Origin of the sequence: Nocardioides sp., assembly GCF_044226305.1 — a bacterium.
Lineage (GTDB): Bacteria > Actinomycetota > Actinomycetes > Propionibacteriales > Nocardioidaceae > Nocardioides.
In genome coordinates, this window is the sequence record NZ_JBGAHF010000016.1 from 1 (window position 1) to 102,083 (window position 102,083).

General features: G+C 73.5%; 95 protein-coding genes and 2 pseudogenes. 40 read left to right on the top strand and 57 right to left on the bottom strand.

All coding sequences use genetic code 11. The features are described from left to right. Nucleotides 1–161: 161 nt before the first annotated feature. Together ACILQ5_RS15885 and ACILQ5_RS15890 are read right to left on the bottom strand one after the other, a co-directional pair. On the bottom strand, nucleotides 162–1,412 hold the full coding sequence (locus tag ACILQ5_RS15885; protein WP_395658997.1) for an alpha-hydroxy-acid oxidizing protein: 1,251 nt from the start codon (nucleotides 1,410–1,412) through the stop codon (nucleotides 162–164). Nucleotides 1,413–1,531: 119 nt separating this feature from the next. Continuing rightward, nucleotides 1,532–2,827: an aromatic acid exporter family protein gene (locus tag ACILQ5_RS15890; protein ID WP_395658998.1), complete on the bottom strand. Its 1,296-nt coding sequence runs from the start codon at nucleotides 2,825–2,827 to the stop codon at nucleotides 1,532–1,534. A gap of 107 nt (nucleotides 2,828–2,934) precedes the next feature. On the opposite strand from ACILQ5_RS15890, the gene ACILQ5_RS15895 reads away from it, so the two are divergent. Next, a complete protein-coding gene (locus ACILQ5_RS15895) occupies nucleotides 2,935–5,334 on the top strand; it encodes a glycoside hydrolase family 3 C-terminal domain-containing protein (RefSeq protein ID WP_395658999.1) in 2,400 nt (799 codons plus the stop codon). 73 nt (nucleotides 5,335–5,407) lie between these two features. Further along, the gene (locus ACILQ5_RS15900; RefSeq protein ID WP_395659000.1) at nucleotides 5,408–5,698 is read left to right on the top strand and encodes a hypothetical protein; all 291 of its coding nucleotides are present in this window, start codon (nucleotides 5,408–5,410) and stop codon (nucleotides 5,696–5,698) included. Between the two features lie 92 nt (nucleotides 5,699–5,790). Here the strand turns inward: ACILQ5_RS15900 and ACILQ5_RS15905 are convergent, their stop codons facing one another. The 4 genes from ACILQ5_RS15905 to ACILQ5_RS15920 all read right to left on the bottom strand — a co-directional run bounded on the left by ACILQ5_RS15905 (nucleotide 5,791) and on the right by ACILQ5_RS15920 (nucleotide 8,793). Then, nucleotides 5,791–6,402: a hypothetical protein gene (locus ACILQ5_RS15905; RefSeq protein ID WP_395659001.1), complete on the bottom strand. Its 612-nt coding sequence runs from the start codon at nucleotides 6,400–6,402 to the stop codon at nucleotides 5,791–5,793. Then, complete coding sequence (locus ACILQ5_RS15910; RefSeq protein WP_395659002.1) at nucleotides 6,399–7,739, bottom strand: MFS transporter; 1,341 nt, start codon at nucleotides 7,737–7,739, stop codon at nucleotides 6,399–6,401. Before ACILQ5_RS15910 ends, ACILQ5_RS15905 begins: the two co-directional genes overlap by 4 nt. 113 nt (nucleotides 7,740–7,852) lie before the next feature. Beyond that, nucleotides 7,853–8,284, bottom strand: a complete 432-nt coding sequence (locus ACILQ5_RS15915) for a nucleoside deaminase (protein WP_395659087.1) — start codon at nucleotides 8,282–8,284, stop codon at nucleotides 7,853–7,855. Between the two features lie 23 nt (nucleotides 8,285–8,307). Then, the gene (locus ACILQ5_RS15920; protein WP_395659003.1) at nucleotides 8,308–8,793 is read right to left on the bottom strand and encodes a tRNA adenosine deaminase-associated protein; all 486 of its coding nucleotides are present in this window, start codon (nucleotides 8,791–8,793) and stop codon (nucleotides 8,308–8,310) included. A 158-nt stretch (nucleotides 8,794–8,951) separates the two neighbouring features. Here ACILQ5_RS15920 and upp point away from each other — a divergent pair, with 158 nt between their 5' ends. Next, nucleotides 8,952–9,593, top strand: a complete 642-nt coding sequence (upp, locus tag ACILQ5_RS15925; RefSeq protein ID WP_395659004.1) for a uracil phosphoribosyltransferase — start codon at nucleotides 8,952–8,954, stop codon at nucleotides 9,591–9,593. A gap of 15 nt (nucleotides 9,594–9,608) precedes the next feature. On the opposite strand, the gene ACILQ5_RS15930 is transcribed toward upp, so the two are convergent. After that, on the bottom strand, nucleotides 9,609–9,779 hold the full coding sequence (locus ACILQ5_RS15930) for a hypothetical protein (RefSeq protein WP_395659005.1): 171 nt from the start codon (nucleotides 9,777–9,779) through the stop codon (nucleotides 9,609–9,611). Between the two features lie 88 nt (nucleotides 9,780–9,867). Between ACILQ5_RS15930 and ACILQ5_RS15935 the strand changes: the two genes are divergently transcribed. Then, nucleotides 9,868–10,695 carry a GTP pyrophosphokinase family protein gene (locus ACILQ5_RS15935; RefSeq protein ID WP_395659006.1) on the top strand — a complete coding sequence of 276 codons (828 nt, stop codon included), beginning with the start codon at nucleotides 9,868–9,870 and terminating at the stop codon, nucleotides 10,693–10,695. On the opposite strand, the gene thpR is transcribed toward ACILQ5_RS15935, so the two are convergent. The 3 genes from thpR to ACILQ5_RS15950 are packed head-to-tail and all read right to left on the bottom strand — an operon-like array spanning nucleotide 10,641 to nucleotide 13,466. Further along, nucleotides 10,641–11,237 (bottom strand): RNA 2',3'-cyclic phosphodiesterase, encoded by a 597-nt coding sequence (gene thpR, locus ACILQ5_RS15940; RefSeq protein ID WP_395659007.1) that lies wholly within the window; start codon nucleotides 11,235–11,237, stop codon nucleotides 10,641–10,643. The genes ACILQ5_RS15935 and thpR overlap by 55 nt on opposite strands. Beyond that, nucleotides 11,237–11,971, bottom strand: coding sequence for a VIT1/CCC1 transporter family protein (locus ACILQ5_RS15945; protein WP_395659008.1), 735 nt, complete (start codon nucleotides 11,969–11,971; stop codon nucleotides 11,237–11,239). Before ACILQ5_RS15945 ends, thpR begins: the two co-directional genes overlap by 1 nt. 52 nt (nucleotides 11,972–12,023) lie before the next feature. After that, nucleotides 12,024–13,466 carry an MDR family MFS transporter gene (locus ACILQ5_RS15950; protein WP_395659009.1) on the bottom strand — a complete coding sequence of 481 codons (1,443 nt, stop codon included), beginning with the start codon at nucleotides 13,464–13,466 and terminating at the stop codon, nucleotides 12,024–12,026. A 164-nt stretch (nucleotides 13,467–13,630) separates the two neighbouring features. On the opposite strand from ACILQ5_RS15950, the gene glgX reads away from it, so the two are divergent. The 3 genes from glgX to treZ are packed head-to-tail and all read left to right on the top strand — an operon-like array spanning nucleotide 13,631 to nucleotide 19,847. Continuing rightward, nucleotides 13,631–15,808, top strand: a complete 2,178-nt coding sequence (gene glgX / locus ACILQ5_RS15955; protein ID WP_395659088.1) for a glycogen debranching protein GlgX — start codon at nucleotides 13,631–13,633, stop codon at nucleotides 15,806–15,808. Then, complete coding sequence (gene treY, locus ACILQ5_RS15960) at nucleotides 15,805–18,099, top strand: malto-oligosyltrehalose synthase (RefSeq protein ID WP_395659010.1); 2,295 nt, start codon at nucleotides 15,805–15,807, stop codon at nucleotides 18,097–18,099. Before glgX ends, treY begins: the two co-directional genes overlap by 4 nt. After that, nucleotides 18,096–19,847: a malto-oligosyltrehalose trehalohydrolase gene (gene treZ / locus ACILQ5_RS15965; protein WP_395659011.1), complete on the top strand. Its 1,752-nt coding sequence runs from the start codon at nucleotides 18,096–18,098 to the stop codon at nucleotides 19,845–19,847. Before treY ends, treZ begins: the two co-directional genes overlap by 4 nt. Here treZ and ACILQ5_RS15970 read toward each other — a convergent pair. The 7 genes from ACILQ5_RS15970 to ACILQ5_RS16000 all read right to left on the bottom strand — a co-directional run bounded on the left by ACILQ5_RS15970 (nucleotide 19,837) and on the right by ACILQ5_RS16000 (nucleotide 27,065). Beyond that, nucleotides 19,837–20,520: a hypothetical protein gene (locus ACILQ5_RS15970; RefSeq protein WP_395659012.1), complete on the bottom strand. Its 684-nt coding sequence runs from the start codon at nucleotides 20,518–20,520 to the stop codon at nucleotides 19,837–19,839. The two genes, treZ and ACILQ5_RS15970, sit on opposite strands and share 11 nt — an antisense overlap. 134 nt (nucleotides 20,521–20,654) lie before the next feature. Further along, the gene (locus ACILQ5_RS15975; RefSeq protein ID WP_395659013.1) at nucleotides 20,655–21,350 is read right to left on the bottom strand and encodes an NAD-dependent deacylase; all 696 of its coding nucleotides are present in this window, start codon (nucleotides 21,348–21,350) and stop codon (nucleotides 20,655–20,657) included. After that, a complete protein-coding gene (locus tag ACILQ5_RS15980) occupies nucleotides 21,347–21,967 on the bottom strand; it encodes a class I SAM-dependent methyltransferase (protein WP_395659014.1) in 621 nt (206 codons plus the stop codon). The genes ACILQ5_RS15975 and ACILQ5_RS15980 overlap by 4 nt, the downstream gene beginning before the upstream one ends. Beyond that, nucleotides 21,964–23,094, bottom strand: a complete 1,131-nt coding sequence (locus tag ACILQ5_RS15985; protein WP_395659015.1) for a GTPase family protein — start codon at nucleotides 23,092–23,094, stop codon at nucleotides 21,964–21,966. Before ACILQ5_RS15985 ends, ACILQ5_RS15980 begins: the two co-directional genes overlap by 4 nt. A gap of 47 nt (nucleotides 23,095–23,141) precedes the next feature. Then, nucleotides 23,142–24,557, bottom strand: a complete 1,416-nt coding sequence (pntB, locus tag ACILQ5_RS15990; protein WP_395659016.1) for a Re/Si-specific NAD(P)(+) transhydrogenase subunit beta — start codon at nucleotides 24,555–24,557, stop codon at nucleotides 23,142–23,144. 11 nt (nucleotides 24,558–24,568) lie between these two features. Then, nucleotides 24,569–26,098, bottom strand: coding sequence for a Re/Si-specific NAD(P)(+) transhydrogenase subunit alpha (locus tag ACILQ5_RS15995; RefSeq protein WP_395659017.1), 1,530 nt, complete (start codon nucleotides 26,096–26,098; stop codon nucleotides 24,569–24,571). A 205-nt stretch (nucleotides 26,099–26,303) separates the two neighbouring features. After that, entirely contained in the window at nucleotides 26,304–27,065 is a 762-nt protein-coding gene (locus ACILQ5_RS16000; RefSeq protein WP_395659018.1) for a tyrosine-protein phosphatase, read from the bottom strand. A gap of 164 nt (nucleotides 27,066–27,229) precedes the next feature. Here ACILQ5_RS16000 and ACILQ5_RS16005 point away from each other — a divergent pair, with 164 nt between their 5' ends. From ACILQ5_RS16005 to tsaA, 4 genes are all read left to right on the top strand, one after another. Then, nucleotides 27,230–28,324, top strand: a complete 1,095-nt coding sequence (locus ACILQ5_RS16005; RefSeq protein ID WP_395659019.1) for an SDR family oxidoreductase — start codon at nucleotides 27,230–27,232, stop codon at nucleotides 28,322–28,324. Nucleotide 28,325: 1 nt separating this feature from the next. After that, nucleotides 28,326–30,380: a dehydrogenase gene (locus ACILQ5_RS16010; protein ID WP_395659020.1), complete on the top strand. Its 2,055-nt coding sequence runs from the start codon at nucleotides 28,326–28,328 to the stop codon at nucleotides 30,378–30,380. 31 nt (nucleotides 30,381–30,411) lie between these two features. Beyond that, nucleotides 30,412–31,110, top strand: coding sequence for an SDR family oxidoreductase (locus tag ACILQ5_RS16015; RefSeq protein ID WP_395659021.1), 699 nt, complete (start codon nucleotides 30,412–30,414; stop codon nucleotides 31,108–31,110). A gap of 92 nt (nucleotides 31,111–31,202) precedes the next feature. Then, nucleotides 31,203–31,616, top strand: coding sequence for a tRNA (N6-threonylcarbamoyladenosine(37)-N6)-methyltransferase TrmO (tsaA, locus tag ACILQ5_RS16020; RefSeq protein ID WP_395659022.1), 414 nt, complete (start codon nucleotides 31,203–31,205; stop codon nucleotides 31,614–31,616). Nucleotides 31,617–31,981: 365 nt separating this feature from the next. Here tsaA and ACILQ5_RS16025 read toward each other — a convergent pair whose 3' ends face one another. The 3 genes from ACILQ5_RS16025 to ACILQ5_RS16035 are packed head-to-tail and all read right to left on the bottom strand — an operon-like array spanning nucleotide 31,982 to nucleotide 34,725. Further along, nucleotides 31,982–33,289, bottom strand: a complete 1,308-nt coding sequence (locus ACILQ5_RS16025) for an HNH endonuclease (protein WP_395659023.1) — start codon at nucleotides 33,287–33,289, stop codon at nucleotides 31,982–31,984. 31 nt (nucleotides 33,290–33,320) lie between these two features. Continuing rightward, nucleotides 33,321–33,767 carry a GNAT family N-acetyltransferase gene (locus ACILQ5_RS16030; RefSeq protein WP_395659024.1) on the bottom strand — a complete coding sequence of 149 codons (447 nt, stop codon included), beginning with the start codon at nucleotides 33,765–33,767 and terminating at the stop codon, nucleotides 33,321–33,323. 40 nt (nucleotides 33,768–33,807) lie between these two features. Next, nucleotides 33,808–34,725 (bottom strand): 1,4-dihydroxy-2-naphthoyl-CoA synthase, encoded by a 918-nt coding sequence (locus tag ACILQ5_RS16035; RefSeq protein WP_395659025.1) that lies wholly within the window; start codon nucleotides 34,723–34,725, stop codon nucleotides 33,808–33,810. Nucleotides 34,726–34,781: 56 nt separating this feature from the next. Here ACILQ5_RS16035 and ACILQ5_RS16040 point away from each other — a divergent pair, with 56 nt between their 5' ends. The 3 genes from ACILQ5_RS16040 to ACILQ5_RS16050 all read left to right on the top strand — a co-directional run bounded on the left by ACILQ5_RS16040 (nucleotide 34,782) and on the right by ACILQ5_RS16050 (nucleotide 38,072). Beyond that, nucleotides 34,782–35,228, top strand: coding sequence for a nitroreductase family deazaflavin-dependent oxidoreductase (locus ACILQ5_RS16040; RefSeq protein ID WP_395659026.1), 447 nt, complete (start codon nucleotides 34,782–34,784; stop codon nucleotides 35,226–35,228). A 71-nt stretch (nucleotides 35,229–35,299) separates the two neighbouring features. Continuing rightward, on the top strand, nucleotides 35,300–36,736 hold the full coding sequence (locus ACILQ5_RS16045; RefSeq protein ID WP_395659027.1) for an alpha/beta hydrolase: 1,437 nt from the start codon (nucleotides 35,300–35,302) through the stop codon (nucleotides 36,734–36,736). A 19-nt stretch (nucleotides 36,737–36,755) separates the two neighbouring features. Next, on the top strand, nucleotides 36,756–38,072 hold the full coding sequence (locus tag ACILQ5_RS16050; RefSeq protein ID WP_395659028.1) for an MFS transporter: 1,317 nt from the start codon (nucleotides 36,756–36,758) through the stop codon (nucleotides 38,070–38,072). 12 nt (nucleotides 38,073–38,084) lie between these two features. Here ACILQ5_RS16050 and ACILQ5_RS16055 read toward each other — a convergent pair whose 3' ends face one another. From ACILQ5_RS16055 to ACILQ5_RS16080, 6 genes are read right to left on the bottom strand one after another with little or no spacing between them, the layout of a single operon-like run. Next, nucleotides 38,085–38,717, bottom strand: a complete 633-nt coding sequence (locus ACILQ5_RS16055; RefSeq protein ID WP_395659029.1) for an ACT domain-containing protein — start codon at nucleotides 38,715–38,717, stop codon at nucleotides 38,085–38,087. Nucleotides 38,718–38,762: 45 nt separating this feature from the next. After that, entirely contained in the window at nucleotides 38,763–40,529 is a 1,767-nt protein-coding gene (gene recD, locus ACILQ5_RS16060; RefSeq protein WP_395659030.1) for an exodeoxyribonuclease V subunit alpha, read from the bottom strand. Then, nucleotides 40,526–43,837 (bottom strand): UvrD-helicase domain-containing protein, encoded by a 3,312-nt coding sequence (locus ACILQ5_RS16065; protein WP_395659031.1) that lies wholly within the window; start codon nucleotides 43,835–43,837, stop codon nucleotides 40,526–40,528. The genes recD and ACILQ5_RS16065 overlap by 4 nt, the downstream gene beginning before the upstream one ends. Further along, complete coding sequence (gene recC / locus ACILQ5_RS16070; protein ID WP_395659032.1) at nucleotides 43,834–47,136, bottom strand: exodeoxyribonuclease V subunit gamma; 3,303 nt, start codon at nucleotides 47,134–47,136, stop codon at nucleotides 43,834–43,836. Before recC ends, ACILQ5_RS16065 begins: the two co-directional genes overlap by 4 nt. A 48-nt stretch (nucleotides 47,137–47,184) precedes the next feature. Next, nucleotides 47,185–47,844 carry a response regulator gene (locus ACILQ5_RS16075; RefSeq protein ID WP_395659033.1) on the bottom strand — a complete coding sequence of 220 codons (660 nt, stop codon included), beginning with the start codon at nucleotides 47,842–47,844 and terminating at the stop codon, nucleotides 47,185–47,187. Next, entirely contained in the window at nucleotides 47,841–48,149 is a 309-nt protein-coding gene (locus ACILQ5_RS16080; protein ID WP_395659034.1) for a hypothetical protein, read from the bottom strand. The genes ACILQ5_RS16075 and ACILQ5_RS16080 overlap by 4 nt, the downstream gene beginning before the upstream one ends. A 177-nt stretch (nucleotides 48,150–48,326) precedes the next feature. On the opposite strand from ACILQ5_RS16080, the gene ACILQ5_RS16085 reads away from it, so the two are divergent. From ACILQ5_RS16085 to ACILQ5_RS16100, 4 genes are all read left to right on the top strand, one after another. Beyond that, nucleotides 48,327–49,859: a PAS domain-containing sensor histidine kinase gene (locus ACILQ5_RS16085; RefSeq protein ID WP_395659035.1), complete on the top strand. Its 1,533-nt coding sequence runs from the start codon at nucleotides 48,327–48,329 to the stop codon at nucleotides 49,857–49,859. A gap of 72 nt (nucleotides 49,860–49,931) precedes the next feature. Then, nucleotides 49,932–50,387: a hypothetical protein gene (locus ACILQ5_RS16090; protein ID WP_395659036.1), complete on the top strand. Its 456-nt coding sequence runs from the start codon at nucleotides 49,932–49,934 to the stop codon at nucleotides 50,385–50,387. 3 nt (nucleotides 50,388–50,390) lie between these two features. Beyond that, nucleotides 50,391–51,899, top strand: coding sequence for a PAS domain S-box protein (locus tag ACILQ5_RS16095; protein WP_395659037.1), 1,509 nt, complete (start codon nucleotides 50,391–50,393; stop codon nucleotides 51,897–51,899). A 63-nt stretch (nucleotides 51,900–51,962) separates the two neighbouring features. Continuing rightward, nucleotides 51,963–52,445 (top strand): cupin domain-containing protein, encoded by a 483-nt coding sequence (locus tag ACILQ5_RS16100; protein WP_395659038.1) that lies wholly within the window; start codon nucleotides 51,963–51,965, stop codon nucleotides 52,443–52,445. Here the strand turns inward: ACILQ5_RS16100 and ACILQ5_RS16105 are convergent. Next, complete coding sequence (locus ACILQ5_RS16105) at nucleotides 52,411–52,809, bottom strand: hypothetical protein (RefSeq protein ID WP_395659039.1); 399 nt, start codon at nucleotides 52,807–52,809, stop codon at nucleotides 52,411–52,413. The two genes, ACILQ5_RS16100 and ACILQ5_RS16105, sit on opposite strands and share 35 nt — an antisense overlap. Nucleotides 52,810–52,921: 112 nt before the next feature. On the opposite strand from ACILQ5_RS16105, the gene ACILQ5_RS16110 reads away from it, so the two are divergent. Beyond that, nucleotides 52,922–53,266, top strand: coding sequence for a lipopolysaccharide assembly protein LapA domain-containing protein (locus ACILQ5_RS16110; RefSeq protein WP_395659040.1), 345 nt, complete (start codon nucleotides 52,922–52,924; stop codon nucleotides 53,264–53,266). 62 nt (nucleotides 53,267–53,328) lie between these two features. Further along, the gene (locus ACILQ5_RS16115; RefSeq protein WP_395659041.1) at nucleotides 53,329–54,375 is read left to right on the top strand and encodes an NlpC/P60 family protein; all 1,047 of its coding nucleotides are present in this window, start codon (nucleotides 53,329–53,331) and stop codon (nucleotides 54,373–54,375) included. 6 nt (nucleotides 54,376–54,381) lie between these two features. On the opposite strand, the gene ACILQ5_RS16120 is transcribed toward ACILQ5_RS16115, so the two are convergent. From ACILQ5_RS16120 to ACILQ5_RS16140, 5 genes are all read right to left on the bottom strand, one after another. Further along, a complete protein-coding gene (locus ACILQ5_RS16120; protein ID WP_395659042.1) occupies nucleotides 54,382–54,789 on the bottom strand; it encodes a hypothetical protein in 408 nt (135 codons plus the stop codon). A 130-nt stretch (nucleotides 54,790–54,919) separates the two neighbouring features. Then, nucleotides 54,920–56,170, bottom strand: coding sequence for an HNH endonuclease (locus ACILQ5_RS16125; RefSeq protein WP_395659043.1), 1,251 nt, complete (start codon nucleotides 56,168–56,170; stop codon nucleotides 54,920–54,922). A 797-nt stretch (nucleotides 56,171–56,967) separates the two neighbouring features. Beyond that, nucleotides 56,968–57,579, bottom strand: a complete 612-nt coding sequence (locus tag ACILQ5_RS16130) for a 3-oxoacid CoA-transferase subunit B (RefSeq protein ID WP_395659089.1) — start codon at nucleotides 57,577–57,579, stop codon at nucleotides 56,968–56,970. A 20-nt stretch (nucleotides 57,580–57,599) separates the two neighbouring features. Beyond that, on the bottom strand, nucleotides 57,600–58,274 hold the full coding sequence (locus ACILQ5_RS16135; protein ID WP_395659044.1) for a 3-oxoacid CoA-transferase subunit A: 675 nt from the start codon (nucleotides 58,272–58,274) through the stop codon (nucleotides 57,600–57,602). Then, nucleotides 58,271–59,452, bottom strand: coding sequence for a thiolase family protein (locus tag ACILQ5_RS16140; RefSeq protein WP_395659045.1), 1,182 nt, complete (start codon nucleotides 59,450–59,452; stop codon nucleotides 58,271–58,273). The genes ACILQ5_RS16135 and ACILQ5_RS16140 overlap by 4 nt, the downstream gene beginning before the upstream one ends. A gap of 70 nt (nucleotides 59,453–59,522) precedes the next feature. Between ACILQ5_RS16140 and ACILQ5_RS16145 the strand changes: the two are divergent. Together ACILQ5_RS16145 and ACILQ5_RS16150 are read left to right on the top strand one after the other, a co-directional pair. After that, nucleotides 59,523–59,594: pseudogene (locus ACILQ5_RS16145) on the top strand (hypothetical protein); the annotation flags it as partial. A 172-nt stretch (nucleotides 59,595–59,766) separates the two neighbouring features. Further along, on the top strand, nucleotides 59,767–60,408 hold the full coding sequence (locus ACILQ5_RS16150) for a LysR family substrate-binding domain-containing protein (protein ID WP_395659090.1): 642 nt from the start codon (nucleotides 59,767–59,769) through the stop codon (nucleotides 60,406–60,408). A 4-nt stretch (nucleotides 60,409–60,412) separates the two neighbouring features. On the opposite strand, the gene pcaC is transcribed toward ACILQ5_RS16150, so the two are convergent. The 5 genes and pseudogenes from pcaC to pcaH form a co-directional block, all read right to left on the bottom strand. Further along, nucleotides 60,413–60,766 (bottom strand): 4-carboxymuconolactone decarboxylase, encoded by a 354-nt coding sequence (pcaC, locus tag ACILQ5_RS16155; RefSeq protein WP_395659091.1) that lies wholly within the window; start codon nucleotides 60,764–60,766, stop codon nucleotides 60,413–60,415. A gap of 105 nt (nucleotides 60,767–60,871) precedes the next feature. After that, nucleotides 60,872–61,588: pseudogene (locus ACILQ5_RS16160) on the bottom strand (alpha/beta fold hydrolase); the annotation flags it as partial. Nucleotides 61,589–61,611: 23 nt separating this feature from the next. Next, nucleotides 61,612–62,721 (bottom strand): lyase family protein, encoded by a 1,110-nt coding sequence (locus ACILQ5_RS16165; RefSeq protein WP_395659046.1) that lies wholly within the window; start codon nucleotides 62,719–62,721, stop codon nucleotides 61,612–61,614. Between the two features lie 4 nt (nucleotides 62,722–62,725). Beyond that, nucleotides 62,726–63,304, bottom strand: coding sequence for a protocatechuate 3,4-dioxygenase subunit alpha (gene pcaG / locus ACILQ5_RS16170; protein WP_395659047.1), 579 nt, complete (start codon nucleotides 63,302–63,304; stop codon nucleotides 62,726–62,728). Then, the gene (gene pcaH / locus ACILQ5_RS16175; protein WP_395659048.1) at nucleotides 63,301–64,077 is read right to left on the bottom strand and encodes a protocatechuate 3,4-dioxygenase subunit beta; all 777 of its coding nucleotides are present in this window, start codon (nucleotides 64,075–64,077) and stop codon (nucleotides 63,301–63,303) included. The genes pcaG and pcaH overlap by 4 nt, the downstream gene beginning before the upstream one ends. 69 nt (nucleotides 64,078–64,146) lie before the next feature. On the opposite strand from pcaH, the gene ACILQ5_RS16180 reads away from it, so the two are divergent. Further along, nucleotides 64,147–64,905 carry an IclR family transcriptional regulator gene (locus tag ACILQ5_RS16180; RefSeq protein ID WP_395659049.1) on the top strand — a complete coding sequence of 253 codons (759 nt, stop codon included), beginning with the start codon at nucleotides 64,147–64,149 and terminating at the stop codon, nucleotides 64,903–64,905. A gap of 70 nt (nucleotides 64,906–64,975) precedes the next feature. Further along, entirely contained in the window at nucleotides 64,976–66,148 is a 1,173-nt protein-coding gene (locus ACILQ5_RS16185) for a S1C family serine protease (RefSeq protein WP_395659050.1), read from the top strand. A gap of 3 nt (nucleotides 66,149–66,151) precedes the next feature. Here ACILQ5_RS16185 and ACILQ5_RS16190 read toward each other — a convergent pair whose 3' ends face one another. After that, nucleotides 66,152–67,708 (bottom strand): hypothetical protein, encoded by a 1,557-nt coding sequence (locus ACILQ5_RS16190; protein WP_395659051.1) that lies wholly within the window; start codon nucleotides 67,706–67,708, stop codon nucleotides 66,152–66,154. A 95-nt stretch (nucleotides 67,709–67,803) separates the two neighbouring features. Here ACILQ5_RS16190 and ACILQ5_RS16195 point away from each other — a divergent pair, with 95 nt between their 5' ends. Further along, nucleotides 67,804–68,583, top strand: a complete 780-nt coding sequence (locus ACILQ5_RS16195) for a hypothetical protein (RefSeq protein WP_395659052.1) — start codon at nucleotides 67,804–67,806, stop codon at nucleotides 68,581–68,583. A gap of 62 nt (nucleotides 68,584–68,645) precedes the next feature. Here the strand turns inward: ACILQ5_RS16195 and ACILQ5_RS16200 are convergent, their stop codons facing one another. From ACILQ5_RS16200 to ACILQ5_RS16220, 5 genes are all read right to left on the bottom strand, one after another. Next, nucleotides 68,646–70,196 carry a Na+/H+ antiporter gene (locus ACILQ5_RS16200; protein WP_395659053.1) on the bottom strand — a complete coding sequence of 517 codons (1,551 nt, stop codon included), beginning with the start codon at nucleotides 70,194–70,196 and terminating at the stop codon, nucleotides 68,646–68,648. 35 nt (nucleotides 70,197–70,231) lie between these two features. Beyond that, complete coding sequence (locus tag ACILQ5_RS16205; protein ID WP_395659054.1) at nucleotides 70,232–70,684, bottom strand: PGPGW domain-containing protein; 453 nt, start codon at nucleotides 70,682–70,684, stop codon at nucleotides 70,232–70,234. Nucleotides 70,685–70,719: 35 nt separating this feature from the next. Beyond that, the gene (locus tag ACILQ5_RS16210) at nucleotides 70,720–71,382 is read right to left on the bottom strand and encodes a hypothetical protein (RefSeq protein ID WP_395659055.1); all 663 of its coding nucleotides are present in this window, start codon (nucleotides 71,380–71,382) and stop codon (nucleotides 70,720–70,722) included. Nucleotides 71,383–71,596: 214 nt separating this feature from the next. Then, entirely contained in the window at nucleotides 71,597–72,274 is a 678-nt protein-coding gene (gene npdG, locus ACILQ5_RS16215) for an NADPH-dependent F420 reductase (protein WP_395659056.1), read from the bottom strand. A gap of 85 nt (nucleotides 72,275–72,359) precedes the next feature. Then, complete coding sequence (locus ACILQ5_RS16220; RefSeq protein ID WP_395659057.1) at nucleotides 72,360–74,723, bottom strand: CARDB domain-containing protein; 2,364 nt, start codon at nucleotides 74,721–74,723, stop codon at nucleotides 72,360–72,362. A gap of 160 nt (nucleotides 74,724–74,883) precedes the next feature. On the opposite strand from ACILQ5_RS16220, the gene ACILQ5_RS16225 reads away from it, so the two are divergent. Continuing rightward, nucleotides 74,884–76,053: an acyl-CoA dehydrogenase family protein gene (locus ACILQ5_RS16225; RefSeq protein ID WP_395659058.1), complete on the top strand. Its 1,170-nt coding sequence runs from the start codon at nucleotides 74,884–74,886 to the stop codon at nucleotides 76,051–76,053. Here ACILQ5_RS16225 and mftF read toward each other — a convergent pair. From mftF to mftA, 7 genes are read right to left on the bottom strand one after another with little or no spacing between them, the layout of a single operon-like run. Continuing rightward, on the bottom strand, nucleotides 75,956–77,368 hold the full coding sequence (gene mftF / locus ACILQ5_RS16230) for a mycofactocin biosynthesis glycosyltransferase MftF (RefSeq protein WP_395659059.1): 1,413 nt from the start codon (nucleotides 77,366–77,368) through the stop codon (nucleotides 75,956–75,958). The two genes, ACILQ5_RS16225 and mftF, sit on opposite strands and share 98 nt — an antisense overlap. Then, nucleotides 77,365–78,093, bottom strand: a complete 729-nt coding sequence (locus ACILQ5_RS16235; protein ID WP_395659060.1) for a mycofactocin-coupled SDR family oxidoreductase — start codon at nucleotides 78,091–78,093, stop codon at nucleotides 77,365–77,367. The genes mftF and ACILQ5_RS16235 overlap by 4 nt, the downstream gene beginning before the upstream one ends. Then, on the bottom strand, nucleotides 78,090–78,722 hold the full coding sequence (gene mftE, locus ACILQ5_RS16240; RefSeq protein WP_395659061.1) for a mycofactocin biosynthesis peptidyl-dipeptidase MftE: 633 nt from the start codon (nucleotides 78,720–78,722) through the stop codon (nucleotides 78,090–78,092). Before mftE ends, ACILQ5_RS16235 begins: the two co-directional genes overlap by 4 nt. Further along, nucleotides 78,719–79,930, bottom strand: coding sequence for a pre-mycofactocin synthase MftD (gene mftD / locus ACILQ5_RS16245; RefSeq protein WP_395659062.1), 1,212 nt, complete (start codon nucleotides 79,928–79,930; stop codon nucleotides 78,719–78,721). The genes mftE and mftD overlap by 4 nt, the downstream gene beginning before the upstream one ends. After that, complete coding sequence (gene mftC / locus ACILQ5_RS16250) at nucleotides 79,930–81,144, bottom strand: mycofactocin radical SAM maturase (RefSeq protein ID WP_395659063.1); 1,215 nt, start codon at nucleotides 81,142–81,144, stop codon at nucleotides 79,930–79,932. Before mftC ends, mftD begins: the two co-directional genes overlap by 1 nt. Then, nucleotides 81,141–81,419, bottom strand: coding sequence for a mycofactocin biosynthesis chaperone MftB (gene mftB, locus ACILQ5_RS16255; RefSeq protein ID WP_395659064.1), 279 nt, complete (start codon nucleotides 81,417–81,419; stop codon nucleotides 81,141–81,143). The genes mftC and mftB overlap by 4 nt, the downstream gene beginning before the upstream one ends. 10 nt (nucleotides 81,420–81,429) lie before the next feature. After that, nucleotides 81,430–81,531, bottom strand: a complete 102-nt coding sequence (gene mftA, locus ACILQ5_RS16260) for a mycofactocin precursor MftA (RefSeq protein WP_395659065.1) — start codon at nucleotides 81,529–81,531, stop codon at nucleotides 81,430–81,432. Nucleotides 81,532–81,608: 77 nt separating this feature from the next. On the opposite strand from mftA, the gene mftR reads away from it, so the two are divergent. From mftR to aqpZ, 5 genes are all read left to right on the top strand, one after another. Further along, nucleotides 81,609–82,190, top strand: coding sequence for a mycofactocin system transcriptional regulator (gene mftR, locus ACILQ5_RS16265; protein WP_395659066.1), 582 nt, complete (start codon nucleotides 81,609–81,611; stop codon nucleotides 82,188–82,190). 58 nt (nucleotides 82,191–82,248) lie between these two features. Further along, on the top strand, nucleotides 82,249–85,011 hold the full coding sequence (locus ACILQ5_RS16270; RefSeq protein WP_395659067.1) for an alpha-amylase family glycosyl hydrolase: 2,763 nt from the start codon (nucleotides 82,249–82,251) through the stop codon (nucleotides 85,009–85,011). Nucleotides 85,012–85,118: 107 nt separating this feature from the next. After that, nucleotides 85,119–85,331, top strand: a complete 213-nt coding sequence (locus tag ACILQ5_RS16275) for a hypothetical protein (RefSeq protein ID WP_395659068.1) — start codon at nucleotides 85,119–85,121, stop codon at nucleotides 85,329–85,331. 32 nt (nucleotides 85,332–85,363) lie between these two features. Further along, on the top strand, nucleotides 85,364–86,374 hold the full coding sequence (locus ACILQ5_RS16280; protein WP_395659069.1) for a LacI family DNA-binding transcriptional regulator: 1,011 nt from the start codon (nucleotides 85,364–85,366) through the stop codon (nucleotides 86,372–86,374). A 132-nt stretch (nucleotides 86,375–86,506) separates the two neighbouring features. Then, nucleotides 86,507–87,253, top strand: coding sequence for an aquaporin Z (gene aqpZ / locus ACILQ5_RS16285; protein ID WP_395659070.1), 747 nt, complete (start codon nucleotides 86,507–86,509; stop codon nucleotides 87,251–87,253). A 15-nt stretch (nucleotides 87,254–87,268) separates the two neighbouring features. On the opposite strand, the gene ACILQ5_RS16290 is transcribed toward aqpZ, so the two are convergent. The 3 genes from ACILQ5_RS16290 to ACILQ5_RS16300 all read right to left on the bottom strand — a co-directional run bounded on the left by ACILQ5_RS16290 (nucleotide 87,269) and on the right by ACILQ5_RS16300 (nucleotide 90,272). Further along, nucleotides 87,269–87,415: a hypothetical protein gene (locus ACILQ5_RS16290; protein WP_395659071.1), complete on the bottom strand. Its 147-nt coding sequence runs from the start codon at nucleotides 87,413–87,415 to the stop codon at nucleotides 87,269–87,271. A 76-nt stretch (nucleotides 87,416–87,491) separates the two neighbouring features. Then, nucleotides 87,492–89,402, bottom strand: coding sequence for a phosphoenolpyruvate carboxykinase (GTP) (locus tag ACILQ5_RS16295; RefSeq protein WP_395659072.1), 1,911 nt, complete (start codon nucleotides 89,400–89,402; stop codon nucleotides 87,492–87,494). 39 nt (nucleotides 89,403–89,441) lie between these two features. Beyond that, nucleotides 89,442–90,272, bottom strand: coding sequence for a hypothetical protein (locus ACILQ5_RS16300; protein ID WP_395659073.1), 831 nt, complete (start codon nucleotides 90,270–90,272; stop codon nucleotides 89,442–89,444). A 117-nt stretch (nucleotides 90,273–90,389) separates the two neighbouring features. Between ACILQ5_RS16300 and ACILQ5_RS16305 the strand changes: the two genes are divergently transcribed. The 7 genes from ACILQ5_RS16305 to ACILQ5_RS16335 all read left to right on the top strand — a co-directional run bounded on the left by ACILQ5_RS16305 (nucleotide 90,390) and on the right by ACILQ5_RS16335 (nucleotide 96,898). Then, on the top strand, nucleotides 90,390–92,204 hold the full coding sequence (locus tag ACILQ5_RS16305) for a putative nucleotidyltransferase substrate binding domain-containing protein (protein ID WP_395659074.1): 1,815 nt from the start codon (nucleotides 90,390–90,392) through the stop codon (nucleotides 92,202–92,204). Next, nucleotides 92,201–92,842: a PolC-type DNA polymerase III gene (locus ACILQ5_RS16310; RefSeq protein WP_395659075.1), complete on the top strand. Its 642-nt coding sequence runs from the start codon at nucleotides 92,201–92,203 to the stop codon at nucleotides 92,840–92,842. The genes ACILQ5_RS16305 and ACILQ5_RS16310 overlap by 4 nt, the downstream gene beginning before the upstream one ends. 16 nt (nucleotides 92,843–92,858) lie before the next feature. Beyond that, complete coding sequence (locus tag ACILQ5_RS16315; RefSeq protein WP_395659076.1) at nucleotides 92,859–93,737, top strand: DUF1295 domain-containing protein; 879 nt, start codon at nucleotides 92,859–92,861, stop codon at nucleotides 93,735–93,737. Then, complete coding sequence (locus tag ACILQ5_RS16320) at nucleotides 93,734–94,870, top strand: NAD(P)/FAD-dependent oxidoreductase (RefSeq protein WP_395659077.1); 1,137 nt, start codon at nucleotides 93,734–93,736, stop codon at nucleotides 94,868–94,870. The genes ACILQ5_RS16315 and ACILQ5_RS16320 overlap by 4 nt, the downstream gene beginning before the upstream one ends. Before the next feature lie 50 nt (nucleotides 94,871–94,920). Next, nucleotides 94,921–95,361, top strand: coding sequence for a MarR family winged helix-turn-helix transcriptional regulator (locus ACILQ5_RS16325; protein ID WP_395659078.1), 441 nt, complete (start codon nucleotides 94,921–94,923; stop codon nucleotides 95,359–95,361). Nucleotides 95,362–95,464: 103 nt separating this feature from the next. After that, complete coding sequence (locus tag ACILQ5_RS16330; protein WP_395659079.1) at nucleotides 95,465–96,043, top strand: YceI family protein; 579 nt, start codon at nucleotides 95,465–95,467, stop codon at nucleotides 96,041–96,043. Between the two features lie 90 nt (nucleotides 96,044–96,133). Then, nucleotides 96,134–96,898: a GNAT family N-acetyltransferase gene (locus ACILQ5_RS16335; RefSeq protein ID WP_395659080.1), complete on the top strand. Its 765-nt coding sequence runs from the start codon at nucleotides 96,134–96,136 to the stop codon at nucleotides 96,896–96,898. A 245-nt stretch (nucleotides 96,899–97,143) separates the two neighbouring features. Here the strand turns inward: ACILQ5_RS16335 and ACILQ5_RS16340 are convergent, their stop codons facing one another. From ACILQ5_RS16340 to ACILQ5_RS16350, 3 genes are all read right to left on the bottom strand, one after another. Beyond that, the gene (locus tag ACILQ5_RS16340) at nucleotides 97,144–97,410 is read right to left on the bottom strand and encodes a hypothetical protein (RefSeq protein ID WP_395659081.1); all 267 of its coding nucleotides are present in this window, start codon (nucleotides 97,408–97,410) and stop codon (nucleotides 97,144–97,146) included. A gap of 48 nt (nucleotides 97,411–97,458) precedes the next feature. Next, entirely contained in the window at nucleotides 97,459–98,715 is a 1,257-nt protein-coding gene (locus ACILQ5_RS16345) for an MFS transporter (RefSeq protein ID WP_395659082.1), read from the bottom strand. A 74-nt stretch (nucleotides 98,716–98,789) separates the two neighbouring features. After that, nucleotides 98,790–99,146, bottom strand: coding sequence for a YciI family protein (locus ACILQ5_RS16350; protein ID WP_395659083.1), 357 nt, complete (start codon nucleotides 99,144–99,146; stop codon nucleotides 98,790–98,792). A 71-nt stretch (nucleotides 99,147–99,217) separates the two neighbouring features. On the opposite strand from ACILQ5_RS16350, the gene ACILQ5_RS16355 reads away from it, so the two are divergent. Further along, nucleotides 99,218–100,108: a LysR family transcriptional regulator gene (locus ACILQ5_RS16355; protein ID WP_395659084.1), complete on the top strand. Its 891-nt coding sequence runs from the start codon at nucleotides 99,218–99,220 to the stop codon at nucleotides 100,106–100,108. Nucleotides 100,109–100,249: 141 nt separating this feature from the next. Next, entirely contained in the window at nucleotides 100,250–101,170 is a 921-nt protein-coding gene (locus tag ACILQ5_RS16360; protein WP_395659085.1) for a phosphotransferase, read from the top strand. Nucleotides 101,171–101,194: 24 nt separating this feature from the next. Here ACILQ5_RS16360 and ACILQ5_RS16365 read toward each other — a convergent pair whose 3' ends face one another. Continuing rightward, entirely contained in the window at nucleotides 101,195–101,557 is a 363-nt protein-coding gene (locus ACILQ5_RS16365; protein WP_395659086.1) for a VOC family protein, read from the bottom strand. Nucleotides 101,558–102,083 lie beyond the last annotated feature (526 nt).

A 102,083-nucleotide genomic window follows, 5' to 3' on the forward strand; every position in this document is an offset into this window, starting at 1 on the left:
AACGGGATAGCGACTCTGACTCCAGCGCGGCCGGCTCACAACCCCAACACCGGCACTTCGGACAAGCCACTCCGGGACCCGCCAGGACCCAGCCTAAACCCGCACTCCCCAAGGTGTCTTGACACAGAGGGGAGCCATGTGTGGGCGTGCTGAGTACCACGTCAGAGGCGGCGCGGCTCCAGCCGCACCAGCTGGGTGACGTGGTCGGGTTCGAGCTCGTCGAGGGTGGTGACGCCGAGCAGGCGCATGGTGCGTTCGACCTGGCCGCGGAGGATCTCGATGGTGCGGTCGACGCCGTCGCGGCCGCCGGCCATCAGGCCGTAGAGGTAGGCGCGGCCGATGAGGGTGAAGTGGGCGCCGTGGGCGAGGGCGGCGACGATGTCCTGGCCGGACATGATCCCGGTGTCCAGGTGCACCTCGACCCCGCGATGGTGCTCACCGACCGCCGTGACGACCTCGGGGAGCAGGTGGAAGGGGACCGGGGCGCGGTCGAGCTGGCGGCCGCCGTGGTTGGAGAGCAGCACGGCGTCGACGCCGGCGTCGGCCAGCCGGCGGGCGTCGTCGACGGTCTGCACGCCCTTGACCACGACCTTGCCGGGCCACTGGTCCTTGATCCAGGCCAGGTCGTCGTAGGTGACGGTGGGGTCGAACATCGTGTCCAGCAGGTCCGCCACCGTGCCCGACCAGGCGTCGAGTGAGGCGAACGCCAGGGGCTCGGTGGTGAGGAAGTTGATCCACCACGCCGGGCGCGGGATCGCGTTCAGCACGGTGCGCGGGCTCAGGGTCGGGGGGATGGTCATCCCGTTGCGCACGTCGCGCAGCCGCGCCCCGGCGACCGGGACGTCGACGGTGACCAGCAGCGTGTCGTAGCCGGCCTGTGCGGCCCGGTCGACCAGCGCCATCGACCGGTCGCGGTCCTTCCACATGTAGAGCTGGAACCAGTTCCGGGCCCCTGACGACGCCGGGGCGGCGGCGGCGACGTCCTCGATCGAGGTGGTGCCCATCGTGGAGAGCGAGAACGGGATGCCGGCCGCGGCGGCTGCGGTCGCGCCGGCGATCTCGCCCTCGGCGTGCATCATCCGGGTGAACCCGGTCGGTGCGATCCCGAACGGCAGCGCGACCCGCTGGCCGAGGACCTCCCGGGAGGTGTCGACGGTCGAGACGTCACGCAGGATCGCCGGACGGAACTCCACGTCCCCGAACGCCTGCCGCGCCCGGGCCAGCGACACCTCCCCGTCCGCGGCTCCGTCGGTGTAGTCGAACGCCGCCCTCGGGGTACGCCGCTTGGCGACCCGGCGCAGGTCCTCGACCGTCAACGCCGCCGCGAGCCGCCGCTGCTTCGGCGACATCGTCGGCTTCTTGAACTTCAGCAGGGGGGCCAGGTCGTGACGCTTGGGCACGTGCCGCTTCACAGGGATGCTCCTCGGCGGGTCGGCTGGTGGACGTCGGGTTCTCCCCGGCACGGTACCCAGCGCTGCCGTCCCGGCCGGTCAGGAGCGGATCGGGGGTGCGGTCGGCCCATCGGGCCGGCTCACTCGTCCCCGGCCCCGTCCTCCCCGAGCCGGGGCATCCGGACGGTCTCCGCGTCCGGCCCCGCCTCCGGGAACACCGGTGCCCGGCGACGAGGTGGGTGGTGGAGCAGCGGGACCCGCGGCGGGACCGGTCGTCGCAGCTCGAGCTGACGGCGGACGCGCTGCGCGAGGTCCAGCTCGCGCTCGACCCGCTTGACCGTGGCGAGCGCGCTCGCCTGGAGCTCGGCGAGGACCGGGTCGTCCACCGCCGTGCCGAGCTCCTCGAGCCGGGCGCGCGCCTCGGGCAGCCCGGCCATCGCCGCCCGCAGCGCCCCGAAGTCGGCCGAGGAGACCTGCCCCGCCGGCGCCGCCTCGAGGCGGACCAGCTCCCCGAAGGCGTCCACGGCGGCCGCGAGGTCGCGGAAGGTCTCGACGAGGACGAGCAGCACGTCCGAGGTGCCGTCGGCCCACGTGGGCCGGCCGGCCGTCGTGTCGGCGAGGGTGCGGTACATCGAGCGCACCGACAAGGCGGTGTGCTCGAGGGACTCGAGCCCGTGTCGCAGGCCCGGCCCGAGGTCTGGCGTGCCCACCGCGCGCACGTTGAGCCGGCGGCTCTGCTCGGCCCGCAGCAGCGCGGCGCCCACCCGCGGCACGTCGTGGTGGGTGATCCGCCGTGCGTCCCCGAGCCACGCTGCCGCAGCTCGGGCGACGGCGTCCGGGTCGCCCGCCAGCTGCTCGAGCGCGTCGGCCGAGCGACGCAGCAGGTCGCTGACCGCGTCGGCCAGCCCCTCGATCTCACGGCCGGCGTCCGAGGTCGGGATGCGGGGCGGGAAGAGCAGGTTGGCGGCGATGCCGACGGCGGCTCCGACGAGCGTCTCCGCGATCCGCTGGCCGGCGGCGGCCTCGGCGCCGAGCGCCCCCACGCCGAGCACGAGCATGCCGCTGATCGCGACCTCGATGAGGTTCGACCGCAGCCGGAGCGCCTGGCCGATCGTGATCGACACGAAGATCAGCACGCCGAGGCTCCACCACTCCAGCGGCACCACGGCCGCGAACGCGGTCGCGAGCGCCACCCCGACCACGACCGCCACCACGCGGTCCAGGCCGCTGGCCAGCAGCGACACGGGCGTCACCTGCACGACGAGCATCGCGGTGAGCGGCGCCAGCAACGGCTGGGTGCCCGGGAAGATCAGGACGGCGACCACGTAGCTCGCGACCGCCGCCACGGTGATGCGCAGCGACCAGAGCACGGCGCCGCGCCACCCGAGGCGGAACCGCCTCGCCTCGCGCGTGAGCCGCCCTCTCCACTCGTGCACGAGGTCAGCATTTCCGTCCGGGCGGTGGACGAAACGGCTCCGGGCGACCGGTCCACGTCCTCGTCGTAGGGGACGTGCGCGACCCTCCGGACTGGCAGGGTGAGGACATGGACGACGCGACGCTCGACGAACGCATCTCCCGCCTGTCCCTGGAGGGCAAGGTCGAGCTGTTGACCGGTGCCTCGATGTTCACCCTGCACGGCGACGACGCGGTCGGCCTGGCGCCGATGGCGTTCTCCGACGGTCCGACGGGCGTGCGCGGCCTGGACTTCACCGGCGGCCCGCTCACCTGCCTGTTCCCGAACGCCACGCTGCTCGCGTCGTCGTGGCGCACCGAGACGGCCGAGGAGGTCGGCCGGCTGCTCGCCGAGGAGGCGGAGCGCCAGCACATCCACGTGGTGCTCGGCCCGACCGTGAACCTGCACCGCAGCCCCCTGGGCGGGCGCCTCTTCGAGGCCTACTCCGAGGACCCACTGCTGACCGGCCGGTTCGCCGCGGCGTACGTCTCCGGCCTGCAGGCGCAGGGGATCGGGGCCTGCGTGAAGCACCTGGTCGCCAACGAGGCCGAGACCGACCGGCACGGCGTCGACAGCGTCGTCGACGAGCGGACGCTGCGCGAGCTCTACCTGCTGCCGTTCGAGATCGCGGTCGAGGACGCCGACCCGTGGTCGCTGATGGCCGCCTACAACAACGTCAACGGCATCCCCGCGACCGAGCAGGGCCCGATCAACAACGGGATCCTCAAGGGCGAATGGGGCTGGACCGGCCTGCTGATGTCGGACTGGTTCGCGACGCAGTCGGCCGGGCCGGCCGCGAACGGCGGCCTGGACCTGGTGATGCCGGGTCCGTTCGGGCCCTGGGGACCCGCGCTGGTCGCAGCCGTCGAGGCGGGCGAGGTCGAGGAGTCCGTCGTCGACGACCACGTCCGGCGGCTGCTGAGGCTGGCCGACCGCGTCGGGGCGCTCGACGAGCCCCGCACGTGGCGCACCGACCTGCCCGAGCCGGGCGGCGACGTACGGCGCGAGCAGCTGACGCGGCTGGCCGCCGAGGGCATGACCGTGCTGGCCAACGACGGCGCCCTGCCGCTGACCCGCGACGCGTCGGTGGCGCTCGTCGGCCGGCCGGCGCTCGAGACCGCCTGCATGGGCGGCGGCTCGGCGGCGGTGCGGGCACCGCACCAGGTGAGCATCGCCGCCGGGCTGACCGCGGCCACGGACGGCGTGAGCGTCGTCGACGGCGTCGCCGTGCGTGGACGGCCCCGGGCGGCGCTGCCCGGCGTCCTCACCGACCCCGTCACCGGCGGGCCCGGCATGCGGGTCCGGATGTACGGACCGTCCGGGGCGCTGCTCTCCGACGCCGTGTCGGAGGAGTCACGCACCGTCGGGTTCATGCCGGACCAGGAGCTGGCCGAGCCGGTCACGCGGGTCGCGCTGTCGGCCGTCGTGCCGGCGGGCGCGATGCGGGTCGGGTTCCTCGGGGTCGGAACCGCGACGGTGACGATCGGGGCGACGTCGTACGACGTCACGCTGGAGTCGGAGTCCACCGACATCGGCGGCGACTTCCTGCGCCCGCCCGGCTGGCAGACCGACGTCGTCCTCGACCAGCCGACCGAGCTGGTCGCCGACCTGACCCTGGGCGGCTGGGCCGGCCTCGGGCTGGTCGCCGAGCCGACGCCACCGACCGACGACGAGGCGATCGCCGCGGCAGTGGCCGCCGCCTCCGCCGCCGACGTCGCGGTCGTCGTCGTCGGGCTCACCGACGAGCAGGAGACCGAGGCCTTCGACAAGTCGACGCTCGCGCTGCCCGGCCGCCAGGACGAGCTGGTCACCGCGGTCGCGGCCGCGGCCCGCCGCACGGTCGTCGTCGTCAACGCCGCCACCCCGGTCCTGATGCCGTGGCGCGACCAGGTCGACGCGATCCTGTGGGCCGGCCTGCCCGGCCAGGAGGGCGGTCACGCCGTCGCCGCCGCGCTGCTCGGCGACATCGAGCCGGCCGGACGGCTGGTCACCTCGTTCCCTGCCGCCGACGGCGCGTCACCGGCGTGGGAGGTCGTCCCGACCGACGGGCGGCTGGTCTACGACGAGGGCGTCCACGTCGGCTACCGCGGGTTCGCCGCCCGCCGGGCTCCCGCCCCGGCGTACTGGCTCGGCTGGGGCCTGGGCTACGGCGAGTGGGAGTACGGCGAGGTCGCGCTCGCCGGCTCGACGCTGACCGTCGGGCTGACCAACGTCTCGGCGCGCGCCTCGCGCGAGGTCGTGCAGGTCTACCTGCAGCCGGCCGAGGACGACCAGCCGATCCGCCTGGTCGGGTGGACGACCGTGTCGCTGGCGGCCGGCGAGAGCCGCGCCGTCGACGTCGCCTGCGACCCGCGCGCCATGCGGACCTGGGCGGACGGGGAATGGCGTCCGCTCACCACCGGCCGGCTGCTGGTCGCCCGCGGCCTCGGCGACCTCCGGGGTGAGGTGGCGCTGCCGGCGTCCGAGGCCTCGCCTCCGCCGGTCGGCTGAACTAGAGTCGGCTGCCGAGCCTGCGGGACGAGGCGTCCCGATCTCGGGTGTGGGCGTGGCCCGAGGAGGGCTCATGTCGGAGGCATTCATCCTGGAGTTCCGCGGTGTCGGAGCCGAGGCGTACCACCGGGTCAACGAGATCCTCGGTGTGGACATGACGGCAGGGACCGGCCTGCCGCCCGGGCTGGCGGCACACACCGGCGCCGCGACCGCCGACGGTCTGCTGGTCCTCGAGGTCTGGGACTCCCGGGAGGCGGCCGGTGAGTTCCTGAGCTCGCGGCTGGGCGCCGCCCTCGCCGAGGCCGGGGTGCCGGAGCCGTCGCGGCGGGAGTGGATGTCGCTCGAGGGCAGCTTCGTCCGCTAGCCGGGTCGCAGCGGCTCCGGCGACCGAGCCGACATGGCGTCCCGGTGGATGCCCGCCAGGTCGCCACCTCGAGCCCGACGTCGAGCGCGCCGTCACAGGAGTCCCTCGAGCCGGGCGGCGAGCGACTCCTCGACGGCCTGGGTGACCGCCGCCTCGACCTGCTGGTCGAGGGTCTCCTGGTCGTCGAGGTTCGCCAGGAGGGTGGGCAGGTCGAGGTCGTCGATCGCGCGGGTGAGGATGTCGTCGGTCTTCAGCGCTGCGTCGACCACCGGGTCCGGGAGCGCCCGGATCGCGGCCTCGAGCAGGGGGTTGAGGTCGGCGTTGTCGAGCGCGTCGTCCACCAGGTCCGACGCCGGCGGCAGGGTGCCGTCCCCCTCCATCCGTCGGACGGCGTCGAGCAGGCCGTCGTGCAGTGCCTCGATCTCGGCGTCCGTGCGGGTGCCGGGCTGGGCGAGCTCCAGCGTCAGCGCCTCGCGGCTGACGCCGAGGCGGCAGGCCGCACCGTCGATCCCGAGCAGCACGAGCCGCTCGGTGAGGCCGTCGATGCCGTCGGCACGTGAGGTGACGGTCCGGGCGGCGCACGGGTCGGCGGGCTCGAGAGGCTCGAACGAGCCGCCTCCGTAGGCGACCTGCACGCCGAGCACGGCACTCACCAGGACGATCGCGAGCGCCGGCAGGCCGACCAGGCGGGAGAGACCGGTCATGGGGTCCTCCTGCGGGGAACGACCACGGTCAGCAGGGCGAGCACCGCGAGCCCGGCGCCGATGAGGAACGAGTCGCGGAAGGCCCAGGTCGCCGCTCGCTCCAGCTGGGCGTCGAGGTCGCGCTCGAGCCGGGCGGCGGCGGGACGTTCCTCCGGCTCGAGGTCCGCCGTCGCGAACGCCTCGGACAGGTCGGGCACCCGACCCCGCTGCTGCACCAGCTCGTGGCCGAGCGCCTGCGCGACCGCGACCCTGTCCTCCGGCAGCAGCGGAGCATCGAGGACCAGGGCGGTGATCGCCTCCTGGGCGGGCACCTGGGCCTCCTCGAGGTCGCCGGTGAAGACCGGCGTCAGGATCGCCAACCCCACGACCACCCCGAGGTGGCGGGCACTGATCGTCCACCCCGCGTGGCGGATCCGCGGCAGGCGCAGCTCCATCGCCTGGGAGGTGAGCCGGTCGATCGTCAGCCCGAGGCCGAGTCCGACCAGCGCCTGGGGCGCGACCGTCCAGACCAGGTCGGCCGAGGGCGGGATCGCGAGGCCGACCAGCCCACCCGCGATGAGGAAGCAGCCCGAGGCGACCTCGACCTCCGGCGGAGGTCCCAGGACCCGGGCGACCGGGCGGGCGGCCAGAGCCGCGAGCGGCACCACCGAGACGGCCAGGGCCGCGACCCCCGGGGACCTGCGCCAGCCCTCGACCAGGAGCAGGACCAGCAGGAACAGCGCCGCGGTGAGCGCCGCCGACAGGAGCGCGAGGGTCAGGAGCGGACGGACTGCGGGCCGGTGCCGGTCCGGTGCCGGCAGGGGGACGGATCCCACGGCGATCGCGGCCGGCACGGCGAGCACGGCGACCGGCACCTGCACCACGAAGATCGCCTGCCACGAGAAGGCCTGGGTGAGCAGCCCGCCGGCGAACGGCCCGATGGCCGTGCCGACCACGCCGGCCGTCACCCAGGCCGCGACGCCGCGGCGCTCGCCGTGCACCGCGACCAGGAGCTCCAGGCAGCCGACCAGCGCCAACGCACCTCCGAGCGCCTGGACGCACCGCGCCGCGATCAGCGCCTCGATCGACGGCGCCACCGCGCACCACGCCGAGGCGGCGGCGAACACGGCGATGCCGGCGGCGCCGACGATCCGTGGCTGGGTCCGGCCGAAGACGACGGCCGTGGGTACGGCGGCGAGCCCCAGCACGAGGTTGAAGGCGATCAGCACCCAGGCCACCTGCTCGACGGAGGCGTCCAGGTTCCGGAGGATGTCGGGCAGCGCGAGCGTCACCACGGCCGAGTCCGCGAGCACCAGCGCGACGGCCACGGCGAGCAGGGCACCCACGACACGACGCACCCGGCCATCCTCGCAGTGCACGCGCCCTCCCCGCGCGCGACGGCCGAAGGCGGCGGACGCGGTCAGGGCGGGCTTCGCAGCCCGGCACATCTACTTCTGAGGGGCCGCTGCTGTCAGCGCTGCGCTGCGAAGAACTCCTCGAGCAGCGCGGCCGACTCCTCGGCCAGCACGCCGGCCACCACCTCGGGTCGGTGGTTGAGCCGGCGGTCGCGCACGACGTCCCAGAGGCTGCCGACCGCGCCGGCCTTGGGGTCCCAGGCACCGAAGACGACCCGGTCGACCCGGGCCAGGACGGCCGCGCCCGCGCACATCGTGCACGGCTCGAGGGTGACCACGAGGGTGTGGCCGTCGAGCCGCCACCCACCGCGGGCGGCGGCCGCGGCGCGCAGCGCGACCACCTCGGCGTGGCCGGTCGGGTCGTGGTCGGCCTCGCGCACGTTGCGGCCGGCCGCGACCGGTGCCCCGTCCGGGCCGAGCACGACGGCGCCGATCGGGACATCGCCGGTCGCCAGCGCGGCGCGCGCCTCGGCGAGGGCGGCCCGCATCGGGCCGACCCACCGCTCGTCGCTCACGCGGACGTGAGGCCGACGATGTCGTCGAAGAGCTTGCCGAACCCGAGGCGGCGCGCGACGTCGGACAGCAGCTCGTCGGGGTAGAGGTCGACGTCGTCGAGCAGCACCCCCATGTCCATCGCGTTCATGCCGAGGTCGCCGAGCAGGTCGAGGTCGCCGGCGGGGCCGTCCTCGTCCTCGTCGTCGGGCTGCGGGAGCCCGAGGAAGTCCACCGCCGAGCTGGCCAGCTCCCACTCGGACGCGGCGGTGAAGTCGGAGAGCAGCACCCGCGTGCTCGCGCCCGCGACGCGCACGATGAGGAAGAAGTCCTCGTCGACCGCCACCATCCCGACCGCGCCCCCGTCACCGGGGAAGCGGCGCAGGGCGTGGACGAGGGTGTCGACGTCCTCGAGCACGTCGAGGACGAGCTCCTCGACGGTCCAGGAGCCGTCCTCGCGGTAGGCGGCGAGGGCGTAGTCCACCGCGTCGGTCTGCTCAGCCATGCCGTACCTCCGCTCGCTGCTCCTGCTTCCGGTCCCGGTCGCCCTCCAGAGTGGCAGACCGGTGGCACCCGGCCAACCCCCTTTGGGCCTGCGGGTGCGAGGTCCAAGTGCCTGCCCGGGCCCTGTGGGGGGCGGTCGGGGTGCCCTAGGGTTCGGGCATGCGCACGCACGTCGTCGACCACCCGCTCGTGGCCCACAAGCTGACCCACCTCCGTGACGAGCGGACCGACTCCCCGACCTTCCGCCGCCTGGCCGACGAGCTGGTGACCCTGCTCGCCTACGAGGCGACCCGCGACGTCCGGGTGGCGCCCCACGAGATCGTCACACCGGTCGCGCCGACGACCGGCGTCTCGCTCGCGTCGCCGAAGCCCCTGGTCGTGCCGATCCTGCGGGCCGGCCTCGGCATGCTCGACGGGATGATGCGGCTGCTGCCGACCGCCGAGGTCGGCTTCCTCGGCATGATCCGCAACGAGGAGACGCTCGAGGCGTCGACGTACGCCGAGCGGCTGCCCGACGACCTGTCCGGCCGGCAGTGCTACGTGCTCGACCCGATGCTCGCGACCGGCGGCACCCTGGCCGCCGCGATCCGCTTCCTCACCGACCGCGGCGCCGACGACATCACCGCGATCTGCCTGCTCGCCGCGCCCGAGGGCTGCGCACGCCTCGAGCGCGACCTCGAGGGCCTCGACGTCCCGGTCACCGTGGTGACCGCGGCGATGGACGAGCGGCTCAACGACAAGGGCTACATCGTCCCGGGGCTCGGCGACGCCGGCGACCGGTTGTACGGCGTGGTGGGCTGACCGCCCTCCGCGCACTCAGCCCGGGAAGATCTGCACGGTGCCGGTGGCCACGAGCACCAGCAGCACCAGCACGAGCAGGCCGAGGGCGACGTAGGCCCACTCCTTGGAGACCCGGCTCTCGTCGGACTCGGGCGCGTCGTAGCGGTGCCCGTCGGGGCGGGCCAGGCGCTCGTCGTCGTCGGTCATGCCCGGTCAACGAGGCACGGACCGGAACGTCCCGTGTGATCCCCGTGACCTCGGCACGCGTGTTCGGCCCGGTTCGTACAGTGGAGTCGTGACCGGACCGAGCGAGGAGTCGAGCGGCGACCGACCGGGTCCGGACTGGCAGCGCCTCGACCTGCAGCGGCCCGACGAGGACTTCCGGCGCTTCCTGCTCGAGCACCGGTTCGGCATGGACGAGGTCGTCACCAAGCTCAACATCCTGCGCGACGAGTTCGCCCACCTGCACGACTACAACCCGATCGAGACCGTCTCCGCCCGGCTGAAGACGCCCGAGAGCCTGCTCGAGAAGATCGCGCGCAAGGGGCTCTCGCTCGAGGAGCGGCCGTCCTTCGACGCCGTCCGGGACCGGGTCACCGACATCGCCGGCGTGCGGGTCGTCTGCAGCTTCACCTCCGACGTCTACCGCGTCTTCGAGCTGCTGACCGAGCAGCCGGACATCACGACGGTCGAGGTGCGCGACTACGTCGCGACCCCGAAGCCCAACGGCTACCGGAGCCTGCACGCGCTCGTCGAGGTGCCGGTCTTCCTCTCGGGTGGGGCGACCCCGGTGACGGTCGAGGTGCAGTTCCGCACGGTCGCGATGGACTTCTGGGCCAGCCTGGAGCACAAGATCCACTACAAGTACCGCCACGACGTGCCCGCCGAGCTGCTCGACCGGCTGCGCGAGGCGGCGGAGACCTCCTACGCCCTCGACGAGACGATGGAGCGCCTCCACCAGGAGGTGCGCGGCCTCGAGGACCTGCCCGACGCGGTCGTGGCCGAGCTCCGCGGCGGGGCCGCCCACCCGGACGCCCGTCTGGTCGCGGCGCTGCGCCGGATCGGGGATCAGCTGCCGGAGCCGGCCGAGGGCGTCAGCGCGAACGACTCCAGCTCCTCGTAGCGCGGCCGCCCGCCTGCACCCTCGCCGAGGTACGACGCCACCAGCACCACCCGGTCCGCGACCCAGCGCGGCCCGGCGTAGGAGTCGAGCAGCCGGACCCAGTCCGAGACCTCGGTCGGGCGGCCCAGGCGTGCCAGGGTGACGTGCGGCCGGAACCGCTGCCCGTCCAGGGCGATCCCGGCGCGGTTGGCCGCTGCCCGGCAGCCGGTCGCGAGCCGGTCCAGCTCGGTGCGCGCGGGCTCGTCGAGGTCGAGGCCGGCCCACAGCACCCGCGCCCGGCCGGCGTTCGGGAACGCGCCGCCGCCGGCCACGGCCGTCTCGAACGCGGTCCGGCGCGCCGCCGCACGGGCCAGCCGCTCGATCAGGTCGTCGAGCCGCCGCTCCTCCACCTCGGCCAGGAACGCCAGGGTGAGGTGCAGCTGCTCCCGGGTCGCCCACCGGTACGGCGCGGCAGCCCGTCGTACGTCGAGGAACCCGTCGAGGTGGTCGACGGCCTCGGGCGGCGGCACCAGGGCCGCGAACATCCGCAGGGTGGCCGCCATCAGCCGATCTGGGTGCCCAACGCGGAGCCGATCCCGTAGGTGACCGCCATCGCGAACACCCCGCCGGCGACGTTGCGCAGCACCGCGCGGCCCGGGCGGGCGTAGCCGAGCCGCGCGCTCACGAAGCCGGTGAGCGCGAGCGTGACGACCACGACGGCGACGGTCACCCAGATCCGCGCGGACTCCGGCGCGAGCAGGATCGTGAGCAGCGGGAGGAGGGCGCCGGCGGTGAAGGCGAGCATCGAGGCCCAGGCGGCGTGCCACGGGCTGGTGATGTCGTCGGGGTCGATCCCGAGCTCGGCCTCGGCGTGCGCTCCGAGCGCGTCGTGCGCGGTGAGCGCCGTCGCGACCTCGAGGGCGAGGGCCTCGTCGAGGCCCTTCTCCATGTAGATGCCGGTCAGCTCGGCGAGCTCCTCCTCCGGCTCCTCGCGCAGCTCGCGCCGCTCCTTGGCCAAGATGGCGAGCTCGGAGTCGCGCTGGGTGCTGACCGAGACGTACTCCCCCGCGGCCATGCTCATCGCACCCGCGGCGAGGCCGGCGACGCCCGCGACCATGATCGCCGTGCGGTCGCTGGTGGCGCCGGCGACGCCGATCACGATGCCGGCGGTCGACACGACCCCGTCGTTCGCACCCAGGACGGCGGCGCGCAGCCAGTTGAGCCGGCTCTTCAGCCCGTTCTGGTGGGGTTCGTCGGCGTGGGGGCCGACCGGGGCCTCGATGTCACCGGCGGTCATGTCCGCATCCAAACCCGCGGCGGGCAGGGCTGCAAGCAAGGGTTGCCTGCGCTCACGCGTCCTGCCCCGCCTCCTGCGGCTCCTCGATCCGCCGCGGCATGAGCGCCCCCACACCCAGTAGCGCGACGGCGGCGATCGCCGAGGCGAGGAGGACGTCGTGGATCGCGGGCTCGAGGACCGACGCGGTGAGGTCCGCGACGTTCGGGACCCCGCGACCGAGGCTGGTCGCGACCTCGTGGTTGACGATCGCGCCGAAGACGGCCACCCCGAGGGCGCTGCCGACCGAGCGGGCGAACATCGTGGACCCGGTGGCGACGCCGCGGTCCTGCCAGGTCACCGAGGACTGGGCGGCGATGATCGACGGGCTCGCGACCAGCCCGAAGCCGATGCCCATCACGAAGCAGGGCACGGCGAGCGTGAGCAGCGAGCTGTGCGGGCCGATCAGGAGCAGCAGGGCCGCGCCCACGGCGCCGATCACGCCGCCGATCAGCATCGTGGCGCGGAACCCGAGGGTGAGGTAGAGGCGACCGGAGTTCGACGCCGCGATCGGCCAGCCCAGGGTCATCGCCGCGAGGGCGAACCCGGCGGCGACGGCGCCGTACCCGAGCACGCTCTGGGCGTAGAGCGGGATGTAGGTCGTCAGGCCCATCATCAGCACCCCGACGACCAGCGACGCGGCCATCGCCGCGACCAGCACGCGGTGCCGCAGCAGCCAGAGCGGCAGCACCGGCTCGGCGGCCCGCCGCTCCGCCAGGACGAACCCGGCGAGCAGCACCGCGGCGGTCAGGAAGAGCCCCACGCTGGTGGGCGAGCCCCACGCCCAGCGGACCCCGCCCTCGAGCAGGGCCAGCAGGAGCAGCACGCCGCCGGCGGTGAGCAGCAGCGACCCGGCGTAGTCGATCCGGTGCCGGCGCCGCTCGACCTGCTCGTGGAGGTTGCGCCAGATCATCGCCGCTGCGACGAGGCCGAGCGGCAGGTTGATGAGGAAGATCCAGCGCCACGAGGCGTAGTCGGCGAACACCCCGCCCAGGGTCGGGCCGACCACCGAGGCGATCGCCCAGACCCCGGCGACGTAGCCCTGGACCTTGGCCCGCTCCTCGAGGGAGTAGATGTCGCCGACGATCGTCATGCTCATCGGCTGGACCGCGCCGGCGCCGAGCCCCTGGACCGCGCGGAAGGCGATCAGGGCGCCCATGCTCCAGGCCACGCCGCACAGCAGCGAGCCGAGCACGAACAGCCCGATGCCGACCAGCATCACCGGCTTGCGCCCGAACTGGTCGGCGAGCTTGGAGTAGACCGGCACGGTGACCGCCTGCGCCAGCAGGTAGATCGAGAACAGCCACGGGAACTGGGTGAACCCGCCCAGGTCCTCGACCACGGCCGGGACGGCGGTGGCGAGGATCGTGGAGTCGATCGCCACGAGCGCGAGGCTCAGCATCACCGCGAGGAGCACGGGCCCGCGGTCGCTGCGCAGCCCGACGCTGGCCCGGGACACCTCGTTCACCGTCACGAGGGCCCAACCGGGGCGGACGGCGCATTTGTTCCCCCGGTCGTTCCTCTAGCGTCGACGTGACGAAGGCCGTGTTCGCGGCAGCGGTGATCGGGGTACAGGTGTGCTTGGATCGATCAAAGCCGGGGGTGGACGAGGTGGAGGGTGCTGTGGAGAGCTGGCCGGGACAGCCGTATCCGTTGGGCGCGACGTTCGACGGGAGCGGGACGAACTTCGCGTTGTTCAGCGAGGTCGCCGAGAAGGTGGAGCTGTGCCTCTTCGACGCCGCCGGGGAGGAGACCCGGGTCGAGCTGACCGAGGTCGACGCCTACGTGTGGCACTGCTACCTGCCCTCGGTGCAGCCGGGGCAGCGCTACGGCTACCGGGTGCACGGACCCTGGGAGCCCGAGAAGGGACTGCGCTGCAACCCCAACAAGCTGCTGCTCGACCCCTACGCCAAGGCGACGACGGGCGAGATCGACTGGGACCAGGCGCTGTTCTCCTACAACTTCGGTGCCGAGGACTCGCGCAACGACGACGACTCGGCGCCGCACATGACGCACGGCGTCGTCATCAACCCGTTCTTCGACTGGGAGGGCGACCGCCGGCCGCACCGTCCCTACAACGAGTCGGTGATCTACGAGGCCCACGTCAAGGGCCTCACCCAGCTGCACCCCGAGGTGCCCGAGGAGATGCGCGGCACCTACGCCGGGCTCGCGCACCCGGCGATCGTCGACCACCTCACCAAGCTCGGCATCACCGCGATCGAGCTGATGCCGGTGCACCAGTTCGTGCAGGACAGCGTGCTGCTCGACAAGGGTCTGCGGAACTACTGGGGCTACAACACCCTCGGCTTCTTCGCCCCGCACGAGGACTACTCCGTGGCCGCCCGCGAGGAGCAGGCGCTCGGCCAGCAGGTGCAGGAGTTCAAGTCGCTGGTCAAGGCCATGCACGCGGCCGACATCGAGGTCATCCTCGACGTGGTCTACAACCACACCGCCGAGGGCAACCACCTCGGCCCGACGCTCAGCTTCAAGGGCATCGACAACGCGGCGTACTACCGCCTGGTCGAGGACGACCTGCGCTACTACATGGACTACACCGGCACCGGCAACAGCCTCAACGTGCGGCACCCGCACTCGCTCCAGCTGATCATGGACTCGCTGCGCTACTGGGTGACCGAGATGCACGTCGACGGCTTCCGGTTCGACCTCGCCTCGACCCTGGCGCGCGAGTTCTACGACGTCGACCGGCTGTCGACGTTCTTCGAGCTCGTGCAGCAGGACCCGGTCGTCAGCCAGGTCAAGCTGATCGCCGAGCCCTGGGACATCGGCCCCGGCGGCTACCAGGTCGGCGGCTTCCCGCCGCAGTGGACCGAGTGGAACGGCAAGTACCGCGACACCGTCCGCGACTTCTGGCGCGGCGAGCCGTCGCTCGGCGAGTTCGCGTCGCGACTGGCCGGCTCGGCGGACCTCTACGAGCACACCGGCCGGCGCCCGGTCGCGAGCATCAACTTCATCACCGCCCACGACGGCTTCACGCTCCGCGACCTGGTGTCCTACGACGAGAAGCACAACGAGGCGAACGGCGAGGACAACAACGACGGCGAGAGCCACAACCGGTCGTGGAACCACGGTGTCGAGGGCCCGACCGACGACCCGGAGATCCTCGGCGCCCGCGCCCGCGCCCAGCGCAACTTCATCGCCACGCTGCTGCTCAGCCAGGGCGTGCCGATGCTGCTGCACGGCGACGAGCTCGGCCGCACCCAGCAGGGCAACAACAACACCTACGCCCAGGACTCCGAGATCAGCTGGGTGCACTGGGACGACGTCGACCAGCCGCTGGTCGAGTTCACCGCGGCGGTGGCGCGGCTCCGACGCGAGCACCCGACCTTCCACCGCAAGCGGTTCTTCACCGGGGACGCCGTCCGGGTCGCCGACGGTGGCGACGGCGACCGCCTCAACGACATCGTCTGGCTGCACCTCGACGGCCGGCCGATGGAGGACGCCGACTGGAACGGCGGCGCGCAGGCGCTCGGCATGTACCTCAACGGCCACGGCATCGCCAGCGTCGACGCCCGCGGCCGCACGATCGTCGACGACCACTTCCTGCTCTACTTCAACGCCGACGGCGAGGCCGTGGTCACCCTGCCCAACGAGGAGTACGCCGACGCGTGGGAGGTCGTGATCGACACCGGCGGCTCGGCCGACGACACGGGGATCCTCCCGGCCGGCGGCAAGCTCACGCTCCCGCACCGCAGCATGGTCGTGCTGCGCGAGCGCCTCGAGCCCGAGGTCGAGCCCGACCACTCGGTCGCGGCCTCGGTCGCCCAGGCCCGGAAGCAGTGAGCCTGGCGATGCGCGTCCCGGCGTCGACGTACCGGCTGCAGATCACGCCCGAGTTCGACCTGTTCGAGGCGGCCCGCCGGCTGCCGTACCTGCACGACCTCGGCGTCGACTGGGTCTACCTGTCGCCGATCCTGCCCTCCGAGCCCGGCAGCCAGCACGGGTACGACGTGGTCGGGTTCGACCGCGTCGACCCGCAGCGCGGCGGCTCCGAGGGGCTCGCGGCGCTGTCCGCCGAGGCCCGTCGGCTCGGCATGGGCGTGCTGGTCGACATCGTCCCGAACCACGTCGGGATCGCGACCCCGGCCGAGAACCCGTGGTGGTGGGACGTCCTGCGGCTCGGCCGCGAGTCCGAGCACGCGACGGCGTTCGACGTCGACTGGGCCGCCGGCGACGGACGCATCCTGGTCCCGGTCGTCGGGGACGGTGACGAGGGCTCGATCCGCATCGAGGACGGCCCGGACGGCCCCGAGGTCCGCTACCACGACCAGCGCTTCCCGATGGCGCCCGGCACCACCACGCTCGAGGAGCAGCACTACGCGCTGGTGAACTGGCGGCGCGCCGACACCGACCTCAACTACCGGCGGTTCTTCGCGGTCAACACCCTCGCGGCCGTGCGGGTGGAGGACCCCGAGGTGTTCGCCGCGAGCCACGCCGAGGTCCGGCGCTGGTTCGAGGAGGGTCTCGTCGACGGGCTCCGCGTCGACCACCCCGATGGCCTGCGCTTCCCGGGGCGCTACCTCGACGACCTCGCCGACCTGACCGGCGGCGCCTACGTCCTGGTCGAGAAGATCCTGGAGCCGGGCGAGGAGCTGCCGCGGGACTGGGCGACGGCGGGCACCACGGGCTACGACGCGCTCGCACACATCGACCGGGTCCTCACCGACCCGGCGGGCGAGAAGCCGCTCGATGCGCTCGAGACCAGGCTCCGCGGAGGCTGGCTGCACTGGCCGTCGTACGTCGAGGCGATGAAGCTCCGCGTCGCCAACGGCATCCTCAACGCCGAGGTCCGCCGGATCGTGCGCGAGATCCGCCGCACCGACGACTCGGTGCCCGAGGGCGAGCTCCGGGACGCCGTCGCGTGGACGCTCGCGGCGTTCCCGGTCTACCGCTCCTACCTGCCCGAGGGGCGCCAGCACCTCGACGAGGCGCTCGAGTCCGCTCGGATCCAGAGCCAGCAGTTCGAGGACTTCCGTGCGGTCGACCTGCTCGAGCGGGTGCTGGCCGACCCGTGGATCCAGCCGGCCCGGCGGTTCCAGCAGACCAGCGGCATGGTGATGGCCAAGGGCGTCGAGGACTGCGCGTTCTACCGCTGGGCGCGCCTCACCTCGCTCAACGAGGTCGGCGGCGACCCGAGCGTGTTCTCGCTCGACGTCGACGGCTTCCACGAGGCGATGGCCGTGCGACAGCGGGACTGGCCGCACGCGATGACGACGCTGTCGACCCACGACACCAAGCGCGGCGAGGACGTGCGGGCGCGGATCACCGTGCTCGCCGAGATCCCGGACGTCTGGGCGGCGGCGCTGGACGAGCTCCTGCGGCTCGCGCCGGTCCCCGACCCGGCCTTCGGGTCCCTGCTGTGGCAGGCGGTCCTCGGCGCCTGGACGCCTGACCACCTCCCCGACCTGCCGGAGCGCCTCCACGGGTACGCCGAGAAGGCGATGCGCGAGGCCGGCGACCGCACCACGTGGACCGAGCCCGACGAGGCCTACGAGGCCGCGGTGCACGCCGCAGTCGACACGGTCTTCACGTCGGCGGACGTGCAGCGGGTGCTCGGCGACCTCGCCGCCCGCGTCGACGCCCCCGGCCGCTCGAACGCGCTCGCCGCGAAGCTGCTCGCGATCACCCTCCCCGGCGTGCCCGACGTCTACCAGGGCAGCGAGCTGTGGGAGACGTCGCTGGTCGACCCGGACAACCGCCGGCCGGTCGACTTCGACCACCGGGCCGCGGTGCTGGCCGGGGAGGACGGCGACGACGCGGTCGACAAGCTGCACGTCACCTGCACCGCGCTGACCCTGCGCCGCGACCGGCCCGAGCTCTTCACGTCCTACACCCCCGTCGCCGCCGAGGGGGACGCCGCCGGCCACGTGCTGGCGTTCGACCGCGGCGGCGCGATCACGGTCGCGACCCGGCTCCCGGTCGGGCTCGAGGCCGCGGGCGGCTGGGGCGACACCACGCTCACGCTGCCGCCAGGCAGGTGGCACGACGCGCTCACGGGCGCGCCCGCCTCGCCACGGCTCGCCGACCTGCTCCGCGACCTGCCGGTCGCCCTGCTGGTGAGGGAGGACGCGTGAAGCCAGGACGCGGACCGTTCGACGTCTGGGCGCCCCGCGCCGACCGCCTCCGCGTGGTCATCGGCGGCGAGACGGTCGAGATGACCCGGGGCGCCGACGGCTGGTGGACACCGGCCGAGCCCACGCCCGACGTCGCCGGCGCGGCGGTCGACTACGGCTACCTCATCGACGACGAGGACACCCCGCGGCCGGATCCGCGCTCGCGCCGCCAGCCGGCCGGGGTGCACCAGCTGTCCCGCACCGACGACCCGGCGACGTACCGCTGGAACGACGCTGGGTGGACCGGCCGCCAGCTCGCCGGGTCGGTGATCTACGAGCTGCACGTCGGGACGTTCACGCCGGAGGGCACCTTCGACGCCGCGCTCGGGAGGATCGACCACCTCCGCGAGATCGGCGTCGACCTCGTCGAGCTGATGCCGGTCAACGCGTTCAACGGCACCCACAACTGGGGGTACGACGGCGTCGCCTGGTTCGCGGTCCACGAGGGCTACGGCGGCCCGGACGGCTACCGCCGGTTCGTCGACGGCTGCCACGCCGCCGGCCTGGGCGTGATCCAGGACGTCGTCTACAACCACCTCGGACCGTCGGGCAACTACCTGCCCGAGTTCGGGCCCTACCTCAAGGACGGCGCCAACACCTGGGGCGACCTGGTGAACCTCGACGGCCCGGACTCCGACGAGGTGCGCCGCTACGTCCTCGACAACGTTCGGATGTGGCTCGAGGACTACCACGTCGACGGCCTGCGCCTCGACGCCGTGCACGCCCTCAGCGACTCCGGCCACCAGCACCTGCTGGAGGAGATGGCGGTCGAGGTGGCCGCGCTGTCGGCGTACCAGCGCCGGCCGCTCACCCTGATCGCCGAGTCCGACCTCAACGACACCCGCCTGGTGCGGCCGCGCGAGGCCGGCGGCTACGGGCTGGACGCGCAGTGGAGCGACGACTTCCACCACGCGCTGCACGTCGCGCTCACCGGCGAGACCGCCGGCTACTACGCCGACTTCGAGCCGCTCTCGGCGCTGGCGAAGGTCTGCGAGCAGGGGTTCTTCCACGACGGCACCTGGTCGTCGTTCCGCGGCCGCTACCACGGGTTCCCCGTCGACCGGCGGGCGATGCCGGCCTGGCGCCTGGTCGTGTGCAACCAGAACCACGACCAGATCGGCAACCGGGCCCGGGGCGACCGGTTCACCGAGGCCCTCGACGAGCACCAGCTCGGGTGCGCGGCGATGCTGACGCTCTGCGGGCCGTTCACCCCGATGCTGTTCATGGGCGAGGAGTGGGCGGCGTCCTCGCCGTTCCAGTTCTTCACCTCCCACCCCGAGCCCGAGCTCGGCACCGCGACCGCCGAGGGGCGGATCCGCGAGTTCGAGCAGATGGGGTGGGACCCCGACGTCGTGCCGGACCCTCAGCACCCGGAGACCTACCAGCGCTCGAACCTGGACTGGACCGAGCTGGCGTCGGGGCGGCACGCCCGGCTGCTCGAGGTCTACCGCGCGCTGGCCCGGCTCCGGCGCGAGCGGCCGGAGCTGACCGACCCGTCGTTCCTCTCGGTCTCGTGCACCGCCGACGAGGACAGCCGCGTCTTCACGATGCGGCGTGGCGACCTGCTGGTGGTGGCGAACTTCGGCGACGCGGACGTCGAGCTGCCCGTCGAGGCCGGCGGGCTGCTGTTCGCGACCGGTGAGGGCGTCGGCCTCGAGGCCGGCACCCTCACCCTGCCCGCGCACGCGGGCGCGGTCGTCAGCCGGTGAGGTTGTTGAGGTCGACCTGGTCGTCCTCGGCCGGCGCCTCGACGCTGATGTCGGCGTCGAAGTCGGAGAACGTCACGGTGCCGGTGTCCTCGCCGTCGGTCTTCTCGATCTTGACGAGGTAGTGCGGGTCGTCGACCAGCACGTAGCCGGTCGAGTTGCCGTTCTCGGGGTCCTCGTTGTCGATCTTGACGACGTCGTCCCCGTCGACCGTGTCGGTCCCGGCCTTCTTGTAGGTCGACCCGTCGTTCTCGTCCTTGAGCATCTGGTCGAGCAGGTCGTTGGCGTTGCAGAACTGCGTCAGCGAGTCGGCGGTGTCCGGGATGACGACCCACTTGTCGCCGACCATCGACATGATCTGGTCGGCGCTGCCGCCGGCGAAGGACTGCCAGAACGCGTCGTCCGGCTTCATCCAGGTCGTCCCGTCCACGCCGAGCAGCTCGGCCTTGCCGTCTCCGATCCCGATCGTGCCGGTGCAGTTGCCGTCGCCGTCGGCCTGCAGGTCGAGGCTGATCGCCTGGCCGCCGGAGGTGATGTCGCCGGAGACCTTCACCGAGGTGAGGTCGCCCATGTCCGACTTCGCCGCCTTGACGATGTCGTCGGCCGACTCGTCCGCGAAGCCGCTGTCGCTGCCACCGCAGGCGGTCATCACCGCCACGGCCCCGAGACCTGCCACTGCCAGTCCGATCCTTGCCACAGGTCCTCCACGCAGGTCCGGGTCGGCTCGCTGCCGACCGTCAGCCGCACCGTACCCTCCGCAGCCCCCGCTCCGCTCCGCCCGAACAGGCTGTCCCGCCTAGTAGTCCCTGACTACGCGTGCTGGCGCAGCAGCTCGTCGACCCAGGCCGGCACCAGCTCCGAGGCCGGGCCGTGCCGGGTGTCGGCGAAGAGGTGGGCGCCCGCACTCGCATCGAGGTTCAGCTCGAGGGTGTGCGCGCCGTGCCGGCGCGCGTGTCGCACGAAGTCCGCCGCCGGGTAGACCGCCCCGGAGGTGCCGACCGAGACGAACAGATCGGTCGCACCGAGCGCGTCGCGGATCTCTCCCATGCGGTAGGGGACCTCACCGAACCACACCACGTCGGGCCGCAGGTCGCGGGCGCCGCACCCCGGGCAGGGTGGGCGGTGACCGAGGCCGTCGACCCAGCGGGTCCGGTGCCCGCAGTAGGCGCACAGCGCCGAGCGCAGCTCGCCGTGCATGTGGATCACCCGCTGTGAGCCGGCGCGCTCGTGCAGGTCGTCGACGTTCTGCGTGACGACGAGGAGGTCCTCGCCGAGGACCTCCTCGAGCCGGGCCAGCGCGTGGTGCGCCGGGTTGGGCTCCACCACGTGGAGGGCGGCCCGGCGGGCGTCGTAGAAGCCGTGGACGACATCGGGCTGCAGCTCGTAGCCCTCCGGCGTGGCCACCTCCTCGACGCGGTGGCCCTCCCACAGCCCGTCGGAGCCGCGGAAGGTCGGCACCCCGCTCTCGGCCGAGATGCCCGCTCCGGTCAGGACGGTGACCCTCATCCCCCGGTCCGTCGGTAGACCGCGACGACGTAGCCGGCGGCCGGCTCGAAGGGCGCACCGTCCCAACCACCGTGGTGCGCCTCGACGGCCAGCCCGGCGGCCGCCATCGCCGCATCGACGTCCGTCAGCGGCGTCACCGGGCAGTCCCCGGGCAGGTGGTCGGCGTCGAGGCCGAAGCCGCAGACGACGGCGCCGCCGGGCGCGGCGTGCACCCCGAGCCGCTCGCAGGCAGCCGGCAGGGTGCCGTCCTCGAGGAGCGGGAGCGTGTTGCCGGCCACCACGACCAGGTCGAAGGACGCCCGCAGGTCGAGGGTCGCCAGGTCCGCGACCTGCCAGTCCAGGTGCGGTGCCTCGGCACGGGCCACGTCGACCATCCGCTCGTCGACGTCGACCCCCACCACGTCGTACCCCAGCTCGTGCAGGCGGACGGCGACGCGGCCGGTCCCGCAGCCGGCGTCCAGGACGCGCGCCGGCGGGGCCGCGAGGCCGGCGACGAACGCGGCCTCGCCGTGGACGTCACCGCCGCGGGCGGCCAGGCGACGGAACCGCTCGGCGTACACCGTCGCGTAGTCGTCGCCGGCCCCGGCGCGGGCGATCCGCTCCCAGCGCGTGCTCACGGGATCTTGCGCCGGGTCGCCTGGACCTTGAACTCGTCGAGGAAGACCCGGTGGATCTTGTCGCTGTCGAGCGCGCCGCCGACCATCCTGAGCTCGCCGCGCGCGAGCCGCTCGCAGACCCGGAGCCAGGCGTGACCCATCGCGTAGGTGAAGGTGCCGGCGATCGTCGCGTTGATGGTGCCCGCCACGGCCGTGCCGGCGCCGGGCACGAACTTGATCAGGTTGCCGACCAGCGAGCGGCCCGCCGTGGTGGCGGCCGCGGTCGCGGCGATCGAGGCGGCCGTCGACCGCTCGACCGAGATGCCGTAGGTGACCGCGATCGAGGCCATCATCGCCAGCTGGATGGGGACGAGGATGGCGGCGTCGGAGAAGGGGATGGGGGAGGCCCCGGCGGTCGTCGCCGCACCCGTGGCAGCCTTGATCGCCACCTCCGCGCGGTCGCGCTTGCGGTCGAAATCGATGCGCTGAGCCGCCGTGATCGCGTGGGCCACGCCCGAGGGCGCGCCGCGAAAGGTGGCATCGAGGAGCTCCTGCAGTCCGTACGCCGTCTGCCCGGTGAACTCGTCGGCCATCGCCATCGTGTAGTGGATCAGGCCGTCGACGATCGGGAGGTCGAGCGCGGCGATGCTGGCCGCGAGCGCCTCCGCGTCGGGGTGCACCCGGGTCCCGGCCCGTGGCACCTGGGTCAGCACCAGGATCACCGGCAGCCCGAGCTCGTGGAGGGCGCGGATGAACTCGGCCTCCGTCGGCTCGAAGCGCCGGTCCCCGGCACGGACGCAGTACCACGCGACGTGGATCTGCTCGGTCAGCGGCCGGCGCCGCATCCCGTGCAGGTAGTCCTTGAGCTCGGAGATGAGCGCCGCGTTGTCGCGACCCACCTCGAGCCCCCGGGTGTCGAGCACGCCGAGCGTGCCCGACTGGTGGAGGTAGAGGTGCTCGGACCGCGTGACCGGCTCACCGATGCCGGTGGCCGCGATCTCGGTGCCGAAGATCGCGTTGACCAGGGTGCTCTTGCCGACGCCGGTCTTGCCGAAGATGGCCAGGTTGAAGCGGCCGATCTCCTCGGCCTTGTCCTTCCACGCCTTCGAGAAGGCCTTGCCGAACCAGTCGTCCGCCGGTGGTGCCATGACACCAGATTGGCAGATGGCACCAGCGGGCGCCGGTGAGGACTCGGCTAGCGCGAGGCGCCGGCGGGGAGGTCGGCGAGCTGCTGGATGATGTCCTCGACGCGTTGCTTGGCGTCGCCGAAGAGCATGCTGGTGTTGTCCTTGAAGAACAGCGGGTTCTGCACACCCGCGTAGCCCACGGCCATCGAGCGCTTGAAGACGATGACGTGGCGGGCCTCCCACACGTGCAGCACGGGCATGCCGGCGATCGGGGAGCCGGGCTCGTCGAGGGCCGCGGGGTTGACGGTGTCGTTGGCGCCGATGACCAGGACGACGTCGGTCCGGGGGAAGTCGTCGTTGATCTCGTCCATCTCCAGGACGATGTCGTAGGGCACCTTGGCCTCGGCGAGCAGCACGTTCATGTGCCCCGGGAGCCGGCCGGCCACCGGGTGGATGCCGAAGCGGACCTCGACCCCGCGGGCGCGCAGCCGGCTGGTGAGCTCCGCGACCGGGTACTGCGCCTGGGCGACCGCCATCCCGTAGCCGGGGGTGATGATCACGCTGGAGGCGTCGGAGAGGAGCTCGGCGACCTCGTCGGCCGAGATCTCGTGGTGCTCGCCGTAGTCGGTGTCGCCCGACGGGCCGGCCTCGATCCCGAACCCTCCGGCGATCACCGAGATGAACGACCGGTTCATCGCCTCGCACATGATGTAGGACAGGTAGGCACCGGAGGACCCGACCAGCGCACCGGTCACGATCAGCAGGTTGTTGTCGAGCAGGAACCCGGACGCCGCCGCCGCCCAGCCGGAGTAGCTGTTCAGCATCGACACCACGACCGGCATGTCACCGCCGCCGATCGAGGCGACCAGGTGCCACCCGAGGGCGAGCGCGACCGCGGTCACCGCGACCAGCACGCCCAGGCTCGGCGACACCACGAACCACACGGTCAGGGCGGCGAACGCCGCGAGGGCGCCGAGGTTGATCGCGTTCTTGCCGGGCAGCATCAGTGGCGCGGACTTGATCCGCGCGGAGAGCTTGAGGTTGGCCACGATCGACCCGGTGAAGGTGACCGCGCCGATGAAGACACCGATCACCACCTCGGCGTCGTGGATCCGGCCCAGCGAGCCGGTCAGCCCCTCGTCGTAGAGGTAGCCGTTCCACCCGACGAGGACCGCGGCGAGACCGACGAAGGAGTGCAGCAGCGCGATCAGCTCGGGCATGCCGGTCATCGCGACCACGCGCGCGCGCCACAGGCCGATCGTGGCGCCGATCGCCACCGCGATGACCAGCAGAACCAGCGGCAGCGCCTCGTCGGTCGTGTCGACCAGCAACCCGACGGTGGCCACCAGGGCCAGCGCCATGCCGGCGATGCCGTAGCTGACGCCGTTGCGGGCGCTCTCGTGGCGCGACAGGCCCGCGAGGCTGAGGACGAACAGGAGGGAGGCGACCAGGTAGGCGCCGACCGCGATGCTGACCGCATCCATGCCCAGGCCCATCACTGGTCCGCCTTCCGGAACATGCCGAGCATCCGGCGGGTCACGGCGAACCCGCCGAACACGTTGATGCTGGCGAGCAGCACGGCGACGAACGCGAGGACTCGGACCGCGGTGTCGTCGACGCCGAGCTGCAGCATCGCGCCGACGACGATGATCCCGGAGATGGCGTTGGTGACGCTCATCAACGGGGTGTGCAGCGCGTGGTGGACGTTGCCGATCACGTAGTAGCCGATCACGATCGCCAACGTCAGCACGAAGAAGTGCTCGGGCAGCGGTGCGGGTGCGGTCGAGGCGACCACGAACAGCAGGAGCGAGACCGCAGCGAACACCGGCCACATCGGCCGGTGCTTCTTCGGCGGCGCCGGCTCAGGCGGCGGCCCGGGCGCGGCGGGCTTCGGGGCGGCGGAGACCTGCACCGGCGGCGGCGGCCACATCGACGCGCCCTCGTGGGCGACCGTGATGCCCCGCACCACGACGTCGTCGAGGTCGAGAGCCAGCTCGCCGTCCTTCTCCGGGGTCATCAACGTCAGCAGGTTGACGATGTTAGTGCCGTAGAGCTGCGAGGTCTGGGCGGGCAGCCGGCCCGCGAGATCGGTGTACCCCAGGATCCGGACACCGCCCTCGGTGACGACCTCCTGGTCCGCGACCGTCAGCGGCACGTTGCCGCCGTTGGCCGCCGCCATGTCGACGATGACGCTGCCGGGCCGCATCCCGGCCACGGTCTCCTCGGTGAGCAGCCGCGGCGCCGGGCGCCCCGGGATCAGCGCGGTGGTGATGACGATGTCGGCCGCACGGGCCTCCTCGTCGTACATCGCGGCGGTCGCCTGCTCCTGCTCGGCCGTCATCTCCTTGGCGTAGCCGTCGGAGCTGACCTCGGTCTGCATGTCGACGGTCACGAACTCCGCGCCCATCGACTCCACCTGCTCGGCGACCTCCGGGCGCACGTCGAAGGCCCGCACCACCGCGCCCATCGACCCGGCCGCACCGATGGCCGCGAGCCCGGCCACGCCGGCCCCGACCACGAACACCCGGGCCGGCGGGATCTTGCCCGCCGCGGTCACCTGGCCGGTGAACTGCCGCCCGAAGGCGTGCGCGGCCTCGACGACCGCGCGGTAGCCGGCCACGTTGGCCATCGAGGAGAGCACGTCCATCGACTGCGCGCGCGAGATCCGCGGCACCGCGTCCATCGCCAGCGCCGTCACCCCGGCGGCGACCAGCCGCTCCACCAGCTCCGGCGAGCGGGCCGGCGCCATCAAGGAGACGACCGTGGCGCCGCGCCGCAGGCGCGCGATCTCGTCGTCGGTCGGCGCGGCGACCTTGATCACCACGTCGGAGGACCACACCTCCGCGGCGCTGCCCACCGCGATCCCGGCGTCGGCGTACGTCTCGTCGGGCTGGCTGGCCGCCACCCCCGCACCGGACTCGACGACCACCTCGTAGCCGAGCTTCGCGAGCCGGCCGGCCGTCTGGGCGGTCGCGGCCACCAGGGTCTCGCCCGCACGCGACTCCCGCGGAACACCGATACGCACGAGGACCTCCTGGGACGACGACGACCGGAGACACCTCACCAGTCCGACTCGACACCTGTCAGTGACCGGAGTCACGTCCGGGACTTCCGTCCACCCTGTGGACGGCCGGGCGCGACGCACGCTACCCGGCCGGGGGTCCCGGGAAGAAGGGTCCAAGGCCCATCGTCTCGCGTGCCCTCCGGCGGCGCCGACCTGGCGGGCGCGGTCAGTCGACGAGCAGCCGCTCGAGCCGCGCCAGGTCCGCCTCGGTGACGCCCGCCGCGGCGAGGTACGCGGCCACGTCCGTCTCCGCGAGCCACGCGAGCAGCACCGGGCGCCGGTCGTCCAGCGCGGCCACGAGCTCGTCCTCCGTCCAGGACTCGTCCGCCGCCGTCACCCAGCTGCCGGTGCCGGGGTCGTAGGCCAGGCCGTGCCCGCGGTGCCCGGCGGCGCCGCGGAAGCCGGCCTCGTACGCGGCGACGACGCCGTCCGGGGTGACGCCGGCCAGGGCCAGCAGCATCGACCCGACCATGCCGGTGCGGTCGCGGCCGCCCGCGCAGTGGACGAGCACGGGGCCGTCTGCCCCGGCGAGCGCGGCGAAGACCCGACCCAGCTTGTCCGGGTAGAACCGCAGGTTCGGCGCCCACGACCGTGGGTGGTCGAGCCACGGTCCGCACTCGGCGAGGAACTCCGCGTCGTCGGGGTCCTCGGTCGGGGCGTGGACCACGGTCACCCCCGCCATCGCGTCCGGCTCCAGCACCGGGTGGACGTCGCGGCGACGGCGCTCGACGCCGTTGCGCAGGTCGACGACGGTGGTCAGGCCCGCCGCCCGGGCCGCCGCCCACCCCTGGCTCGTCATCCACTCGGGAGCCGCCGAGCGGAAGACCCGGCCGCGCGCGGTGCTGCCGCCGGCGACACGGGGCAGCCCGCCGAGGTCTGCCAGGTTGCGGGCGCCCTCCCAGGCGGGACCGTCCGAGACCTCGTGCACGCGACCGACCCTAGTCGGCAGGAAGTCCCTGGGGTCCCGTCAACAAGGGTCCAACGCCCGTCGTCCGCGAGGCCGCCGCGCACCTACGGTCGAGGTGTCGACGGAGCCCGACCGGCGGGGCCCGTCCGACGTCCGCGCGGCCGCCGGCGATGGAGTGGACCACGATGAACACGTTGCTGCTGACCGGCTTCCCGGGATTCCTGGGCTCGGCGCTGCTGCCGAGACTGCTGGACCGACGCGAGGGCGCCACCGCCGTCTGCCTGGTGCAGCCCCAGCACGCCGCGACCGCCCGAGGGCGGATCGCCGAGCTCGAGCGGGAGCACCCGCACGTCGCCGACCGGATCGAGCTGGTCATCGGCGACATCACCCGACCCGACCTCGGCCTGAACGCGACCTCGCGGGCCCGGCTCGAGGAGACCACCGAGGTGTGGCACCTCGCGGCCGTCTACGACCTCGCGGTCCCGCCGGAGGTCGCCCATCGCGTGAACGTCGACGGCACCGCCCACGTCCTCTCGCTGTGCCGGGGACTCCCCCGCCTGACCCGCCTGCAGTACGTCAGCACCTGCTACGTCAGCGGCCGGTACGCCGGCGAGTTCGCCGAGGACGTGCTGGCGATGGGCCAGCCGTTCCGCAACCACTACGAGTCGACCAAGTACGACGCCGAGCAGCTGGTCCGCGACGCGATGGCCGCCGGGCTGCCCGCCACCATCTACCGGCCCGGCATCGTCGTCGGCGACTCGACGACCGGCGAGACCCAGAAGTTCGACGGCCCGTACTTCCTGGCCGGCTTCCTCGACCGCCAGCTCGGTCCGGTCGCCGTGGTCCCGAAGGTCGGCGACCCCGACACCGTCCGGGTCTGCCTCGTGCCGCGCGACTTCGTCGTCGGCGCGATGGACGAGCTGTCGGTCCTCGAGGTCTCGGAGGGCCGCACCTACGCCCTCACCGACCCGCACCCCCCGACGGTCCGCGAGGTCGTCGACCGGTTCGCCGCCCGGCTCGGGAAGCGGGTCGTGTGGGTGCCGCTGCCGCTCAAGCCCACCCACACGCTCATCGACCGGGTCCCGGGCATGGAGCGGCTCTTCGGCCTCCCGGCCGAGGCCGTCGACTACTTCGCCAGCCCCACGACGTACTCGACCAAGAACACGACGGCCGACCTGGAGGAGACCGGGCTGCGCTGCCCGCCCTTCGAGGAGTACGCCGACCGCCTGGTCGACTTCATGAAGAAGCACGGCGAGATCACCTCGAAGGCGATGGTCTGACATGTCCGCGACCCCCCAGCTGACCGTCGTCAACGTCAGCCTCACCGGACCCGAGCGCGACTACGACGCGGTCGTCACGTTCCTGGACCACACGTTCCGGCTGGTGCGGATCGGCACCTCGGGCGACATCGACGCCGCCCGCGAGCTGGTGGAGGAGTGGGCCGGCGAGGCCGACGCGATCGCGGTGACGGGCGTGCGCGAGGCCCGCGCGGTCGGCCTGTACGACGGCGAGCTGGACGCCCTCGACGCGATCAGGCAGGCGACGACCGCGGTGCCGGTCACCGACGGCCACGCGCTGGGCGACGTCCTGCAGGAGTGGGCGATCCGGCACCTCCAGGGGGAGCTGCCCGGCTACCTGTCGAACGCGCGGACGGTGGTGCTCGGTGGCCTCAACCACGCCCGCACCACCCGGCTGCTCCGGGAGTTCACCGACAACATCGAGTTCGCGGACCCGCTGCTGCGCTTCGACCTCCCCGCCAAGGTGGCGAGCCGGCCGCTGCTCGGCCTGGCCGTCGCGTCCGCGCTGTGGCCGGTCCACCAGCTGCCCGGGTCCGTGAAGGCGAAGATCCAGGCGCCCGGCACCGGGCTCAGCCACGCCCTCGCGCGCAAGGCCGCCCGGGACGCCGACGTCGTGGTGGCGACCTACGACGAGCTCGTCGGCTTCGGGCTCGAGGACCTCGCCGGCAAGACCCTGATCAGCTCGGCGATCTCCGACGAGCGGCTCTCCGAGCTCGGCGACCGCGGCGTGGACATGGTGCTCGACAGCGTGCCGCAGCCGTTCCCCGTCACGGTGACGGCGGCTGTCCTCGAGGCGATGATGCAGGCCCTGGTCGGCGGCGGGCGGCTCACCGACGACGACCTCCTCGACATGATCGTCGGCGCCGGCCTCGAGCCGCGGCTGCTCTACCCCAACGGGTGGCGGCGCAAGAGCCGGTTCGCGTTCGTCATCCACCCGCTGTCGCAGACCTTCTTCAACAAGGTCGAGCCGCTGGGCACGATCACGCGGGTGTCCCCGGGCGTGGTCACGGACGTGATCGAGAAGGCGATCGCCTACGCGCCGCCCTTCACCTACAGCCACGTCACGGGCATCACGTCCCCCACGGGCGCGGAGGCCGAGGGCTGGCTGATCACCGTCGGCGGGACGCCGAAGGAGCTGATGGCGCACAGCCCGGAGTTCACCTACGCGCGCCTGCTCCAGGCCGCGGACATGGCCCGCAAGCTCGGCGCCCAGGTGATGGGCCTCGGGGCGTTCACCAAGGTGGTCGGCGATGCCGGGGTGACGGTCGCGAAGAAGGCGTCGCTGCCGGTCACCACCGGCAACAGCTACAGCGCCTCGGGGGCGCTGTGGGCCGCGCACGAGGGAATCCGCCAGCTCGGGATCGCCGAGATCGACGAGCAGGGCAGGTTCCGGGGCAAGGCGATGGTCGTCGGGGCCACCGGCGCGATCGGCTCGGTGTGCGCGCGGCTGCTCGCGCTCGCCAGCGACGAGCTGTGGCTGGTCTCCCCCGAGACCGCGAAGCTGCTGACCCTCAAGCACGAGATCGAGCTCGAGCACCCCCGGGCGACGGTGCACGTCGCCGCCACCCCGGACGAGCACCTCCCCGACATGGACGTGATCGTCACCGCAACCTCGGGCGCCGGCAAGCGGGTGCTCGACATCATGGACGTGAAGCCGGGGTGCGTGATCACCGACGTGGCCAGGCCGCTGGACCTCTCGGCCGAGGACGTGGCCAAGCGGCCTGACGTCCTCGTGGTCGAGTCCGGCGAGATCGAGCTGCCCGGCGACGTCAAGATGAAGAACATCGGACTGCCGCCCGGCGTCGTCTACGCCTGCCTGGCCGAGACCGTCGTCCTCGCCCTGGAGGGGCGCTACGAGACGTTCACCGTGGGGCGCAACATCGAGTGGGAGAAGGTCAAGGAGATCTACCGGCTCGGCCTCAAGCACGGCATGAAGCTCGCCGCCATCTCCGGGGTCAACGGCGTCTTCACCCCCGAGCAGATCGCCGACATCCGCGAGCGGGCGCTCGAGGCGCGGGCGGTGGCCGCGGTCGGCTGAGCAGCTCGATCGGCCCGGGCACACTGGGGCGATGGTGACCGCACAGGAGGAACCGGTACGGCGGGTCGCCGTCGTCGGAGGCAACGGGAAGACCGGCCGCGCGGTCCTCGCCGCCCTGGCCCGCCGCGGCGTCGACGCGGTGGCGATCGGCCGGGCGGAGTGGCCACACCTCGGGATCGCGCTCACCGGCTCGGACGCCGTGTACCTGGTCGCACCGAACCTGCATCCTGACGAGCCCCACTACGTCGCGGACGTCCTCGAGGCGATGGCCACCGCCGGCGTCCGTCGCGTCGCGTACCACTCGGTCGCCTCCCCGTTCGTCCCGCAGATGCCGCACCACCTCGGCAAGGCGGAGTCCGAGGACCTCGTGCGCCGGTCCGGCGCGGCGTGGACGATCCTGCAGCCGGGGGCGTACCTCCAGAACTTCGACCTGACCTCGGACCTCGAGGTTCCCTACGACGTCGATGCCCGGTTCGGGTTCGCCGACCTGGCCGAGGTCGGCGAGGCCGCGGCGGTGGTGCTCACCGAGGACGGGCACGTGGGCGCGACGTACGAGCTCGCCTCGCGGGTGGCCAGCCCGGCCGAGCTGGCCGCCGAGTCCGGACACCGGGCGCGCCGGGTCGACCCCGGCGCGGCACATCCCTGGCTGCTGGCCATGTTCGCCTACTACGACCGGCACGGGCTCCTCGTGGGCACGCGCCCGCTCAGCATGCTGCTCGCCAGGTCGTAGGTCAGGTCGAAGGTCAGGCCGGGCACGACGCCACGGCCGGCTCCGGTCGCGCGGTCTTCCTTCGTCGCCGACCCCGGTGCAGAGTCGGTCGCATGGAAGACGAGTTCAGCGTTGTCCCGGTCGGTCGTGTCCTCTCCCCGGTCACGCGTGTCGAGGACGCCGTCAGGCAGGGGGACGAGGGGGCGCCGGCGTGCACCATCGAGCTGCGCCCGGACGTCGCTGCCGCAGCCGCCGACCTGCGTGAGGGCGACGCCCTGGTCGTGCTCACCTGGCTGCACGAGGCCGACCGCGGTACGCTCGCGGTCCATCCGCGTGACGACGCCGGCCGACCACTCACGGGGGTCTTCAGCACCCGCTCGTCGGACCGCCCCAACCCGATCGGCCTGCACGCCGTCCGCGTGCTCGAGGTCGGCCCCGGCCGGCTCCGCGTCGACGGCCTCGAGGCCATCGACGGCACGCCGGTCCTCGACATCAAGCCGGACCTCGGGCCGCTCCCGACGCGATGAGGCGGCGACCACGGGTGGTCCGGCGATCGCCGCTCCCTGGGTGTGTCCCTGTTCGCCGGGTCCGGGTCCGCGAGCCGTTGTCACCGGATCTGCCGAGTTGCGGATGTCGCAACGCAGCGGTGGGTGAGCCACCTTTCAAGCGTTGGGTTTGGTGGAACACTCACCGCTGGCCCGTGCCGGCGCCGACCGCCGGTGGGCTGTCCACCGATCTACTCCGCGAGAAGGTGGACAGCGCACCGCCGCCTGAGATCCGGTCATCTGCCGCGATCCGCGCGCTTCGTGAGGCGACTATGCACTACGTGGGGCCAGCCGGTCGCCGAGGCGGTGAGGTGCTCGCCGCTCGATCCTGGCATCAGGACACCCAGTCAGGCCGCCCACTCGACGATCAGGTCGGCGAGGCGGGTCTCGAGGCGCAAGGTCGCGTGCCGGCTCGGCGGCGGCGCGGCCGGCGCGGTCGTCGCGACGACATGGCCGGTCGGTAGCCGCGTCTCGACGATGTGCGGAGCTCCTGGTGGTCCGGTCGCCGGTCGGGCGCTCCAGCCCGGCGCCTCCTTGACGTAGTTGCACTGTTCGCACAGCCCTTGTCCGTTGACTCCGGAGGTGCTCCCGCCGTCCGCGTGGGCGACGACGTGGTCGTGGTGGCGGACCGGCGCGTCGCACCACGCCGTCCGGCAGGTGCGGTCGCGCAGGTCGAGGAAGGTCGCGAGGCCGTCGGGGAACTCGCGGGCGACGGAGTCCATCGCGACGAGCGCGCCGGTCGACGGCGAGGCGTAGAGCCGACGCAGGGCGGCGCGGGCGTCCGCCACGGCGCGCCGGACGAGGTCGTCGGCCGCCTCGGCGCTGACCGTGCCGAAGTCGTGCAGCCAGGCAGGCGCGGTGCCGCCGCCCAGCAGGGTCTCGTCGGAGACGACGAGGTGGACGGCGACCCGGACGCCGTCCGCGGTGGCCTGCCCGGTGATGCGCTCGACGAGCGTGTCGGCCATGACCTGCCGGCGGCTGCGCGGATCTCCCGCAGCGCGCGCCTCGTCGGCCACCCGGCTCAGGGTGGCCCACACCGCCACTCCCTGGGCGGCCGGGAGCAGTGCGGACAGGCGGGCCATCACGTCCGGCGCCGGCCGCAGGCTGACGCCACGGTCCGCCTCGGCCCGCGCTCGCCGCTCGACCACCGCGGCCGGGTCGGCGTCCGCGACCTGCTTCATGGTCTCGGCGACCAGGCGCCGGTCACCCCAGCCGTCGAACGGGAACGTCCCGTCGGTGCGCCGGGCGCAGATCTGCTCGTCCACCCGCGCGCGGTCGGCCGGCACGAGGCACGCGGTCTCCCGGGCGACGAGCACCGCACGCCACTCGGACAGGGCGCCGGCCCGCATCGCGGCCTCGGTGTGCGGCAGGTCCACGAGGGCCCGGGCGAGGCCGAGGAACCGCGAGGCTCGCGACGGCGACTCGCGCCGCGCGAACCCGACCAGTCCCGCCACGTCCCGGCCGCGCTGGGCACTCGGAACACCCCGGGACCGGTGCCGGTCGCGGACCTGAGCGTCGAGCTCGCGGGCGAGCCGGGCCTGGGCCGCGCTCGCCCGCGCCTTCAGCTCCTCCAGCGACCGGATCGCGTCGACCAACCCGCACTCGTCCAGGCGCGATCCGTCGACCGTGTCGACATCGATCCCCGAGAACGCCATGACTGATCTTATCCGAACGTCTGTTCGATCGTCAAGGGCTTTCAGCGCGCAGGTGCAGGTCGATGAACGCGACGGCGTCGCCGTCGAGGAGGTAGCGGTCGTGCTCGACGAACCCGTGGGCCAGGGCGAACGCCAGGCCGTCGGTGTTCGACTCCAGGACCACGGTCTCGATCCGCCGGGCGCCGGCGGACCGCGCTTCGGCGAGCTCGGCGTCGAGGTAGGCCGTGCCGTGACCCCGGCGGCGGTGCTCGGGCAGGACCCGGACGATCACGGTGGCGACGGCATCGGGTCCCGACGGCGGGCGCACGGTGGCGTTGCCGACGAGCTCCCCGGACACGTACGCCAGGGTCAACCGGTGGCGACCGGCTCGCTCGGCGACGTCGGCGGCCGACAGCGGGTCGGTCGGGATGATCATGTTGTGGATCGACCGCCAGTCGTCGAGCAGCGGGCCGGCGGCGACGACGATGTCCAGGGTCACGGCACCCAGTCTGCGCCCGGGCCTCCCGGCCGACCGCCGCTCAGTAGTACCAGGGGAACGGCGACCAGTCCGGCTCGCGCTTCTCGAGGAACTGGTCGCGGCCCTCCTGGGCCTCGTCGGTCATGTAGGCCAGCCGGGTGGTCTCGCCGGCGAAGAGCTGCTGGCCGACCAGGCCGTCGTCGATGAGGTTGAAGGAGTACTTCAGCATCCGCTGCGCGGTCGGCGACTTGCCGTTGACGAGCCGCCCCCACTCCAGGGCGACCCTCTCGAGCTCGGCGTGCGGGACGGCGCGGTTGACGGTGCCCATCCGGACACCGTCCTCCGCGGAGTACTCCTGGCCGAGGAAGAAGATCTCGCGCGCGAACTTCTGGCCGACCTGGCGGGCGAGGTACGCCGACCCGAACCCGCCGTCGAAGGAGCCGACGTCCGCGTCGGTCTGCTTGAACCGCGCCTCCTCGGCGCTGGCCAGGGTCAGGTCGCACACGACGTGCAGGCTGTGGCCGCCGCCGGCCGTCCAGCCCGGGACCACGCAGATGACGATCTTCGGCATGAACCGGATCAGCCGCTGGACCTCGAGGATGTGCAGCCGCGCCATCTTCGCCTTGTCGACCGTGTCGGCGGTCTCGCCCTCGGCGTACTGGTAGCCGGCGCGGCCGCGGATCCGCTGGTCGCCTCCGGTGCAGAACGCCCACTTGCCGTTCTTCGCGCTCGGCCCGTTGCCGGTGAGGATCACGCACCCGACGTCGCCGGACGAGCGTGCGTGCTCGAGGACCCGGAGCAGCTCGTCGACCGTGTGCGGCCGGAACGCGTTCAGCACGTCGGGCCGGTCGAACGCCACCCGGACCGTGCCGTGCGCGCGGGCCCGGTGGTAGGTGAGGTCGGTCAGGTCCTCGAAGCCGGGGACCACGTCCCAGGCGCCGGCCTCGAAGATCTCGGAGACCCCGTCGATCGCGCTCATGGACCTGACCGTATCGCCGACGGAATAGCGGCCGGACCAGCGGGCATTCTCCCGACATGACACTTGAAGGCGAGTACGAGCCCAGCCCCGAGCAGTGGGTCCGCGACCAGGTCGAGGAGTTCGAGGCCTCGAACGGCCAGCGGGCGAACATCCTCCGCGGCAAGCCGGAGTGGCCGATCGTCGTGATCACGTCGAAGGGCGCCAAGTCCGGCAAGCTGCGCAAGAACCCGGTGATGCGCGTCGAGCACGACGGCGTCTACGCCGCGGTCGCGTCCAAGGGCGGCGCCCCGGAGCACCCGACCTGGTACTACAACTTCGTCGAGCACCCCGAGGTCGACCTCCAGGACGGGGCCGAGAAGCACACCTACTCGGTCCGCGTCGCGGAGGGCGCCGAGCGCGCCGAGTGGTGGGAGCGCGCGGTGGCGCAGTATTCGCCGTACGCCGAGTACCAGGAGAAGACCGACCGGGAGATCCCCGTCTTCCTGCTCGAGCGCACGGACTGACCCCGTCACCCGCGTGCGCGGTCGCTCGTTGACCGCGCATGCGAGCAGTCCACCGGGTCCTCCTGGCAGCCGTGACCACCGCCGCGGTGGCGGCCGCCGCACTGGCCGCACCCGCAGACGGCGCCGGCCCTGACGGCCCCGCGCCCGGCGATCCGGCGTACACCGCCCGCGACGCACAGAACATCGCCGACGCCTACGGCCGGATCACCGGCCCGGGTGGTCAGCTGCAGAACCCGGCGTACCTGCCGGCCCTGGTGCAGGCGGCGACCGAGCGGGGCGTCGCCCAGCTGCTCGCGCAGGCGGCCAGGCCCGGCCACCCCGCCATCACGCCCGGGAACGTCTTCCCCGGCTGGAACGTCGGCAACCCGCTGCGAGCCGGGTGGGTCGGCACCCGCGGCGAGGCCCGGCCGGTGTCCTTCACGAACAGGTACGGCGCCCTGCTGCAGGGCCACGTCTGGCGGCCGCTCCCCGGGGCGCACGACCCCTACACCGGCCGCCGCCTGCGTCCGCCGTACCCCGGCGTGGTCATCACCGAGGGCTCGGTGCAGGGCTCCGAGGGCATGTACGAGTGGCTGGCCGAGGACCTGGCCGAGCGCGGCTACGTCGTGCTCACCTACGACGTCCAGAGCCAGGGCACGAGCGAGACGCTCCCCCACCAGGACTCGCCGCTGCACCAGGACGCGCTGCCCTTCTGCAACCCGTTCGCGGCACCCGAGGACGGCGAGATGCTCGGCTGCCCGGGCGTCCCCTCGCAGCAGCTCTCGAACTTCGTGGTCGGCACCGAGGACGCCCTCGACTTCTTCACCTCGCGGCGCAACCCGTACCGGCGCAGCCTCGACCTCTCCCCCGACCCCCACCCCTTCACCCCGGGCCGCACCACGCGGATCGCGATCATCGGGCACTCGATGGGCGCGGCGGCGGTCTCGAAGGTGCAGGGCACCGACGACCGCGTCGCGGCGGTGGTCGCGCTCGACAAGCTCGCCGGACCCGGCTCGGGCGGCGCCCTCGACGGCACCGGCAACGTCCCGACCGTGCCGGCGCTCGCGGTGCAGTCGGAGTACGGCTTCACCGTCACCCCCTGGACCCTCGCCGGCGGCAGCTCGCTCACGCCGAGCCCGAGCCCCGACGGCCCCGACCCGCACCGCGAGCGCGCGACCGGGTACGACGCCTGGCGGGCCGCCGGGGTCGACTCGATGCTCGTGGTGCCGCGGGCGTCCACGCACCTGGAGTACACCGACATCCCGCTCGTGCTGCCGGCCAGCCGCTACGGCCAGGCTCTCACCAGCGTCTACGTCCAGCGCTGGCTGGGCCACTACCTCCAGCACGCACCCGCGAAGGCGCTGCTCGCCCCGTCGTTCCGCTACCTCGAGCCGGCCGGCGGCGGGGACTGGCGGACGGTCCGTCTCGACCGCGACGCGAACCTCAGCTTCTACTACTGCTCGGCCTACGGCTTCCATGCCGACGGTGGACTGGAGCAGAACGGCGACATCACCGGCGTCGGCTGCTGAGGTCTGCCATCCTGCCCGGGTGACGACCGACCTGCCACCGGTGTCGGCACCGCGCCGATCCGCGCTGGCCGAGCCGACCACGAGCCCGCCCGCGCGCTGGGTCGCGTCACTCACGCTGGCCAGCATCGGACTGTGGGCGGGGTTCTTCGGACCCATCCAGGTGCTGCTCGCGCAGCAGGCCGAGGCGATCGACGCGGCGAACAAGAAGGAGATCCTCGCGGTCGTCCTGGGCGTCGGTGCCCTCACCTCGGTCATCTGCAACCCGGTCTTCGGCGCGTTCTCCGACCGCACCACGCTCCGGGCCGGTCGGCGCCTGCCCTGGGTGGTCGGCGGTGCGCTCGGCGGCGCGCTGTCCCTGCTGCTGCTCTCCGTGGCGGAGAACGTGGTCGTGATGGCCGTCGCCTGGTGCGGCGTGCAGGCCGCGCTCAACGCGATGCTGGCGGCGGTCACCGCGACCGTCCCCGACCAGGTGCCGGTCCGCACCCGGGGCCGGGTCGGCGGCATCCTCGCCGTGGCCCAGACCCTCGGCGTCGTCGGCGGCACCGGCATCGCGTCCGCCACCGGCAGCATCGCCGCGGGGTACGTCGTCATCGCGGTCGTGCTGCTGGTCCTGACGGTCCCCTACTCCCTGGGCTCGCGAGACCTGGCGCTCAGCCCCGAGGAGCGGCCGGCTGCGTTCGACTGGGGCGCGTTCCTCCGCGGGTTCTGGGTCTCACCGCGCGAGTACCCGGACTTCGCCTGGGCCTGGATCACCCGCTTCCTGGTCAACCTCGGCAACTCCCTCGGGCTGCTCTACCTCCTCTACTACCTCCAGGACGCCGTGGGGATCGCCAAGGACGACGCCGACGACCGGGTGTTCCTGCTGACCGCGATCTACGGCGCGATCCTGATGGCGACCGCCGTGGTGTTCGGGATCTGGAGCGACCGGGTCGGGCGGCGGAAGGTCTTCGTGATCTGGTCCGGCGTCGTCGGCGCGGTCGCGACGCTGCTGCTCGCGGTCGTCCAGACCTGGCCGGCCGCGGTCGCCGCAGCGGTCCTGCTGGGCATCGGCTACGGCATCTACACGGCGGTCGACTTCGCCCTCATCACCCAGGTGCTGCCCGGCGCCGAGGACCGGGCCCGGGACCTCGGCGTCATCAACATCGCCAACGCGCTGCCCCAGGTGTTCGCCCCGATCATCGCCGGCGTCCTGCTCATCGCGGTGGACGCGGCCGGCGGCGCCACCGAGACCCACGGGGACGCGTTCTCGGTCGGCTACTTCGTCGTCTACGCGAGCGCGTTCGCCGCAGCGATCCTCGGCTCGGTCTTCGTCACCCGGATCAAGTCGGTCGCCTGACCCATCGCGGGCTCAGCCCCCGGCGGCCGCCTTGGCGGCTGCCCGGGAGATCGACATCGCGAGCCCGACCAGGTGGCCGAGCCGCGCGACCTCGGAGTCGAGGAACTCCGGGCCGCCCCGGCGGCCGATCATCACGATGTCGGTCTTGTTGAGCCGGGCGGCGCACTGGACGGCGTTCTCGTCCTCGGACTCGAGCTTCTCGGCGCGCTCGACGCGCACCCAGGCGAGCTCGCGCGGCGCGGCCGCGGTCGAGTAGACGACGCCGTCGTTCTTCGAGAGCCGGGCCGCCCAGTCGGCCCGGAACGTCACCGGCAGGAGGTCGATGAGGCGGTCCAGCGCGCCGTCGGGAGCGGCGGTCAGCTCCTCGACGGCCTCGAGGTCGAGGAAGAGGTTCCCGCCCGCGGCGTACCGGCTGATCCAGACGACGCGGACGCCGTCGAGCGCGTTGCAGGCCGAGACGATCGAGTCCGGCATCGCGTTCGGCGCAGTCTCGAGCAGCACGTCGTCGACGGCCACGCCGTCGTCGTGGCGCTTCTCCACGATCTCGATCGCCTCGATGTCGCCGCCGGCCATACCGATGGCGGTCGCCACTCGTCCCAACGACCCCGGGACGTCGGGCAGCTCCACGCGCAGGAGGTACGGCATGCCGTCGACCCTAGCCGGGTCGGGTTGCGGCGACGTTTCCCGTGCTCACTCTCCGGATAGGCGCCGGCGCAGGCCCGTGGCGCGCTGGGCGCGGGTGCCGACCGCGGCCCGCACGGCGGCCTCGCTGCCGACCACCCGCACGTGGTGCCGGGCCCGCGTGACGGCGGTGTAGAACAGCTCGAGCGTCAGCAGCCGCGAGCCCTCCTCGGGCAGCAGGACCGTCACCCGGTCGGCCTGGCTGCCCTGGCTCTTGTGGATCGTCATCGCGTGCATGGTCTCGACGGCGTCGAGCCGGCCCGGCGCGAACTCCTTGAGCCGTTCCGAGCCGGCGACGAAGGCGCGCGCCCGACCGTCGCGCCGGACGACGACGCCCGTCTCGCCGTTGTAGACGTCGAGCGCGTAGTCGTTGCTGGTCACCAGCAGCGGCCGCCCGACGTACCAGGGGCCGCCGGCGCCGGGCCCGAGCAGGTCGACCTCGGGGTCCTCGGCCAGCCAGCGCTCGACGAGGTGGTTCCAGCGACGCACGCCGTAGGGCCCCTCGCGGTGGGCGCAGAGCAGGCGGTAGCGGTCGAGCTCGGCCAGCGCCCGGCCGGGGTCCTCGTCCACCGCGGCGCGCCAGATCGCACGCGCCGCGGCGACCGAGTCGGGGCGGAGGACCTGCTCGACCTCGGCGTCGTCGACCGCCTCGACGAACGACACCTGCGCGGACGGCGCGCGCAGCACGGCCAGCACGTCGTCGGCGTCGCCCTCGCGCAGGGCCTCCGCGAGCGCCTTGATGTCCTCCTCGGACCGGAAGTTCTCGGTGAGCGCGGCGACCGGGGAGTCGGACCGGCCGGCGTAGCCCGCGACCAGGTCGCTGAGCACCGCGCCCGCTCCCACCGAGGTGAGCTGGCGCGGGTCACCGACCAGCACCAGGCGGCTCTCCGGGCGCAGCGCCTCCAGCAGCCGGCCGGTCATCGTGAGCTCGACCATCGAGGACTCGTCGACCACGACCACGTCGTGCTTGAGGCGGTTGGACCGGTCGTGCCGGAAGCGGGTCGCGTTGTCGGGCCGCCACCCCAGCAGCCGGTGCAGGGTGAGCCCCTCGAGGCGGCCGACCAACCTGGGAGCCTCGGGCCAGGTCCGCGCGACCACCTCGAGCTCACTCACCACGGCCTCCTGCAGCCGGGTCGCGGCCTTGCCGGTCGGTGCGGCGAGGGCGATCGTCAGGCGCCCGTCGGCCTGGTCGGCGAGCAGCGCGAGCAGGCGGGCGACGGTGGTCGTCTTCCCGGTGCCCGGGCCGCCGGTGAGGATGGTGGTACGCCGGCGCACGGCCGCGACCACCGCCTCCTCCTGCTCGGCGCTGAAGTGGCCGGCGCGGACCTTGGCGAGCGCCGCCTCCAGCCGCTCCTCGTCGACGACCGGGGAGTCGAGCGCGAGCCGGGCCTCGAGGTCGTCGTGGACCTGGGTCTCGAGCCGGTGGTAGCGGTCGAGGTAGAGCAGCCCGAGGTCCCAGCGCAGCACCCCGGCGGCGACCAGGGGCGACGCCGCGACCGCCGCCGCCCAGTCGTCGGGCCAGGCAAGCTCGGGCACGGTCTCGCGCACGGCGTCGAGGTCGAGGCACACCGAGCCGCGGCGCACCGCCCGGACCGCCAGCGCCACCGCCAGCAGCACCCGCTCGTCGGTCTCCTGCCCGAGCGCCCCGACCCGGGTCGCGACGTGGAGGTCGGAGGAGGTGAGCAGGCCGGCCCGGTTGAAGTCCGCGAGCAGCCCGGTCGCGGTGGTGGCGATCCGCCAGTCGTGGTCGCCGACCGGCTCGAAGAGCTCCGTCACGCCGCACCGTCCAGGAGGTCGGAGAGCTCCTCGACCAGCGCGACCGGCGGGCGCCAGGCCCACACCCCGCAGGGCGCGCCGTCCACGAGCGGGGTGGCGGCGCCGCACATGCCGCGCAGGTAGAGGTAGAGGACGCCGCCGAGGTGCCGCTCGGGGTCGTAGCCGGGCTGTCGCCAGCGCAGGAAGCGGTGCAGCACCGCGGCGTAGAGCAACGCCTGGAGCGGGTAGTCGGAGTGCCCCATCGCGGCGTCGAGCGCCTCGGGTCGGTAGCTGTGCGCGGTCAGCGGCTCGTCGGTCGGGCCGAGCCAGTTGGTCTTGTAGTCCACCACCAGGTAGCGCGGACCGTCCGGCGTGCGCAGCCGGAGCACGACGTCGACCGAGCCGGTGAGGTAGCCACGCAGGGTCTGCTCGCCGAGCGGACCGGCCAGCCGGTCGGCGTACGCCCGCACCGGGTCGCCGGGGGGCAGGTGCCGCTCGAGCAGCGGACCCAGGTCGGCCAGGGTGCGGCCGCCGAGCGGGAGCTCGAACTCCATCTCGCGCAGCCGGTCGGCCAGCGGCACCTGCCGCAGCGTGGTGCCCGCCAGCGGACCGAGGGGCGAGTCGCAGACGGCGACCAGCGCGTCCGCGAGCTCCTCGCGGTCGAGGGCGACCGGCCACCAGCCGAGCTGGTCGTCGACGTGCGCGAGCAGCTCCTCGCGCAGGTCGGGCGCGTCCGGGTCGGTGTGCTCGAGCACCGCGTGCACGAGCGAGCCGAAGGTCGCGCCGACCGGCAGCCCGGCCATCGGCGACGGGACGTCGCCCGGGAGCGCCGCCGCCCCCGGCTCGGGCCCGGGCTCGACCGGATCGAGGTCCGGCTCGTCGTCCTTGGCGCCGACCTCGGGCTCGCTGGTCACCGCGCCCGCCACGCCGGTCGTGACCTCCAGCCGGCTCAGCGAGGAGTACGACGCCCGCCGCCACTCGGTGTCCACCTGTCGGGTGAAGGAGCGCGCGGCGAGCCCGGGCGGGTCCGGCCGCGGCGGGTCGGCGCCGGGGTCCGCGTGGATCGCCGCCTCGGGGACCGGGCCGCCCCGGTCGCGCCAGTCGGCGAAGAGCGCGACGACCTCGTCGTCGTCCGGCACCGGTGGGGTGGCCGGCACCTCGCTGGTCGTGGTGTCGCGCATCAGCACCCGGTGCAGGGGCGAGGCGACGGCGTTCTTGGTCGGCGCCCACCAGGCGACGACCTGCGACTGCGCCCGGGTCATCGCGACGTACAGCAGCCGCAACCACTCGCCGGCCTCCTCGTCGGCCCAGCGCCGGCAGTGGTCGGCCCACCCGGCGCCGCCACCGCCCACGTTCAGGCAGCGCCGGCCGGCGTCGTCGTGGAAGAGCGGCCGGGTCGGCTTGGGCACGAACCGGTCGGCGAGCGCTGGGACGTAGACGACGGGGTACTCGAGCCCCTTGCTGGCGTGGATCGTGACCAGCTGGACCGCGGCCGCGTCGGAGTCCAACCGCCGGGTGCGCTCGAACCCGCGACCCGCGCGGCCCTCGGCGACCTGCTCGCGCAGCCAGGTGAGCAGCGAGACCAGTCCGTGGTGGTCGGTGAGCGTGACCTCGTGCAGGGCCTCGCCGATGTGGCGCAGGTCGGTGAGCCGCCGGTCGCCGCCGACCTCCGCCAGGACCCGGGCCGGCAGCCCGGCGACGTTCGCGGCCTCGAGCACCGCCGCGATCCCCCGGCTCGTGAACAGCTCCACCCAGCCGCGCAGCGTGTCGGCCACCTCGTCGGTCAGGTCCTCGCCGCGGGCGTCGAGGTCGGCGGCGGTGTGGCCGAGGAAGCAGGTGAGCGCCGCCGACCGGACCCGGCCGCTGCGGTGCGGCTGCTCGAGCGCCTCCAGCAGGGTCAGCCACTCGACCGCCGCCGGCGTCGCGAAGACGCTGCCGCCACCGGCGATGACCGCGGGGACCCCCACGGCGAGCAGCGCCTCGCGGACCTCCGCGAGGTCCGCGTGCCGGTAGCTGATGACCGCCACGTCCTTCGGTTGCAGCGGCTCGCCGCAGAAGGTCGCTCCGGAGGCGAGCAGCCGGCGTACGTCGAGCGCGAGGTCGCGCGCGACGTGGGGACGCACCTGGCCGACGGTGAGCACGGCGCTGCCGCCGCGCCGGAACTGGTCGCGGCGCACCACCCGCACCCGGAACGGCGCGGGCGCCGGCAGGCCCGCGAGCCGGCTCCCGTCGTGGTGGGCCGCGACGTCGCGCACGACGATCCGCTCGTCCCCGAGCGCGGCCCCGGCCAGCAGCCGCTGGAACGACTCGAGGAGCGGGGCGTCGCTGCGCCAGTTGACCGCGAGCGTCTGCTGGGTGGTCGCCGACGCCGCCGCGTCGAGGTAGGTCGCGACGTCACCGCCGCGGAAGGCGTAGATGGCCTGCTTCGGGTCGCCGATCAGGACCATCGTGGCGTGCCCGGCGAAGGCCCGGCGCAGGACCTCCCACTGGACCGGGTCGGTGTCCTGGAACTCGTCGACCAGCACGATGCTCCAGCGGGCCCGCATCCGGTGCGCGGCCGGGCCGTCGGAGTCGGCCAGCGCGTCGCGCAGCTGGGTGAGCAGGTCGTCGTAGGACAGGATGCCGAGCCGGCGCTTGCGCCGGTCGAGCTGGGTGCGGACGGCCTCGGCGAAGGCGACCCGGCGGCCCGCGGCGGTCGCCCGGTCCTCGCCCGCGGGCTCGAGCCGGGCCTGGGGGTCGCTGACGGCGGCGCGGGCGATCGCGAGCGCCTCGGTGTGGCTGAACACCGGCGGCTCCTCGTCGAACGCGAAGGCCCGCAGGTAGAGGTCGTCGACGGTCTCCTTCACCAGGTCGTCGAGGTCCTCGACCAGCCGGGCGCGTGAGTCGGAGTCGCCCGCGACGCCGAGCGAGTCGAGGACCATGGAGCAGAACTGGTGGGTGGTCGCGATGGTCGCCGCGTCGAAGCCGGCCAGCGCCTCGGTGACCCGGCGGTGACCGAGCCGGCGCTCCTCGGCCGGCCACGCCCTCAGCATCGCGACCAGCTCGGAGTCCTCGACCCCGGTCGCGACCGGGTCGTCGGACAGGACCCGCTCGGCGTCGACGAGCTGGGCCCGGACCCGCTCCCGCAGCTCCTGGCTGGCGGCGCGACCGAAGGTCACCACCAGCATCTGCTCGAGCCGGGCGTGCCCCTCGGCGACGTAGCGGGTCACCAGGGCGCCGATGGTCCAGGTCTTGCCGGTGCCGGCACTCGCCTCGAGGAGCACGGTGCCGGTGGGCAGCGGGTCGCGGATGTCGAACGGCGTCGGCTCGCGGGTCGCGGGAGCACTCACAGCGGCCCCACCCTCTCGCCGCCGGTGAGCAGCGGCTCCCAGATCCGCCAGGCGTGCTCCCCGAGCCCGGCCTCCACCAGCACCTCCAGCGGCGCGCGGGCACCCCAGATGCGCTGGTGGTGCGGGTCGGCGTCCTCGCCCTCGATGCCGAACGCGTTGAAGGGGTCGGTCTCCCACTCGCGGCGGGCGGCGACGTCGGGCGGGGTGTCCTCACCCATCAGTCCGCGCGCGTGCGCCTCCGCCCAGGCGGCGCCGGTCTTGACCGGCACCGGCAGCGGCTCGCAGAGCCCCCGGTCGCGCAGCGCGACCAGGTCGCGCAGCCGGTCGACGGCGCGGTGGTCGAGCGGCCCGGAGAGCGCCCGTTTCGGCCCGGCCCGCTCGCGGCCGACGGCGTGGCCGGTCCAGTGCTCGTCGGGACGGTCGGCGGCCAGCGCCAGCAGGTCGACCCACGTCAGCAGCCGCTGGCGGGCGCCGAGCCGTGAGTAGCCGAGCGACACGACCCGGTTGCCGTGCACCCCCGACACCGTGCCCGTCAGCCGCCGGCCGTCCCCGAGGTCGACGTCGACGTCGACCGAGCGGCGCTCGCCGGACCGGAGGTCGGCCGTGCGCACCCAGAGCCGCTGGCACTCCCGGACCACCTCGTCGAACGCCAGGGTGCCCAGCAGGCCGGGCGGGAGCGTGCCGCTGAGCTGCTCGGCGGTCATCACGGCGACCGGGTCGTGCCCGGCGAGCAGCTCGCGGAGCAGGCGGTCACCGATCTGCCACTTCTCGAGCGAGTCCAGCGTCACCGGGATCGCGTCCGCCAGGTCGTCGGGCTCGAAGGGCGTCGCGACGTCGAGCCGCTCGCGCAGGAACGTCCGGACCGGGTGGCCGAGGAACGCCTTGAGGTCGGCCAGCGACACGTCCTCCCGCGGTCGCGGGGGCAGCGCGGCGGCCAGCATCGGCGGCGGCCGGTGCCGCACGCCCCAGGCCGACCGGGCGCCGGCCAGCGCAGCGGCGTCGAAGCTGAACGGCCGGGCTGGGTCGAAGTTGCGGGCGTCGTAGGGCTGCAACGGGTGCCGGACCAGCACCCGGTCGCGCACCGGCTCCGCCGTCGTCCGGTCGGCGGCGTCCAGGATCTCGCCGAGAGGTACGGCAGGCGGCCGCCTCGCCCCCGACTGCTCGTCGGCACCGGTGTAGGTGATGACGAGGTGCTCGGTCGCGGCCATGATCGCGTCGAGGAGGAGCTGCCGGTCCTCGCTGCGGGCGTCGCGCTCGCCGGTGAGCGGTCGGCGGGCGAGCACGTCGTCGCCGTCGACCGCCCCGGCGCGGGGGAACACGCCGTCGTCGAGGCCGACGAGGCAGACGACCCGGTGCGGCACCGAGCGCATCGGCACCATCGTGCAGACGGTGAGGGTGCCGGTGCGGAAGTTCGCCCGCGTGGGACGGCCGGCCAGCCGGGACTGCAGCAACGCCCGCACGTCGGCGAGCCGCAGCTCGATGTCGCCCTCGTGCGCGGAGGTCGCCGCACGGGCCAGCTCACGCTCGAGCTGCGGCAGCTGCCACGCATCGTCGTCCGCCACGTCGGTGAGGTCCCGCACGCCGGCGCGCAGGCAGTCCGTCCACTCCGCGACCGTGCGGGCGGACGTCAGGCCGCTCAGGCAGGTGTCGAGACGGGCGAGCAGCTCGGCCAGCCGCCCGGCCAGGTCGATCTCGTTGCTGGCGACGTCGTCGAGCGGCAGTCCCCGGCCGAGGTGGTGGTGGTCGTCGCCGCTCATCGCGACGCCCAGCAGGATCCGGTCGAGGCCGGCGCGCCAGGTGTTGTGGGCGAACCGCTCCATCTGGAACGCCGCCCGCGACTGCTCGTCCAGGCCCCACCGCACCCCGGCCCGCGCCACCCAGCGGCTGACCCGGTCGAGGTCGTCGTCGGTGAGGCCGAACCGCCGACGGCACGGCTCGGTCGAGGCGAGGTCGAGCACTTCGGAGGCGGTCACCCGACCACCCGAGAGCTCGAGCAGCGTGCTCGCGACCGCCAGCAGCGGGTTGGTGCTCGAGAGCGCCCGGTCGGCGAGCTTGACGCGCAGGAGGTGGGCCGGGTGACCGGCGGCCGGTGGCCGGGGTGCTGCGAGCCCGAAGCCCGCGGAGATCAGCGGGGCGTAGGTCTCGATGTCCGGGCACATCACGAGGATGTCGCGTGGCTCGAGGGGCCGCTCGGTCGTCGCTGAGTCCTCCAGCATGCCCACGAGCACCTCGCGGAGCACGTCGACCTGACGCGCCGGCCCGTGGCAGGCGTGCACCTGGAGGGTGCGGTCGCCCTCGGCGAGGTGCCGACCGGCGCGCTCGTCGTACGACGGGGCGTGGTTGGCGCGCAGGTCGGCCTGGAGCCACCCGAGCAGGGTGTCGGCCGGCGGGAGGTCGGCCGGGACGAGGTCGGACGGGACGCCGACGAGGGTCCGGCGCAGCTCGCGGGCGTCACGGCCGAGCGAGGCGAGCAGCGGGTGCCCGACCCGCTCGGCGGAGGTGTCGTCCTCGCGCGCGACCACCCCACCGAGGTCGGCGAGCGCGTCCCAGAGGTCCGGGGAGGGCTGCGGCAGGAAGAGGTGCACGTCGCGGTGCGCGCCCAGCGCGGCGAGCAGCTCGACCTCCGTGGCCGGGACGCGGGTGTGCCCGAACAGGGACAGCCGGCCGGGCAGCGGCAGCGCGGCCCCTCCCTCGGCCAGGGCCCGACAGGTCTCGGCGTGCCGGAGGTCGGGCGGCGGGGCGGCGACCTGCGGCAGCACCCGGCGCCACAGCTCGGCCTGCCAGCGCAGGTCGGAGGGGAGGTCGCCGTCGTCGCCCTCGCGCCAGGCGGTGACCAGGGCCGGCCGCTGCCGGGCGTACGACGCGAACAGGCCCGCCAGCCGCAGGGCCACCGAGTAGCGGCGGTTGCGCCTGACCTCGCCGTCGGCTCCCGGCAGGCCGTGCCCCAGGTGTGCGGCCAGCGTCGCGCACCACGGCTCGCCGAGGCTGTCGTCGATCGTGGCGAGCAGCGGCCAGACGAGGCGTTCGGGGTCCCACGGGTCGTCGCGCTCGCGGCCGAGCAGCAGCGACACCAGGGAGGGCGGGCTGAGGAAGCGCACGCCCGCGCAGACCCCGTCACCACCGCGGGGGCCGGTGCCCAGCCGGTGGCTGAGCCGTTGCGTGAGCCAGCGCTCGACCCCCTTCGCGGGCACCACGACGACCTCCTCGGCGAACGGGTCGTCGAGCGGCGTGGAGAGCAGGTCCCCCAGCCGGTCCGCGAGCACGTCGGTGCGCGCGGCGCGGTGCAGCTGAAGTGTCATCGGCGGCACCCTACGGGCTGGCGGGGACACGGTCGGGCCGCTCCCGCGTCAGCCCCGGTCGAGCAGGCCCTGCTTGATCGCGATCGAGAGCACCTCGAGGCGGGAGTGGGCGCCGAGCTTGGCCGACAGGTTGGCCAGGTGGTTGCGGACCGTGTGGACGCTGACGTCCATCCGCTCGGCGATCGCCGCGTTCGACAGGCCCTCGGCCAGGTGGCCGAGCACCTCGGTCTCCCGCGCCGTCAGCTCGGTCTCCGGCGCCGGCTCGACCTCGTGGCGCATCCGCGGGAGCAGCCGGACCAGCAGCTCCGGGGAGATGACCGACTCGCCGTGGGCGGCCGACCGGACCGCGGCGGTCACCTCGCCCACGCCGTGGGTCTTGGAGATGAAGCCCGCGGCGCCGTTCTCGATCGCGGCGAGCAGCACGCTGTCGGCGGTCATGGCGGTGAGCACGACGATCGCGGCCTCGGGCTGCAGCCGGTGGAGGTCGGGGATCGCCGCCACGCCCTCGCCGTCGGGGAGCCGGTGGTCGAGCAGCAGGACGTCGACCTCGAGGGCGGCGTCGGCCAGCAGCACACGGGCGGTGGCCAGGTCGTTGGCCGTCCCGACGACCTCGATGTCGGGCTCGGCCGACAGCACCTGGGTCAGCGCGTCCGCGAGCACCTCGTGGTCGTCGACCACGACCACCCGGACCGCCGTGGTCCCGGTCACGGGCCCTCGTCCCGGAGCAGTGCCGCCGGGTCGGGAGGCCGGCTGTGCACCAGGTCGCAGCTCCACATCTGGACCGACTCCGCCGAGGTCATCGCCATCACCGCACCGGCGTTGTGGTTGCCCACGGCCACCGCACCGGCGAGTGCGTCCTCGTCCTCCCAGAAGGTCACGCCCAGCATCGCGGGACGCTCCCGGTCGACGAAGAGGTAGCTGCCGAGGTAGCCGGGGAGCCGCTCGACCCGCGGCAGCGCCTCGCGCATCACCGCGTCGACGACGTCCGGGTCGGCGATGTCGCCGCCCGCCACTTCCCACAGTCGTGCTTTCGGCCCCCCGTGCGGCCTGGCACCCCGAGCTCACCTCCCGAGCGAGTTCGTCAGTTGTCGTTGCTGTCGAGCAACCAGTGGACTCAACCTACTGCGGTCCGGGCCCATCCGCCCCCCCCATTGGGACTAGCATCCGGACACTCTCTCCTGGGGGATCTCGTGCCCGGCTCCGACCTGTTCGACAGCGACGCCCTCGTCGCCGTGCTCGACAGCGCATCCTCGCCGTTCATCACGGTCGACGACGATGCCGTGGTCCGCTACGCGAACCCGGCGGCCGTCGAGGCGTTCGGGTACCCGCGCGAGGACCTGGTGGGAGCGGAGATCGAGATGCTCATCCCTCGCGAGCACCTCGAGCAGTACCAGGACCTGCGGGCGTCGTGGGCCGAGGAGCCGGCCGCCCGGTCGAACAGCGGCGGCATCGACCTGTGGGCCCGACGCCAGGACGGGTCCACCTTCGCCGTCGAGGTCGCGGTCACCCCGGTGACGACCGCGGAGGGCGACGTCGCAGTCGTCGGGATCGTCGACATCACCGCGCGGATCGAGGCCGAGCGCTACGCCCGGCAGCTGGCGCGGGCCCACCTGGCGATGGCCCAGCTCAACGACGCCGCCGCCCGCGCCACCGACCACGGCGAGCTGCTGGAGAAGGGGCTCGTCGCCTTCGACCGGGTCCACGAGCACGCCGCCGTCACGGTCGTGCGCTCCGAGGACGCGGCCCTGTCCCCCCGGGTGGCTGCCGCCCTCGCCGCTGCGGGCGACCGCACCACGCCGTACGTCGGCCGGGCAGCCGACGCGGACGACCGGGTCGCCGTGCTGCCGATCCTCGGGGACGGCGACGTGCTGCTCCGGGTCGTGGTCCGGTCGGCGGGCGCGGTGCTCGACGACCCGTCGGTGCGTGCCGTGCTCGAGACGATGGCGGCCAACCTCTCCCTCGCCCTCGACCGGCTGTCGCAGCGCGACCGGCTGCGCCGCGTCAACACCCAGCGCATCGACCTGTTCCGGCGGCTGCTGGACGCCCAGGACGAGGAGCGGCGCCGGATCGCCGACGACGTGCACGACGACTCGGTGCAGGCACTCGCGGCCCTGCAGTTGCGGGTCGGTCTGCTCGCGCACCAGCTCCGGGAGGTCGGCCAGCCGGGCCTCGACGCCGCGTGCCGCGACATCGAGTCCGAGCTCGACCGCGTGATGGCCGGGCTGCGCGCCCTGCTCTTCGAGCTCGAGCCGGTGAGCACGTCGACGGCGCTCCTCGACGTGGTGAGCGAGGTGCTCGGAGGGGTGCCGGTCGGCGACCTGGTCGTGCGGGACGTGGAGATCGACTGGTCGGCGTGCCCCGACGGCGAGGACCCGGCACTGCTCGACCTGCCGCCGGTGCTGCGTGGCCAGGCGGCGCGGATCCTCAAGGAGGCGCTGCGCAACGTCGTCCGGCACGCCGACGCGACCTGGGTCCAGGTGCTGCTCGCTCCCGACCCGGACGGGCTCGCCCTCGCGGTCGCCGACGACGGCGTGGGGTTCCCGACCGACGACGCGGCGCCGTCGGCGCCCGGCCACCGCGGCGTGGCGAGCATGCTGGACCGCGCCGCGATGTGCGGCGGGTGGTGCAGCCTGGAGCGCGACCGGGACCGCACGTTCCTGCGCTTCTGGCTCCCGCGACGTGGTCCGGACCCCGGCGCGATCACGGTCCACCGCGGGGAGTAGCACCGACGTACTAGAAGCAGTCGCCACCTTCGCCTCTGCCGCTCGGGACCAGCAGCGGAGCACCGTGGACACATGATGATCGAGCTCGTCCTCGTGGGGGTGGTGGTGCTGGCCGGTGGCCTCGCCGCCGGCCCCTCCGGACGAGGCCCGGAGACCCGCCTGCGGCGCCGGCGCCGGGTGCTGCACCGGCACGCGGAGCGGGCCACGGTGGCCGACCTCGAGATGCTCCTCGCCGGCGCGTTCCCGCGCCCGGTCGTGCGCCCCCTCGTGAACCGGATCCGGCGCGGACACCTCGAGCCGGCCGCCCTGTGGCGGTGGGCGGAGGCGAACGGAGCCACGGCGCTCGCCCTGGCCCTGTGCGCCGAGTTCGGCGCGACCGACTTCGCGGAGCCGACCACCGAGCACGACGGGTTCGACCCGCAGTCGCTGCGGCTGCTCGCCGAGCTCAACGGCGAGGGCCTCGGCGCCCTGGTCCTGGCCCGGCTGGACGCGCGCTCGACGCCCGTCCCCCGGACGCGGGCGGCCTGAGCCGTGGGCCGGCGAGGGAAGCGGACCGACCAGGACGCGTTCGCACGTGCCTGGGGCGCCGAGTGCTCGCTGGCCCTGCTGACCGACCGGCGGGGCCGGGTGCTGCACTTCGGCTCCGAGGCCGAGCGGGTCAGCGGCTACCGCGCCGACGAGGTCGTCGGCAAGCCGGTGTGGACGGTGCTGGTCGCCGAGGAGCACCGCGACGGTGTCGCCGCCGCGTTCTCGCGCCGGCGGCCACGGCCGGCACCCGTCGTCGTCGACTGGGTGACCAAGGACGGCCGTCGCCGTTCGATCGCGTGGGCGACGCGGGTCCTCCACGACGGACCGGAGCCGGGGCGGGTGCTCCTCACCGGGACCGACCTCACCGAGGAGCGGCTCGCCCAGGGTCTGCTCGCCACGGTGCTCGACGCCGACAGCGGCCTCGCCTTCATCAGCACCGACACCGTCGGCGCGATCACCTTCGTCAGCCCGGGCGCCGAGCGCATGCTCGGCCGGGCCAGCGAGGAGCTCGTCGGCCAGTCGTGCACCCGCCTGCACGACCCCGTCGACCTGGCCGCGCGCTGCGACGCCCTCGGTGACGCGCACCCGACCGAGGCCGTGCTGGGCGCCGTGCGCCACGGCCTGCGCCGCGAGCGCCGCGACTGGCAGCTGCTGCGCGGCGACGGCACCCTCATCACGGCGTCGGTCACCGTGAGCCCGATGCACGACGGCGTGGGCCGGATGACCGGCTTCCTGCTGCACCCGCAGAACGTCACCGACGAACGCCGCGCGCAGCAGCACCTCGAGGCCGCCCTCGAGTCCGAGCGGGAGGCGGTGAACCGGCTCCAGGTCCTCGACGAGGTGCGCAACGACTTCATCACCACCGTCAGCCACGAGCTGCGGACGCCGCTGACGAACATCCTGGGCTACACCGACGTGCTGCTGGAGGACGAGGTCGGCGAGCTGACCGCGGCCCAGCGCAAGGTCGTCGACCGGGTCGACCGCAACGCCAAGCGGCTGCAGCTCCAGGTCGAGGACCTGCTGCTCCTCTCGCAGGTGGACAGCGGCACCTTCCGGCCGGACCGCTCGCCGGTCGCCCTGAGCGACGTGGTCGGGACCGCGCTCGACCAGCTCGCCGTCGACGTGCGCGACCGGGTCGACGTCGTCGTCCGCGACGAGGAGTCCACGGTCCTCGGCGACGCACCCCGCCTCGTCGGGGTGGTCCGCGGCCTCGTCGACAACGCCCTGAAGTTCTCCCACGACGAGGAGCCGGTGCTCGTCGAGGTGCGCCGCGAGGGCACCGACCAGGTCCTCGAGGTGACCGACAGCGGGATGGGGATCCCGCGGGCCGAGCAGCAGCACCTGTTCCAGCGGTTCTTCCGGTGCGCGACCGCGCGGACCGTGGCCGCCCAGGGCCTCGGGCTGGGACTGGCCGTCGTCGCCGCCGTGATCGCAGCGCACGACGGCGACGTCTCCATCGCCTCCGACGAGGGCGCCGGGACGACGGTCGTCGTGCGGCTGCCCACCGGCTGACCGGCACCCGGCCTTCGCCGATCGGCTGCGGCGGCGTACCGGTCGTTCCTAGGGTGCTGAGGCATGAAGCGTCTCCTCCTGCCCGGTGCCGGTCTCGCCCTCGTCGCCGCCGGCTTCGGCGCCGGCGTCGCGGTCTCAGCGACGGCCGCCGACGACCCGGTCACCGTCACCCGCCAGTCGCTCGCCGAGGTGCCCGCGCCGACCGGGGCGCCGCACCGCACACTCGGCCTCAGCCGCGTCATCGTGATGCCCGGCTCCGTCCTGGCACCGCACCACCACCCCGGCTCCCAGCTCGGGTACGTCGCCGAGGGCGTGCTCACCTACACCGTCGAGACGAAGTCGGCGACCCTGATGAAGGGCCCCGGCAACGACCCCACCGTGATCCGCACCCTCGGACCGGGCGACACGGCGCGGGTGCGACCCGGGCAGTGGCTGGTCGAGGAGCAGGGCGAGGTCCACCACGCGAAGAACGCCGGCGACGTCCCCGTGGTCATCTACCTGTCGACGCTGTTCAAGACGGGGTCCGCGCCGGCCATCCCGGACTGACCGGCGGCCTGCTGGCCAGCACCTCGTAGCCGCGGAAGGTGATCGCCTCGGCGGACAGCATCGACATCGCCGCGCTCGCATAGCTCGCGCGCGCTCCGGACACGGCGTCGCGCCGTTCGGCGTCGACCCAGAACGTGATCCCGCAGAGGACCGAACGCTCGCGGTCGATCAGGAGGTGGGTGCCGAGGCACCCGTCCCTCTCCTCGATGCGCGGCAGCAGCTCCGACGCGATCGTCTCGATCGCCTCGCTGTCGGAGGTGTCGATCCCGGTCATCTCCCAGAACATGGCGACCGGAGCCGCGCCCTCCTCGACCATCGTCATCCTCCCGGAGGGGCCGACCACCGACCCCGGATCGGCAGGCACGAAGGTACTCCTCCTCCGCTGTCCCGGCAGCCGATTCGTCGGGGACCGGCGAGCCCGACGACGCACCGTCCGCAGCGGACTGAACAACGGCCGGCACGGGTACCTCAGGAGCATGAGCCAGTCGCACGACCCGAGGACCGACCCGACGACCGAGGCACCGTCGGCCGAGGCCCCGTCGACCGATGCACCCGTGCACCAGAAGGACCCGCTGCGCGGGTCGCGGACCAGCGGCGCGTGGGCGGGCGTGGTGGTCGCCGCCGTCCTGCTGCTCCTCCTCGTGGTCTTCATCGCCCAGAACACCCAGGACGTCCAGATCTCGTTCCTGGTCTGGGACGGCCAGGCACCCCTGTCGGTCGCCCTGCTGGTCGCAGCCGCCGCGGGCATCACGCTCGCCGCCATCGTCGGGACGATGCGGATCTGGCAGCTCCGGCGCCGCGTGCGCCACGACCGCCGCTGACCGTCGGCGTGTCCGGCCCTTCGACCCTGTCCTGAGGCCGGGACGAGGCGCAGGCTGGAGGCATGGCCACGAGGACGACGCGGCTCACCGCGACGCTCGCTGGGGCGCTCACCGTGCTCGTGGTCACCGCCTGCGGGAGCGGGACCACAGCCACGCGCCCGCCCGACGTCGCCGCCACGGCGTCCGCTCCCGTCGTCCGGGCGGCGGCCCCTGAGCTCCGAGCCGGGCGACTGGCCCAGGTGGCGGTCAGCGTCGCGACCCTGTGGCGATCCCCGGACGCACCTCGCCCCGTCGACGCTCCGGCGCTGACCCGGCCGGTCCACATCGAGAGGTGGCTCGCGAACCTCACGACCGAGGAACGCCGCGCCCTCAACGGGCGGGCCGACACCCAGGCCCTGCTGGGCGACCGGGTCCGGGTCGTCCGGCTGCGGCCGCACTGGGCGAAGGTCGTGGTCCCCGACCAGCCGACGCCGCTCGACGCCCGCGGCTACCCGGGCTGGGTCCCGCGCCGACAGCTGACCGCCGTCCGGCCGGTCCGGACCGAGCGCGTCGCGACCGTCGTCGAACGGACCGCGTGGTTGCGCACCGACGACCAGGCCGCGAGCCCGCTCCTGCGGGTGAGCCTCGGTACCCGGCTCCCGCTGGCCGGGACCTCCCGCCGCTTCGCGGAGGTCCACCTCCCGGACGGCGCCGTACGCCGAATCGCCCGATCGGCCGTCGTGCTCCACGACCGGGACGCACCCGCCGTCGCACCGACCCGCCCGAGCCTCGTCGCCGTGGCCACGTCGTTCACGGGCCTGGACTACCTCTGGGCCGGCGCCTCGGGCTTCGGCGTCGACTGCTCCGGGCTGACCTGGCTCACCTACCGGGTCCACGGCATCCGGATCCCCCGCGACGCCTCCGCACAGGCGGCCGCAGGCCGCGCGGTGGAGCGGCCGCGCAGCGGCGACTTGCTCTTCTTCGGCAACCCCGTGCACCACGTCGCGATGAGCGTCGGGCACTCCCGGATGGTCCACGCCCCCGGGACCGGGCAGGTCGTGCAGACCGTGCCCACCTCGACGCCGCCCTTCGGCGGCGAGTACGTCGGCGCCCGCCGCCTGCTGCCCTGAGCGGCCTCAGCCGCCGGGCGGGACCGTCGGCATCCGGTCGGACGGCGGCAGCCGGACCGGCTCCCGGCGCCGGCTCAGCATCCGGCGCTGCCGGTCCTCCTCGTCCGGATCCCACGGCGTGTCGTTCCCGTCCATGCCCACCAGCCAGACCAGCCCGCGGCCGTGGCCGGGGTTCCGGCGCTCCTCGTCGCGATCGTCGCGGACCAGGGCGACGGCGTACGTGCGCTCGTCACCCGCCTGCCGCTGCGCCCAGTCGACCACCTGGAGCACGTCGGCGCCCGTGACGTCGTAGGTGCTGGTCGAGCCGTGGGTGGACGACTCACCGCTGTGGAACAGGTAGACGCGGAACCGCGGCCGGCCGTCCTCCCAGCTGCTGTCCCGCTCGTCCACCGGCTCGATCCGGATCTCGGTCATGGACCTGATGCTGACAGCAGGAGGACGCCGGCTGCGGCCCATTTCCCCCGGGCTGCAGGAGACGTGGTGGATGGCGTCGCCAGTCCGGACATGGGTGTGGCCCCGCCGGCCGTGGTCGGCGGGGTCCTGGTCAGCAGATATGTCGCGCAGCAGGCTCGAGCGGCGGCTCCGTGACGAACGGGCTGACGTAGGTGCGGCCCATGGGGGTGGTCCACACGAACCCGACCCCGGTCACCCGCTGGTAGTCCCAGCCGGCGTGGGTCTTGAGCCGGTGGTGGGTCCGGCAGGCGGGTGCGAGGTTGGACGAGGCGGTGGGGCCTTCGGGCCAGGGCACCTGGTGCTCGCTGTCGCAGCGCCGGGCGGGGCGGGTGCAGCCGGGGAAGCAGCACTGCCGGTCCCGCAGCCCGATCTGTTCCTTCATGAGCTCGGTGGGCTCGTAGCAGTCGGTGGACAGCTCGGCGTTCAGGTCGATGACGGGCCGGATGGTGACCTTGGTGCCGGCGGCCTGGCACCAGTCCTTCAGGTGCTCGGGGGTGATCGAGGAGCGGGTGTTGTCGACGTCGACGGTCGACTGCCCGGGACGGGTGTGGGCGTAGACCACGACCTCCCGGACCTGCCTGCCCTCGGTGTCGCTGGTGCCGAGGAGGCCCGCGGCCATGGCCCGGCGGACGTCCAGCGGCAGGTCGAGGTCCAGGGTCGCGGCCTTCGCCCGGATCTGCTCCTCCAGCGCGACCGCGTCCGCCAGGTCGAGCTCTCCTTCGACGTGGACGAGCCCGTCGGGGGTGGCGTGGTCGAGGTCGATGTCGAAGCGGCGTCGCTCCAACGCCGCGACCCGGCGTTCCTCGGCGGCGTCCGGGTCGTGCTCGGCGCGGGCCTTCTCGACCTGCCGCTCGATCTCCGCGAACGAGCACCGGTGCGCACACCACGCCAACCGGGCATCGACGGTCGCCGCAGCATCCGCCGGCAGCGACGTGGTGGCCTGGGCCACCTTCCTCGCCTTCCACACCGCCACCTCACCGGCCACCATGCGTCCCCACAGCCGCGGGAGCCGGTACCGCAGCTCGACCGCGTCCCCCAGCAGGTGCCGGCCCGAGTCGGTGGTCCGGCCGACCGCGAGCGCGAACTCCGCCACCGCGGCCTCGTCGACGGTCGGGGCACCGTCGCCGGCGATCTGCAGGTCCCGCATCCCGAACTCGATCGAGGTGTCCACCTCCTCGCCCGGGTGCAGCGCGACCCAGTCGCAGGCCTGGATCAGCTGCTGGACCTCCAGGTCCGCGATCGCCTCCCGAGTCGCCGCCGCAGCGGTCAGCACCAACTCCGCATCCGGCGCCGCAACTGCGACGGCGGTCGCGGCGCCAAGCTCGGCGGCGGTGCTGGTCATGGGTCTACTCAAGCACTCGCCACCGACAGTCAGAGGCGAGAATCCCCTGTATCCACAGGGATCTGAGCAATTCGAAGGTAAAGAATTCGTGCCGAGCCGGCGGTGCTCGTTGGTCGCCGCCCTGCCTCCACTTCTGGGGTCTCGACGACGCTCGCTGGCGCTCGCTGCTCGACCACCGACCGTGAGCCGGGAACCAGCCGCAACCGGACGCCGGCCGCCCCGCGTCGCTGCCTGTCGGTCGCAACCCCAGCGGACGGCGAGATGCCGACAGCCACCGCCCTGCGCACCTTCTGGGGTCTCGACGACCCTCGCTAGCGCTCGCTGCTCGACCACCGGATTAGGCGACCGCGAGCCGGGCAGGAACCGCGACCCGGAGTCCTGCCGTATCCGTCGTTGCTGCCATGTCGGTCGCAACCCGAGCGGACCGCGAGCTGCCGGCGGTGTTCGTTGGTCGCCGCCCTGCGCACCTTCTGGGGTCTCGACGACACTCGCTGGCGCTCGCTGCTCGACCACCGGTGCCACCACCCGTGAGCCGGGAGGCGACCGTGACCCGGCGCCCGCCGTACCCGCGTTGCTGCCTGTCGGTCGCAACCCGAGCGGACCGCGAGCTGCCGACAGCACCGCCCTGCCTTGCCTCCCGGGGTCTCGACGACGCTCGCTCGCGCTCGCTGCTCGACCACCGCAACACCGCCAACCGTGAGCCCGGAACCAGCCGCAACCAGACGCCCGCCGCCCCGCGTCGCTGCCATGTCGGTCGCAACCCGAGACCACGGCGAGCTGCCGACAGCCACCGACCGTCAGCCCCGCAGCAGCGGGACCGCCAGCCGCTTGGCGAGCTCGTCGTACGACGTCCCGAAGGTCTCGCGCACCACGACGCCGTCGGGGGTGATCTCGAAGGTGGCGAGGTCGGTGTAGACCCGGTCGACGCAACCGACGCCGGTGAGCGGGTAGGTGCAGTCGGGGACCAGCTTGGGCGTGCCGTCCTTGGCGAGGAGCGTCATCATCACGAAGACCCTCTCGGCGCCGATCGCGAGGTCCATGGCGCCGCCGACGGCGGGGATCGCGTCCGGCTCGCCGGTGTGCCAGTTGGCGAGGTCGCCGCCGGCCGAGACCTGGAACGCGCCGAGCACGCACACGTCGAGGTGGCCGCCGCGCATCATGGCGAACGAGTCGGCGTGGTGGAAGTACGACGCCCCGGGCAGCTCGGTCACCGGCTGCTTGCCGGCGTTCGTCAGGTCGGGGTCGACGTCGTCACCGCTGGCGGCGGGACCCATGTTGAGCATCCCGTTCTCGGTGTGCAGCACGACGCCCGAGCCGGGCGGGAGGTGGTCGGCGACCAGCGTGGGCTGGCCGATCCCGAGGTTCACGTAGGAGCCGGGTGGGATGTCCCGGGCGACGACCGCCGCCATCTCCTGCTTCGACAGGCCGCTCACCCCGTCACGCTCCCCACCTCGACGACCCGGTCGACGTAGATGGACGGCGTCACCACCGCCTCGGGGTCGAGCGCGCCGACCTCGACGACCTCGCTCACCTGCGCGACGACCGTGCGGGCCGCGGTCGCCATCACGGGCCCGAAGTTGCGGGCGGTCTTGCGGTAGACGAGGTTGCCCATCCGGTCGGCACGGTGGGCGCCGATGAGGGCCACGTCGCCCTTGATCGGGTGCTCGAGCAGGTAGGTACGGCCGTCGATCTCACGGGTCTCCTTGCCCTCGGCGAGCGGGGTCCCGACGCCGGTCGGGCAGTAGAAGGCGCCGATCCCGGCCCCGGCGGCGCGCATCCGCTCGGCGAGGTTGCCCTGGGGCACCAGCTCGAGCTCGACCCGGCCCTCGCGGTAGAGGCCGTCGAAGACCCAGGAGTCGTGCTGGCGGGGGAACGAGCAGATCACCTTGCGCACCCGCCCCCGGGCCAGCAGCGCGGCCAGGCCGGTGTCGCCGTTGCCGGCGTTGTTGGACACGACGGTCAGGTCGCCCGCGCCCTGCTCGATCAGCGCGTCGATGAGCTGCACCGGCATCCCGGCCATCCCGAACCCGCCGACCAGCACGGTCGACCCGTCCTCGATGCCCGCGACCGCCTCCGCGGGCGTGGCACAGATGGAGGCGGTCACGACACGTTCTCGAGGACGACGGCGAGGGCCTGGCCGACGCCGATGCAGATCGCCGCGACGCCGTACCGGTCGCCTGACTCGCGCAGCCGGGCGGCGAGCGTGCCGAGGATGCGGCCGCCGGACGCACCGAGCGGGTGCCCGATCGCGATCGCCCCGCCCTTGGCGTTGACGATCTCGGGGTCGACGTCCCACGAGTCGACGCAGGCGATCGACTGCACGGCGAAGGCCTCGTTGAGCTCGACGGCGGAGACGTCCGCCCAGGTGATGCCGGCCCGCACGAGCGCGAGCTCGGCGGCCTCGACGGGGGCGTAGCCGAACATCGGGGGCTCGACCGCGGCCACCCCGCGGCCGGCGACCCGCGCCAGCGGGTCCCGCCCGATCGTCGCGGCCGCGCCCTCCGAGCCGAGCAGCACGGCGGACGCCCCGTCGTTGAGCGGTGACGCGTTGCCGGCGGTGATCGTCCCGTCGGGGCGGAACGACGGCTTCAGGCCCGCGAGCTTCTCGGTGGTCGATCCCGGCCGGATGCCCTCGTCACGGGCGAGGTCGACCCCGGGCACCGGGACGACGAGGTCGTCGTAGAACCCGGCCTCCCAGGCGGCGTGGGCGAGCACGTGCGAGCGGGCGGCGAACTCGTCCTGACGCTCCCGGGAGATCGAGAACTTCTCCCCCAGCACCTCGTTGGACTCGCCGAGCGAGACCGTCCACTCCGCCGGCATGTTCTCGTTGACCAGCCGCCACCCGAGGGTCGTCGACACCGCGGTGACGTTGCCGGCCGGGAAGGCCCGGGACGGCTTCGGCAGCACCCACGGCGCGCGCGTCATCGACTCGACGCCACCGGTGAGCACGACGTCGGCGTCGCCGGTCTCGATGACCCGGGACCCGACGATCGCCGCGTCCAGCGACGAGCCGCACAGCCGGTTGACGGTGGTCGCCGGGACCGTCACGGGCAGCCCGGCGAGCAGCACCGCCATCCGGCCGACGTTGCGGTTGTCCTCCCCTGCCTGGTTGGCGCAGCCCCATGCGACGTCGCCGATCGCGGCCGGGTCCAGGTCGGGCGCCTGGGCCAGGACGCCCTGCACCGCGACGGCAGCGAGGTCGTCGGGTCGGACGTCGGCCAGGGCACCGCCGAACCGGCCGAACGGCGTGCGGGCGACGGCGTACACGAACGCAGAGCTCATGCCCCGAGCCTAGGCCCGGACCAGTGATCGTCTCCAATACTGAATCCGACTTGATTGATAACCTCAGCGCATGGAACTGCGGCACCTCCGGTCGTTCGCGGCGCTCGCCGAGGAGCGGCACTTCGGCCGCGCCGCGGCCCGTCTGCACCTCGCGCAGCCGGCGCTGTCCCAGCAGGTCAAGCAGCTCGAGCGCGAGCTCGGGGGTCACCCTCGTCACCCGCACCACCCGGCGGGTCGAGCTGACCGAGGCCGGCACCCGCTTCGCCGACCACGCGCGCACCGTGCTCGCCGACGTCGGACGCGCGCACGACGACATGGCGCTCGTCGCCTCCGGCCACGCGGGCCGGGTGTCGGTCGGGTTCATCGGCACGGCGACGTACGACGTCCTGCCGCGGGTGGCGCGCGAGGTACGCCGGGAGCTCCCCGACCTCGAGCTCGTGCTGCGGGGCGAGCTGCTGACCCCGCAGCTGGCCGCCGGGCTCGCCGACCGCACCTACGACGTCGCGCTGCTGCGGCCCGACCCGGTCGACCGGCCCGACCTGGCGGTGCGCACCCTGCGATCCGAGCGGCTGGTCGCCGTGCTGCCCGCGCAGCACCGCCTCGCCGGCCGCCGGCGCATCGCGCTGGGCAGCCTCGCCGGCGAGCCGTTCGTCATGCACCCGTCGGGCCACCGCTCCTCGATCCACGACCGGGTGCTGGCGGCGTGCGCCGCCGCCGGGTTCGAGCCGGCACCGGCGGTCGAGGTGGCCGAGACAGCGACCCTGGTGGTGTTCGTGGCCGCCGGGCTCGGTGTCGCGCTGGTGCCCGAGCCGGTGCGCAGCCTCGGGCTCGAGGGTGTCGCCTACGTCGCCCTGACCCACGCGCCGACGGTCGACCTCGCGGTCGCCACGCGGACCGCCGACGACTCCCCGGCCGTACGCCGGGTGGCCGAGGTCGTCGCGCGCTGCGTGGGCTGAGCTCCTAGAGCGCGCCCTCCTCGGTCAGCACCTGCTGGGCGATCCGGAACGCCGTGTTGGCGTCCGGGACGCCGCAGTAGATCGCGGACTGCAGGAGCACCTCCTTGACCTCCTCGACCGTGACGCCGTTGCGCAGAGCGGCGCGCAGGTGCATCGCGAGCTCCTCGTGGTGGCCCCGGGCGACGAGCGCGGTCAGCGTGATCATCGAGCGGCTGCGCCGGTCGAGGCCGGGCCGCGTCCAGATCTCGCCCCATGCGTAGGCGGTGATCAGCTCCTGGAAGTCGCGGGTGAAGTCGGTGGTGCCGGCGACCGCCCGGTCGACGTGCTCGTCGCCGAGGACCTCGCGGCGGACCCGCATCCCGGCGGACCCGCTCGATCCCGGGCCGGCGGTCTCCTCCGGGAGGTGCTCGCCCAGGAAGTGCGCGCGGAGCAGGCGGGCGACGGCATCCGGGGCCTCGGCCGGTGCCAGGTGGGCGACGTCGTCCAGCTCGACGAGGCGGCCGTCGCGGACGCCGTCGGCGATCTCGCGCAGGCCGGCCGTCGGCGTGACCTCGTCCTCCGCACCGGCGACCGCCAGCACCGGTGCGGTGATCCGCCCGAGCCGGTCGCGCACGTCGAAGGCCGCGAGCGCGCCGCAGACCTGGGCGTAACCCTCGTCGTCCGCGTCCTGCAGCGCGTGCAGCAGCGCCGAACCCCGTTCGGGCTGCCGCTCCAGGAAGCCGGACCCGAACCACCGCTGGGCGGAGGAGGTCACCAGCGACGAGGTGCCGGACGCGCGGACCTGCTCGATCCGCTCGGCCCAGCCCTCCCGGGTGCCGATCCGCGCTCCGGTGCAGAGCAGCACCGCGGCCGCGACCCGGCCCGGGCTCGCGAGCAGCAGCTCCAGCCCGACCGCGCCGCCGACCGAGTCGCCGGCGTACAGGAACGGGGCACCGGGCTCGCCGCGCTGGGTCAGCACGTCGTCGACCACGTGCAGCACGCCGCTCGCCAGCTCCGCGATCGTGAACGGCTCCTCCGGGACGCCCCGGTTGTGGCCGTGCCCGGGCAGGTCCCACGCGACGACGTCGAACGCGTCCGCGAGCCCGGCGGCGCACGCGCTCCACAGCGCGACCGCGGACGTGCCGAGCGAGGGGCCGAGCACGAGGAGCGGCAGCTCCTCGCGGTGCTGCGCGCCGGTCATCCGGACGACGGTGATGCTCGGGATCAACGCTGCTCCTCGGGGGTCGGGTCGTGGGGCGATCGCCGGGCCCGGGCGACCACGGCGTCGACGTACGCTCCTGCGTCGCCGAGGTACGACGGCGCCGGCTCGTGCCCGGCCGCCTCGGCCATGGTGCGCTGCTCGGCGAGCACGGCGTCGCCAGCGGCGGCCAGGGTCGCGGCCATCCGCTCGGTGTCGACGCGGAGGCCGCTCACCAGGTCCAGGGTCTGGGAGGCGGCCACGAGCGTGCGCCGCACCAGGTCGCGCAGCGTCGCCCACTCGGCGTGCCAGCCGCCGTCGGCGCGGTCGTCGACCTGCTGCGCGGCGGCGAGGTGCAGGGTCGCGGCGAGCTGCGGCGTGGTCAGCGCGGCCCGGCGGACCAGCACCGACAGGGTGGGGTTGGCCTTGCCCGGCATCGTCGACGAGCCGCCACCGACCCCCTCGGCCAGCTCGGCGACCTCCGGACGCGACATCACGAGCACGTCGTTGGCGATCCGGGCGCACGCATCGGTGCAGCCGGCGAGCGCGTCCCCGAGCCGGGTGACCGGCGCGCGCGTCGTGTGCCAGCGCGGGACGTCCGGCGGCACCTGCCGTCCGAGCTCGACCATCGCCGCGCGGGTGCCGGCCGCGCCGCCGAGCTGCTGGGGGAAGGCGAGCCGGGCCAGGTCGTCGTCGGCGTCGAGCACCGCGGTCAGCCACGCCGCGACCCGGAAACCGAAGGTCGTCGGCACGGCGTGCTGGGTCAGCGTCCGCGCCACCATCGCGGTGTCCCGGTGCCGCGCGGCGAGCTCCGCGAGCCGGTCCACGAGCACCGCCAGGTCGGCGCGCAGGTCCGCCACCGCGGACCCGGCCATCCGCATCAGCGCCGAGTCCAGGACGTCCTGGCTGGTGAGCCCGCGGTGTGCGTCCGGCTCGTCGCGGCGCAGCGCCTCGACCAGCGGGATCACCGGGTTGCCGCCCGCCTCGGCGGCGCGGGCGAGGTCGTCGGCCACGACGGGCACCGGCACCTCACGACCGAGCCACGCGGCCTCGACGGCCAGCATCGCGCCCACGAAGTCCTGCTGGGTGAAGTGGTCGCCGGCGCGCTCGTCCCCCGGCCAGAACAGGTCCGCCATGTCCTCAGTGTGGCGGGTACGCGAGGAAGACCGTCTCGTCGGCGCCCTGGAGAAGCACGTCGAAGACGAATCCGTGCTTGTCGGGCCGGGCGACGAGCGTGTGCCGGCGATCGGCGTCGACGGACGCGAGCAGCGGGTCCCGGGCGAGCGCGGCCGTCCCGTCGCCCGGCCCGACCGGGAGGTACGCGCGGGTGTGCAGCCGGTCCAGCAGCCCGCGCGCGAGCACGACCAGCGCGACGTACGGCGCCCCGCCGGTCGTCACCGGACCGGGGACGACCGTCGAGAACCGGTAGTGCCCGGTGCGGTCCGTCGCCGCCCGACCCCAGCCGGTGAAGGCGTGCCGGTCGCGGCGCAGCGACCCGGGCTCGCGGGGGACGCGGCCGTCGGGGTCGGCCTGCCACAGCTCCAGCAGGGCGTCCGGGACGGGGTCGCCGTTCCCGTCGAGCACGCGGCCGTGCAGCCGGACCGCCCCGGGAGCGGTCGGCGGGACGAGCTCGTGGTCGCCGTCGAAGGGCAGCGCGAAGCCGAAGAACGGCCCGACGGTCTGGCCGGGGGTCGGTGCGAGCGCGGCCCGGTCGGTCACTCGACGTCTCCTTCGAGGGGGGTGCGGTGCGAGCCGGTCAGGACGAGGTCCCAGCGGTAGCCGGTCGCCCACTCGGGCGTGGTGACGTCGTGGTCGTAGGTCGCGACCAGCCGGTCGCGCGCGGCCTGGTCGGTGATCGCCTGGTAGATCGGGTCGAGCGCGAAGAGCGGGTCGCCCGGGAAGTACATCTGGGTCACCAGCCGCTGGGTGAGCTGGCGCCCGAAGACCGAGAAGTGGATGTGCGCCGGGCGCCACGCGTTGCGGTGGTTGCGCCACGGGTACGGCCCGGGCTTGATCGTCGTGAACCGGTACCGGCCGTCGGCGTCGGTGAGGCAGCGCCCGACGCCGGTGAAGGCCGGGTCGAGCGGCGCGGGGTGCTGGTCGCGCTGGTGGACGTAGCGGCCGCCGGCGTTCGCCTGCCAGATCTCCACGAGCTGGTGGCGGACCGGCCGCCCCTCGCCGTCGAGCACCCGGCCGGTGACCGTCATCCGCTCGCCGATGGGCTCGCCACGCCGCTGGACGGTCAGGTCCGCCTCGAGCGGGTCGACGTCCTGCTCGCCGAAGACCGGCGACCACAGCTCGACGCCCTCGGGGTCGGCCTGGTGCAGGTCCTTGGTCGGGTGCCGCAGGATGCTGGAGCGGTACGGCGGGTAGTCGAGGCGCGGGGCGGTCTCGACGCTGCCCGAGGCGGCGTACGCCGCGCCGATCGCCGCGATCTCCGCGCTGATCTCGGCCTGCGACGCCACGGCCGCGTCCGAGCTGGTCTCCGTCACCCGGCAGACGGTAGGCACCACGACGGGCCGGACCGACCGGTGGCTTCCGGTCAGTGGAACAATAGGCCGATGGCCGGCAACACCTCCGTCCCGGGGGCCACCGTCACCGCACGGGCGCTCGCGCTGCTCGGCGCGTTCGACGAGCACCACCGCCGGCTGACCCTCACCGAGCTCGCCCGGCGCGCCGACCTCCCGCTGCCGACCGCGCACCGGCTCGTCGGCGAGCTCGTGGCATGGGGCGCGCTCGCCCGCACCCCGGCCGGTGACTACGTGGTCGGCCGGCGGATGTGGGACCTCGGTCTGCTCGCGCCGGTGCAGACGGGGCTGCGGCAGCTGGCGTCGCCGTACCTCCACGACCTGTACGGCGCCACCCTCGCCACCGTGCACCTGGCCGTGCGCGACGGCACCGAGGTGCTCTACCTCGACCGGCTGTCGGGGCACGCGTCCGTGCCGATCGTGAGCACCATCGGGTCCCGCCTGCCGCTGCACGCCACCGGCGTCGGCAAGGTGCTGCTCGCGCACGCGCCACCGGAGGTGCAGCAGGAGGTGCTGGCCCACCTGACCCGCGTGACGCCGTACACGATCACCCAGCCGGGCCTGCTGCGCCGCCAGCTCGCCCGGGTGCACCGGGACGGCTACGCCACCACCGTCGAGGAGATGAGCCTCGGCGGTTGCTCGGTCGCGGTGCCGGTGCGAGCCGGCGCCGAGGTGGTCGCGGCGCTCGGCATGGTGGTGCCGTCGCTGGGACGGGACCGGCCGCGACTGGTCGGCGCGCTGCAGGTCGCGGCCCGCGGGATCGGCCGGGCGCTGGCCACCAGGGGCGAGTGAGCCGCCGGCCCACAGGGGACGCACAGCCGGCTCCGAGCCCCTCAGCAGGTCGCGGCAGTCCAGTGGGGGAATGCACCCCCACGACCACGACACCCCCGGGCCGCCGTACCCCCCGGCCGCCGCCGCGCCGACGCGGTGGCGGTCGACCCTGGTGGGCGCGGCCGCCGGCGGCCTGCTCGCCGCGTCGGTGGCCGTGCCCGCCACCTGGCTGCTGACCCACGACGACCCCGCCCCGCCGTCGACGACCGCCCAGGTCCAGCCGCCGGGCTGGGGCACGTCGGGCCGGCAGGCCGTCCCGCCGGACCGGGACGACACCTCGGGCGCCACCTCCACCGACGCCGACGACACCGAGTCGCAGGGTGTCGTCCTCGTCGACACGACGCTGACCGACGGCGAGGCGGCCGGCACCGGCCTGGTGATCGACCCCGCGGGCCTGGTCCTGACCAACTACCACGTCGTGGAGGGCTCGACCTCGGTCCGCGTGACGATCGCGACCGACGGGACGACGTACGACGCCACCGTGGTCGGCCACGACCAGCAGGCCGACGTCGCGCTGCTGCGCCTGGACGGCGTCTCCGACCTCGCCACCGTCGTGCTCGACGACGACGGGGACCCGGCCGTCGGCGACACCGTGACCGCCATCGGGAACGCCGAGGGGCAGGGCCACCTGTCCGCGTCGTCCGGTGACGTCGTCGCCCTCGACCAGGCGATCACGACCTCCTCCAGCGGCTCGGTCGCCGGCGAGCGGCTCACCGGGCTGATCGAGACGGACGCCTACGTCGTCGGCGGCTACTCCGGGGGCGCCCTGCTCGACGACGAGGGCGAGGTCGTCGGCATCACCACCGCCGCGTCCGGCGGCAGCCGGTCCGCGTCGACCGCCGAGTCCTACGCGGTCCCGATCGACGACGCGCTGGCCGTGGCCGACCAGATCGAGTCCGGGACCGAATCCGGCGACGTCGAGATCGGCCCGTCGGCGTACCTGGGCGTCGCGGTGGACGAGACCGGAACAGGCGACGGCGTGGGCGTCGTGCAGGTCCAGGACGGCACCGCCGCCGACCGCGCCGGCCTGGCGGCCGGCGACGTGCTGACCCGCGTCGGTGCGGCCCGGGTGACGTCGCTGGCGACGCTGCGGACGGCGATGGCGGCCCACGAGCCGGGCGACCGGACGTCGCTGCGCTGGACCGACAGCACCGGCACGACCCACAGCGCGACGGTCACGCTGGGGTCCGCGCCGACGAGCTGACGCTCACCCGCCGGACGCGGAGAACGCCGTGGACAGCGGCACCCGCGGGGTCATGGTCACCGACGCGTCGGGTGCCACCGTGATCACCGAGTACGTGGTCCCTCCGGTGTCCGGCCGGAAGAACAGCACCGCGAAGCGCGCCGGGTGCTGGATGACGCCCGGGTCGGGCCGCGTGTCCACGTGCCCACCGGCACTTCCGGTCGTCAGCTCCGTCGTCACCGATCCCGACGCGGTGCGGACCTGGGTCGGACCGATGAACTCGTAGGACCGCCCGTCGAGGACGGCGATCCGCTGGCACCCGGCCTCGGCGATGCGGCGGCCGAGCAGATGGTCGTGGACGAGCACGAAGTCGGGCTCGTCCTCGCACGCGGTGCTGACGGCATCGGCGACCGCGTCGTCGACGTCCACGTCGGTATCCCGGAGGACGGTGCCGGCGCCGAAGTTGCCGACGGTGGACACCCGGGGGTCGGGAACGCTCAGGAGGCGGAGACCGGCCACGGTCTGGGTGGTGCCGTCGGCGACGTGCCAGCCGCGAGCGGTCGCGGCGTCGATGATCGACCTGGTGTCGTGGAGCCCCGGCGCGAGGTAGACCGGCCTGCCCTCGGCGTAGAAGTCGAGCGTGTCGAGCAGGTAGGTCTCGATCGCCTTGCCGGCGAACGTCAGGTCCCCGCTGAGGGCGATGAAGTCCGCGTCGAGGAGGGTCGCCGCCCGGCCGACCTGACGGGCCATCCCGTTCACGTCCTCGAAGTCCTCGGCGAGCACGAAGACGACCTCGTCCTCGTCCCCGGCGACCGACGGCTGCGAGGCGATGGCCTGCTCCAGGTTGTCCGAGACCTCGTCGTAGAACGCGGACCGAGGCCGCAGGACCGAGAGGAACGGGAGCACGTCGGCGAGCAGACCCTTGACCTGGGCGCCCTCCAGGCCCGTGCCCGCGAACTGCGGATCGGCCGCGATCGCCCGGTGGTCGTGGCGAACGTAGACCCGGAGTCCGGCCGCGTCGACGAGCACGACGAGGAGGAGCCCGGCAACGGTCAGCGTGCGGCGCAGCCTCCGGTTGTGGGCCTCGACCAAGGCCGCCTGCTCGACGGTGTAGCCGGCGAGCCGGCGGCGGCGGACGCGCAGCAGCACCAGCACCGATCCGATCGCCAGGGCGCCGGCCACGAACCCGGTCGCGCCCCAGACGAGCAGGTGGCGCCTGGTCGCCGACTCGATGAGGTGGACCGCCGGCTCCGGGTTCTCCCACAGCCCTGCGAGATAGCGCCGGGTCCGCTTGTCGCTCGGGACGATGGCGTTCCAGTTCGCGTCGACGTCGACCCCGACGTCGACGCGCGCCACCCGACGGTGGTCGGGGGTGACCAGGGCTCCGTCGAACAGCCGGCTGCTGTCCTGTCCGAGCACCGGACGGACGTAGACCCGCTGACCCGCGACCTCGACCTGCGCCGGCGGCGCATGGTCGATCGCCAGCAGGGCAGCTGCGAACGGAGCCGCCACGAGGAGCACGGCAACCACGCCCTGCCCGGCTCGCCTGGTTGCTGCCGGCCACCGAGTCACGATGCCCACGACCGTACCCTCGGCGCGCCGACACTGGTCCAGACCTCCGGTTGGTGGCTCTGCTACGCGGGAACGCCTCTTGGCACCGGACCAGGGAGGGACACATGTTCAAGAGCACTGCGAGGCTGGTCCTCGCCGGGTGCGTCACGGTCGCGGTCAGCCTCACCGGAGGCACCGCCATCGCGTCCGCACCCTCGACCCCGTCGTCGACATCCAGCCAGGTCGGCTCGGCCTCGTGCGCCGCGGAGCAGTCGCGCGTCGCACACGCCCGCAACGACGTGCGCAAGGCCAACCACCAGGTGGCCAAGGCCAAGAAGGCGAAGCGGCACGCCCACGGGCACCGGGCGAAGCACGCCGCGGACAAGAAGCTGCAGAAGGCCAAGCGCCACCAACGGGCCGCGAAGCGGCATCTGGCCAAGGCCAAGGCCGCGCTGAGGAAGTGCCAGTCCCAGCAGGGCGGTGGCGGCGGTGGCGGCGGTGGCGGCGGCGGTGGCGGCGGCGGTGGCGGCGGCGGTGGCGGCGGTGGCGACACCAACCCGCTCCAGCCCGCCTGCGACGCCGGCCTGCCCCAGGCGATCTGCGACGCCTTCGCCACGCTGCCGATCCCGACGCCCGGAGCCGACAGCCCGATCCAGGCGCTCTGCGACGCCGGTCTGCCGCAGGCCATCTGCGACGCCGCGACGAACCCGCCCGGCCCTGGCGGGGAGAGCCCGATCCAGGCGCTCTGCGATGCCGGTCTGCCGCAGGCCATCTGCGACGCCGCCAACGGCGGCACCGTCCCGCCGGACCCGGGCACGATCCTCGACCCGGTCTGCGAGCTCGGCCTGCCGCTGCCGATCTGTGACCTGGTCGGGGGACTGCCGCTGAGGCAGCGGGTGGCCTGATCGCTCGGCGCCCCGACCCGGTGCGCCGCCGCTTCCCCCTGAGCGGCGGCGCACCCCGGCTGTCAGCCGATGTCGCGGACCGAGCGCGACTCGATGTCCCGCAACACCTCGTCAGCGGTCCCCGCCGACACACGTCCGAGGCGACGCTCGTCGAGGACGAGGCGCCGCTCCACCGCGGTGGCGCGCCCCAGCAGCTCGTCGAGCTCCTCCGCCGCGTCGTCCGCCATCTCCGACCGACGAGCGTCCGCCATCGCCCGCTGGGCCTCGAGGTACCCGGCGTACTGGAGCTCGGCCGCTCGGCGGACATCCTCTCGCGCCCCGGTGTCGCCGCGCACGTGGTCGAGCGCGGCGTCCGCGGCCCGGACCCGGAGCGCCGCGACCTCGCTCGCGTGGTCGACCTCGGACGCCACCCCCAGCCGACGGGTGAGCGGTGAGAGCGTCAGGCCCTGCAGGACCAGGGTGACGAGGACGCACGCGAGCGCAGTGACCAGCAGCAGGTCGCGATCGGGAAGCGGGGCCCCAGCGGTCGTGGCCATCGGCAGCGCGAGCGCCGTCGCCACCGTCACCACACCTCGCATGCCGGACCAGGCGACCACCGTCGTCTCCCGCCAGTCCGTCGGCATCGAGCCGCCGGCCCGCACCCGTCGAGCCCACCAGGTGACGGGGAACATCCAGGCGATCCGGAAGAGCACGACGGTGAGGATCACGGCCGTACCGACCACGACGATGTCCCGAGTGACGACGACCGTGCGGGTCACGGCGGACAGCTCGAAACCCAGGACCGCGAAGGCCATGCTCGTGATCAGGAAGTCGGCGTAGGACCAGACCGAGCGACCGAGCAGCCAGCCTCGCGACGTGGTGGCCTCGTGGGCGGCGTTGCGGAGGTACAGGCCGAGCACGAGGACGGCGAGCACGCCGCTGCCGCCGAGGCGCTCGGCACCGAGGTAGGCCACGAACGGCGCGACGACGGTGATCGTCGTCTCGGTGTAGGCCTCCTGCACGTGGGCGAGCAGCCAGGTGACGACCCAGCCGAGCGCCAATCCCGCCCCGACCCCGACGACGACGGCCGCGACCAGCTCGACGCCGGCGTCGAGCGCAGAGAAGTCACCGGCCACCACGGCGACCAGCGCGACGTGGTACATCACGAGGGCGGTGGCGTCGTTGAACATGCCCTCGCCCTCGAGGATCGTCACCAGGCGGTGCGGCAGGCGCAGACGGCGCGCTACGGCGGTCGCTGCGACCGGGTCCGGAGGCGAGACGATCGCGCCGAGGACCCAGGCCGCAGCCCAGGGGACGCCGACGCGATGGGCCACCACGGCCACGACGGCAGCAGTGGCCACGGTGAGCCCGACTGCGAGGACCAGGACCGGTCGGGCCTGCTCGCGGAACTCGGTCGCCGTGGTGCGCTGGGTGGCGGCGAACAGGAGCGGAGGGAGCACGACCGGCAAGATGAGCTCGGGATCGAAGTCGAGCGGCGCGGTGGCGGGGACGAGGCCGACCCCCACGCCGAAGATCGTCAACAGCACCGGCTGGGGCACCTTGACCTGGTCGGCGACCGGGGTGAAGAGCATGACGGCCGCGAGGAGCAGCGTCATCACCCAGGGCTCGCTCACGATCTCTCCTCAGTCCCTCTCCTCGGTCCCTCTCCTCAGTCCGGAGGCGCCTCACCGCGCACCCGGTAGCGGCGGAAGCTCCAGACGATGAGCCCGACCGCGATGAAGGACGAGGCGACCTGGGTGACCCCCGTCGGCGGACCACCGGGCAGCCACAGCCAGCTGGGCAGCGGCCACCAGCCCGGCTCCGGCGGGTTCCAGATCCAGAGCAGGCCACAGGCGAGCAGGCCCAGCGCGAAGACCACCGAGATGGCGACCCGCAGGTTGGTCTCGACACCCTCGGCGGCCCCGCGGAGCGCGCGCCGCTTGATCGGCTCCACCCGCTTCTCGGCCCACTCGTACTCCTGGGACAAGATGACCAGGCCGGCCGCGATCATCAGCAGCCCGGGTCCGGGGAGGATCAGCCCTGCGATGCCGGCGACCACCAGGACCCAGCCGACGATCTCGAGCACGATCCGCTTGGCCGTGCCGCCACCCGGGACATTCATGCCCGCAGCCTCTCAGACAGGGACAAGGCGGTGGCTCAGGCGGCCAGGCTCAGCTCGTCGCGGGTGACGTCGGGGTCGATGCCGTCCGGCAGGCGGACCAGGCGGGCGTGCACGTGGTCGGGGATGCTGACGCGGAGCAGGATCGCCAGGGAGCCGGTGGTGGCGACGGCGGCGTAGATCAGGTTCGCGTCGATGTCGGCCAGGACGCCGTAGGCGCCGGCGAGGAGGGCGTCGACGATCATCAGCGCCCAGGCCGAGGCCGCGATCGCGGCGACGTCGCGGCTGCGCCAGGCCGTCATCGCGGCGGGCGTCACCAACAGCGCGACCGAGCAGCCGAGGACGACGGTCGCCGGGCCGGAGCCGACCCAGAACGACGCGAGGCCGGCCGTCGAGACGACCACGAGCCACACGACCGGCAGCCAGAGCCGGTCGCGGGAGCCGCCGCGGAACCACGCGAGGAGGAGCGCACCGGCGGTCGCCGGGACGGCGACCGCGGCCGGGAGGGCCACCCACACGTCGTCCTCGACCACGCCGAACACGGTCCACGCGACGCCGCTGATCGTCGAGCTGGCCAGCGCGGCGACGCTGACGCCGGTCGCGGTGGTCATCCGGCGCAGCTTGCGGAACTGCGGGACCGTGTAGCCCGCGGCCAGCAGGGTGCCGGCCAGGCCCACGAGGGTGGCGAGATCGAGGTGCACTGCTTCCTTGGCTTTCCAGCGCGACTGCGCGGACGAGCGACACGGCCGCCGCACCGGTGGGTGCGACGACCGCGTCGTGGACGGACGATGTAGGTGTCAGAGCCGACCGGCTCCGACCGAAAAAACTACTCGTATAAGGGCGGCAGACCGAATTATGTTCCGGGTTGGACCGTTCCAGGCGGGGTGATCTCCCGCACAGGAGGTGAGGCGACCCTCAGATGTCGGTGACTCGGATGCCGGCGTGCGCCTGGTAGCGCCGGTTGACGGAGATCAGGTTGGCGGTCAGCGCCTCGACCTGGTGGGCGTTGCGGAGCCGGCCGCCGAAGACGCCGCGCACCCCGGGGATCACGCCGGCGAGGTCCTGGACCAGGTCGGTGGCCTCCCGGACGTCGCCGAGGACGAGCACGTCGGTGTCGACCTCGACGACCTCGGGGTCCTCGAGCTTGACCGCGCTGACGTTGTGGAAGGCACCGACGACCGTCGAGTCGGGCAGCAGCCCCTGCGCCTGCTGCGCGGCGGAGCCCTCCTCGACCGGCAGCGCGTAGGCGCCCTGCTTGTCGAAGCCGAGCGGGTTGACGCAGTCGACGACCACCTTGCCGGCCAGCTGCGCGGTCAGGGCGGCGAGGAGCTCGCCGTGCCCCTCCCACGGGACGGCGGCGACGACGATGTCACCGCGCGAGGCCGCCTCCTCGTTCTCGGCGCCGGTGACGTCGCCGCCGGTCGCCTCCGCGAGGTCGGCCGCGGTGCTCTGCGCCCGCTCCTGGCTCCGGCTCCCGATCACGACGGGGATGCCGGCCGCGGCGAAGCGCCGCGCCAGCCCCCTGCCCTGGGGTCCGGTGCCGCCGAGGACGGCGACGGTCTTGCCGGCGAGGGACTCGGGCAGCGCACTCATGGAGGACACCTTCTCAGTCGCGCCCGCGCGCGACGGCGCCGGCCCAGGTGGTGGACCGGCGCCGTCGCGGTGCCCGGGGCCGGGCTCAGCGTGCCGGTGGTGCGGAGATGAAGGACAGGTCCATCTCGTCGTTGTAGACGCCGACCTCGACCGGGCCGTGCCCGACCGTCGCGCTCGGCCCGACCCGCCACCCGACGTCGTTCAGCCCGCCGTTCTTGGCGTCCATCGTCAGGTAGATGCCGGACTTGAACCCGGCCTCGACGACGTCACCGACCTTGCCGCCGCCCTTGCTCCCGGCGACCACGGTCACGGTCCCCGCGCGGAAGTCGTAGGTGACCTCGACGAACGCGCTCACCAGGGGCAGCACCTCGGCCGAGAGCTCCTGCTGGACCTGCTCGCAGTTCACCTTGAGCGACGTCGGACCGGCGGCCAGCACGAAGCTCATCGCCTTCAGCGGGGCGGGGCACGCGCCGTTGCTCTCGGCGCCGGTGGCGCCCGGCGTGTCCAGCGCCTCGGTGTCCAGCGGGGTGACGCACTCCTTCTCGTAGAGGTTCTCGAGGTGCGTCCAGGCCCGGGCGGACTGGACGACGATGGCGTAGTAGTTCGTCTCCTGCTCCTCGATCGTCAGCAGGGCCAGCCGGTTGGCCTCCTCGTCGAGCAGGTTCGAGGCGTAGCCGCTGGTGCGCTTCGACCAGGTCGCGAAGTAGGAGGTCAGCGACGACCGCAGGTCCTGCAGGCGCAAGCGCCACTCCTGGTGGGCGCTCGTCAGCTTCGGGCGGCAGGTCGCGTTCATCGTCTTGATCCAGCAGTTCGGGTCCGTCGAGCCGTCGCAGGTGTCCCAGGCGTCGTCGGCGAGCGTGCCGTAGGTGTACGGCGCCTCGCCGGTGCCGCCGCCGAAGAACCCTTCGCGCTGCTCGGTGAGCCCGTCGACCTCGTCCTCGATGTGCGACCAGGCGGACCGGAGGTCCGGGTCCTCATGCGTCTGGTAGACCAGCCGCAGGATCGAGTCCCGGCGGTCCTTCTCCGCGTCGGTCCGCGCGTCGTCGGTGTCGCGCAGGTGCTGCTGGAGCGCGCTCTCCTCGTCGACGTGGGCGACGACCTCCTGCCCGAGCTCCTGCTGGAGGTCCTTGTAGACGTCGTCCATCGCCACGCCCTGGGCCGGGGTGGTCGCGATCGGCAGCTGGCGCAGCTGGCTCGACACGCCCTGGGAGAGGTCGATCTCCGGGTCGGGACGGTCCTCGGGCCCGGTCGGCGGCGTGGGGTCGGGGACCTGGCTACGCTGCCGGCTCGCGCGGACGTAGCGTGCCGCGGCCGCCTTGTCGCCGCCGCACGCCTTGACGTTGGCGAGGCCGGCGTCGGCCTCGGAGAGCATCGGCTCGCGAGCCTTGGCCGCCGTGAACATCCGCGCCGCGTCCGCGTTGCGACCGGTCATGAGCAGCGCCTGGCCGCGCACGACCATCGCGATCGCCTGCTGGGAGATGCCGAGCGCGGGGCGGGGGAAGGACCGCACCGCGGCGGCGTCCAGGAAGGCGATGGCCTCGTTGGGCATGCCGATGGACGTGGCCAGCGCCGCGGCGTTGACCAGGTTGCCGGCGTCGGCCGGCCGCAGCTCGTGGGCCCGCAGCAGCGCCGCCATCGCGAGGCCGGGCGACTCGTCCAGGGTCGCGGCCGCGGCGAGCTGCTGCGCCTCCACCGCGGTGTCCGCCAGACCCGACCGGTCGAGCTCGTCCAGGGCGTCCGCGCCCGCCTTGTCGGCGAGCCCCTTCCGCACGCTGGCGACGGCGGCGGGGAGCGTCATCGGCTGCACGGGGTAGCTGCTGCTGCAGAAGATGGACATCCAGCTGACCGCGTCGTCCTCGTCCTCGGGCCACGGGTAGGTGTCGGCGAAGCTCTCCAGGCGCAGGTCCGCCGAGCCCGGCGCGGCCTGCACGGTGACCGGCTTCGCCGCCGGCGCGCAGTTGTGCGCCTCGTCGGACTCGCTGACGGCGCCGCCGTCGTCGGCGCAGACCAGGACGTCGTACCGGCCGGCCGGCGTGCCGACCGGCACGGTGACCTTCGTGGTGGTCAGCGTCGAGGTGCGGCCGGCGCCGACGGCGGGCACGGCACGCGTCCCGGTCAGCAGGACGTCGAGCACGGAGGTGCGCGGGTTCGTGCGGCTCTGCTCACGGTCGGCGAGGCTCCGGGCGACGTCGGTGGAGAGGTAGAAGCGGGTGGTGGAGGCGCCCGCCCCGGCCCTCCCCTTGTTGCGCACGGCGTGGCGGACGGTCAGCGTGTCGCCCTCGGCGACCGAGGTGGCGGTCGTGGCCGCCTGCACGACGGTCAGGTCGGGGCGCTTCGCCGACGCCGCGTCCGCGGCGGGCGCGACGGTGGCGAGCGGGACGACCAGGGTGACGGCGGCAGTGGCGGCCAGGGCGGCGACGCTGCCGCGGAAGCCGGATGAGACGGGCATGGATTCCTCTCCTGCCGGCGGTCGCCGGCGACGAGGAGACCTTCGCCGCCCGCACTTGATGCTCACTGGGAACCGACTTGAGGTCACCGCACGAGCGGGTGCTCGGCACCGGACCGGGCCTCGATCTGCTCCGCCCGCGGCGCGACCTACTGTGGTGCCCATGCCCGCCACCCGCCTGCTGCCGTCCGAGGAGGCCGTCGACCTGATCGGCCTGGTCCGCGATCTCGCCACCCACGAGCTCGCTCCGCTGGTCGCCGAGGCCGAGCGCACCGAGACCTTCCCGCGCGAGGTCTTCCGCACCCTGGGCCGAGCCGGGCTGCTCGGGCTGCCCTACCCCGAGCAGTACGGCGGCGGCGGGCTGCCCTACGAGGTGTACCTCCAGGTGCTGGAGGAGATCGGCTCGGTCTGGGCCAGCGTCGGCGTCGGCGTCTCCGTGCACGCCCTGTCCTGCTTCGGCCTCGCCACCGCCGGGACCGAGGAGCAGTGGCAGCGCTGGCTGCCCGACATGCTCGGCGGCGAGCTGCTCGGGGCCTACTGCCTCTCCGAGCCGCACGCCGGCTCCGACCCGGCGGCGATGCGCACCCGCGCCCGCCGCGACGGGGACGACTGGGTCATCAGCGGCGCCAAGGCCTGGACCACCCACGGCGGCCACGCCGACTTCTACAAGGTGATGGCACGCACCGGCGACGGCCGCGGCGACATCTCCTGCTTCCTGGTCCCCGCCGACGCACCGGGCCTGGTCGCCGACCCGCCCGAGCACAAGATGGGCCTGACCGGCTCCGCCACGGCCACGATGCGCTTCGACGACGTCCGCATCGACGGCGACCGGCTGCTCGGCGAGGAGGGGCAGGGGCTGCGGATCGCCCTCGCCGGCCTGGACGCCGGGCGCCTCGGCATCGCCGCGGTCGCGACCGGCCTCGCCCAGGGCGCCCTCGACCACGCCGTCGCCTACGCGAAGAGCCGCGAGACCTTCGGCGAGCGGATCATCGACCACCAGGGCCTCGCCTTCGTGCTGGCCGACATGGAGGCGGCCGTGCAGAGCGCCCGCGCCACGATGCTGCACGCCGCACGCCTGAAGGACCTCGGCCTCCCCTACGGCCGCGAGGCGTCGGTCGCCAAGCTGGTCGCCACCGACAACGCCATGAAGGTGACCACCGACGCCGTCCAGGTGCTCGGCGGCTACGGCTACACCCGGGACTTCCCCGTGGAGCGCTACATGCGCGAGGCGAAGGTCATGCAGATCTTCGAGGGGACCAACCAGATCCAGCGGATGGTGATCGGCCGGTCGCTGGACCGGACGGTCGGCGCCGCGCTGCACCGCGCGCGCTGATCGGGAGCACCGCCCGCAGCGACCGGGCCCGGAGCGCGCCGGCCCACAGGCCGGCGCCGTAGGCGAGGTCGTCGAGGCGTCGCCCGGCGAGGCCGAGCACCGGGTCCAGCCCGGGCCGCTCGACCTGCGCGACCACCACGTCGACGACCACGGCGCCGACCACGGCCCGGCGCACCGGCCGGGACACGAGCGCGGCGGCGGCGACCGCCGGCCACCAGTGCCGCAGCAGGAGTGCGGACTCCTGGCGCACCGACCACCACAGGCCGCGCCCGGCCAGGCCGACGGCGAGGAGGTCGCGGTCGGGCACGTCGGGCAGCGTCCGTCGAAGCACCTGCACGCCGCGCGCCACGCAGACCAGCGCGACCGGCACCGACCAGCGCCGGTGCAGGAGCAGCGCCGCCGCACCGACCGCCATCGCTGGCGACAGCACGGCGGTCGCCACCTTGTCGCCGTGCCGGGTGGCAAGCGGGGCGCCGCCGGTGCCGTAGACGTACTTGCGGCCGAGCCAGCCCCGCAGCGTGGCCCGGGCATCGTGGTGCGCGACCTCGGACGGGTCGTAGCGGACCGTCTCGCCCGCGTCGACCAGCCGCCACACCAGGTCGACGTCCTCGCCCACCCGCATCGTCGGGTCGAAGCCGGACCCGAGCCGGTCGGTCCGCGCGACCAGGCACGCGCTCGGCAGCCAGGCGACCGCCGCCCCCGGGCGCACCGAGCAGCCGGTGGCCCCCAGCCCGAGCGAGGACGCCTCCTCGTCGTACCGCTCGAACCAGCGCGGCCGCTCCGACCGTGCGCGACCGAGGATGCGGGGCGCGACCATCGCGACCCCGGGGTCGGCGAAGTGCCGGCCGAGCCGGGTGAGGGTCTCGGCGGAGACGGTGACGTCGCAGTCGACGAAGGCGACGTACGGCGTCCGCACCGTCGCCAGCCCGGCGTTGCGCGCCCCCGCGGGACCGACGTTCTCGTCGAGGCGGAGCACCTCGGCGTGGGGCGCGACGGGGGCGAGCGGGACCGGCGACGCGTCGTCGACCACCACGCAGCGCAGCGGGCGGAGCGCCTCGAGCGCCCGGTCGAGCTCGTCGGCGCGGCCGTGCACCGGCAGCACGACGGTGAGGTCGGCCGGGTCGAGCGGCGCGACGTCCTCGAGCACCGGGTCCGCGACGCCGGCGTCGAGCAGCCGCCGGGCCAGCTCGCCCTCGGGCACCACGTCCCCGTCGAGCACGGCGAGCGCCGCCGGCTTGAGCCGGACCACCCGCATCGGCGAGCCGCCGACCAGCACGTCGCCGCGGCGCAGCCCGGGCCGCAGGCGCGCCCTCACGGGCGGAACCCGCCGTCCGCGTGCACGACGCTGCCGTTGAGCAGCCCGCCGTCGACCGAGCAGCAGAAGGCGATCGTGGCGGCCACCTCGGCCGGCTCGAGCACCCGGCGCAGCAGCTGGTTGGAGGTGAAGACGACCGGGTCGGGGACGCCGTAGAGCTCGGCCGTCGCGTCGAGCATCGCGGTGCGCGTCGAGCCGGGCGAGACGGCGACCGCGGTGACGCCGGTGGCGACCAGGTCCGCCGCCAGCCCCTTCACGAGGCCGACGACCGCGTGCTTGGCGGCGGAGTAGGCCGCCAGGTGGAACAGGCCGTGGGTGCCGGCTGCCGAGGCCACCGCGACGAAGCGGCAGCCGCTCGGGTCCGGCCCGTCGAGCATGGCCGGCACGGCAGCGGCCGCGGTGTTCCAGACGCCGCGGACGTCGACGTCGAGCAGCTCGGTCAGCTGCTCCTCGGGCGCCTCCCAGAGCGGCTGCCCCCCGTCGATCACCGCGGCCGCGGCGACCGCCGCGTCGAGCCGGCCCCACCGGTCGACCGCGGTCGCCACCGCCCGGTCGAGGACCGCGCGGTCCCGGACGTCGCCGACGACGTGGGCCACGGACTCCGAGGTCGCGGCGTCGCGCAGGTCGACGCCCACGACGGCGTACCCCTGCCCGGCGAGGTGCGTGACCGTGGCCGACCCGATGCCGCCCGCGGCGCCGGTGACGAGGGCGACGCGGGTGGTCACAGCCGCTCCAGCACGTCGGCGACCATCGCCTTCAGCACCCGCTCACCCTCCGCGGCGCTGGCGCCGGCCGGGTCCCCGAGCACGCCGTTCGGTGACACCGCGGCGATGCCTCCGGCCATCATCGCGGGGAGGATCTCGCTCAACGGTTGGGTGTTGCCCGCCTCGGCCAGCTCGAGCCGGACGGACTCCGGGCGCAGGTGGAGCATCAGCGAGGTCTCGGTGAGACCGGCGTGCAGGTCGACCGACTCGGTGCGGCACGGGACCCACACGACCTCGTCCGAGGCGTCGAGCGCGGCCAGGTTGCCGCCGTGGGCGTTGACCAGCACGACCCGGTCGGCCCAGGTGCGCAGCGAGCGCACGAGCTCGACGACCACGTGGGCGAGCGCCTCGGTCCCGATGGAGGCGGTGCCCGGGAACGACTGGTGCTCACCGCTCGACCCGTAGGACAGCGCGGGCGCGACCCAGGTGCCGGGCAGCTGCTCCGCGACGCCGCGCGCGACCGCCTCGGCGATGACGGTGTCGGTGTCGAGGGGCAGGTGCGGCCCGTGCTGCTCGACCGAGCCCACCGGCACCAGCACCAGCCTCGCGCCGGCGGCCTCGGCGCTCGTCGCCCGGGCCAGGTCGGTCATGAGACGTGGAAGCCGTCGGGGACGATGAGGGTCTCGGGGGTGAGCTCGTCGACCGAGGAGACCCCGAGCCCGAGGAGGGCGGAGTCGATTCCGCCGCGCAGGACGTCGAGGACGTTCTCCACCCCGGCCTGGCCGTTCGCGGCCAGCCCCCACAGGTAGGCCCGGCCGATCAGCACCGCCCGGGCGCCGAGCGCCAGCGCCTTGACGACGTCCGAGCCACGCCGGACCCCGCCGTCCATCAGCACCTCGACCTGGTCCCCCACGCTGGTCGCGATCGGGTGCAGCAGCCGGATCGCGGCCGGGGTGCCGTCCAGGTTGTTCCCACCGTGGTTGGACACCGAGATCGCGTCCACCCCCGCGTCCACCGCCCGCTTCGCGTCGTCGACCCGGGCCACGCCCTTGAGCACGAACGGGGTCCCGGAGATCCCGGCCCACTGCTCGCGCATCCACGCCACGTCGGCCCACGACGGCGGCGGGGTGGTCATCCACTCGTAGTAGGCGCCGAAGAACGTCGGCGCCGGACCCAGCCCACCACCGGCGAGCGGTGGCGCGAGGTTCGGGGCGGTCAGGTCCGGCAGGTGCCGCGGCCCGAACTGCCGCAGCCACCGCGGCTTGGTCGCCACCGACGGCGCCAGCCGCACCATCGCCTTGAGGTCCATCTTCTCCGGGATCTCCGGGGACCCCCAGTCCCGACCCATCGAGAACGACCAGTCCAGCGTGGCGATCAGCCCGATCGCACCGGCCTTGGCCGCCCGCTCCATCCGGTGCACCATCACCTCGCGGTCCCCGGTCCAGTACATCTGGAACAGCGTCCGCGGACAGGCCTCGACGACCTCCTCGACCGGCTTGGACGCGAAGTTCGACAGGCCCATCAAGGTCCCCCGTGCGTTCGCGGCGCGCGCGACCGCGACCTCACCGTCGGGGTGCACCGCCTGCACCCCGGTCGGGGAGATCAGCACCGGCAGCGAGACCTCCTGGCCCAGCACCACCCGGCTCATCGACCGGTCCGCGTGCTGGCCCGCCACGTGCGGCAGCACCCCCAGCTGCGCGAACGCCGCCTGGTTCTCCGACACCGTCTGACCGCGCTCCGACCCCGCCAGCAGCGCGTCGTACAACGGCCGCGGCAACCGCTTCCGCGCCCGCCGCTGCGCCACCGCCACCGACTCGAACCACGGGTTCTGCTTCCAGGGGTTCTCCAGCTTCGCCATCAGTTCCTCGCCGTCAGCCGGTCGGGGACGAACCCGGCGAGCGGGTTCTCGGCGCAGTCGTTCACGGGCGGCCGGGCCGGTGGATGACGGAGCAGCTGGAGCATCACCGGCTGGTTGCGCGTCGGGGTCACCTTGGAGTGGTCCTGGCTGGCGGCCGGGACCGTGCGCGCGCCGGCCAGCGCCGGCTCGGCGTACCCCTGCACGCACTCGGGGTCGGGGCCGTCCAGCGGCAGGCCGGTGAAGAACTTGGCCGCCATGCAGCCGCCCCGGCAGGAGTCGTAGTGGGCGCACTTCGTGCAGGCGCCTCCGGTCTGCGGGGAGCGCAGCTCGGCGAACAGCGGCGAGGTCCGCCACACGTTCCCGAAGCCGCCGTCGGCCAGCAGGTTGCCGGCCAGGAACTCCTCGTGGATCGCGAACGGGCAGGCGTAGACGTCGCCGACCGGGTCGATCAGGCAGACCACCCGGCCCGCACCGCAGAGGTTGAGCCCGGGCAGCGACTCCCCGAAGCCGGCGAGGTGGAAGAACGAGTCACCGGTCAGCACGCCCTCGCCCTTGGCCATCAGCCAGTCGTAGAGCTCGCGCTGCTGGTGGGGCAGCGGGTGCAGCTCGTCCCACACGTCCGCGCCGCGGCCCGAGGGCCGCAGCCGGGTCAGCCGCAGCGTGGCGCCGTACTCGTCGGCCAGCGCCTGGAACTCGTCGAGCTGACCGATGTTCTGCCGGGTGCAGACCACGCTGATCTTGGCGTCGGTGAACCCGGCGTCGCGCAGGTTCGCCAGCGCCGCGATCGCGGTGTCGTAGGAGCCCGGCCCGCGCACGTGGTCGTTGACCTCGGCGGTCGCGCCGTCGATCGAGATCTGCACGTCGACGTACCCGCCGCACGCCGGCGAGGCCAGGAACGCCGCACGCTCGGGAGTGATCCGCACGCCGTTGGTGGAGAACTTCACGCCGACCTGGTGGTCCACGGCGTACTCGAGCAGGTGCCAGAAGTCCGGACGGATCGTCGGCTCGCCACCGCCGATGTTCACGTAGAAGACCTGCATCCGCTGCAGCTCGTCGATCACCGCCTCGCACTGCTCGGTGCTCAGCTCCCGCGGGTCACGCCGGCCCGAGGACGACAGGCAGTGGGCGCACTCCAGGTTGCACGCGTAGGTCAGCTCCCACGTCAGGCAGATCGGTGCGTCCAGCCCGGACTCGAAGTGCTCGACCAGCCTCATGCCGCCGCCTCGCCTTCACGTCGCAGGAGCATGTCCGAGGCGGCCAGCCCGTCCAGCGCGGCCAGGTACGCCGGCCACGACCCCTCCGCGACACCGGCCGCGACCAGGGCGGTGCGGACGTCGCCCGCGGACGCGAGCCCCCGGACGACCTCGACCAGCGCCGGGGTCTTGAGGAAGACCAGCTTCCGGTTCCCGAAGTGGTAGGCGAGCGCCCCGAACGGCTCCGGTCGCAGCGCCACCGACGGGGACAGCGTCCAGGGCTCGTCGAGCCTCATGGCCGACACCTCAGTAGACGCCGCACATGCCGTCGATCGAGACCTCCTCGATCAGGTCCTCGGTCGCGAGCTCGTCGTCGTGGGTCTCGGTCTGGGGGTTCTCGGGCAACATGTCGGGCCTCCTCGACATCGGATGTGGTCCGGGCCACACTAATGGCACCCGGCGCCAAAAAGAAGGGCCTCCAGGACATGAGCAGCCGCGGCCGCCCCGTCGTGACCAGCCACGCCGAGATCGAGCGCGCCGCCTTCCGGCTCTTCGCTGACCGCGGCTTCGAGGCGGTCACCATGGGCGACATCGCCGCCGAGGTCGGCGTGGGGCGGCGCACCCTCTTCCGCTACTTCGAGTCGAAGAACGACATCCCGTGGGGCCAGTTCGACCGCACCCTCGACGGCTTCCGCGAGATCCTCGCGTCGATGCCGGCCGACCTGCCGCTGCACGAGGCCGTGCACCGCGGGGTCCAGCGCTTCAACGAGTTCCCGGCCGACGCCGAGCCGAGCCACCGCGACCGGATGCGGCTGATCCTGCGGACGCCGGCGCTCCAGGCACACTCGGCACTGCGGTACGCCGCCTGGCGCGGCGTCATCGCCGAGCACGTCGCCGCCCGGCTCGGCCTCGCGCCCGACGACCTCCTGCCCCGCACCGTCGGCAGCGTCAGCCTGGCGACCGCCGTGTCGGCGTACGAGGCCTGGCTGGCCGACCCGGACGCGGACCTGGCCGCCCTCCTCGACGCCGCGGACGCCGGGCTGCGCGACTACCTGCTCACGCGCTAGGTTGCAGCATCGCTGTGATCGCGATCACGATCACGTCCACGTTCTCGGGAGGGACGTCATGCGTCTTCGACTTGCCGCGCCACTGGTGGCCGCGGCCGCCATCGCACTCACCATCTCCGCCGTCCCCGCCCAGGCCGCCGACGGCCACGGTGGTGGATCCACGGCCGGCTGGGCGCGGCACGCGCCGCGCCCCGGGCTGAGCGACCAGGACTTCTACTTCGTCATGGGCGACCGCTTCGCCAACGGCGACACCGGCAACGACCGGGGCGGGCTGACCGGCGACCGCAACACGACCGGCTTCGACGCGGCCAGCAAGGCCTTTTACAACGGCGGCGACCTGCAGGGCCTGCGCGGGCAGCTCGACTACATCGAGGGCCTCGGCACCGACGCGATCTGGCTGACGCCGATCTTCAAGAACAAGCCGGTGCAGCTCGAGGACGGTCCATCGGCCGGCTACCACGGCTACTGGATCACCGACTTCACGCAGGTCGACCCGCACCTGGGCAGCAACCAGGACCTCACCGACCTCGTCGCCGCCGCCCACGACCGCGGCATCAAGGTCTTCTTCGACATCATCACCAACCACACCGCCGACGTGATCGGCTACACCGCGGGCGACCGGACCGCGTACATCTCCAAGGACGCGGTCCCCTACGAGGACGCCGAGGGCAACCCCTTCGACGACCGCGACTACGCCGGCACCGCGGACTTCCCCGACCTCGACCCGGCGACCTCCTTCCCCTACGTGCCGGTGCTGCAGCCCGACGAGCAGGACCTGAAGGTCCCGGCCTGGCTCAACGACGTCTCGAACTACCACAACCGCGGCAACACGACCTTCACCGGTGAGGACAGCCAGTACGGCGACTTCTTCGGCCTCGACGACCTCTTCACCGAGAAGCCCGAGGTCGTCAACGGGATGATCGACATCTACAAGAAGTGGGTCGACGACTTCGGCATCGACGGCTTCCGCATCGACACGATGAAGCACGTCAACGACGAGTTCTGGCAGCAGTTCGGCCCGGCCCTCCAGCAGGCGGCCGCGGACCAGGGCGACCCCGACTTCTTCATGTTCGGCGAGGTCGCGCTCGACGGCAGCGACGCGAAGACCAAGGCGTTCACGTCGCACTACACGACCCACGACAAGATGCAGGCGGTCCTCGACTTCCCGTTCCAGGCCGCGGCACGCGGCTTCGCGAGCAAGAGCGCGGACAACCAGCAGCTCGCGTCGTTCTTCACGAACGACGACTGGTACACCGACCGCGACTCGAACGTCTACGAGCTGCCGACCTTCCTCGGCAACCACGACATGGGCCGGATCGGCTACTTCCTGAAGACCGACAACCCGGACGCGGACGACAGCGAGCTGCTCGCCCGTGACGAGCTCGCGCACACCCTGCTCTACCTCTCGCGGGGGCAGCCGGTCGTCTACTACGGCGACGAGCAGGGCTTCATCGGCGCCGGCGGAGACCAGCTCGCGCGGCAGACGATGTTCGCCAGCCAGGTGCCCGAGTACCGGGCCGACGACCAGATCGGCACCGACAACACCGGCGCCGACGACAACTTCGTCACCGACCACCCGCTCTACCGCACGATCCAGCGCCTGGCGGCCGTCACCGCGAAGCACCCGGCGCTGCGCAACGGCGCCGAGCAGGTGCGCTACGCGTCCCGGGGCTCGGGGATCTTCGCGTTCTCGCGCATCGACCGCGAGCGCCGCAAGGAGTACGTCGTGGTGCTCAACAACAGCGAGGACACCGCGTCGGCCGCCGTGCCGACGTACTTCGCGAAGCAGAAGTTCCGCCGCGTCTACGGCACCGGGCCGCTGATGCTCAACAGCGACGGGGCCCGCCGGCTCAGCGTGTCGCTCCCGGGGCTCGGCGCGGCCGTCTACACCTCGACGGCGGCGATGCCGCTCTCGAAGCACGCACCGTCGGTCCGGCTGGCCCAGCCGAGGCCGTCGCCGATCGCCCACGGCCGGATGCACGTGCAGGCGTCGGTCGGCGGCAGCTCGTTCTCCGAGGTGACCTTCCAGCGCCGCGTCGGGGCCCACGGCCGCTGGCAGACCGTCGGCGTCGACGACTCCCGGCCCTACCAGGTCTTCGACGACACCACCGCCGGGCTCGAGCCGGGCGACCGGGTCGCCTACCGGGCCGCGGTGCTCGACAACGCCGGCCACACCCGTGGGTCCGGGGTGCGCACGGTCCGGGTGCCCGCCGACCAGGTGAGCATCACCTCGCCGACCAGCAAGGTCAGCGACGTCTACCCGGTGACGGTGACCGCCGCCGTCGACCCCGAGCGCCCGCTCCAGGAGGTCACCTTCCAGCGCAGCGTCGCGGGTGGCCACTGGACCGAGCTCGGCACCGACAGCTCCGCGCCGGCGTACACGGTCACCGACGACGTCTCCGACGTCGACCGGGGCACCACGATCCGGTACCGCGCGATCCTGCACGAGCCGGGCACGCCGGACGTCGTCAGCGCACCGGTCGAGGTCACGGTCGGGGCTCCGGAGCCGAGCGTCAGCTCGGTGACGGTGGCCGGCAGCCTCCAGAAGGAGATGGGGTGCCCCGACGACTGGCAGCCGGGCTGCGCCGCGACCCACCTCGCCTTCGACACCACCGACGGGCTCTGGCACGGGACCTTCGAGCTGCCGGCCGGCTCCTACGACTGGAAGGTCGCGATCGACGACTCGTGGAACGTCAACTACGGCGCGGGCGGCGCGGCCGGCGGCGGCAACCTCGCCCTCACCGTGCCCCCGGGCGGCGGGACCTACGTCTTCACCTGGGACCCGATCACCCACGTGCCGTCGGTGGCACCGGCGGGCTGAGGCGGCGGGTCGTCCGGGACCACCGGACAGGTCGGCGAGCTACCCCTCTTGACCGGTACAGAGATCCAGCGTACTGTACCGGTCAAGAACCGACCCGAGGAGGAGCCATGACGTTCGACCCCATCGCCGCGAACCTCGCGGTCCGCGCCGCCCGCGCCAGTGCCGGCAGCGCCCGCCCCGACGCCCCCGTCCTGCCCGACCCCGCTCCGCGCCCGGCCCGGCTGGCCGGCGTCCGCACCCGGTCGGCGGTCGCGCTGCGGGCCCTCGCCCGCCGCGTCGAGCCGCGCCCGCGTCCCGCCCGGGCCTGCCAGGCCGGGTGAGCGACGCCGCCACGGCCCATACTGGGTCGCCTATGGCCAAGGTGACCCTCCAGTCGATCGCGGACCGCGTCGGCGTCAGCCGGATGACGGTGTCCAACGCGTTCTCGCGACCCGACCAGCTCTCCGCCGAGCTGCGGGCCAAGATCCTGGCGGCGGCCGACGAGCTCGGCTACGTCGGTCCGGACCCGGCCGCCCGTGCGCTCGCCCGCGGGCGCACCGGCTCGGTCGGGCTGTTGATCAACGGCAGCCTGAGCGAGGCGTTCGAGGACGCCGTCTCCGCAGCGTTCCTGGCGTCGGTGTCCGACGCGCTCTCCGAGCGCGGGATGGCGCTCACCCTGCTCCCGGCGTCGTCCGACGACCGCTTCGTCCCTGCCCGGGACGTCGCGGTGGACGGGGCGCTGGTCTACATCTGCGACCCCACGACCCCCGACATCGCCTGGCTCGAGCGTCGCCGCGTCCCGGTCGTCGTCGTCGACCACAACGTCCGCGAGGGCGTCGCCTCGGTCAACGTCGACGACCGCGGCGGCGCCCGGCAGGCCGCCCAGCACCTCGTCGACCTCGGCCACCGCCGGCTCGGCATCGTCCAGCTCGAGTCGGACCCCGACGCCGCCAACCACCCCGCCCGCGAGCGGATGCTGGGCTGGCACGACGCCCTCGACCCGGCCGGTGCCGAGGCGGTCACGGTCACGACGCCCTACGCACCGGCCGAGGCGGCGTACGACGCGGCGCTCACTCTCCTGGACCGGCCGGACCGCCCCACGGGGGTGCTGTGCTTCTCCGACGCCTTCGCGCTGGCCACGATCCGGGCCGCCGAGCACCTCGGGATCCGGGTGCCCGACGAGCTCTCGGTGGTCGGCTTCGACGACAGCGTGCTGGCCGCGGCCAGCCGGCCGCCCCTGACGACGGTGCACCAGGAGGTGGGCACCAAGGGGCGCGAGGCGGTCGCCGCGATCGCCGAGGTGATGGCCGGCGGCCCGCCGGCCGCGGTGCTGCTGCCGACGTCGCTGGTCGTCCGCGGGAGCACGGCGCCGGCGCCCGCCTGACCTCGGCGGGGGGCCAGGGTCCCCCGCGACACCACCCGCGCCGCAGCGCCGCAGGTCCCCCACCTCGGCCCCGCCGGTCGCCACACTGGTCACGGTTCGGCCCTTCCGGGCCGCGGACTCAGGAGGTCTGGCGTGGCTGACACCCCCAGCACCAGCAAGAAGCTCGCTGCCGAGTTCCTCGGCACGTTCGTCCTCGTCTTCGGCGGGTGCGGCACGGCCGTCCTGGCGACGACCAACTCCGAGGTCGGCGTCGGATGGCTCGGCGTCGCGTTCGCCTTCGGCCTGACCGTGCTCACCATGGCCTACGCCGTCGGCCACATCTCCGGCGGCCACTTCAACCCGGCCGTCACGCTGGGTGCCGCCGCCTGCGGGCGGTTCGCCTGGAAGGACACCCCGACGTACATCATCACCCAGGTCGTGGCGGGCGTCAGTGCCGGCGCCGTGCTGCTGGTGATCGCCAACGGTCTCGACGGATTCTCGGCCGTCGACAGCGGCTTCGCCTCCAACGGGTACGGCGACCGCTCGCCGATGGGCTACGACCTGCTCGCCTGCCTGGTGATCGAGGTCCTGCTCACCGCGGTCTTCCTGTGGGTCATCCTCGGGGCGACCGACACCCGCGCACCCAAGGGCCTGGCGCCGCTGGCGATCGGGCTCTCGCTCACCCTGATCCACCTGATCAGCATCCCGGTCACCAACACCTCGGTGAACCCGGCCCGCTCCATCGGGGTCGGGCTCTTCGCCGGCTCGGACGCGATCGCCCAGCTGTGGCTGTTCATCCTGGCGCCGGTCGTCGGCGGCCTGGTCGCCGGCTTCAGCTACGCGTTCCTGCTCGGCGAGGAGGCCGGGACGGTCGGCCTGCCCGAGGCGATGGAGACCTGAGCGGCCCGCACCGGGTCAGGTCGCGATGAAGAGGATCTCGTCGCGGCCGTACTCCATCCCCGGGTGCGCCTCGGCGAGGTGCGCCTGGGTCAGCTCGACGAGCTCGTCCTCGTCCTGGGCGCGGATCACCTCACCGCACGGGCAGCTCAGCCTGGTCTTCATGGGCACAGCCTAGGACGTCCCCCGACGCAGAACGCCCTGTCCAGCTCACCTGGACAGGGCGTTCGTGGTGGTGCGGTCAGCCCGCGTCGGCCTCCAGCGCGGCGGCGACCCGACGGTGCGCCTCCCAGATCTCCTCGGGGAGGTTGTCGAACTGCTTGAGGTGCGCCTCGCGGAAGCCCATCTCCTGACGCCAGCGCTCGTTGTCGATGGTCAGCAGGACGTCGAGGTCCTCCTGCTCGATCTCGAGGCCCTCGAGGTGGAGCTCCTCGGCGAGCGGCAGGATGCCGACCGGCGTCTCCCGGCCGGTGACCTCGCCCTTCTTCAGCTGGATCAGCCAGAGCAGCGCCCGCAGGTTCTCGCGGTAGCCGGGCCAGCGGAAGTGGCCGTCCGCGGGGTCGCGCTGGAACCAGTTGACGTGGGCGAAGATCGGCTGGTCGGACGACGCGCCGACGATGTCCAGCCAGTGCCGGGCGTAGTCGCCCTCGCCGTACGCCATGAACGGCCGCATCGACATCGGGTCGTAGCGCAGCTGGCCGTCGACACCCTCGGCGGCGAAGGTCGCCTCGGCGCCGAGCGTCAGGCCGTCGTACACGCCCTCGGCCAGGTCGCGGATCCCGCGGACCAGCGGCTCACGGTCGCTGGTGCGACCGCCGAAGATGATCGCGTCGATCCGCACGCCGGCGGGGTCCTCGAAGTCCTTCGCGACGTTCGGGACGTTCGCGAGGGTCGTCGTGAAGCGGCTGTTCGGGTGCGCCCAGGGAGCGTCGACGTCCTCGGGCTTGCGGTCCGCGATGACCTCGCCCTTCCAGTCGGTCCACCCGGTGACGTCGGCGGGCCGCTCCGGGGTCTTGCCCTCCCACCACACCTCGTGGGTGTCGGCGTTGTACGCGACGTTGGTGAAGATCGCTCCGCTGCCCGGCTGGATCGAGTCCAGCGCGCCCGGGTTGGTCTTGGCGTTGGTGTCCTTGGCGACGCCGAAGACGCCGAACTCCGGGTTCATCCCGTAGATCTTGCCGTCGTCGGGGTTCACCCACAGCCAGGCGATGTCGTCACCGTAGAACTCGACGACGTAGCGGTCGCCCAGGGCGTCCGGCGCCAGCGTCATCGCGAGGTTCGTCTTGCCCGAGGCGCTCGGGAAGCCACCGCAGATGTTGTACTTCTCGCCGGTCACCTTGTCGGTGATGCCCAGCAGCATGAACTGCTCGGCGAGGAAGGCCTTGGACGCCCACCCGTCGTAGCAGGCCTGACGCAGGCCGTGCGCGATCTTGCCGAGCAGGGCGTTGCCGCCGTACGACGACCCGAAGTGCAGGATCGTCCGCTCGTCCGCGACGGTCACGAAGTAGCGCTGGTCGTCCGGTGTGCCCTGCCCGAGGTTCTCGAGGTCGCCGGTCACGTGGACGGCTCGCACGAAGTGGTCGGGGTCGGCCAGGTTGTCGACGTACTGCACGCCGACCCGCGACATCCGGATCATGTGCAGCGCGACGGTGCGCGTGTCCGTCAGCTCGACACCCGCGGCGTACGCCTCGAGGGGCGAGCCGGGAGGCGACATGAGGTAGGGGATGACGTACATCGTCTTGCCCACGGAGGCGCCGCGCATCCGCTCGAGGAGCATCGGCTTCATCTCCGAGGCCGGGCGCCAGTTGTTGTAGACGCCCTTGTCCGCCGGGTTGCTCGTGGCCACGATCGTGCGCTCCTCGGAGCGCGCGGTGTCCTTGTAGTAGCTGCGCGAGTAGTACAAGCCCTCGCCGGCGGGCAGCAGCTCGCCCGCGTCGACCGCCTCCTGGAGCAGCCGTGCGTCGTCGTCAGCGCTGACGACCTCGACCCGGTCTGCACCGGTGATGTCGGCCCAGTGCGCGACGTACTCGCGCACGTAGGGATTCTTCAAGCCTGCTTCGTCGAGAACCTTCTCCACGTCGACCATGAACGGCACATCCTTCGATCCGCTAGCCCGGTGTTGGCACCGTACCCAAGATCCCAGCCAAGTCATGTACCCGGGTAGGGACGAACGTCCTCCGCTGTTCCGCGCCTACGAGCCGACCCCCGCGACCGGCTCGCCGGTCCGGTCGCAGGGCAGGGCGGCCCCGCCCGCGGCCGCCGTCTCGGCGATCTCGGTCTGCGTCGCCTGCATGGCCGAGGGGTCGAGCCTCACGAACCCGCTGAACGGCGTGTCCAGCTCGCGCACCCCGGCCACGACCATCAGCACGAGCACGACGACGGTGCCGACCAGGATCGTCCGCACGAGGGGGCGCAGGTGCCAGGTGAAGACGCAGAGCAGCACCAGGATCGACAGGGCGGTCAGCTCGATCAGCCAGCTGACCGCAGCGGGGACCGCCGGCGCGACCTCGGAGATCCGCTCGCGACGGCTGGTCGCGCGGGACACCTCGAGGTCCACCAGGCCGGAGACGCCGAGCCGCGCGTCGTCGCGCGCGGCCGCCGCGGCGAGGTCGGCCCGCAGCTGCTCCTCCCACCGCGTGGTGATCGGGTCGGCGTGCCCGTCGGCCATCGCCGGCCACTCGCGCTCGACGACGGCCCGCGAGTAGCAGACCAGGTCGGTCCGGACGGCCGTCCGGTCCGGCTCGCCGAGGAACGCCGTCGCCTGGTGCTCGGCGAGCACGGTCGCGGCCTCGCTCGCCGCCTGCTGCTCCGCCCGCTGGAAGGACGAGTGGGTCTGCACGAGCATGAAGGCCAGCAGCAGGGCCGCGAGCGTGATCGCCGGCCCAGTCAGGTCCTCGACGTTGATCCACTCACGAGCGGCCCCGTCCACCGGACCGCCGCGGTTCTGCCGCCGGACGACCCTGCCGAGCACCAGCCCCACGAGGATCGCGAGCACCGCGGCACCCAGGAACAGCACCAGCACGGTCAGCCCCCCACCTCGGCGGTCGGTCGTCGCCCGGACGGTAACCGAGCACCCCGGGCCTCGGCGGACGAACGCAGAAGTCCATCGGCGCCGCCCGCGGCCGTGGAGGATGTGGCCATGAAGGAGTACGCCGACTTCCTCGGCAGCCAGCCGCCGTACGACGCGCTGGGCTCCGACGACCTCGAGCGGCTGATCGAGGAGCTCGAGGTCGAGTACTTCGCGGCGGGGACGATGATCGTCCGGGCCGACCAGGCACCCCTCGACCACATGTGGGTGGTGCGCAGCGGCGCGGTCGAGGTGATCGACCGCGGCCGGGTCGTGGACCACCTCGGGCCGGGTGACACCTTCGGCCACATCTCGGTGCTGACCGGGCTGGCGCCGGCGCTCTCCGTGCGCGCCCTCGAGGGCTGCCTGTGCCTGCGACTCCCGGACCCGCGGCGGGTGGTGAAGGACGCGAGCCGGCTGCGCTTCTCCCACTTCGGCACGATGGTCAGCCGCCAGCGGCTGACCGGCAGCGGCGCGCTCGACGAAGCACCCGGGACGGCGCGGTCGCTGATGCGCCCCGTCGTCTGGGCCGGTCACGACGAGCCGGTCGCGGAGGTCGCCCGACGGATCACCGAGGCCGGCCACTCGGGCGCCCTGGTGCGACGCGGCGACGAGTGGGGCATCGTCACCGACCACGACTTCCGCAGGCGCGTCGCCACCGGCGAGGTCTCGCCGGCCGAGCCGGTCGGCGCGCTGGCGACGTTCCCCGCGCTCGGCGTGAGCGACGAGTTCTCCCAGGCGGCGGCCTTCTCCCGGATGATCGACCGCGGCGTGCACCACCTGCTGGTCCTCGACCCGGCCGGGACCCCGTCCGGCATCCTGCGGGCCGTCGACTTCGCCTCGGCGGACATCCGCAACCCGCTGCTGGTCCGGTCCCAGATCGAGGCGTCCGACACGGTCGAGGAGCTCCGTACGGCGACCGCGCTGGTGCGGCCGACGCTCGTCGAGCTCGCTGCCGCCGGCGTGCCGGCCGCGCAGGTCGGCAGCCTCCAGGCGGCGATCGTCGACAGCATGGTCCGCAAGCTCGTGACCTTCCACGGCCTCGACCGGCTCGAGCACCCGCCGTCCCTCATCGTGCTCGGGTCCCTGGCCCGGCGCGAGCCGCTGCCGAGCTCGGACGTGGACACGGCGATGGTGTGGCCCGACGACGTCGACGACGAGGAGCGGGCCCAGCACGTCGAGCGGGCCGAGGCGCTCCTCACCGACCTGGAGTCCTGCGGGTTCGCCCGGTGCCCGAACGGCGCGAACGCGGTCAACCCGCTCTTCGGCCGCTCCCGCGAGCGGTGGTCGGCCGCCGTGTCCCGCTGGCTCGGTGACCCGACGGCGCCCCAGGCGCTGCTGCTGTCGTCGATCGTGATCGACAGCCGACCGCTCACCGAGGTCAGCCTGGGCCGGACGGTGACCGACGCCCTGCGGCTGCGCCGGCCGAACCGCGACTTCCTCAGCCTGTTCGTCCGGGAGTCGACCGCGGTGAAGCCACCCAGCGGCTTCGTCCGGGACTTCGTCGTCGACCACCGCGGCCGGCACCGCGGGGAGCTCGACCTCAAGCGCGGCGGTCTGCTGCCGGTCGCTGCGATCGGCCGCTGGGTCGCGGTGGTGACCGGCGACACGAGGGGTGGCACCGTGGACCGGCTCCGACGTGGTCAGGCGGCCGGGTTGCTGTCCGTGGACGAGGCCGACTCCCTGGTGGCGGCGTTCGAGCAGACCTACGAGCTGCTGCTCGAGCGCGACCTGACCGCGATCGCGGCCGGGACCACCGCCTCCACCTACGTCAACCCCCGCGAGCTCGACACCCTGACCCGTCGGCACCTGCGCGAGACCTTCCGCACGATCTCGGCGGTCCAGGACGAGATCGCGAGCACCTGGGCCGGCCGGTTGTCCCCGTGACCCGGCTGTTGAGGCCACCGCTCCGGGTGCCCGACCTGGACGTGCCGTGGCGAGAGGTCGACTACCGCGTGGTGGACGTCGAGACGACGGGCCTCGACCTGCGCCGTGACACCGTGGTCTCGTTCGGCAGCGTGCTCGTCCGGGACGGACGGCTGCGCTGGAGCAGCCGGGTCTCGGTCGACGTCAAGCCGGACCGGCCGATCCGCGTCGACGCGATGACCGTGCACGGGCTGCGGCAGGAGGACCTCGACGCCGCTCCCGGCCTGGCGGACGTCGCCGGCACGATCGCCGCCCAGCTCGACGGGTGCGTGCTCGTCGCCCACGCAGCCTGGGTCGAGCTGGCGTTCCTGCGAGCGCCGGTGCGGCTGGCCGGTCGGCGCGGCAAGCCCGCCGCCGTCGACACCGCGGCGCTGCTCCGCGCGACGGACCTCGCCCCCAGCGGGACGGGCTACGAGCCGGACATCGAGTGGGCGGCCGCCACCCTCGGCCTGGGCGCGCACACGCCGCACCAGGCTCTCGGGGACGCCCTCACCACCGCCGAGGTGTTCCTCGCGCTCGCGGCGCGGGTCGAGCAGGACCAGCCCGGGCTCACGGCCCGCTCGTTGGTCAAGATCTCCGACGCGCACACCTTGACGTGACCTAGGTTCAGGCCCCATGACCAAGGCTGCGTCGCTGACGCGCATCTGCGTGGCCTACCTGGCCGCCCTCGCCGTCGCGTGCGCCTGGCTGGCCTGGGGCTGGAGCTCGTCGCTGTGGCTCGACGCCCTGGTGGCCGACCTGCTGGCCACCCTGGTGATCTTCGGCTTCAGCCGGTACCACCACAACTCGAGCTTCTACGACGCGTACTGGAGCGTGGTCCCACCGCTGCTCGCGGGCTATTGGTGGGCGGCGGGAGGCCTCGGCGTCGACGACGTCCGCGCGTGGATGGTGATGACGGTCGTCGTGGTCTGGGCCGTGCGGCTGACCGCGAACTGGGTCGTCGGCTGGCCGGGCCTCGAGCACGAGGACTGGCGCTACCCGATGCTGCGCGAGCGGGCCGGACGCTGGGGTCTGCTCGCCGACCTGTTCGGGATCCACCTGTTCCCGACGATCCAGGTCTTCCTGGGCATGCTGCCGGTGTACGTCGCCGTCACCCGGACCGGGCGCGACGTCGGCTGGCTCGACGTGCTCGCCCTCGTGCTCGGTCTCGGCGCGGTGGCACTCGAGCTCGCGGCCGACACGCAGATGCGTCGCTTCGTCCGCGACCGCCAGCCGGGCGCGGTGATGGACCGCGGGCTGTGGGGCTGGTCGCGGCACCCCAACTACCTCGGCGAGATCGGCTTCTGGTTCGCCCTGGCCCTCTTCGGCGTCGCGACCGTGCCGGCCGACGCGTGGTGGCTGTTCGTCGGCGTCCTCGCCATGCTTGCGATGTTCCTCGGCGCGAGCATCCCGATGATGGAGGAGCGCAGCCTCGAGCGCCGGCCGAGCTACCAGGACGTCATCGACCGTGTGCCCCGCCTGGTGCCGCGGCCGCCGCGACGGACCCGCGCGTGAGCCGACCTCGGGTGGTCGTCGCCGGGCTCGGCGACACCGGGCTGCTGACCGCCCTGCACCTGAACCGCCACGTCGACGTCGTCGGCATCTCGACCAAGCCGGCGCTCGTCAGCGGCCAGGAGCTCGGCCTGCGGCTGACCCGGCCGGAGACCTGGGCGCGCGACTACTACATCGGGTTCGACCGCTACCGGCGGCTGCAGCGGGTGCGGACCGTCCACGGCACGATCACGGGGGTCGACCTCGACGCGCGCCGCGTCCGCGTCGACGGCGCCGACGGCACACCGCTCGAGGAGACGTTCGACGTGCTCGTCGTCTCGACGGGGGTCACCAACGGCTTCTGGCGCCGGCCCGACCTGCAGTCGACCGCCGAGGTGGACGCCGGCATCCGCGACGCGCACCGGCGGCTCGCCGCTGCCGGCACGATCACGGTGGTCGGCGGCGGGGCGGCCGCCGTCAACACGGCCGCGAACCTGGCCTCCACGTGGCCGGACAAGCGGGTCGACCTGTACTACCCCGGTGAGCGCGCGCTGCCCCACCATCACCGCGGTGTCTGGTCCCGGGTCGAGCGCCGGCTCCTCGACCGCGGCGTCGGGCTCCACCCGGGCCACCGCGCCGAGGTCCCCGCCGGCTTCGCGTGCGACCGGATCACCGACGAGCCGGTCCGCTGGACGACCGGCCAGCCGCCGGCGTACGCCGACGCCACCGTGTGGGCGGTCGGCCGCGTCACGCCGAACACCGCGTGGCTCCCCGCCGAGGTGCTCGACGAGCACGGCTTCGTGCGGGTCGGGCCGGACCTGCGCGTGGTCGGCCAGGACGGCGTCTTCGCGATCGGCGACGTCGCCGCGACCGACCCGCTGCGGTCCTCGGCGCGCAACCGGGCCGACCGGCTGCTGGCCCGCAACATCCGGGCCGAGCTGGCCGGCCGACCGCTCCGCACCTTCCGGCCGGCGCGCCGGCGGTGGGGCTCCGTGCTGGGCTTCCAGCCCAACGGGCTCGAGGTCTTCACGCCGCGAGGCGGCGTCTTCCGCTTCCCGGCCTGGTCGATCGACACGGTCCTGCAGCCGTGGATCGTGCGCCGCGGGATCTACGGCGGCATCCGCTCCGGCCCGGCCGACGACCGCTCGCTGACCTGAGGTCCCCGCGGTCACGAACGTGCGCGCGCACGTTCCTCTAGCATGTCCGCATGGCCGACGAGACCGAGCGCGTCGCCGCCTGGGCCGCGCTCCTGCGCACCCACGCGGCGGTCGTGCCCCGGCTCGAGCGTGCGCTCCAGCCGACCGGCCTGCCGCTCACCTGGTACGACGTCCTCCTGGTGACGAACGCCGCGCCGGAGCGTCGCCTGCGGATGTCGGAGCTCGGTCGGCGGGCTGTCGTCAGCCGGGAGCGGGTCAGCCGCGTGGTGACCGAGCTGGAGCAGGCCGGGCTGGTCGAGCGCCAGGCGAATCCCGACGACCGCCGGTCCTCGTTCGCGGCGATCACGCCGGAAGGACGCCGGCGGCTGCGCAAGGCCGCTCCCGTGTACCTGGCCGCGATCGAGCAGCACTTCCTCGCCCACCTCGAGGAGGACGAGGTCCGGGTGCTCGCGCGCGCCCTCGGCAAGGTCCTGGCGGCCGAGGAGGCCTGACTCCCGAGCGAGATCGGGAAATGTGCTCACGCACACACTTGACAAGCTTCGTCCTCCGGACAAAGAATGTGCGTGCACACACACTTTTATCTGGAGGATTCCCATGACCACCGTCACCAGCCCGACCCGCACCGTCCGCGGCCACGTCCTGCCCGCTCCCGGCACCTGGGAGATCGACCCCGGCCACGCCGACGTCTCGTTCGTCGGCCGCCACTTCATGGTCACGAAGGTGCGGGGGCGCTTCGCCGGCGTCACCGGCGCCGTGGTCATCGCCGAGGACATCGAGGACTCGCGCGTCGAGGTCACGATCGACATGGCGTCGGTCGCGTCCGGGAACCCGACGCGGGACGACCACCTGAGGTCGGCGGAGCTGTTCGACGTCGAGCGGTTCCCCCAGGCGACCTTCCGGAGCACGAAGGTCGTGTGGAACGGCGACCGAGGCACCGTCCTCGGCGACCTCACCATCCACGGCGTGACCCGCGCCGTGCCCCTCGAGGTCGCCTTCGAGGGCCACGCACGCGACCCGTGGGGCGGCGACCGGGCGGTGTTCTCGGCGCGCACCCGGGTCAACCGCGAGGACTTCGGCGTCACCTGGAACGTCGCCCTCGAGGCCGGCGGCGTGCTGGTCTCCAAGGAGGTCCAGATCGAGATCGACCTCGAGACCGTCCTCGGCAACGCCTGAGAGACCAGCACATCTGGGGACGTGCTCGACAGGTCCGCGCGGACCCAGGAGGATCTTCGGCGGTTCTCCCAGGCCCGACAGGAGTAGGACATGGAGTCGCTGACCCGGCAGGCACGTCTCGCCCACGGTGACGCCTGGCAGGTCATCGGTTCGATCCACGCCGAGCACGGGCGCGGCCGGGTCGCCCGGGTCCCCGGCGGTCTCCTGATGGCGAGCGGACTGCCCCACCCGCAGTACAACAACGTCGACGTCCTCGACCCGGGCCTGGTCGACGTCGCGGAGCTGGTCCGCTGGTACGACGACGTCGGCGTCCCGAGGGGCGCCCGCGTCCCCGCCGGCGCGCCCTGGCGCGCCGGCCGCCGGCTCTTCGGCAAGCGGCTGATGGCGATGCCGGTCGACCGGCTCGTGCCACCGGCAGCGGACGACCGGGTCGAGGTGTCGACCGCCGCGCCCGGAGACCTCGGGACGGTCGCCCGGCTAGACGTGTCCGGGTTCGGCGGCGACGCCGACGGGCAGCGGCCGTGGATCGGTCCGCTCCTCGGCAGCGACCAGGTCACCGTCGCGATCGCGACCTGGGACGGCGTCCCGGCCGGCACCGGGTACGCCGTCCGATCGGACGGACTCGCCGGCCCGGCGGTCTACGTCGCCGGGATCGGCGTCGACCCGGCGTACCGCCGCCGCGGCATCGCCGCCCGACTCTCCGCCTGGCTCGTCGCCCAGGCCGGCCCGGACCGGCTCGCGCACCTGCACCCGAACACGGACGACGCGGCGCGGATCTACGAGCGCCTCGGGTTCGTCGAGGTCCCCGGCTTCGACGTCTACGTCGACATCACGCTCCCCGACCGGCGGACCTGAGTCTCGGACGGCGCGGCGACGGCGACGGCCCCTGGTCGGCGCCAGGGTGGTCCACGCCGTGGTCCTCGATCGAGCAGGGTCGACTCGCGTCACACCTCGAAGGCCCAGGTGGTGGTGGCCATGGGGGTCATGGGGGCGCACCGATCCCGGTCGAGCATGGCAGCGGTCCGAAGGACCCCGCCACCGCTCACGTCGGACTCCGTCGGTGTGGGGTTCGTGACCGTCCCTTCGGATGGTGGGTGGCGTCAGAGGGAGCGACGGGGATAGTTGACGGCACCGACGAAGCAGAGGGCGAGGGCGATCGCCATGCCGTAGAGGACGGCTTGCGTCGCGGTGGCGAAGTCGTGCGCGACTGCCGCGTGAAGGTGGTCGGCGATGGCCGGCGGAAGGGTGCCGGCACTCGCCACGCCACCGCGGGCAGCGTCGTGCGCGACGGAGACGGCCTGCCCGTGCGGGACGCCGAGGTCGGTCAGGGAGCCGGTCAGACGCCCGGTGAGCACGGTGGTGAGCACGGTGCCGAGGACCGCGAAGCCGAGGCTGGCCGCGTAGTTGCGGACGGTCTAGGTGATGCCGGTGACCTCACCGTACGACGCACCGATCGAGCGGTTGACCGCGTCGGTGCTGGCCGGGCCGAGCAGCAGGCCGATGCCCGCGCCGGCCATCATGATGAACGGCCACTGAGCGCCGAGGGAGTACTCGTGGAGCCGGGAGGCCCACAGCGCGAACCCGGCGGCGGCGAGGGCGCTGCCGAGGATCATCGGGCGCCGGGCGCCGGCCCTGTCGAGCATCCGACCGCCGACCTGCGCGGCGGGCGCGAAGCCGCCGAAGAGCACGAGGAGGTAGAGGCCGGCCTGGTTCGCGTCGTACCCCAGGGAGACCTGCGCGTAGACGCTGGCGAAGAAGAACACGGGGACGAACGCGATCATGGAGAGGAACAGGACGATGTTGTCGATGACGAACTCGCGGTGGGCGAAGACCCGCATCTGGATCAGCGGCGACGCCGTCCGCAGCTCGACCACGGCGAACACGAGCAGCACGGTGACACCTCCCAGGATGCAACCCCACGTGGCCGGGCTCGCCCAGCCCCACGTCTGGGCCTGCTCGAAGCCGAGCACCGACAACCCCATGCCGACGGCGACGAGCGCGGCGCCACGTCCATCGATCCGCTCTGACCGGCGGGTGCTGGGGATCTGGGCGAACGCCGTGAGGACGAGCGCGAGGATCCCGATCGGCACGTTGATCCAGAAGATCCCCCGCCAGGTCCACTGGGTCAGGAAGCCGCCGGCGATCGGCCCGACCGAGGTCAGGGCACCGCTGACCCCGAAGAAGATGGCCAGCGCCCGTCCGCGCTCGGCGACGGGGAACGCGGCGACCACCACGGCGAGGGCGGCAGGGATCATGACCGCGCCCGAGATGCCCTGGACCACGCGGAAGGTGATGATCCACGCCCCGGCCAGCGCGCCGTGCGGCGTGGCGCCGCACAGGGCAGAGGAGACCGCGAAACCGGTGATGCCGAGGACGACCATCCGGCGCGGCCCCATCACGTCGGCCAGGCGGCCGCCGAGGGCGAACGCCGCGGCGAGCGCCAGCAGGTAGGCGTTGACGACCCACTGGGAGCCGGTCCGGGTGAGGTCGAGCTGGTCCTGGATGGCGGGCGAGGCGATCGCGACGATCGTCTGGTCGATGAACGTCATCGACACCGCGAACAGCATGGCGATCAGGGCGAGGTGCTTCCTGCGCCCGGCGAGGGTGGTGGTGACGGCGTCGGCCGTCGTGGTGGTCACGGTCGGGGTGTGGACGGGGTTGGGCGCGTTCATGCCACGTGCTCCTTGGTCTCGGTGGCGCGGGTGGTCGGCTTCCTGGCGTCGCGGTCGAGCTGGTCGCGCCGCGGTCAGGGGCCGGGGATGGAGGCGGTGGGGTCGCTCATCGGGAGAGCGAAGGGGCCGCGCGTGGGGTGGAAGGCGATGACCTCGTAGCTGGCCAGGTCCTGGCGCACGAACGGGTCGGCGCCGACGACCTCGGTCAGTCGTGCGCGGCTGCTGAAGCGAGCGAGGATGACGCCTCCGATGCGGGGTTCGCGTGGCCCGGAGGCGAGGAACTCGCCGGTGGCGAAGTGCTCGTCGAGGAAGCGGCGGTGCGCCGGCATCGCGGCGTCCACGGCGCGCAGTGGGGCGGTGTAGCTCACGATCAACACGTAGGACGAGGCGCGGTCGGCGCCGGGCTCGGGCCGCGTTGGCGTGAAGGTCATGCACCGAGGGTGGCGTCGGAGCCACTATCGAGTCCAAGTCTTGTTAGGACTGACTTCGATAGGCTGAGATTATGGTCGACTCCCGGCAGCTGCGATACTTCCTCGCCGTCGCCCGGCGTCTGCACTTCACCCGCGCTGCGGAGGACCTGCACATCGCGCAACCCGCACTGAGCCAGGCCATCATCCAGCTCGAGCGAGAACTGGGAGTCACGCTGTTCGAGCGACACAGTCGAGGGGTGTCCCTCACCACGCCCGGACAGGTGCTCGAACGCGGAGCAGAACGGACGCTCCGCGAGCTCGAGGTCGCCGTGGACGAGGTGCGCAGCTACGTCGGCCAGGTCACCGGGCGGGTGCGGCTGGGCGCCTGGCAGTCGATGGAGGTCCGCCTCCCCGACTTGTTGGCCGCCTTCAGGAGCGCCTACCCGGCCGTGGACGTCGCGATCAACGAGATCGTCTCCGACGGCATGCTCGAGTCGGTGCGCACCGGCACCCTCGACCTGGCGATGGTCGTCCAGCGGGCCCACGTCAACATGTCCGGGCTCGAGTGCGAAGCCTTCATCACCGAGCCCTACGAGCTCGCCGTCGCCAGCACCCACAGCCTGGCTCAACGCAGGCACGTTCGCCTCAGCGAGCTCGCCGAGGAACCCTTCGTCCTGCACCGACCAGGCTCCGCGGTCCGCGACCAGATCCTCCAAGCCTGCGCCGAGGCCGGGTTCGCGCCCCGCATCGCGCTCGAGACCGGCGAGATGAGCGCTGCGAGAGCCTTCGTCGCCGCCGGCCTCGGAGTGACCATCCTCCCCCGGTCATCCCTCCTCAGCCCGGGGCCCGTGGTGCACCTCGTCCAGCTCAGGCCGACGCTGCACCGCACCTCGATCGTGGTCTGGCCCCGCAAGGGGCACTCGTCGGCGGCGGCCCGCAGCTTCCTGGACTTCACCCTCGCCAACAGACACCTGCTGGCCTGACCTATGACAGCGCGTCCACCGGAACCCGCGTCGTCCTTGCCGCTTGTCCGACGCGCACGAGTCCTCCAGGCTGGCCACATGACCACGGCGCCCGACCCTTCCGTCGTCAGCTCGCCGCCCGCGGCAGTGGGGGGCTCTCGCGTGCAGTGGCACCAGGTCCCCGCCGTCGTTCGCGCCGGCATCGAGGACCAGCTCGGGTCGACCGTGGTCTCGGCGCAGAGCCAGCCGGGCGGGTTCTCGCCAGGCAGCGCTGACCGCGTGGTGCTCGCCGACGGCCGCCGCGCCTTCGTCAAGGCCGTGGGCACGGAGGTGAACCCGGACTCACCACCGATCCACCGCCGCGAGCTCGCAGTGACCGGGGCCCTGCCCGATGCGGGCTTCTCCCCACGCCTGCTCTGCGGGTACGACGACGGCGACTGGGTTGCGCTCGCCTTCGCCGATGTCGATGGCCACTCTCCGCGGATGCCGTGGACGGTCGAGGACCTGACCCGCTGCCTCGCCGCTCTCGGCGAGATGGCCGTGCGGCTCTCGCCATCACCGCTGCCTGACCTGCCGCGCCTCGTCGAAGCCGTGGCCGGAGACTTCAGTCGCTGGGACACACTTGCCGCCGACGTGCCGACCGACCTCGACCGGTGGGCGATCGACCGGCTGCCCGAGCTGGCCGACCTCGGCCGCAACAGCCTCGAGGCGATGGACGGCGTGGCGCTCGTGCACAGCGACGTCCGCGCCGACAACCTGCTGCTCACCGACGACAGGGTCGTCGTGGTGGACTGGCCGTGGGCGTCGCTCGGGGCGCCCTGGGTCGACAGCCTCACCCTGGTGCTCAATGCAGCGGTCTTCGGCGACCACGACCCCGAGGAGCTGCTGAACCGCACCCCGGTGCTGGCCGCCGCCGACCCGGACGCGGTGACGGCGACCGTGGCCGGCCTCGCCGGCTACTTCTCCTGGCAGGGCCGTCAGCCGGCGCGGCCGGAGATGCCGACCATCCGACGGTTCCAGCTCGCCCAGGCCGACGCATGCCTGCGATGGCTGCGAACCCGGCTCGACGGCGCTCCCTGGTAACGCTGGCGGTCCGGCGTCGTCCGGTCAGGTGGAGGTCGGCGTGCGGTCCCAGGGGGTCACCGCGCAGAAGAGGTTGCCCTCGGGGTCGGCGTAGACCCGCCAGCGGCCGGCTGGATCGGCCCACCGCGGCTCGGCGCCGAGCGCAGCCAGGCGGTCGAGGTCCTCAGGCCCGTCGAGGGCCACGTCGAGGTGGACCCGTCCGCCGGGCGGCGCGAGCTCCTCGGCCGGGCTCACCCACACGTGCAAGGAATCGCGGCGCCCGAGCAGGACCGCCTCGGTCGCGCCGAGCGTTCCCTGCTCGATCGCGGCCGCATCGGAGGGGTCGATGGGAAGGTCGAGCAGGTCGGACCAGAAGCGCGCGAGCTCGGCCGGCTGTCGGCCGTGCATGGTGATCGCCTCGAGATGTGGCACAGGGATTTCTCTTCTCACTCAGTGGATCTGCGTGATGGTAAGGCGCTTCCTAGCCGTTACCGGCGTCGGCCCTGGACTGCCGGTTTCGGGGACGCCGACGTCGGACCGCCGTGCCGGAGTCGGGCGGATCGAACTCGATCCCGCTGCGACCGGTCTGTGGGGTGGATGCCGTCACATGGAGCGATCGTGACGCCGAGCTCCCCCGGCGCAATCCCCCGCATCCGTGCGTCGACGTCGACCTCCGCGACGGGCCCACGTGGTGTCCAAGAGACGACCCACGGTGTGTCCTGCGCCGAAGACCGGCCCCAGGCAAACGACCCCCCGACTCCGCGTCAGGGGCCGTGCGTGTCCTGCGCGCCTGTAGGTGTGATCCTTCAGGACATCCCGGACTGATCTCTCAAGACATCCCGGACACCGGGGTCCGGCGTGGTGACCCGGGCACGACTGCACCCGCCGCCACCGTCCGGGCATGTCGAAGGCACGGCTGGTCATCACCGCGATC

Coding starts and splice junctions, on each gene's coding strand:
- ACILQ5_RS15895 (WP_395658999.1), top strand. CDS start 2,935: ATGGACGACGCGACGCTCGACGAACGCATCTCCCGCCTGTCCCTGGAG.
- ACILQ5_RS15900 (WP_395659000.1), top strand. CDS start 5,408: ATGTCGGAGGCATTCATCCTGGAGTTCCGCGGTGTCGGAGCCGAGGCG.
- ACILQ5_RS15905 (WP_395659001.1), bottom strand. CDS start 6,402: ATGACCGGTCTCTCCCGCCTGGTCGGCCTGCCGGCGCTCGCGATCGTC.
- ACILQ5_RS15915 (WP_395659087.1), bottom strand. CDS start 8,284: ATGCGGGCCGCCCTCGCCGAGGCGCGCGCCGCGCTGGCGACCGGCGAT.
- ACILQ5_RS15920 (WP_395659003.1), bottom strand. CDS start 8,793: ATGGCTGAGCAGACCGACGCGGTGGACTACGCCCTCGCCGCCTACCGC.
- upp (WP_395659004.1), top strand. CDS start 8,952: ATGCGCACGCACGTCGTCGACCACCCGCTCGTGGCCCACAAGCTGACC.
- ACILQ5_RS15930 (WP_395659005.1), bottom strand. CDS start 9,779: ATGACCGACGACGACGAGCGCCTGGCCCGCCCCGACGGGCACCGCTAC.
- thpR (WP_395659007.1), bottom strand. CDS start 11,237: ATGGCGGCCACCCTGCGGATGTTCGCGGCCCTGGTGCCGCCGCCCGAG.
- ACILQ5_RS15945 (WP_395659008.1), bottom strand. CDS start 11,971: ATGACCGCCGGTGACATCGAGGCCCCGGTCGGCCCCCACGCCGACGAA.
- ACILQ5_RS15975 (WP_395659013.1), bottom strand. CDS start 21,350: ATGAGGGTCACCGTCCTGACCGGAGCGGGCATCTCGGCCGAGAGCGGG.
- ACILQ5_RS15985 (WP_395659015.1), bottom strand. CDS start 23,094: ATGGCACCACCGGCGGACGACTGGTTCGGCAAGGCCTTCTCGAAGGCG.
- pntB (WP_395659016.1), bottom strand. CDS start 24,557: ATGGATGCGGTCAGCATCGCGGTCGGCGCCTACCTGGTCGCCTCCCTC.
- ACILQ5_RS16005 (WP_395659019.1), top strand. CDS start 27,230: ATGAACACGTTGCTGCTGACCGGCTTCCCGGGATTCCTGGGCTCGGCG.
- ACILQ5_RS16010 (WP_395659020.1), top strand. CDS start 28,326: ATGTCCGCGACCCCCCAGCTGACCGTCGTCAACGTCAGCCTCACCGGA.
- ACILQ5_RS16015 (WP_395659021.1), top strand. CDS start 30,412: ATGGTGACCGCACAGGAGGAACCGGTACGGCGGGTCGCCGTCGTCGGA.
- tsaA (WP_395659022.1), top strand. CDS start 31,203: ATGGAAGACGAGTTCAGCGTTGTCCCGGTCGGTCGTGTCCTCTCCCCG.
- ACILQ5_RS16025 (WP_395659023.1), bottom strand. CDS start 33,289: ATGGCGTTCTCGGGGATCGATGTCGACACGGTCGACGGATCGCGCCTG.
- ACILQ5_RS16035 (WP_395659025.1), bottom strand. CDS start 34,725: ATGAGCGCGATCGACGGGGTCTCCGAGATCTTCGAGGCCGGCGCCTGG.
- ACILQ5_RS16040 (WP_395659026.1), top strand. CDS start 34,782: ATGACACTTGAAGGCGAGTACGAGCCCAGCCCCGAGCAGTGGGTCCGC.
- ACILQ5_RS16055 (WP_395659029.1), bottom strand. CDS start 38,717: ATGCCGTACCTCCTGCGCGTGGAGCTGCCCGACGTCCCGGGGTCGTTG.
- recC (WP_395659032.1), bottom strand. CDS start 47,136: ATGACACTTCAGCTGCACCGCGCCGCGCGCACCGACGTGCTCGCGGAC.
- ACILQ5_RS16090 (WP_395659036.1), top strand. CDS start 49,932: ATGATGATCGAGCTCGTCCTCGTGGGGGTGGTGGTGCTGGCCGGTGGC.
- ACILQ5_RS16100 (WP_395659038.1), top strand. CDS start 51,963: ATGAAGCGTCTCCTCCTGCCCGGTGCCGGTCTCGCCCTCGTCGCCGCC.
- ACILQ5_RS16110 (WP_395659040.1), top strand. CDS start 52,922: ATGAGCCAGTCGCACGACCCGAGGACCGACCCGACGACCGAGGCACCG.
- ACILQ5_RS16115 (WP_395659041.1), top strand. CDS start 53,329: ATGGCCACGAGGACGACGCGGCTCACCGCGACGCTCGCTGGGGCGCTC.
- ACILQ5_RS16120 (WP_395659042.1), bottom strand. CDS start 54,789: ATGACCGAGATCCGGATCGAGCCGGTGGACGAGCGGGACAGCAGCTGG.
- ACILQ5_RS16125 (WP_395659043.1), bottom strand. CDS start 56,170: ATGACCAGCACCGCCGCCGAGCTTGGCGCCGCGACCGCCGTCGCAGTT.
- ACILQ5_RS16130 (WP_395659089.1), bottom strand. CDS start 57,579: ATGGCGGCGGTCGTCGCCCGGGACATCCCACCCGGCTCCTACGTGAAC.
- ACILQ5_RS16140 (WP_395659045.1), bottom strand. CDS start 59,452: ATGAGCTCTGCGTTCGTGTACGCCGTCGCCCGCACGCCGTTCGGCCGG.
- ACILQ5_RS16150 (WP_395659090.1), top strand. CDS start 59,767: ATGGCGCTCGTCGCCTCCGGCCACGCGGGCCGGGTGTCGGTCGGGTTC.
- pcaC (WP_395659091.1), bottom strand. CDS start 60,766: ATGCGGGTCCGCCGCGAGGTCCTCGGCGACGAGCACGTCGACCGGGCG.
- ACILQ5_RS16165 (WP_395659046.1), bottom strand. CDS start 62,721: ATGGCGGACCTGTTCTGGCCGGGGGACGAGCGCGCCGGCGACCACTTC.
- ACILQ5_RS16180 (WP_395659049.1), top strand. CDS start 64,147: ATGGCCGGCAACACCTCCGTCCCGGGGGCCACCGTCACCGCACGGGCG.
- ACILQ5_RS16185 (WP_395659050.1), top strand. CDS start 64,976: ATGCACCCCCACGACCACGACACCCCCGGGCCGCCGTACCCCCCGGCC.
- ACILQ5_RS16195 (WP_395659052.1), top strand. CDS start 67,804: ATGTTCAAGAGCACTGCGAGGCTGGTCCTCGCCGGGTGCGTCACGGTC.
- ACILQ5_RS16205 (WP_395659054.1), bottom strand. CDS start 70,684: ATGAATGTCCCGGGTGGCGGCACGGCCAAGCGGATCGTGCTCGAGATC.
- npdG (WP_395659056.1), bottom strand. CDS start 72,274: ATGAGTGCGCTGCCCGAGTCCCTCGCCGGCAAGACCGTCGCCGTCCTC.
- ACILQ5_RS16220 (WP_395659057.1), bottom strand. CDS start 74,723: ATGCCCGTCTCATCCGGCTTCCGCGGCAGCGTCGCCGCCCTGGCCGCC.
- ACILQ5_RS16225 (WP_395659058.1), top strand. CDS start 74,884: ATGCCCGCCACCCGCCTGCTGCCGTCCGAGGAGGCCGTCGACCTGATC.
- mftE (WP_395659061.1), bottom strand. CDS start 78,722: ATGACCGACCTGGCCCGGGCGACGAGCGCCGAGGCCGCCGGCGCGAGG.
- mftD (WP_395659062.1), bottom strand. CDS start 79,930: ATGGCGAAGCTGGAGAACCCCTGGAAGCAGAACCCGTGGTTCGAGTCG.
- mftC (WP_395659063.1), bottom strand. CDS start 81,144: ATGAGGCTGGTCGAGCACTTCGAGTCCGGGCTGGACGCACCGATCTGC.
- mftB (WP_395659064.1), bottom strand. CDS start 81,419: ATGAGGCTCGACGAGCCCTGGACGCTGTCCCCGTCGGTGGCGCTGCGA.
- mftA (WP_395659065.1), bottom strand. CDS start 81,531: ATGTTGCCCGAGAACCCCCAGACCGAGACCCACGACGACGAGCTCGCG.
- mftR (WP_395659066.1), top strand. CDS start 81,609: ATGAGCAGCCGCGGCCGCCCCGTCGTGACCAGCCACGCCGAGATCGAG.
- ACILQ5_RS16270 (WP_395659067.1), top strand. CDS start 82,249: ATGCGTCTTCGACTTGCCGCGCCACTGGTGGCCGCGGCCGCCATCGCA.
- ACILQ5_RS16275 (WP_395659068.1), top strand. CDS start 85,119: ATGACGTTCGACCCCATCGCCGCGAACCTCGCGGTCCGCGCCGCCCGC.
- ACILQ5_RS16280 (WP_395659069.1), top strand. CDS start 85,364: ATGGCCAAGGTGACCCTCCAGTCGATCGCGGACCGCGTCGGCGTCAGC.
- ACILQ5_RS16290 (WP_395659071.1), bottom strand. CDS start 87,415: ATGAAGACCAGGCTGAGCTGCCCGTGCGGTGAGGTGATCCGCGCCCAG.
- ACILQ5_RS16295 (WP_395659072.1), bottom strand. CDS start 89,402: ATGACTTGGCTGGGATCTTGGGTACGGTGCCAACACCGGGCTAGCGGA.
- ACILQ5_RS16305 (WP_395659074.1), top strand. CDS start 90,390: ATGAAGGAGTACGCCGACTTCCTCGGCAGCCAGCCGCCGTACGACGCG.
- ACILQ5_RS16315 (WP_395659076.1), top strand. CDS start 92,859: ATGACCAAGGCTGCGTCGCTGACGCGCATCTGCGTGGCCTACCTGGCC.
- ACILQ5_RS16325 (WP_395659078.1), top strand. CDS start 94,921: ATGGCCGACGAGACCGAGCGCGTCGCCGCCTGGGCCGCGCTCCTGCGC.
- ACILQ5_RS16330 (WP_395659079.1), top strand. CDS start 95,465: ATGACCACCGTCACCAGCCCGACCCGCACCGTCCGCGGCCACGTCCTG.
- ACILQ5_RS16335 (WP_395659080.1), top strand. CDS start 96,134: ATGGAGTCGCTGACCCGGCAGGCACGTCTCGCCCACGGTGACGCCTGG.
- ACILQ5_RS16345 (WP_395659082.1), bottom strand. CDS start 98,715: ATGAACGCGCCCAACCCCGTCCACACCCCGACCGTGACCACCACGACG.
- ACILQ5_RS16350 (WP_395659083.1), bottom strand. CDS start 99,146: ATGACCTTCACGCCAACGCGGCCCGAGCCCGGCGCCGACCGCGCCTCG.
- ACILQ5_RS16355 (WP_395659084.1), top strand. CDS start 99,218: ATGGTCGACTCCCGGCAGCTGCGATACTTCCTCGCCGTCGCCCGGCGT.
- ACILQ5_RS16365 (WP_395659086.1), bottom strand. CDS start 101,557: ATGCACGGCCGACAGCCGGCCGAGCTCGCGCGCTTCTGGTCCGACCTG.